General features: G+C 60.8%; 106 protein-coding genes and 6 pseudogenes (1 of these 112 only partly in view). 48 read left to right on the top strand and 64 right to left on the bottom strand.

Translation table 11 applies throughout. The features are described from left to right. The 5 genes from EN869_RS01215 to EN869_RS01195 form a co-directional block, all read right to left on the bottom strand. Window positions 1–1483 carry the 5' portion of an aldehyde dehydrogenase family protein gene (locus EN869_RS01215; protein ID WP_127228015.1) on the bottom strand. The gene continues 17 nt to the left of window position 1, outside the view, so the window shows 1483 of its 1500 coding nt (coding positions 1–1483); its start codon is at window positions 1481–1483; the stop codon falls past the left edge of the window. A 17-nt stretch (window positions 1484–1500) separates the two neighbouring features. Then, a complete protein-coding gene (locus EN869_RS01210; RefSeq protein WP_127228016.1) occupies window positions 1501–2568 on the bottom strand; it encodes an ABC transporter ATP-binding protein in 1068 nt (355 codons plus the stop codon). 9 nt (window positions 2569–2577) lie between these two features. Next, entirely contained in the window at window positions 2578–3354 is a 777-nt protein-coding gene (locus tag EN869_RS01205; RefSeq protein WP_167506970.1) for a carbohydrate ABC transporter permease, read from the bottom strand. 65 nt (window positions 3355–3419) lie between these two features. Continuing rightward, the gene (locus EN869_RS01200) at window positions 3420–4358 is read right to left on the bottom strand and encodes a sugar ABC transporter permease (RefSeq protein ID WP_127228018.1); all 939 of its coding nucleotides are present in this window, start codon (window positions 4356–4358) and stop codon (window positions 3420–3422) included. Window positions 4359–4454: 96 nt separating this feature from the next. Next, entirely contained in the window at window positions 4455–5732 is a 1278-nt protein-coding gene (locus EN869_RS01195; protein WP_127864737.1) for an extracellular solute-binding protein, read from the bottom strand. Window positions 5733–5991: 259 nt separating this feature from the next. Between EN869_RS01195 and EN869_RS01190 the strand changes: the two genes are divergently transcribed. Together EN869_RS01190 and EN869_RS01185 are read left to right on the top strand one after the other, a co-directional pair. Next, a complete protein-coding gene (locus tag EN869_RS01190) occupies window positions 5992–7062 on the top strand; it encodes a substrate-binding domain-containing protein (protein WP_167506969.1) in 1071 nt (356 codons plus the stop codon). A 57-nt stretch (window positions 7063–7119) separates the two neighbouring features. Then, window positions 7120–7800 carry an HAD hydrolase-like protein gene (locus EN869_RS01185; protein WP_127228021.1) on the top strand — a complete coding sequence of 227 codons (681 nt, stop codon included), beginning with the start codon at window positions 7120–7122 and terminating at the stop codon, window positions 7798–7800. 277 nt (window positions 7801–8077) lie between these two features. Here EN869_RS01185 and EN869_RS01180 read toward each other — a convergent pair whose 3' ends face one another. From EN869_RS01180 to EN869_RS01150, 7 genes are all read right to left on the bottom strand, one after another. After that, entirely contained in the window at window positions 8078–8866 is a 789-nt protein-coding gene (locus tag EN869_RS01180; RefSeq protein WP_167506968.1) for an ABC transporter ATP-binding protein, read from the bottom strand. A gap of 19 nt (window positions 8867–8885) precedes the next feature. Next, window positions 8886–9704 carry an ABC transporter permease gene (locus EN869_RS01175; protein ID WP_210213849.1) on the bottom strand — a complete coding sequence of 273 codons (819 nt, stop codon included), beginning with the start codon at window positions 9702–9704 and terminating at the stop codon, window positions 8886–8888. A 10-nt stretch (window positions 9705–9714) separates the two neighbouring features. Beyond that, on the bottom strand, window positions 9715–9933 hold the full coding sequence (locus EN869_RS01170) for a hypothetical protein (RefSeq protein ID WP_127228023.1): 219 nt from the start codon (window positions 9931–9933) through the stop codon (window positions 9715–9717). Further along, window positions 9930–10709: an ABC transporter substrate-binding protein gene (locus EN869_RS01165; RefSeq protein ID WP_127228024.1), complete on the bottom strand. Its 780-nt coding sequence runs from the start codon at window positions 10707–10709 to the stop codon at window positions 9930–9932. The genes EN869_RS01170 and EN869_RS01165 overlap by 4 nt, the downstream gene beginning before the upstream one ends. A gap of 69 nt (window positions 10710–10778) precedes the next feature. Continuing rightward, a complete protein-coding gene (locus EN869_RS01160; RefSeq protein WP_127228025.1) occupies window positions 10779–11546 on the bottom strand; it encodes an alpha/beta hydrolase in 768 nt (255 codons plus the stop codon). Between the two features lie 84 nt (window positions 11547–11630). Then, window positions 11631–12158 carry an RbsD/FucU domain-containing protein gene (locus EN869_RS01155; protein WP_127228026.1) on the bottom strand — a complete coding sequence of 176 codons (528 nt, stop codon included), beginning with the start codon at window positions 12156–12158 and terminating at the stop codon, window positions 11631–11633. Between the two features lie 127 nt (window positions 12159–12285). Then, complete coding sequence (locus tag EN869_RS01150) at window positions 12286–12963, bottom strand: GntR family transcriptional regulator (protein ID WP_127228027.1); 678 nt, start codon at window positions 12961–12963, stop codon at window positions 12286–12288. 276 nt (window positions 12964–13239) lie between these two features. On the opposite strand from EN869_RS01150, the gene EN869_RS01145 reads away from it, so the two are divergent. The 6 genes from EN869_RS01145 to EN869_RS01120 all read left to right on the top strand — a co-directional run bounded on the left by EN869_RS01145 (window position 13240) and on the right by EN869_RS01120 (window position 20172). Further along, complete coding sequence (locus EN869_RS01145) at window positions 13240–13716, top strand: RbsD/FucU domain-containing protein (protein WP_210213848.1); 477 nt, start codon at window positions 13240–13242, stop codon at window positions 13714–13716. Between the two features lie 25 nt (window positions 13717–13741). Further along, the gene (locus tag EN869_RS01140) at window positions 13742–14521 is read left to right on the top strand and encodes an alpha/beta fold hydrolase (RefSeq protein ID WP_127395053.1); all 780 of its coding nucleotides are present in this window, start codon (window positions 13742–13744) and stop codon (window positions 14519–14521) included. Window positions 14522–14928: 407 nt separating this feature from the next. After that, the gene (locus EN869_RS01135; protein WP_167506967.1) at window positions 14929–16005 is read left to right on the top strand and encodes a sugar ABC transporter substrate-binding protein; all 1077 of its coding nucleotides are present in this window, start codon (window positions 14929–14931) and stop codon (window positions 16003–16005) included. A 23-nt stretch (window positions 16006–16028) separates the two neighbouring features. After that, window positions 16029–16787: an ATP-binding cassette domain-containing protein gene (locus tag EN869_RS01130; RefSeq protein ID WP_127228030.1), complete on the top strand. Its 759-nt coding sequence runs from the start codon at window positions 16029–16031 to the stop codon at window positions 16785–16787. Between the two features lie 13 nt (window positions 16788–16800). Next, the gene (locus EN869_RS01125; RefSeq protein ID WP_210213847.1) at window positions 16801–18012 is read left to right on the top strand and encodes an ABC transporter permease; all 1212 of its coding nucleotides are present in this window, start codon (window positions 16801–16803) and stop codon (window positions 18010–18012) included. Between the two features lie 45 nt (window positions 18013–18057). After that, complete coding sequence (locus tag EN869_RS01120; protein ID WP_127228032.1) at window positions 18058–20172, top strand: N,N-dimethylformamidase beta subunit family domain-containing protein; 2115 nt, start codon at window positions 18058–18060, stop codon at window positions 20170–20172. A gap of 138 nt (window positions 20173–20310) precedes the next feature. Here EN869_RS01120 and EN869_RS01115 read toward each other — a convergent pair whose 3' ends face one another. Genes EN869_RS01115 through traA form a run of 4 tightly spaced genes read right to left on the bottom strand, consistent with a single transcriptional unit; the run spans window position 20311 to window position 26195 of the window. Beyond that, window positions 20311–20901 carry a TraH family protein gene (locus tag EN869_RS01115; protein ID WP_127228033.1) on the bottom strand — a complete coding sequence of 197 codons (591 nt, stop codon included), beginning with the start codon at window positions 20899–20901 and terminating at the stop codon, window positions 20311–20313. Between the two features lie 17 nt (window positions 20902–20918). Beyond that, window positions 20919–22166: a conjugal transfer protein TraB gene (locus EN869_RS01110; RefSeq protein ID WP_127228034.1), complete on the bottom strand. Its 1248-nt coding sequence runs from the start codon at window positions 22164–22166 to the stop codon at window positions 20919–20921. Then, window positions 22084–22617, bottom strand: a complete 534-nt coding sequence (gene traF, locus EN869_RS01105) for a conjugative transfer signal peptidase TraF (RefSeq protein WP_127228035.1) — start codon at window positions 22615–22617, stop codon at window positions 22084–22086. The genes EN869_RS01110 and traF overlap by 83 nt, the downstream gene beginning before the upstream one ends. Continuing rightward, window positions 22614–26195: a Ti-type conjugative transfer relaxase TraA gene (gene traA / locus EN869_RS01100; protein WP_127228036.1), complete on the bottom strand. Its 3582-nt coding sequence runs from the start codon at window positions 26193–26195 to the stop codon at window positions 22614–22616. Before traA ends, traF begins: the two co-directional genes overlap by 4 nt. A 246-nt stretch (window positions 26196–26441) precedes the next feature. On the opposite strand from traA, the gene traC reads away from it, so the two are divergent. The 4 genes from traC to EN869_RS01080 all read left to right on the top strand — a co-directional run bounded on the left by traC (window position 26442) and on the right by EN869_RS01080 (window position 29379). Next, window positions 26442–26738, top strand: coding sequence for a conjugal transfer protein TraC (traC, locus tag EN869_RS01095; protein WP_127228037.1), 297 nt, complete (start codon window positions 26442–26444; stop codon window positions 26736–26738). Between the two features lie 4 nt (window positions 26739–26742). After that, window positions 26743–26958 (top strand): type IV conjugative transfer system coupling protein TraD, encoded by a 216-nt coding sequence (locus tag EN869_RS01090; RefSeq protein ID WP_167506966.1) that lies wholly within the window; start codon window positions 26743–26745, stop codon window positions 26956–26958. Further along, window positions 26945–28867, top strand: a complete 1923-nt coding sequence (gene traG / locus EN869_RS01085; RefSeq protein WP_127228038.1) for a Ti-type conjugative transfer system protein TraG — start codon at window positions 26945–26947, stop codon at window positions 28865–28867. Before EN869_RS01090 ends, traG begins: the two co-directional genes overlap by 14 nt. A gap of 233 nt (window positions 28868–29100) precedes the next feature. Continuing rightward, entirely contained in the window at window positions 29101–29379 is a 279-nt protein-coding gene (locus EN869_RS01080) for a WGR domain-containing protein (protein WP_127228129.1), read from the top strand. Window positions 29380–29401: 22 nt separating this feature from the next. Here the strand turns inward: EN869_RS01080 and EN869_RS01075 are convergent, their stop codons facing one another. The 4 genes from EN869_RS01075 to EN869_RS01060 all read right to left on the bottom strand — a co-directional run bounded on the left by EN869_RS01075 (window position 29402) and on the right by EN869_RS01060 (window position 32903). Further along, the gene (locus EN869_RS01075; protein ID WP_127228039.1) at window positions 29402–29713 is read right to left on the bottom strand and encodes a DUF736 domain-containing protein; all 312 of its coding nucleotides are present in this window, start codon (window positions 29711–29713) and stop codon (window positions 29402–29404) included. Between the two features lie 833 nt (window positions 29714–30546). Further along, window positions 30547–31476: a zincin-like metallopeptidase domain-containing protein gene (locus EN869_RS01070; RefSeq protein ID WP_127228040.1), complete on the bottom strand. Its 930-nt coding sequence runs from the start codon at window positions 31474–31476 to the stop codon at window positions 30547–30549. Between the two features lie 276 nt (window positions 31477–31752). Further along, entirely contained in the window at window positions 31753–31938 is a 186-nt protein-coding gene (locus EN869_RS34740) for a hypothetical protein (protein WP_127228041.1), read from the bottom strand. A 263-nt stretch (window positions 31939–32201) separates the two neighbouring features. Continuing rightward, complete coding sequence (locus EN869_RS01060) at window positions 32202–32903, bottom strand: thermonuclease family protein (RefSeq protein ID WP_245489495.1); 702 nt, start codon at window positions 32901–32903, stop codon at window positions 32202–32204. 562 nt (window positions 32904–33465) lie between these two features. Here EN869_RS01060 and EN869_RS34245 point away from each other — a divergent pair. Both EN869_RS34245 and EN869_RS34240 read left to right on the top strand, forming a co-directional pair. Continuing rightward, window positions 33466–33690: a hypothetical protein gene (locus EN869_RS34245; RefSeq protein WP_167506965.1), complete on the top strand. Its 225-nt coding sequence runs from the start codon at window positions 33466–33468 to the stop codon at window positions 33688–33690. Between the two features lie 284 nt (window positions 33691–33974). Then, entirely contained in the window at window positions 33975–34292 is a 318-nt protein-coding gene (locus EN869_RS34240) for a hypothetical protein (protein WP_167531535.1), read from the top strand. A gap of 651 nt (window positions 34293–34943) precedes the next feature. Here the strand turns inward: EN869_RS34240 and EN869_RS01040 are convergent. The 15 genes and pseudogenes from EN869_RS01040 to EN869_RS00975 all read right to left on the bottom strand — a co-directional run bounded on the left by EN869_RS01040 (window position 34944) and on the right by EN869_RS00975 (window position 53211). Further along, window positions 34944–35396 carry a MucR family transcriptional regulator gene (locus tag EN869_RS01040; RefSeq protein ID WP_127228046.1) on the bottom strand — a complete coding sequence of 151 codons (453 nt, stop codon included), beginning with the start codon at window positions 35394–35396 and terminating at the stop codon, window positions 34944–34946. A gap of 396 nt (window positions 35397–35792) precedes the next feature. Beyond that, the gene (gene ssuD, locus EN869_RS01035; protein WP_127228047.1) at window positions 35793–36938 is read right to left on the bottom strand and encodes an FMNH2-dependent alkanesulfonate monooxygenase; all 1146 of its coding nucleotides are present in this window, start codon (window positions 36936–36938) and stop codon (window positions 35793–35795) included. Window positions 36939–36982: 44 nt separating this feature from the next. Further along, window positions 36983–37828, bottom strand: a complete 846-nt coding sequence (locus EN869_RS01030; RefSeq protein WP_127228048.1) for an ABC transporter permease subunit — start codon at window positions 37826–37828, stop codon at window positions 36983–36985. Further along, window positions 37825–38619, bottom strand: coding sequence for an ABC transporter ATP-binding protein (locus EN869_RS01025; protein ID WP_127228049.1), 795 nt, complete (start codon window positions 38617–38619; stop codon window positions 37825–37827). Before EN869_RS01025 ends, EN869_RS01030 begins: the two co-directional genes overlap by 4 nt. 59 nt (window positions 38620–38678) lie before the next feature. Further along, the gene (gene tauA / locus EN869_RS01020) at window positions 38679–39686 is read right to left on the bottom strand and encodes a taurine ABC transporter substrate-binding protein (protein WP_127228050.1); all 1008 of its coding nucleotides are present in this window, start codon (window positions 39684–39686) and stop codon (window positions 38679–38681) included. A 270-nt stretch (window positions 39687–39956) separates the two neighbouring features. Beyond that, entirely contained in the window at window positions 39957–40544 is a 588-nt protein-coding gene (locus EN869_RS01015; RefSeq protein WP_127228130.1) for a hypothetical protein, read from the bottom strand. A gap of 461 nt (window positions 40545–41005) precedes the next feature. Further along, a pseudogene (locus tag EN869_RS34950) lies at window positions 41006–41224 on the bottom strand (hypothetical protein); the annotation flags it as partial. A gap of 91 nt (window positions 41225–41315) precedes the next feature. Further along, window positions 41316–42272 carry a tetratricopeptide repeat protein gene (locus EN869_RS01010; protein WP_210213846.1) on the bottom strand — a complete coding sequence of 319 codons (957 nt, stop codon included), beginning with the start codon at window positions 42270–42272 and terminating at the stop codon, window positions 41316–41318. A 13-nt stretch (window positions 42273–42285) separates the two neighbouring features. Then, on the bottom strand, window positions 42286–42711 hold the full coding sequence (locus EN869_RS01005) for a hypothetical protein (protein ID WP_127228051.1): 426 nt from the start codon (window positions 42709–42711) through the stop codon (window positions 42286–42288). A 179-nt stretch (window positions 42712–42890) separates the two neighbouring features. Next, window positions 42891–44582, bottom strand: coding sequence for a ParB N-terminal domain-containing protein (locus tag EN869_RS01000; protein ID WP_127228052.1), 1692 nt, complete (start codon window positions 44580–44582; stop codon window positions 42891–42893). Window positions 44583–44860: 278 nt separating this feature from the next. Further along, window positions 44861–45745, bottom strand: a complete 885-nt coding sequence (locus EN869_RS00995; protein ID WP_245489494.1) for a competence protein CoiA family protein — start codon at window positions 45743–45745, stop codon at window positions 44861–44863. Window positions 45746–45914: 169 nt separating this feature from the next. After that, a pseudogene (locus EN869_RS00990) lies at window positions 45915–51025 on the bottom strand (N-6 DNA methylase). A gap of 80 nt (window positions 51026–51105) precedes the next feature. Continuing rightward, window positions 51106–51504, bottom strand: coding sequence for a DUF3085 domain-containing protein (locus tag EN869_RS00985; RefSeq protein ID WP_127228053.1), 399 nt, complete (start codon window positions 51502–51504; stop codon window positions 51106–51108). Window positions 51505–51515: 11 nt separating this feature from the next. Continuing rightward, the gene (locus EN869_RS00980) at window positions 51516–52118 is read right to left on the bottom strand and encodes a DUF1419 domain-containing protein (protein ID WP_127228054.1); all 603 of its coding nucleotides are present in this window, start codon (window positions 52116–52118) and stop codon (window positions 51516–51518) included. Window positions 52119–52257: 139 nt separating this feature from the next. After that, a complete protein-coding gene (locus EN869_RS00975; RefSeq protein ID WP_127228055.1) occupies window positions 52258–53211 on the bottom strand; it encodes a DUF3991 and toprim domain-containing protein in 954 nt (317 codons plus the stop codon). Between the two features lie 1229 nt (window positions 53212–54440). Between EN869_RS00975 and EN869_RS35445 the strand changes: the two genes are divergently transcribed. The 3 genes from EN869_RS35445 to EN869_RS00965 all read left to right on the top strand — a co-directional run bounded on the left by EN869_RS35445 (window position 54441) and on the right by EN869_RS00965 (window position 56407). After that, window positions 54441–54575, top strand: a complete 135-nt coding sequence (locus tag EN869_RS35445; RefSeq protein WP_281015806.1) for a hypothetical protein — start codon at window positions 54441–54443, stop codon at window positions 54573–54575. Window positions 54576–54686: 111 nt separating this feature from the next. Then, a complete protein-coding gene (locus EN869_RS00970; protein ID WP_127228056.1) occupies window positions 54687–54995 on the top strand; it encodes a hypothetical protein in 309 nt (102 codons plus the stop codon). An 89-nt stretch (window positions 54996–55084) separates the two neighbouring features. Next, on the top strand, window positions 55085–56407 hold the full coding sequence (locus EN869_RS00965) for a tetratricopeptide repeat protein (RefSeq protein WP_127228057.1): 1323 nt from the start codon (window positions 55085–55087) through the stop codon (window positions 56405–56407). 380 nt (window positions 56408–56787) lie between these two features. On the opposite strand, the pseudogene EN869_RS00960 reads toward EN869_RS00965, so the two are convergent. Further along, window positions 56788–56898 (bottom strand): annotated as a pseudogene (locus EN869_RS00960) (LysR family transcriptional regulator); the annotation flags it as partial. Window positions 56899–57018: 120 nt separating this feature from the next. On the opposite strand from EN869_RS00960, the pseudogene EN869_RS00955 reads away from it, so the two are divergent. Beyond that, window positions 57019–57108: pseudogene (locus EN869_RS00955) on the top strand (NAD-dependent epimerase/dehydratase family protein); the annotation flags it as partial. Here EN869_RS00955 and EN869_RS34945 read toward each other — a convergent pair. Beyond that, window positions 57108–57581 (bottom strand): annotated as a pseudogene (locus EN869_RS34945) (HipA domain-containing protein); the annotation flags it as partial. The pseudogenes EN869_RS00955 and EN869_RS34945 overlap by 1 nt on opposite strands. Window positions 57582–58612: 1031 nt before the next feature. On the opposite strand from EN869_RS34945, the gene EN869_RS00950 reads away from it, so the two are divergent. The 6 genes from EN869_RS00950 (at window position 58613) to EN869_RS34930 (ending at window position 63456) form a co-directional block, all read left to right on the top strand. Further along, window positions 58613–59077 carry a hypothetical protein gene (locus EN869_RS00950; protein ID WP_127228058.1) on the top strand — a complete coding sequence of 155 codons (465 nt, stop codon included), beginning with the start codon at window positions 58613–58615 and terminating at the stop codon, window positions 59075–59077. 674 nt (window positions 59078–59751) lie between these two features. Next, window positions 59752–60591 (top strand): class I SAM-dependent methyltransferase, encoded by an 840-nt coding sequence (locus tag EN869_RS00940; RefSeq protein ID WP_167506963.1) that lies wholly within the window; start codon window positions 59752–59754, stop codon window positions 60589–60591. 168 nt (window positions 60592–60759) lie between these two features. Continuing rightward, entirely contained in the window at window positions 60760–61188 is a 429-nt protein-coding gene (locus EN869_RS00935) for an SgcJ/EcaC family oxidoreductase (protein ID WP_127228060.1), read from the top strand. A gap of 166 nt (window positions 61189–61354) precedes the next feature. Then, on the top strand, window positions 61355–61897 hold the full coding sequence (locus EN869_RS34940; RefSeq protein WP_245489493.1) for a glycogen debranching N-terminal domain-containing protein: 543 nt from the start codon (window positions 61355–61357) through the stop codon (window positions 61895–61897). Window positions 61898–62086: 189 nt separating this feature from the next. Then, window positions 62087–62977 carry a hypothetical protein gene (locus EN869_RS34935; protein WP_245489492.1) on the top strand — a complete coding sequence of 297 codons (891 nt, stop codon included), beginning with the start codon at window positions 62087–62089 and terminating at the stop codon, window positions 62975–62977. A gap of 92 nt (window positions 62978–63069) precedes the next feature. Further along, window positions 63070–63456, top strand: a complete 387-nt coding sequence (locus tag EN869_RS34930) for a hypothetical protein (protein ID WP_245489491.1) — start codon at window positions 63070–63072, stop codon at window positions 63454–63456. 67 nt (window positions 63457–63523) lie between these two features. Here the strand turns inward: EN869_RS34930 and EN869_RS00925 are convergent, their stop codons facing one another. The 6 genes and pseudogenes from EN869_RS00925 to EN869_RS00890 all read right to left on the bottom strand — a co-directional run bounded on the left by EN869_RS00925 (window position 63524) and on the right by EN869_RS00890 (window position 70971). Next, entirely contained in the window at window positions 63524–64120 is a 597-nt protein-coding gene (locus tag EN869_RS00925) for a DUF488 domain-containing protein (protein WP_348630841.1), read from the bottom strand. 1489 nt (window positions 64121–65609) lie between these two features. Further along, window positions 65610–66005: an outer membrane beta-barrel protein gene (locus tag EN869_RS00915; RefSeq protein WP_167506962.1), complete on the bottom strand. Its 396-nt coding sequence runs from the start codon at window positions 66003–66005 to the stop codon at window positions 65610–65612. A gap of 1464 nt (window positions 66006–67469) precedes the next feature. Further along, the gene (locus EN869_RS35440; RefSeq protein WP_281015816.1) at window positions 67470–67601 is read right to left on the bottom strand and encodes a hypothetical protein; all 132 of its coding nucleotides are present in this window, start codon (window positions 67599–67601) and stop codon (window positions 67470–67472) included. Between the two features lie 480 nt (window positions 67602–68081). Further along, window positions 68082–68348, bottom strand: a pseudogene (locus tag EN869_RS00905) (heavy metal translocating P-type ATPase); the annotation flags it as partial. 256 nt (window positions 68349–68604) lie between these two features. Continuing rightward, on the bottom strand, window positions 68605–68883 hold the full coding sequence (locus EN869_RS00900) for a hypothetical protein (RefSeq protein ID WP_127228065.1): 279 nt from the start codon (window positions 68881–68883) through the stop codon (window positions 68605–68607). Between the two features lie 1806 nt (window positions 68884–70689). Next, window positions 70690–70971, bottom strand: a complete 282-nt coding sequence (locus tag EN869_RS00890) for a hypothetical protein (RefSeq protein ID WP_127228067.1) — start codon at window positions 70969–70971, stop codon at window positions 70690–70692. A 338-nt stretch (window positions 70972–71309) separates the two neighbouring features. Between EN869_RS00890 and EN869_RS00885 the strand changes: the two genes are divergently transcribed. Then, window positions 71310–71528 carry a hypothetical protein gene (locus tag EN869_RS00885; protein WP_127228068.1) on the top strand — a complete coding sequence of 73 codons (219 nt, stop codon included), beginning with the start codon at window positions 71310–71312 and terminating at the stop codon, window positions 71526–71528. A gap of 490 nt (window positions 71529–72018) precedes the next feature. After that, on the top strand, window positions 72019–72183 hold the full coding sequence (locus EN869_RS34235) for a hypothetical protein (protein ID WP_167506961.1): 165 nt from the start codon (window positions 72019–72021) through the stop codon (window positions 72181–72183). Between the two features lie 177 nt (window positions 72184–72360). Here EN869_RS34235 and EN869_RS00875 read toward each other — a convergent pair whose 3' ends face one another. From EN869_RS00875 to EN869_RS00855, 5 genes are all read right to left on the bottom strand, one after another. Next, complete coding sequence (locus EN869_RS00875; RefSeq protein ID WP_127228069.1) at window positions 72361–72723, bottom strand: AAA family ATPase; 363 nt, start codon at window positions 72721–72723, stop codon at window positions 72361–72363. A gap of 82 nt (window positions 72724–72805) precedes the next feature. Next, window positions 72806–73354, bottom strand: a complete 549-nt coding sequence (hxsA, locus tag EN869_RS00870) for a His-Xaa-Ser repeat protein HxsA (protein ID WP_127228070.1) — start codon at window positions 73352–73354, stop codon at window positions 72806–72808. Beyond that, entirely contained in the window at window positions 73351–74460 is a 1110-nt protein-coding gene (hxsC, locus tag EN869_RS00865; protein ID WP_127228071.1) for a His-Xaa-Ser system radical SAM maturase HxsC, read from the bottom strand. Before hxsC ends, hxsA begins: the two co-directional genes overlap by 4 nt. Beyond that, window positions 74457–75866, bottom strand: coding sequence for a His-Xaa-Ser system radical SAM maturase HxsB (hxsB, locus tag EN869_RS00860; protein WP_127228072.1), 1410 nt, complete (start codon window positions 75864–75866; stop codon window positions 74457–74459). Before hxsB ends, hxsC begins: the two co-directional genes overlap by 4 nt. After that, window positions 75863–76180, bottom strand: a complete 318-nt coding sequence (locus EN869_RS00855; protein WP_127228073.1) for a hypothetical protein — start codon at window positions 76178–76180, stop codon at window positions 75863–75865. Before EN869_RS00855 ends, hxsB begins: the two co-directional genes overlap by 4 nt. A gap of 483 nt (window positions 76181–76663) precedes the next feature. Between EN869_RS00855 and EN869_RS00850 the strand changes: the two genes are divergently transcribed. Continuing rightward, window positions 76664–79534, top strand: a complete 2871-nt coding sequence (locus tag EN869_RS00850; RefSeq protein ID WP_127228074.1) for a hypothetical protein — start codon at window positions 76664–76666, stop codon at window positions 79532–79534. 6 nt (window positions 79535–79540) lie between these two features. Here the strand turns inward: EN869_RS00850 and EN869_RS00845 are convergent, their stop codons facing one another. The 4 genes from EN869_RS00845 to EN869_RS00830 all read right to left on the bottom strand — a co-directional run bounded on the left by EN869_RS00845 (window position 79541) and on the right by EN869_RS00830 (window position 82220). Then, window positions 79541–80215 carry an SMC-Scp complex subunit ScpB gene (locus tag EN869_RS00845; RefSeq protein ID WP_127228075.1) on the bottom strand — a complete coding sequence of 225 codons (675 nt, stop codon included), beginning with the start codon at window positions 80213–80215 and terminating at the stop codon, window positions 79541–79543. 2 nt (window positions 80216–80217) lie between these two features. After that, on the bottom strand, window positions 80218–81171 hold the full coding sequence (locus EN869_RS00840) for a DUF1403 family protein (protein WP_127228076.1): 954 nt from the start codon (window positions 81169–81171) through the stop codon (window positions 80218–80220). Window positions 81172–81417: 246 nt separating this feature from the next. After that, entirely contained in the window at window positions 81418–81945 is a 528-nt protein-coding gene (locus EN869_RS00835) for a GNAT family N-acetyltransferase (RefSeq protein WP_127228077.1), read from the bottom strand. After that, window positions 81942–82220, bottom strand: coding sequence for a DUF1778 domain-containing protein (locus tag EN869_RS00830; protein ID WP_127228078.1), 279 nt, complete (start codon window positions 82218–82220; stop codon window positions 81942–81944). Before EN869_RS00830 ends, EN869_RS00835 begins: the two co-directional genes overlap by 4 nt. Window positions 82221–82318: 98 nt before the next feature. Here EN869_RS00830 and EN869_RS00825 point away from each other — a divergent pair, with 98 nt between their 5' ends. Beyond that, window positions 82319–83434, top strand: coding sequence for a site-specific integrase (locus EN869_RS00825; protein WP_245489490.1), 1116 nt, complete (start codon window positions 82319–82321; stop codon window positions 83432–83434). 17 nt (window positions 83435–83451) lie between these two features. Here EN869_RS00825 and EN869_RS00820 read toward each other — a convergent pair whose 3' ends face one another. From EN869_RS00820 to repA, 4 genes are all read right to left on the bottom strand, one after another. Continuing rightward, window positions 83452–83787 (bottom strand): helix-turn-helix domain-containing protein, encoded by a 336-nt coding sequence (locus EN869_RS00820; RefSeq protein ID WP_245489489.1) that lies wholly within the window; start codon window positions 83785–83787, stop codon window positions 83452–83454. Window positions 83788–84008: 221 nt separating this feature from the next. Next, complete coding sequence (gene repC, locus EN869_RS00815; RefSeq protein ID WP_127228081.1) at window positions 84009–85349, bottom strand: plasmid replication protein RepC; 1341 nt, start codon at window positions 85347–85349, stop codon at window positions 84009–84011. 160 nt (window positions 85350–85509) lie between these two features. Continuing rightward, on the bottom strand, window positions 85510–86505 hold the full coding sequence (gene repB / locus EN869_RS00810) for a plasmid partitioning protein RepB (RefSeq protein ID WP_127228082.1): 996 nt from the start codon (window positions 86503–86505) through the stop codon (window positions 85510–85512). A 71-nt stretch (window positions 86506–86576) separates the two neighbouring features. Then, window positions 86577–87764 (bottom strand): plasmid partitioning protein RepA, encoded by a 1188-nt coding sequence (gene repA / locus EN869_RS00805; RefSeq protein WP_127228083.1) that lies wholly within the window; start codon window positions 87762–87764, stop codon window positions 86577–86579. Window positions 87765–88150: 386 nt separating this feature from the next. Here repA and traI point away from each other — a divergent pair, with 386 nt between their 5' ends. The 14 genes from traI (at window position 88151) to EN869_RS00735 (ending at window position 100297) form a co-directional block, all read left to right on the top strand. Then, the gene (traI, locus tag EN869_RS00800; protein WP_127228084.1) at window positions 88151–88774 is read left to right on the top strand and encodes an acyl-homoserine-lactone synthase TraI; all 624 of its coding nucleotides are present in this window, start codon (window positions 88151–88153) and stop codon (window positions 88772–88774) included. Between the two features lie 8 nt (window positions 88775–88782). Continuing rightward, on the top strand, window positions 88783–89754 hold the full coding sequence (gene trbB / locus EN869_RS00795; protein ID WP_127228085.1) for a P-type conjugative transfer ATPase TrbB: 972 nt from the start codon (window positions 88783–88785) through the stop codon (window positions 89752–89754). Further along, window positions 89744–90145 carry a TrbC/VirB2 family protein gene (locus tag EN869_RS00790; protein WP_127228086.1) on the top strand — a complete coding sequence of 134 codons (402 nt, stop codon included), beginning with the start codon at window positions 89744–89746 and terminating at the stop codon, window positions 90143–90145. The genes trbB and EN869_RS00790 overlap by 11 nt, the downstream gene beginning before the upstream one ends. After that, the gene (locus EN869_RS00785; protein ID WP_127228087.1) at window positions 90142–90441 is read left to right on the top strand and encodes a conjugal transfer protein TrbD; all 300 of its coding nucleotides are present in this window, start codon (window positions 90142–90144) and stop codon (window positions 90439–90441) included. Before EN869_RS00790 ends, EN869_RS00785 begins: the two co-directional genes overlap by 4 nt. 15 nt (window positions 90442–90456) lie before the next feature. Next, window positions 90457–92925 (top strand): conjugal transfer protein TrbE, encoded by a 2469-nt coding sequence (locus EN869_RS00780; protein WP_127228088.1) that lies wholly within the window; start codon window positions 90457–90459, stop codon window positions 92923–92925. Between the two features lie 31 nt (window positions 92926–92956). Continuing rightward, window positions 92957–93706 (top strand): P-type conjugative transfer protein TrbJ, encoded by a 750-nt coding sequence (trbJ, locus tag EN869_RS00775; protein WP_245489488.1) that lies wholly within the window; start codon window positions 92957–92959, stop codon window positions 93704–93706. Continuing rightward, a complete protein-coding gene (locus EN869_RS00770) occupies window positions 93703–93870 on the top strand; it encodes an entry exclusion protein TrbK (RefSeq protein WP_348630838.1) in 168 nt (55 codons plus the stop codon). Before trbJ ends, EN869_RS00770 begins: the two co-directional genes overlap by 4 nt. Beyond that, entirely contained in the window at window positions 93864–95066 is a 1203-nt protein-coding gene (gene trbL / locus EN869_RS00765; protein ID WP_127228091.1) for a P-type conjugative transfer protein TrbL, read from the top strand. Before EN869_RS00770 ends, trbL begins: the two co-directional genes overlap by 7 nt. Window positions 95067–95083: 17 nt before the next feature. Next, the gene (locus EN869_RS00760; protein ID WP_127228092.1) at window positions 95084–95746 is read left to right on the top strand and encodes a conjugal transfer protein TrbF; all 663 of its coding nucleotides are present in this window, start codon (window positions 95084–95086) and stop codon (window positions 95744–95746) included. A gap of 64 nt (window positions 95747–95810) precedes the next feature. Next, entirely contained in the window at window positions 95811–96608 is a 798-nt protein-coding gene (trbG, locus tag EN869_RS00755) for a P-type conjugative transfer protein TrbG (protein WP_127228134.1), read from the top strand. Then, on the top strand, window positions 96608–97060 hold the full coding sequence (trbH, locus tag EN869_RS00750; RefSeq protein ID WP_127228135.1) for a conjugal transfer protein TrbH: 453 nt from the start codon (window positions 96608–96610) through the stop codon (window positions 97058–97060). The genes trbG and trbH overlap by 1 nt, the downstream gene beginning before the upstream one ends. Before the next feature lie 12 nt (window positions 97061–97072). Next, window positions 97073–98392: an IncP-type conjugal transfer protein TrbI gene (trbI, locus tag EN869_RS00745; RefSeq protein ID WP_127228093.1), complete on the top strand. Its 1320-nt coding sequence runs from the start codon at window positions 97073–97075 to the stop codon at window positions 98390–98392. 264 nt (window positions 98393–98656) lie between these two features. Further along, window positions 98657–99115: a cold-shock protein gene (locus tag EN869_RS35435; protein ID WP_281015800.1), complete on the top strand. Its 459-nt coding sequence runs from the start codon at window positions 98657–98659 to the stop codon at window positions 99113–99115. A gap of 273 nt (window positions 99116–99388) precedes the next feature. After that, window positions 99389–100297: a nucleotidyltransferase and HEPN domain-containing protein gene (locus EN869_RS00735; protein WP_127228136.1), complete on the top strand. Its 909-nt coding sequence runs from the start codon at window positions 99389–99391 to the stop codon at window positions 100295–100297. 18 nt (window positions 100298–100315) lie between these two features. Here the strand turns inward: EN869_RS00735 and EN869_RS00730 are convergent, their stop codons facing one another. From EN869_RS00730 to EN869_RS00710, 5 genes are all read right to left on the bottom strand, one after another. Beyond that, window positions 100316–101878: a M81 family metallopeptidase gene (locus EN869_RS00730; RefSeq protein ID WP_189464749.1), complete on the bottom strand. Its 1563-nt coding sequence runs from the start codon at window positions 101876–101878 to the stop codon at window positions 100316–100318. Between the two features lie 59 nt (window positions 101879–101937). Continuing rightward, window positions 101938–102735 (bottom strand): ABC transporter permease, encoded by a 798-nt coding sequence (locus tag EN869_RS00725; RefSeq protein WP_245489518.1) that lies wholly within the window; start codon window positions 102733–102735, stop codon window positions 101938–101940. A gap of 46 nt (window positions 102736–102781) precedes the next feature. After that, on the bottom strand, window positions 102782–103669 hold the full coding sequence (locus tag EN869_RS00720; protein ID WP_127228138.1) for an ABC transporter permease: 888 nt from the start codon (window positions 103667–103669) through the stop codon (window positions 102782–102784). Between the two features lie 2 nt (window positions 103670–103671). Then, the gene (locus EN869_RS00715) at window positions 103672–104775 is read right to left on the bottom strand and encodes an ABC transporter ATP-binding protein (protein ID WP_127228096.1); all 1104 of its coding nucleotides are present in this window, start codon (window positions 104773–104775) and stop codon (window positions 103672–103674) included. 96 nt (window positions 104776–104871) lie between these two features. After that, window positions 104872–106017: an extracellular solute-binding protein gene (locus tag EN869_RS00710; protein WP_245489487.1), complete on the bottom strand. Its 1146-nt coding sequence runs from the start codon at window positions 106015–106017 to the stop codon at window positions 104872–104874. Between the two features lie 221 nt (window positions 106018–106238). Between EN869_RS00710 and EN869_RS00705 the strand changes: the two genes are divergently transcribed. The 5 genes from EN869_RS00705 to EN869_RS00685 all read left to right on the top strand — a co-directional run bounded on the left by EN869_RS00705 (window position 106239) and on the right by EN869_RS00685 (window position 112404). Beyond that, the gene (locus tag EN869_RS00705; protein ID WP_127228097.1) at window positions 106239–106967 is read left to right on the top strand and encodes a GntR family transcriptional regulator; all 729 of its coding nucleotides are present in this window, start codon (window positions 106239–106241) and stop codon (window positions 106965–106967) included. Window positions 106968–107056: 89 nt separating this feature from the next. Continuing rightward, entirely contained in the window at window positions 107057–108424 is a 1368-nt protein-coding gene (locus tag EN869_RS00700; RefSeq protein WP_245489517.1) for an aspartate aminotransferase family protein, read from the top strand. Next, on the top strand, window positions 108424–110163 hold the full coding sequence (locus tag EN869_RS00695; RefSeq protein WP_127228099.1) for an acetolactate synthase catalytic subunit: 1740 nt from the start codon (window positions 108424–108426) through the stop codon (window positions 110161–110163). Before EN869_RS00700 ends, EN869_RS00695 begins: the two co-directional genes overlap by 1 nt. After that, the gene (gene fabG, locus EN869_RS00690) at window positions 110163–110942 is read left to right on the top strand and encodes a 3-oxoacyl-ACP reductase FabG (protein ID WP_127228100.1); all 780 of its coding nucleotides are present in this window, start codon (window positions 110163–110165) and stop codon (window positions 110940–110942) included. The genes EN869_RS00695 and fabG overlap by 1 nt, the downstream gene beginning before the upstream one ends. Window positions 110943–110979: 37 nt before the next feature. Continuing rightward, a complete protein-coding gene (locus tag EN869_RS00685; RefSeq protein ID WP_150852440.1) occupies window positions 110980–112404 on the top strand; it encodes an amidohydrolase family protein in 1425 nt (474 codons plus the stop codon). A gap of 108 nt (window positions 112405–112512) precedes the next feature. Here EN869_RS00685 and EN869_RS34230 read toward each other — a convergent pair whose 3' ends face one another. From EN869_RS34230 to EN869_RS00675, 3 genes are all read right to left on the bottom strand, one after another. Beyond that, window positions 112513–112677, bottom strand: a complete 165-nt coding sequence (locus tag EN869_RS34230; RefSeq protein WP_167506960.1) for a hypothetical protein — start codon at window positions 112675–112677, stop codon at window positions 112513–112515. Between the two features lie 219 nt (window positions 112678–112896). Next, complete coding sequence (locus tag EN869_RS00680; RefSeq protein WP_245489486.1) at window positions 112897–113331, bottom strand: site-specific integrase; 435 nt, start codon at window positions 113329–113331, stop codon at window positions 112897–112899. 263 nt (window positions 113332–113594) lie between these two features. Beyond that, window positions 113595–114056 carry a cupin domain-containing protein gene (locus EN869_RS00675; protein WP_127228102.1) on the bottom strand — a complete coding sequence of 154 codons (462 nt, stop codon included), beginning with the start codon at window positions 114054–114056 and terminating at the stop codon, window positions 113595–113597. Between the two features lie 109 nt (window positions 114057–114165). Here EN869_RS00675 and EN869_RS00670 point away from each other — a divergent pair. Then, on the top strand, window positions 114166–115343 hold a 1178-nt coding region (locus tag EN869_RS00670), incomplete at its 3' end, for a winged helix-turn-helix domain-containing protein (RefSeq protein ID WP_135884157.1).

Here is a 115343-nt window from a genome sequence, read left to right as displayed (position 1 = left end):
CTGTCAGGGTGTGCGGCAGGGCGTGGGTGCGATTCCCCAGCTTGATGAAGGTCGACTTCACCTCGGTGAACTCGAGCAAGCCGTCCAACCCATTTTCACGACCGAGCCCGCTTTGCTTGAAGCCGCCGAAGGGCATCTGGACCGCGGTCTCGAGAAATGTGTTGACGTAGACCGTTCCGCTGCGAAGTTCGCGCGAAACGCGTATCGCCTTGTCGATGTCCTTCGTCCATAGCCCGTTGCCCAGACCATAGTTCGTGTCATTGGCGAGCGCGATTGCTTCCTCGACGCTGCGGAAACGCGTCACCGCAAGCACGGGGCCGAAAATCTCTTCGCGAAAGATTGTCATGTCGGGGGTGACGTTGGAAAAGATGGTAGGGGCAACATAATAGCCCATGCCGAGGCCGTTTTCGGTGACACGGTTGCCACCGAGGAGAAGCGTCGCGCCCTCGTCTATCCCGCTCTTGATGTATGCCAGCACCTGATCCATGTGTTTTTCATGGATCAGCGCTCCGACGTCTGCCTGCTCATCGGTCGGCAGGCCGAGGCGGATCTTCTTCGAACGCTCTACAAGCTTCTCCAGGAAGCTGTCCGCAATGCTATCCTCAACGAGAAGCCTGGTACCCTGGACGCATTCTTCGCCCTGGTTGAGGATGTAGCCGAGCAGGATGCCATCCAGCGCCGCGTCGATATCGGCATCGGCAAAGACGATATTCGCCGCCTTTCCGCCTAGCTCGAGGCCAACGCGCTTGACCTGCTCGGCCGCGCGCTGCGCGATCCTGATCCCGACTGCTGTCGATCCGGTAAACGAGATCATGTCGACATCTCTGTGCCCGGTCAGGATCTCGCCGACGGTGCGGCCCGAGCCGGTTACCACATTGATGACGCCATTTGGAATGCCAGCCTCCGTCGCCAGCTTGGCGATTTCGAGCGTCGAACCAGAGGTCAGTTCCGACGGCTTGATCACCACCGTACAGCCGGCCGCGAGCGCGAAGGGCAGCTTCTGGAACAGGGTCACCATAGGGAAATTCCACGGTGTGATCATTGCGATCACACCGCGCGGCTCACGGGTCACAAGACCCAGATTTGCGTCACCGACATTTGAGACCAGGTCTCCTGGGATTTGCCAGGCAAGCGCTGCCGCGTAGCGCGCGAGCTCAATGGACCACTCGATCTCAGCCTTGGCGAAGCGGATCGGCTTGCCAACCTCTTCCGCCTCAATAAGGGCCAGCCGGTCGGTGTCACGGATCATCAAGTCGATCCAGCGTCCGAGTGCCTTGGCTCTTTCGGCGCCAGGCAGCGATGACCAGACAGATCTCGTGTCGAAGGCTTTGCGGGCGACCCCGACAGCAGCCTTCACCGCGTGCTCGTCGCTTTGCGCGAAACGGGCCAATAGCCTGCCATGAGCTGGCGATTTGCGTTCCACCTTTCGATCGGCGCCTGCCCAACCGCCGTCGATCCAATTGTCGTATTCACGCACGTCCATCGATCCATTTCCTTCGGTCAGTTTGGCGCGACAAGCCGGCTCTTGCCTGGCGCAACGAGCACGCCGACGACGTCGCCGACCCTCGCCTCTGTTCGATCGGTAACGACGATGAACTTATGGCCACCGCAGTCGACATACACATTGGTGGTCTGCCCAAGCGGCTCGACGAAATCGACGCTTGCCGACGCGGCGCCCTCGGCGCCGTCACCAACGATCAAGAGATGCTCAGGGCGGACTCCAACGAAGAATTGTCCCTGGGCGTCGGCAAAGCTGCTTGCCTTGTCGGCGACTTCTCCTGACAAACTGTCGGCAAAGGGCTGGACGGAGGCGGCAATTCCCTTCTTGCGGTCGAAATGGGCGGGGAACAGATTCATGGGCGGAGAACCGATGAAGTCGGCCACAAACTCGGTTCTTGGCCTGTCGTAGATCTCCAGCGGCGTTGCCACCTGGACCATGTCACCTTTACGCATGACGGCGATCCGGTCGGCCATCGACATCGCTTCGATCTGGTCATGGGTCACGTAGACAGTGGTGATGCCGAGGCTGGTGACCAGCTTCTTGATCTCGGTGCGCATTGTGGCACGCAGCTTCGCATCGAGGTTCGACAGCGGCTCGTCCATCAGGAAGACGCGGGGATTGCGCACCAAAGCCCGCGCCAGGGAGACGCGCTGCCGTTGCCCGCCGGAGATCTGCCCAGGTTTGCGATTCAGATACTCGGCAATTCCGAGTTTTTCCGCGGTTGCATGCACTTTCTTTCTGCGCTCGCCCTCGGCGATCTTGCGCACCTTGAGAGGGAACTCGATGTTCTGGAACACGGACAGGTGCGGATAAAGACCATAGTCCTGGAACGCCATCGCGATATCGCGGTGACGAGGCTCCTCATATGTCACGTCGCGGCCGTTGATCTTGATCTGGCCGTCGCTGGGAAGCTCCAGTCCGGCAATCATGCGCAATGTCGTTGTCTTGCCGCAACCGGAGGGACCCAGCATGACGAAGAATTCGCCGTCCTTGATGTCGACCGACACGCCGTTCACGGCAGTGAAGGCGCCAAAGCGCTTGTAGACTGATCTGACTTCAATACCCATCGTCGTTCCTCATCCCTTCACGGCGCCAAGCGTCAGGCCCCTGACAAGATATTTTTGCATCAACAGGACGAGCACGACGATCGGCAACGACATCAACACACCGGCGGCCGAGCCCAATCCCCACGAGATCGCCTTGGCCTTGATCGAGCTCGCCGCGATCACTGGCAGCGTCCGCGCCTCCGAAGAGGTCAGAATGCTGGCCAGCAGGAACTCATTCCAGGCGAACATGAATATGATCACCATCGTCGCCGCGAGCCCGGGCAAGAGCAGCGGCAAGGTCACGCGCCAGAAGCACTCGAACCGACTGCAGCCGTCTATCAGGGCAGCCTCTTCGATCGACTGCGGAATTTCCTGGATGAACACCCGCATTACCCACACCACGAACGGCAATCCGTTCAGCGTGTAGACGGCGATCAGCAGCCACGGCGTGTCAAAGATCCCCAGTTGCTTGGCGATGATGAACAGCGGGATGACGCTCACCATCGGCGGCAGCATGCGGATCGACAGAACCTCAAAGGCGATGAAGTTCTTGTTCTTGACGTCGAAACGCGCGAGTCCGTAGGCGGCGAGCGTGCCTGCGATCATTGCAAACAGCGTGGCCAGGCAGACGATGAATGCGCTGTTGATCAAGGCATCCATCGCATTCAGCTCTGTGAAAAGCTTGCGGTAGCTCTCCAATGTCGGAGCAAAAACCCACCTCGGCGGATATGCCGATATGTCTGCATCCGACTTCAACGAAGAAAGCGTCATCCAGACGATGGGGAAAGCAAAGAAGGCGGTCGCCATCAGGGCCAGCGCATAGTAGCCGATGCCGCTGAGGATGGATCCGCGTCGCGTGATCGAGCTTGACATCAGCGGGCCTCCTTTTCGTTCACCATGCGCATGAAGCCCGTGTATTTCACGAAGATGAGAACCACGGCGAGGATGATGAGGAGCGTCAGCCAGGATAGCGCAGCACCATAGCCGAGGCTGAAGAAGCGGAAATTTACCCTTGCCAGGTAGATGCTGAGCAGGTCGGTGGCGAAATCGGGACCGCCACGCGTAATGATGTAGACGGTGTCGTAGGTGCGGATGGCATCGACGATCCTGAGCAGGCTCGCGATCACGATCACGGGTTTCAGCATCGGCAGCGTGACCATGAAGAAGGTCTGGATCGGCGAGGCGCCGTCGATCGCCGCCGCCTCGAAGGGGCTCTTGGGCAGGGCCGAAAGGCCGGCGAAGATGATCAGGAACATGAACGGGGTCCACTGCCAGACATCGACAAGCAGCATCGAGGCCATGGCGCTGGCCTTCTCGCCGGCCCATGGCTGCGGCGGAATGCCGACGAGGCTCAAAACGTAATTGAGCACGCCAAGGTCGGGCATCATCATGATGCGCCAGGTGATGCCGACCGCGATCGGTGTGATCAGCATGGGGACGATGATGATGGTCCTTAGCAGCGTGAAACCAGGGAGCCTGACGTTGAAGAGGAGGGCCAGCAGCACGGCCAAGGTGAGAGACAGCCCCACGGACAAGACGGTGAATAGCAGCGTCAGCAGGATCGAATGCAGGAACTGGGCGTCCGACACCGCATCGGCATAGTTGGCGAGGCCGACAAATCCCTGGAACTTGTCCGGATCCGAGGGGCGATAGCCGGTGAGGCTCATATAGAGCGAGTGCAGGAGCGGAAAGAGACCGACAACCGTCATGATGATCATGGTCGGCGCGAGCAGGATCATGCCGGTGTAACGCTCTCCGGCACGCTTGGCCCGGTCGGTCGCGACGGGCAAACCCTCTAAGCTGACTGTCATGGTCCTTGATCCCGAAGGCGCCGAGCGGGCATCTGCCCGCACAGCGCGTTCCTGTTCTACGAGCGCTGGAATATCCAGCGCTTGCGGGCGGCGACTTCAGCCCTTGACGAGCTTTCCCACCCGATCGACGGCATCGACCATCGCGGTCTTGGGGGTCTTTCGCCCAGTCACGCCGGCGAGGACTTCCTCGTAGATTGCCCGCTGCACTTCCACCGCATTGGTCAGGCGATAAGGCGGGATCGCGATCGGCTGCGTCCCGCGGGTCTTGAAATCCTCAAAGACATGAAGGCCGGGAATCTTCTTGACCATGTCCGGATTTTCGAGATCCGGCTTGTAGCAGATCGAGGTTTCACCCGCTTCCGAGAAATACTTGTAGCCGCCGTCGGCGAGCCAGGCCAAAAACCTGTAGCCGTCGGCCTGCTTTTTGCTGGCGGCGTTGAGCACCACGGTCCAGCCGCCAATCATCGACTGCTGGAACTTCTCGGTCGGTGCAACCGCATAGCCGAACTTGCCGGCATGGGGCCCGCCCTCAATGCCGGAGAGCGCGTCCGACCAGGAAATGATCATGGCCGCGGTTCCCTGACCGATCGCGGACTGACCTTCCGGGTAGTCGAACCCGGAGACGCCTTGAGGGCAATACTGCAAGACCTCCTTCAACCTTTCGATGGCATGCTCGCCCTGTCCTTCCGAATTGAAGACGGGCTCATTGGCATCGTTGAAGCAGCCGTCGTCGGTAGGCGCGAGCTTCGTCATTCCCATGACGCGCGTCATCCAGTCGCCGGACATGTGGGCGTCCTGCCCTCCCAGGCAAAGCGTGTTTCCGGCGACGTCTGAGCTGTGCAGCTTCTTGGCGGCCGCGACATACTCGTCCCAGGTGACGGGCACCTTATCGATACCGGCTTTCTCGAATAGGTCCTTGCGATAGATGAAGACCGGAATCGTCATGGCGAGCGGCAGGCCGTAGTGCTTGCCCTGGTAGATGGAGTATTGCAGCGATCCCTCGGTGACGTTCCCATACTTGATCTCGGGAAGGTCAGGGTTGGCGGCTTTGATGTCCTCCATCGTGGGCGCCCATTTGTTGCGCTGCGGCTGCCGGACCCACAGGCTGTCGGTGGTGATGATGTCGAACGTTTCCGAACCCTGTGAGAGTTCGATCAGCATCTTTTCGTAGTGAGATTCGTAAGGGTTGGATTCCCCGGTGATCTTCGCGGCTGTATATGCCTTCGCCACCTGATCGGTGAGGGCCCCTGCCCAGACTGAATTGCTATTGAGGATATTGAGCGTCACTTCCTCCGCATATGCCGACGAGGCGCGATAGGCGGCCACGGCGGCAGCAAGGCCGGCAGAGGCCTTGAGGAAGTTGCGACGAGACACTGGCAGTCTGATCGACGCGGTCAAATTGTTGATCCTCCGTTTTTTATGCGAGGCGCGGCAAAAGCCGGCCTCGCGCTCCCAACTCATGTAAACGTTTTCATTCTTTGCGAGCTAAACGGTGATGTCAAGCCCAAACCCGCGTCAACATAGAAATTTCTGTAAACGATTACACGTGAGGACGTTTTATGGCTTGTCAAGCGCGGTGAAGTCGAGGACAAAAGCCACCGGTGAACAAAAGCCAACGAAGATGGTGCGGCTTATGCCGGGCAAAAGAGCCAAACAGCCCAAGTTGAAGAAAAAGGCAGGCGTCTTCGACGTTGCCCGCGAGGCGGGGGTGTCGGTAGCCACCGTATCGCGGGCGTTCAATCTGCCTGACATCGTCAGCGAGGACGTTCGCCGACGGGTCCTGGCGACTGCGCAGAATCTGGGCTACGCGGCCAACCCGGCGGCAAAAGCATTGCGATCCCGCAAGACCCATATCGTGGGAGCGGCTATCCCGACGCTCGACTATGCGATCTTTGCGAAGATGATCAACCATTTTCAGGATAGCTTCGCGCAGCACGGCTACATGACGATCGTTGCCACAACTGGCTTCGAACACGCCAATGTTTTTGAGAAGGTCAAGACATTGGTGGATCGCGGCGCCGAGGCGCTTCTTCTGGTTGGCGCGATCGAGGACCCTGCGCTCGTGAGCTATCTTAAGCGACCGCACATCCCAGTGGTGACGACCTACTCATACCTGCCCGACGAGATCGTACCCTGCATAGGGTTCGACAATTACGCGGCTACGGAAAGCGCGATGGAATACCTTGCCGATCTGGGGCATAGAAATTTCGCCATGATTGCCGGCAGCCCGAAGGGTAGCGATCGCCAGCGCGCTCGAATCGCCGCCTACAAGGATTTCGTCGGATCGAGAAATCTCCATGGGGCAGCGAATATAATCATTCGCAATTTCACCATCCGGGACGGAACCGAGGCAATACGCGCCATCCTGGACAAATATCCGGAAACCACGGCGGTGGTCTGCAACACCGACGTCATGGCGTTTGGAGCCTTGAGTGAAAGTCGGCGGCTCGGAATCCGGGTTCCCCAGGATATCTCGATCGTCGGGTTCGATGATGCAGAATATGCAGCCCAGTTGGAGCCTCCGTTGACGACCATAGCCGTGCCTGCCGAGGAAATGGGTAGGCTGGCGGCCGAAATGCTCCACAGCTCGCTGTCGAACGGCGAGCCCCCTCGCTTCGTCAGGCTCGATTCGCACCTGATCGTAAGAAAATCCGCGTGCCCGCCGCGCGCTCTAAAACAGTTGCGCTTGGCCGCGGCCGTCTAAATCCAGGTCCGCGGGCGCTTCACACCCGCGAAGTCGAGTGTGCACATAGGCACCGTCATGCCCCGTCAGCCGCTTCTGCGCTCTCGACCCGCCGCTATCATATTCGATTTCGATGGCGTCATCCTTGACTCTGCCGAGATCAAAGCAGAGGCGTTCGCTGAAATCTATTCCGGCTATGGGCAGCAGTGGAGGGAACCCATCCTGAGCTACCAGCGGCTGCATGGCGGTATTTCACGCCGGGAGAAGTTCGACCATTTCGACAAACAGATAGTGGGTAGCGCCCCGACCGTGGAGCGATTGGCGCTGCTGTCGAAGAGGTTCTCAGAAATCGTTTTTGAGAAGATCCTCGCTGCGCCTTTCATTCCCGGCGCGCGGGAACTGCTTGAAAAAGCGACTGGGCGTTCCAGGCTTTTCGTCGTTTCCGGAACCCCGCAGCAAGAACTGGTCGAGGTCATCCGTCAGCGAGCCCTTGATCACTATTTCGAGCTGGTCATCGGCGCGCCGACGAAAAAACGCGAGGCCTTCGCGCGGATCTTGCACATGGGGCTTTCGCGCGAAACCGTGGTGGCGGTCGGCGATTCAATCACGGAATGTTCCGCTGCCTGTGAGCTGGGAATCGCATTCCTCGGAATTCGAGGCGGGCCCTCGCCAACCGCCTTTCCGGAAGGTATCGTAACGCTCCCGGACCTGCGCGATGCAAGCAACCTGCTCGGCTTCGGCAGCCTGCCCCCAAGCTGACCACCGTCCGCGTGGCCGAGGTGCTGCCGCCGAGAAAGGGTGCACCGGTACTGGAAGGCACATACATTCCCGAATCGACAATCTTAATGCGCCTCGACTGAACTCGTATTACCGAGGGCGCGCTTGGTCCGAACGGTCGACGCGGCAATCCGGAAATGGGGTCTCGGCAGAGACTCCGCATTGACCCAATCCGCCAATGGCGTAAACGTTTACATGGCCACGCATCCACCGGGTGAGCTGCTGCACGCCGCCCACCCCGGGGACGGCTATCGGCCGGCTAATGCTGATAAAGCAGTTGCCTGATCTCATGATAGATGTCGCGTGCCGTCCGGTCCGCGGTGATATCGACGAGGTCCCGAGGTCGAGCGAAAGGGATCGAGAATTCCTTGGCGATCTTGCCGTCTTTGAAAACAAGGATCCGGTCGGACAAGGTGATCGCCTCGTTCAGATCGTGGGTGACGAAGACAACGCTCTTCTTGTCAGCGGCCCACATGCGCACGAGCTCCTCGTGAAGCGATTCACGCGTCTGTGCGTCGAGCGCCGAAAAAGGCTCGTCCATCAACAGTATCTTCGGCGAAGGCGCCCAGGTGCGAGCGAGCGCCACACGCTGCCGCTGGCCCTGGGAGAGCTGACTTGGATAATTATCGGCAAAGCGCTTCAAACCGACGAGGTCCAGATAGTCTCGGGCCAGGGCCCGTCTTTCGCTTTTTGCGAAACCGCGCACTTCCAGCCCGAACTCTACATTCTTGAGTGCAGTTCGCCATGGCAGCAAAGCATCGCGCGCGAACATGTAGCCGAGCTGTGGACGCGCGGCGACGGGCGGTTGGGCAAGTACGCTCACCTCGCCCATCGTTGCAGTGTGGAGCCCGGCCAGGACATTGAGCGCAGTGGTCTTGCCGGAACCGCTACGTCCGACGAGAACCAGAAACTCTCCCTCTCGCAGTTCCAACGACACATCATCCAGCCCGCGCACTGGTCCCGACGTGGTCTGGAACTCCATCACGACGTCGGAAATCCTGGCGGCGACACCGTCGGTTCCCGCGGCAGGCGATATGCTTGGTGCCATCGTCCCTGGTCCTCGCGGTTTAGAGCGCTCGCGCACCGAGCAGATAGCGTTCGAGCAGAGCCATCCCGGCATTGAGCAAGGAAGCGATCACGGCCAGCACGATGCAGACGGCGTAGACCCCTTCGAGCTGAAAAGTACCGGCATATCCCGCAATGAGTTGGCCGAGCCCTACCCGCGACGCCAATATCTCGGAGGTCACGACGCCGAGAAGGGAATAGATGATGCCAAGGCGCAGTCCGGCGAAAATGGAGGGCACGGCGCTGGGCAGCAGGATCTTCATGAACATATCCCGCTTGGAAATATTCATGACCGTCACCATCAGCCTGATATCGCGGTCGACCGTGCGAATGCCGGCGCGCGCGTTGACCATCAGGATGAAAACCACGACGCTGAAGGCAAGCGCGATCTTGGCTGCCTGGCTGACGCCGAAAAGCAGTATGAATACCGGCGCGAAGGCGATCCGCGGCATCGCGTTGAACGCACTGATATAGGGGTCCAGCAGTTCCTCAACTTTGGGAAACAGACCAAGGCCGATGCCGATGACTACTCCAACGAATGATGCCAGCACGAAAGCGACCACTGTCGCCTCGACCGTGGAATAGAGCGCTGGCAGAAGCGTGCCATCGGTGGCGATCTGGACGAAAAACCAGAACACCTGCCCGGGACTTCGCGAAATCAGCGGCTTCACGACGCCGGACATGTAGACGAGTTGCCACAACGCCAGAAAGGCTATTCCGACGCCGATTTGTCCAGCAAGTCGCTTGAGCCGCGCGCCATTCCGGTGGGAAGGCCGACCGGCCTTCCCTTTTAAGCCCGATGAACCTGCCGCGGCGACCAACTCGGCCACCTCAGCCCGAAGTCAGGTTCGCGCAGGGCTCATACGCGTTCATCGTCCAGTCTGGAACAAAAGCGGCATATTTCTTCATGCCTTCCCAGCGCTCCTTGGTGAGCTTGGCATTGAAGCCCGATTTGTAGACGTCGATCAACGCCTTGGCCTTGCCCGCATCGAGCTTGAGGGTCTTTGCGGTGAAATCGACCAGTTTCTGTTCGTTCGCAGGGTCTTTCATGTAGTTGATCGTCTCGATGACCGCCTTGCAGAAATTCTGGGCAACCTGCGGGCGGTTTTTGATGAAATCCGAATTGGCGGTGAAAACCGTGAAGAGATACTCGGGATCGAAACCTTGTTGCGCGTGGCATTGAGATCGACCAGCACATCGAGATTGTCCGGACCGATCAACGTCGAGCTCGGCGGAATGCTGGCCATCGCATCGACCTGGCGGTTGGTGAAGGCGCCCGCCGCGCCATAGCCCGTGCCGATCGCGATGAAGGTGATGTCCTTGTCGGGATTCATGCCTGCGTCCCTGAACATCTTGCGCACGTAGAGCTCGGTTGCGCCCCCGCGACCGGCGACGCCGATCAGCTTGCCCTTGAGATCGTTCAGGAAAGCCGGATATCCCTTCTTGACGTCGACTCCGGCGTCCTTGTGCGCGATGAAGGTGTAGTCGATGTCGTAGTTGCCCAACAGGACCGTCAGCGCCGCACCCTTTTGGATGGCCGGAAAGATCAGGGCCGCGCCGACATGCGTGATGTCGGCCGAGCCTCCAACCACCGCGGCTACCATGGCTGACCCGTTGGCGCCCTTGACGTAGTTGATGTCGAGGTCATGCCTGGCGAAGATGCCGACCTGCGAGCCGAACTGAGGCACGAAAGCGTCGAGTGTTTCGATCGATGTCGCGATGGTCACGGTATCTGTGGCCTGCGCGGTTCCGGCCGACATCGCCATCCCTATCAAGCCTGCGACCAAGACGGCGAGCGAATGCAGTTCGTTTCGAAATCCACCCATTTGCTGCTCCCTTTTTTGCTGGCGGCTTGCAAGCCGCGCCTTACCAAACCTTGAAAGAGGCCTTTCCTTCTACCGCCCTCGGCCGTTGATCGCCGCCCTCGCGAAGGCGACGAGGCGCCTCTCGACGGCGAAGTGGGGCACGTCGTTGATGATGTCGTGGAAGCCGTCTTTCACGATAAGCACCGTGGCGTTCTTGAGTTGCGAGCGGACCGCACGGGCATACCTGGCGGGGGCAATCACATCGTGGTCGCCATTGATCAGCAGCACGGGAAGGTCGACCTTGGGGAGAGTCGCGGCCAGCTCCCCGCGCGCCTTGTGCATGGCCGCCCGCCGCGCCGCCGTGCTTTCTGGCGTTACGCTGAAGGCGAATGGATCGGTCGCCAGCATGTCTAGATAGAATGGGTCGCGGGTGACTTCCGGCGGCGCGGGTATGGCAACGGTCTCCGGCTGGATCAGCGTGCCCGTGACGGCCAGCCCCAGGCACCGGCGCTCGCCACGAGCGATCAACAGCGCAGCGGCAATGCCGCCGAGAGAATGGCCGACGAGAACCAGCGGCAGGCCGGGAGCTTCGCTGGCGGCGATCGAGATCAGACGCTCGGCATTGTCGACGAGGGGATCCATCGACGCCACCGCGCCACGTTCGCCATAGGAAAGGCCGTGTCCTTGCTGATCAAGCGCCCACATGGCGAGGCCACTGGCGTTGAAGGCGCCCGCAAGGCGATGGTAGTGCCCGCTTTGCTCGCCAAAACCATGGAGAAACACGACACCGCCGACCGCCTTCCGCGCATCCCAGCACCGGTAGTAGCTTTTCCCATGCGCGGTTTCGAAGAACGGCATCTGAACGGCCCTTCGGCAAATTTTGACCAGAACGGTTCACTCGACTGGAGAGCCGACGCTCGAGAACATCGGCCGTGTGTCATGTCAGTCCGGCAGTATCCTGATGTCCCCGACTTCCGTGTTCCGAATGAACTTGACGTCGGCGCTGGCATAGCCTCCGACCAGGGCGATGTTGCCGTGGACGCTGTAATCTCCTGTGCGGATGATCAACTTGCTGGCGTTGCGGATCGCATACATCGAGGGCCGGTATGGAACGGTAGTGACCCGCTCCTTCCCGAAAGTGTCGACGACGAATTTGTATTTCTGGGGACTCTGCGCCTCCATCGGCTCGGCAACGACAGCCCGCTCGATGTCACCATTGTCGCGCAGCAGCGGCAGCAGCTGCTCGATCGAGACCAGACCTGGAGCAATTCCAAGGTCCACGATCGGCACCTGCACGGATGAAGCGATGACGCCGCCCGCGTCGGCAATGAAGATCACCTCACCATGGCGGAGCGTGGCCAGAGCCGCCGCGATCGTGCCGTTGATGATGCGGTTGTCCGCGCCGTATTGCATTTTGTGTTCCCCCTTTTCATCGATAATATTATCCGCCTGTTTTATCGATAATGTCAACCGACAAGCCAAGGCCGGCCAGCCGGCATGCTTCTATGGCGCGGCGCCTAGAATTGCGCGGCCGCTCTTGGCGAGCGACATGAGGACCTGAAGCGCGTCGCCCGGATTCGTTTCAGCGAGACGCGCTTTAAGAGGTCAGATGCTGAAGGTAATAGTCCCGGAAGGTCCGGATATGGTTTCGAAGGGTTCGAGCCAGGGTTTTCTGGTCGCCCTTCTCTATCGCTTGAATCATAGTCAAGTGATCCTTGGCGCCTTTGGAGCGCAAATCCTTGCTTTGCACCGAATTAGTATGAATCAGGTGCGAGAGAAGCGAATGATGCTTAATGGCGTCGAGTAGGAACTCGTTCTCGCACCGTTGATATATAGCCTCGTGCAAAAGATTGTTCTGCAGATACATTTCAGCAAGATCGTTGTTCGCGATCGCCCTCTCGTGATCCGAGACAATGGCCTTCAATTTTCGCACGAGCTCCTTTGCCGCCGGCTCGGTATAGTAGCTTATTGCCTTCAGCTCGAGGCACTCACGGACTTCGTAGATTTGCCATATCTCGGATGCCGTGAAGCTCCGCACCTGCACGCCACGGTGCGGGTAGCGAACCGCGAGGCCGAGGCGAACAAGTTCGTCGAATGCCTTGCGGACAGCATGGCGAGTTGCCCCGGTGGCTTCAATAATGTCGTCTTCAATGAGGCGCACGCCGGAACGATACCTTCCGGAAATAATGCCCTTTTGAAGTCCATCATATACAACCTGCCATTGACCGCCGCGGCCGCCTGTTTCCGTGAGATCTTCGTTCTTTGCAGTTCTCATGACAGTCCATCAGTTGCGAGCGATGCGACACACCGTGACCATGTCATAGCGTTGAGCCGGCAAGATCGCCAGAATCGACGGCATCTTGCACGTAAGATCGATTAGATCGCAATCGCGCCTTTGAAAGACGTCCTCCCGCTACTTGATTCAAGCGGGCCATGCCCCAGATTTCCGCCTGCCAGGTTTCAAGAATACCTGCCAGGGATATCGACAAAACCGAATTTTTGTGTAAACGATTTCAATCGCCGCCGACGATCGAACCCGCGAGAACGCACGATGACCACGAAGCTTCTGAGGCCGAGAATATTGAACCAAAGGTTGGCAGCGGCGCTGGCCGACTTGCGCCATGGCGAGTTGATATTCATTGCCGATGCCGGCAGTGGCACGTCAGCCAAGGCGCTGCGTTCGTTGGCGCCTGACGTGGAGATCCTGGACCTGGAAGTCGTTACCGGCGTGCCGTCGATCGACGATCTCGTTCCCGTGATCTGCGACGTCGGCGACATCGAGGCCTGCATCGTCACCAAGGACATGCGCGGTGCAAATCCTGATGGCTTCGCCATGCTGTCCAGGCTCTTCGATGAGAAACACGTCTACGAAGTGCCTTACATCCCGGATTATTATGACCTTCGCGATCGGTGCAAGCTGTTTGTCCAGACGGGCGACTATCGCGTGCATGCCAATGTGATCCTTGTCGGCGGCTATCCAAGCGCCGACATTCCCATGGACATGATCCTCAACGGGCTTGCCCCGTAACGAAGTAATCCGCCACAGGTGGTCGATGCCAAGGTTTGAGGGCGCTTCCGGACAGGTCTACTACCGCCACTGGGCTCCGCTGAAGCCCACTGCGCAGATCGTCTTTCTGCATGGATATGGCGAACACAGCGGCCTCTACCACCGCTTCGCGAACTCCTTGAATGCACGGGGAATCGGCGTCTGGGCGCTTGATGCGATCGGACACGGGCTCTCGGATGGCGAGCGGGGCAATCCCGGCTCCATGGCCGATCTGAGAACGAATGCCGAGCGCCTGACAGGGATAGCGCGGCGGGAAAATCCCGGGCTTCCGATGGTGCTGGTCGGACATTCGATGGGCGCGATGACGGCAGCTGCGGTGGTCATTGCCGGCGCTGGTCCCTTCCGTGGAGTGGTGCTCGGCGGCATGCCTGTCGAGGGGATCAGCCAAGAGCAAGAGCGCCAGGCTGAGCAAGGCGTGATGTCGCTTGACCCCTTCTATCTCGACGAACTGGAATTCGACCCGCTCAAGTTTGATGCAACGATGGCCTTCGTCCATCTAAGAAGCGTCCTCTCGGCGCCGGTCTGTGAGCAGATACAGGCCGGATTGCTTGAACTCAGCCTTCCCGCGCTCATGATCAGCGGGGACAATGACATGTTTTGCCCTCCTGATCTCGCGCGGCGCTGGACGTCACGAATTCCAGGCGCAAGGCATCACCTGTTCGCCAATACCCATCACGATCTCATCAACGATACGAGCCATGCCGACGTTGTGAACGTTATTTCGCAAGCCGTGATCGGATGGACGGGTGGTACGCGAGCCGGCTGATCCGCCGGACGCCGCACACTGATACGCCATTCGGCGCTGCAGCACGTGCGATGGTTGTTCGCCGACCGCTATGTCGCGTCGCGGACGAGGCCTACGTGGCCTGAAACACTCCAATCTCTTTGCGCTTGACACCGTCGCTCTAGCGCGCCATTTTGAAAACGTTTACACGCATTCACAGAAGACCGTCGCAGAAACGGCCGATATCGATGCGTAAGGCGATGGGAGCGCGTCCACGGGCGGAGGCCGGAACTTTCAAAATAGCAATCTCCCAAAATGACGGAGCATGGCCGAAGCCATGCTCCAAGCCCTGTGATGTTCCGAAACTCGGATGATGCGGCGGACCAGAGAGAGAACAGCAAAAATGGAAGGATCTCGTAATGCTTAGGAAATTCGTTGGGAAAATTCGCATGTCAGCGCTGATGTGCGGGTTCGCGGGATGCATGGCACTCACGCCTCCCGCCGCCGCAGAAGATCTTACCGGCAAGATCTATTTTATCCTGCCAGACTTCACGACAGTCCGCTTCGAGCAGTTCGACAAGCCGGCCTTCTTGAAGGCCGCCAAGGAACTGGTGCCGAACATGACAGTCGAGATTCTCAACTCCGAAAACAACGTGCAGCAACAGACCTCGCAGGTTCAGGCCGCTATCGCCAACGATGCCAAAGCAATCGTCATGGTTGCCGTCGATCCAATGCAGACCGCGGGCACCTTGGCCCTTGCCGAGCAAGCCGGGATCCCACTTGTATGCACCATTCACGCTTGCACAGGCGGGCCCGCCTACGCCTACCTGACCGCCCCGTTCGTTGAAATCGGCCAAAAGCAGGCACAGGCGGCGGCCAAGGTAATCGAGGAGATGAACGCCAAGACCGGCAAGCCGGTCCGGCTGGCGAAGATTTACGGCGACCCCAAGTTTCCCTTCTATGGCGACCAGGTGAAGGGCATCGGCGAATATCTCGATCCGCTGATCAAGGCCGGCAAATTGGAGGTCGTTTGTCAGGCGGATGCGCTGCTGTGGCTCCCCGCCAATGCTCAGACTGCAATGGATCAGTGCCTGACCAAGACCCACAACGGCGTCGATGCGATCTTCTCCATGAATGACGACACCGGCGGTGCGGCACTGGCTGCGGTGGAAGCCGCCGGACTCAAGGGGATCAAGCTGTTTGGCGGGTACGACGCCACTCTAGCCGGAGTGCAGCGCGTTGCTGCCGGCCTGCAGGAGATGGACATGACTGTGGACTATGTCGCGATGAACAAGCTGGCCGTTCAGTTGGCCGTGCACGCGATGAAAGGCGACAAGATACCCGCTGATCTCGTCGCGACCACGTTCGACAACGGCTACAAGGGAGGCATTCCCGAGGTGGACGCGCCAAATAGCGTCATCACCAAGGATAACATCCAGAAATCGGTGGTCGACACAGGTCTTTATACCAAGGAGCAGATCTGCGCCAAAGGCGTGGCCTCCGACTCCGCCTTCTGTCGCGGCTGATGCAAAGAAGCGGTAACAACAAGATGGTCGCCAAGAACGACGACGCTCCAATCCTGTCTCTGGCGGGAATTGGCAAGCACTATGGCGGCATCACCGCCCTTTCGGGCGTCGATTTCGACGTCCGGGAGGGAGAGGTCGTGGCGCTGGCCGGAGACAACGGCGCCGGAAAGTCGACCCTCGTCAAGATCATCAGCGGGATCGTTTCCGCCGACGAGGGCAGGATTCTGTTCAACGGGCAAGAGGTATCGCTGAGGAAGCCGCAGGATGCGGCGGAGCTGGGCATTCAGACGGTCTATCAGGACCTCGCGCTTTGCGACAATCTTGATACCGTTCAGAACCTTTTCCTAGGAAGGGAAATGCATTCAGGGCTGCTTCGGGGTGCAAAGCTCTCGCGACCGCTGATGGAATCTCGGGCCCATGCGGCCCTGTCCAGTCTCAACGTGAAGATCAGGGACTACAGTGTCTCCGTGGGACGGCTTTCTGGCGGCCAGCGCCAGTCTGTGGCCATCGCGCGCGCGGTTCTGTCGAAACCGCGAGTGATCCTGCTCGACGAGCCAACTGCCGCACTTGGCGTGGCGCAACGGGCGGAGGTCATGGCGCTCATCGCGCGCCTTCGCGAGCAGGGTCTGGGCGTGATCCTCGTCTCTCACGACCTGGGTGATGTGTTGGACATTGCAGACAGGATCGTGGTCCTGCGCCTGGGGCGCAAAGCCGCCGAGCGGCCAGTCGCGGAATGGACGAGGAGCAGCCTGGTCGCAGCCATAACCGGCACGGACCATTGAAGGGATGCAGGCTATGAACACCACGAGACAACAAGTTTCTGCCACACCGGCGCCTGCGAAAATCAGTTTCAGGCAGAACCTTCTTGAGGCGCTATCGACAAAATGGCGTGTCGTACCGGTCCTGCTGTCGCTGGCTCTCATCTGGGCGATCTTTGCCTCGCAATCTCCAGTGTTTCTGTCGGCGCGCAACCTGACCAACCTTGCCGATCAGATCGCGACCACAAGCATCGTGGCGCTCGGGCTTGTCCTCGTACTGGTCGTTGCCGAGATCGATCTTTCGGTTGCTGGTCTCGCGGCCGTGTGCGCCGGCATTGTCGGCGTGCTCGTCGTCAACATGGACGTCGGCTTGTCGATCGCGCTAATCATCGCGATTACCGTCGGCGGCCTCTACGGTTTGCTGCAGGGTTCGATGATCGTCTATAGCGGCGCACCGGCCTTCATCGTCACACTCGGCTTCTCGCTCATGCTGCAAGGTGTCCTGCTGATTTTGCTTCCGGCAGAAAGCGGCCTTGTTCCTCTCGCCGGGACCGATTTGCAGTTCCTGGCCGCGTACCGTCTGCCAACGACCGTCAGCTATGCCTTGCCCGCGGCCGTCGGGCTGATAGGCCTTGCCATGCGATGGAACGATCACCGCCAAAGAGTGGCCTACGGCTTGCCATCGAATTTGATGCGCTCCATGGCCATTGGCGTCGCCATCATTTTTGCCAGTCTGGCGGTTGTCGCCATTTTCAATGCTTACCGAGGCGTGCCTCTTACCGTTGCCGTGCTTGCGGGCCTGATCGCAATCTTGTCCTACGCCACAACCCAAACTCCGTTCGGCATTTGGCTGTACGCCATCGGCGGCAATCGCGAGGCGGCACGCCGCGCCGGCATCCCTGTGAACTGGATGAAGATGGCGGCCTTTTCAATTCTTGGCATGTTGACGGCGCTCGGCGGAGTCGTGGCTGCGGCCCGGGTGCTGGGCGTCTCCCCGGCATCGGCCGACCAAAGTCTCTTGCTGGAGGCAATCGCGGCGGCGGTCATCGGCGGGACGAGCCTTTTTGGCGGTCGCGGCAGCGTCTGGGCAGCTATTCTTGGCGCCCTCGTCATCGGCTCGATCGCCAACGGAATGTTCCTGATCAACGCCAGCACGCAATTGCGCTTGCTCGTTCAGGGCGGCGTACTCGTAGCCGCGGTGATAGCGGACGCGCTCATTGCCCGGAGCGGATCTTCGTCGTCGCGGTAAGACTTGGCCGTCCGACTGCCGTAACCAAGTTGGGAGAAGATCAAGATGTTGATCGGCTATGCCGATAAGCTTTCCGTCGATGCTGGTGACCATGTCGAAATCAAAATCAGCGCTGCGAGCATCTACAGATCGCAACTGGTGCGCCTGCGAGGCATGAAAGAAGGCGCCGCCGGTCTCTCGGTTGCCGAAGAACCAGTGTCATCCAAGAGCAATGGTCAGCACACCGGCCGGGTGCAGGCACTTCATCCGGGATCTTTCATCGATGTTGCCTTGCCGAGGGTCGATTTCGCCAAGGGGGTCGGGGTCAGTCTGTGCGTGAAACCGACCGCGCCGGGTCGTCTTTGCCAGACGCTGTTCAGCCTCTCGGACGATAGCTCTGTCACTCGCATGATGCTTGAACTCGATCGGACCGGCCGGCCGGCGCTATATCTGCGATCCTCGAACGGCGCGGTCACGATGGTGTCCTCACCCGATCCGCTGCCGAAGGGGCGTTGGGTGCTCTTGAAGGCTGTCTACGGCCTCGGCGAAGCGGAACTGCGCCTGACCGCGGAGGAACAGACCGGCACGCACTGCTGGTCGACGCCGGTCGTCGTAGCGGAAGGATCCGTCACACGTTTCCGTGTCGGCGCGGCGCACGCCGAAGACGGCCGGACGACGGATTGCTTCAACGGATGCGTATCCGAGGTCAATGTATTTGGAGTGTCTGCGACGCAGCCTATCCTTCAGTGGGACTTCTCCAGGCAAATGGACAGTGACATCGCGGTGGACGTCTCCGGCGCCGGGCGGCACGGACGGCTTGTCAACCGGCCGGCTCGAGCGGTTCTTGGTCCTGCATGGGACAAGAAAACCATCCGCTGGACCGACGACCCGGCGCAGTGGAATGCATTGCATCTGCATGATGACGATCTCGATGACGCGCAATGGAAAACGGACTTCGAGGTCGAAGCTCCCGCCGAAAGCGGGATATATGCCGTTCGCCTGAACCAGGGTGAAACCAGCTACTACATTCCCTTCTATGTTCTCCCGGGAGCGGTCAGGAAACGGGTCCTGTTCGTCGCTCCGACGAACACTTACCTCGCCTATGGCAACGAGCATCTTTGGGAGGGCGAGCGCGGAGTCGCCCACCAAAAGATGATGAGTTTTCCGATCGTGCTGGACAAGGCGGAAACCCTTCTTCAGCAGATGCCTTCACTCGGCAGATCGCTGTACGATCGGCATTCGGACGATAGCGGGGTGATCTATGCTTCGCGGTTGCGCCCCCTGACCAACGTGCAGCCGAACTACATCAACTGGCTGGCCGGGGGTCCAAGACATTTCTCCGGCGACTTCTTCATCACCGGTTGGCTGGACAGCATCGGCGTCGAATTCGATGTGGCGACCGATGAGGACGTCGACACCCTGGGCAAGGACCTGCTCGACAGCTATGACGTGATCCTCACCGGGAGTCATCCGGAATACCCCACTGCAGCCGAATTCGACGCTTTCGAAGATTACGTCAAGGGCGGCGGCAAGCTGATGTATCTCGGCGCCAACGGATTTTTCTGGGCCACGAGTTACGTCAACAAGCTGCGCACCACCATCGAGGTGCGGCGGGGCTATGCGGCCCAGCGCAACTGGACCTCCCATGCGGCTGAGCTCTATCACAGTTCGACCGGCGAGATGGGGGGCGCCTACAGGCACCGCGGCCGTGACCAAAATCCTTTCCTTGGGGTTGGCATGGCCGCCGCCGGATGGGGACCCGCCTCGGGCTTCACGCGCACGCCCGAAAGCTATGCCGAAGCGGTGGCGTGGGTTTTTGAGGGTATTGCTAGCGAAACGGTGGGCGAGCACGGCTATTTGTTGGGTGGCGCGGCCGGCGATGAGCTTGATCACGCGGATCCAGCGCGCGGGACGCCCGACAGCACGGTCGTGTTGATGTCGTCCAGGCATAACGATCTGTACTTCCCCAGCCTCGACAGCGTCACCGAAGTGGCACCGAACCAGCAGGGTTCCAAAAACCCGCATGTGCGCGCCGACGTGGTTCTTGTTGAACATATCGGAGGAGGCAAGGTATTCTCGACGGGCTCTATCTGCTGGGCAGGCAGCCTGGGGACAAATAGCTACGACAACGACATCGCGAGATTGACCACCAACGTGCTGCGCAAGTTCTTGGCAGAGTGAGCGCATCCCGAAATCATCCCTCCGAACGTGGCACGCGCGCCGGTGTCGTTTACCGAGAACTCTGCGGTCGGTCTCAACACCATTTAGGTTCGGCGTCGGGCGCTCAGATTGGTTGGTGGGGTTCGTCGAAGTACCGATTTAATCCGAGCGAAGTCCAATTTGGGAAAGATCGACCCTTATCCCGGCTCGATTTGGATCTTCGGCGGAGCCTTTGTCGCTGGTAGCTTCGCTGTTGGCTGGCTTTAACGCTCCGTTGCCAGCAGCCGGCGTGGCCACCCGGACATCGCCCGGATCCGCCGCTCGAAACACCGACTCTCCTTCGAAATACCCTGTCTGCCACGCAGTGATGGCGCCGTCGAAGGCTTCCTCTACCGGCTTCCCATACCATTTGGTGACGATCCGATAGACCTTGGCGAACAGTGTCGTGCCCATGCGCAGATTTGCGCAGGCGTCGACCAGATCGCGTTTCAGCTCTCCGGCTTCCACAACCCCCAGACCGGCCGGGTATTGTGTAATTCCCACGCGCACGACTTCGCGGCCGACATGCTGCCTGATGAGGTCCATCGCCTCGTCCGGCGTGGCGGGCTTTGGGACCAGCACGACTCGATTGCTGGAGCGCACCGTGACGGCGAGCGGATCCTGCGACCCTGCCCGTTCGATGAAGTTCTCAACGATCGCGGGCTTTAGCCCCGGATCGGCGCAGTTCTGGATGAGGGCGGCATCGACCATCCGGGCTTCTCCTGTAGTTATGTGTTGAATGCCATGACGATCGGAGTGCCGAAAAGCTTCGCCCAGGCGGTCGCGCTGGCTCGCTGGATGTCGACGATCGAGGTGCCGGCGGTCCACCATCCGTTGCCGGTCGCCACGACGATCTCGGGCGAATGCAGCATCGACTGGAAAGCTGGCCAGACGATGAGCTGCTCGTAGCAGATCAACGGCGCGATTCTCGTTTCGGAGAGGTCGACAACCGGGTTTGCAAAGAGATTTGCGCGCGCTCCGCCGTCTCGCCCGAACCACGCTCGCCAGGGCTGCCACATGGAAACCGGAACCGGCATGCGCTCGCGATAGAGGACACGGGCCTCGTCGGCGGAGATCGCGACCATGACATTGTCGTAGCCCCGCTCGTCGATGACGGCCGCGCCGGCGACAACGGTGAGGTCAAGCCCGTGCAAGCCTTGCTGCCAGAGGCGCGCGACAGTCGGCGTCCAGAAGCCGAGCGCGCTTTCCGGGAGCACCACGAAGCGGGCTCCATCATCAGCCTGCACCCGGACTGTGGCGATCAGATCACGGTGATGATCGAGCGAACCGTCACGACCGAGGCTCGATGCGTAATTGAGGTCGACGCTTTTCCATCCCTGCGGTAGATCGGGTTGCGTCCACGTTGCGGCGGACCAGAGCCAAAAGCCTGCCGAGGCGACACCTGCAGCCGGCCAAAATCGCGATGTCATCATTGCGAGGCCGGCGGCAGTCGTCGCGAGCCCCCACCATCTCCACCCCGGAAAAAGCACGCCGGCCGCCGTAAGCGGGTGCGCCCAGCCGGTGATGCCGAAGGGCGGCAGCCCCATCAGCACCATAGCCGCTAGATATCGCAGTGCCCTCCTTCCCGGACGCCACTCTTCCGGTCGCTTTGCCCAGAGCACCGTATGCACGGCGACGAAGGCAAGAGACGCGGCAATCCAGAGCAGAAGGCCGGGCCAGAAATCGGCTGCATAGAAGTTCGCCACGCCCTGCGGCAGTCCGCGCGAGGCGGCAAGGAAATAACCAGCGGACACTGCGCAGGCGACCACGCGCGAGGGCGACAGCGCCCACAGCGCCGGAAAGATGATGGCGATGGGAAGGGCGAGCACATGGCCGCTCCAACCGACCATGCCGGCGACGATCGCGATGGCGACCAGGAGCGTCGATCGGAGCCTAGCGGGGATCGAAGGTATGGACCGGCCGCGCAAGGCCGAGAAGCCCGGACGCCGGAATCGGGCCAAAATATCGGGAATCATAGGAACTCGCATAGGGAGAGTGGAGAAAGAGAAATCCGGCTGGCACCACGCCGCCGGAATAGGGCTCGACCGCCCTGCCCTCGCCGTCCATGGTGCGGACGCGGGACGAAGGGATCGGCTGGCCATCGACGGCAACATTCTCGCCGATCTCGACGTGCTGGGCGGGGAGCGCGATGACCGTCTTGATCAGAGGCGCGAAACCGCCTGCGCAAAGGCCGCGTCGCAGATACCCGCGCTCGCGTGCCTGAAGGAACGGCACGGCCGCCGGCGGGCAGACGAATACCAGATCTCCAACCGCGACATCGCGATCAAGCGTCTCGATCCGCCAGAGTCCGAGCGGTTCGCTCGGCGTCAGGTTGAGCCGGTAGCCGCCGGCCAGTGCGATCGCGGACCCGATGAGTACAAGGGTGGCCGGAATGCTGATTAGCGCGATGGCGCGAGACCTGGTCATTGCTTCATGATCGAAGTTTGGCGCTGCGAAAGCTTCGTGTCTTCAGCCTGTTTCAGCGTTGCGACCGTGCGCTCCTGGGCGGCGAGTTGCTGCGCCGCCCGCATCGCCGGCCAGGCCTCCTTCAGGTGTTGACTCTCCTGTAGTTGCAGACCCTTGGCGAGCGACTCGAAGAGCCTGCCGGATGGCTCGCACGCGGCGTTGCTCAGCAGCGTCCGTTCGCCGAACCGTTCGGCGACGGCCTTGTTGAAGCCGTCGATCTCCTGCTTCGCCTCGCGGTCCGCGAGCGCGTATCCGAGGGCGGCGGGCAGATCGTTCCTGTCGATCGCATCGCGGACTCGCTCGAGCACCGATCGGGCGGCCGGCGAGAGCGCCGGGATGTCGATCGAGACACGATGCCTGAGCGCCCTCTCCTCCGACTCAAGGCGCTGTGCGGCGGCCTCACGCATTTCGAGATAGCGGGCGAGGTCGCGAGCGAGCGCCTGCGCATTGACTGTCGCCGTTTCCCTGTCCTGCTTGTCGGCGCGGCTGGCGAAAATGCCGGTCTTGCCCTTGAGCGGACCAAAGCCCTCCGGCTTGTTTCCGATCGTCGCCAGCGTGGATTTCGCGGTGGCGCTGTCCTTCAGCATGGCGTCGACATCGACGGCACGGAAGGCGGTTTCCGGATCGGCGAAGACCCGCCGGAAGCGGGTGGAGACCTCGTCCCATTGCTTCTTCAACGCGGGATCGGCGGCGAGCTTGTCCTCGACAGCCTGTTCGAGGGATTTCGGATGGATCGTGACGCCGGCAACCATCGGCCTCGCCTCTTTCATGCTGGTGGATTGGGATTCGGCCCGCGGGCCGGAAATGAGACCGAGCCGTGCGCCGATCGCCAGCAGCTTTGAGCCGAGATCGGCAAGGCGCTGCCTCTGCCGAATTGTCCATTCGAGACGGTCGCGCAGGATGGTCCGAGCGACATTCATGAGATCGAGGCCGCGCGTTTCGGCAAAGCGAAGTGCGGCGCGATAGGAGGGTGCCCGCTGATAGTCGAGTGTCGTTTCCTTCGACCCGTCACGCGACAGACGCTCCGTCATCCTGGAGAGCGCAAGCTTCCTGACGTCGACGACCTTCCACTCGTGGCGCTTTACTTTGCTTCCGTCGGGTAGGCGGACTTCCTGGGAGCCCTGATGGTCCAGACCGATACGGTCGCCGATCCGCGGGGCCGCCTCGGCCATCGCGCGCTTGAGATCGACACCCCAGATCGTGTTCTGCTTCCCTTCTGCGATTTCGAGGGTAACGAAGTAGCTCTGCTTGTTCTCCGGGTTGTGTTCGAAGGGTGCTGCGCCATGCTCGACGAGCACGCCGCCGCGATTGGTGAACTCGTCGAGACCGACATAGAGCCGCGCGGCATCACGATGACGCGTGAGCGCGACATAGGTGAGGTGCCGGTCCATGGTGCCGGAGGCGAGCACCTTGACGTCGTCGACGGTGGCCCCCTGGGACTTGTGGACCGTCGTGGCATAGCCGTGATCGACATTGGCATAGAAGCGCTGTTCGATGACGACCTGACGGCGATCATCGCCCTCCCCGATTGCGGCGACGATCCGGCCAGGCGCTGCCTCGACGACGGTCGCCAGCATACCGTTCTTGACGCCAAGCGATCCCTCGTTCTTCAGGAACACGACCCTGTCGCCGACGGCGAACCGACGGGCGCCGTCTTCCGTCCGGAAGGCAAAGCCCTCGCCGACGATGCCGCGCTCGACCAGCTTCTCGCGCGCCAATTCGTTCAGCGTGCGCACATCACTCCGCCGGTGAGCGAGGATGAGCGAGGTCCTGGCCGGATCGTATTCGCTGTTCCAGTCGTCGATCAGCGAGCCGATAGCCTCGTCCCTGCTCCACGCGGCGCGCACCATGCCGGCGTTGTCGTATGCGGCGAGGGCCGCGCCGACATCACCGCGCGCGAGATCCATCGATGCTGTGCGCATCCAGTTATCCCGCTGGCGGAAGATCGTTTCAAGCTCGGCATAGCCGATCCGATCAGTAATCGCCCGGAACGCGGCGCCCGCTTCGATCGGCTGAAGCTGATCGGGATCGCCGACCAGCACCAGCTTAGCGCCGGCGCTGGTGACAGCTTCGACAAAGGTCGTCAGTTGCCGTGAAGACACCATGCCGGCCTCATCCAGAACGAAGACGGTCTTTTCATTGAGGCGGTCACGCTGCTCTTTCCAACGCAGTTCCCATGACGAGAGCGTGCGTGAGGCGATGCCCGCTTCTTTCTCCAGCCCCTCGGCAGCCTTGCCGGCGAGCGCTGCGCCGAGAACACGATAGCCGGCGGTTTCCCAGGCTTCGCGCGCCGCTTTCATCATGGTGGTCTTGCCCGCGCCGGCGCGGCCGACGACGGCCGCGATCCGTGCGCCACCGGCGACATGCTCGATCGCGCTACGCTGCTCCTGCGACAGTCCCTCGTGTCGCGAAAATGTCTGCTCGAGGATGCGCTTTGCGACGCCATGCGAGGAGCGCCGCGAGAGCCAGGTCGCACGACTTGACATTTGAGCTTCCAACCGGATCAGCTCGCGCGTCGTGTATTTCGCTGGCTCCCGGACGCCGGTAGCAAGCGAGATGCGTTCGCGCTCCAGACGCAGGATTTGTTGGTCTTGGAGAAGGCGCACCATCAGGTTCCGAAACAGGCCGGCATCGTCGATATAGCGGTGAAGCACACGGGCAATGTCGCGCTCGTCGAAAACGCTCTTCTCGCGCGTGATGAGATCCAGCACGAGCGTCGGATTCTGCTGAATACGTCGGGCGTTCTCCTCGCGCCGCTCCTGCTTGAGTTCGAGGCGCTCCAGCTCCGGCTTGCGGCCTTCCACCTGAGCTTTGCGCTCGATCGCCTTGGCGCCGACGCCGACGTGGACGGTCGGAACGAGATCGATGCCCTGCTTCTCGTAGGATCGCCCATCGACGCGAAGGTCGATGCCGTTGAGGGCAAGATGATGATTCAGCCGCTCGAACCACGCATCGCGAAAAGCGTTGAAGTCGTCGCCTCCTCCGGCCCATAGCTCGTAGACGATCTTCCCGCCTTTCGTCCGGAGGGGCTGTCCTTCCTCGCCCAGCACCGCGACCTTCTTCGCGCCGAAACCATCCTCCGTCAGCGGCCGCAATGTCGTCATCAGGTGGACGTGCGGATTGCCGGGATTGTCGTGATAGACCCAATCGGCGACCATGCCCTTTGACAGAATGTGCCGCTCCACGAAATCGCGCACGAGCGCGATATTCTGCTGGGCCGACAGCTCCTGCGGCAGGGCCATGGTGAGGTCCTTGGCGAGCTGCGCATCGGCGCGTTTTTCGAAGGCCTCGACCGTGTTCCAGAAGGCTTCGGATGAGCCGGCGATCGAGCGATCCGCGATCAGGCTACGCAGCCATTGCGGCGCGTCCCCCGGGAGCAGGAACTCTTCGTGCAGGACCCTTTCCTTCCGCGTGTAGTCGACGGTGCGGGCCTCGCGGTCGAACTCCATCCTGGCGCAGTGGCGATACGCCGCCGACAGCACGGCGCTGCGGCCGTCGCCGCGGCTAACGATGCTGACGGAGAAGTGAGCGATGGCCAAGGCGACGAATGCTCCCGTTTGAAAACCTGTTCGTCGGGATCGGCGGGCGGTTCGTGCTTGCAACACAGGACGTCGCGTCAGCGACGTATAATTGCGCCCTTGGAGCCGCTCCTTCGGAACGGCCGGGATGATCTCCAAAAGCGTCGGCTTTGCCGACTGTAGAATAAACGGGGCTGCGCTCCGCGCCTCCCTCGTTGATCCTTGGCCTTGCAGCTTCGCTTCAAGCACCAAGGAGGGCCGACCGGAATGAAAAAGCCTTCATCGAAAATCAGGGAAGAAATCGCGCGTTTGCAGGAACAGCTTCGGCTGGCCGAGACTCGCGAGGCCGAGCGCATCGGCCGGATCGCGCTGAAGGCCGGTCTCGGCGAGCTTGAGATCGAGGAGGCCGCGCTTCAGGCGGCATTCGAGGAGACCGCGAAGCGCTTTCGCGGCGGCAAGGGCGAAGCGACCGGAAGGAAGAACGCAGGCGATGGACGGAGCGCCGGCGCCGCAACCGCGGCGGTCGAAGCTGGCGCGGCTGCGCGCGGCGCTGGCAAGGCTTGAACGCATGCACCGCTCCGCAATCACCGATGCGCGCAAGAAGGACACGCGCGAGAAGATCGAGCTCGGCGGCCTGATCGTGAAGGCCGGGCTTCGCTACGAGAAGCGCGCCTTGTTGCTCGGACTGCTGATCGACGCCAGCCGACGCATACAAGGCGACGACGCGGAGCGTGCGCGTCTTGCCGCGCTTGGCGCGGAGGCTTTCGGCCATGACAGCGAATAAGGTTCTGCTCGCGACAGTACCCGGTGCAATCATGTTGGCGGCGACGGTTCTTCTCCCAGGCGTCGAGCACTGGCTGGCGGCGTTCGGAGCGACTGCACACGCGAAGATGATGCTCGGGCGCGTCGGTCTCGCCCTTCCCTACGCCGCGGCAGGTGCAATCGGCGTGACCGCTTTGTTCGCGGCCAACGGCTCGGCGAACATCAGGCCGGCGGGCTGGAGCGTCGTCGCCGGCAGCGCCGCGGTTGTTCTGGTCGCAGCAACGCGCGAGGCGACCCGGCTTGTCGGGATCGCAGGCAGCGTCCCGACTGGGCAATCCGCCCTCGCCTATGTCGACCCGGCGACGGCGATAGGTGCTGCCGGCGTATTCCTCGCCGGCGTCTTTGCCCTGCGTGTCGCAGTCAAGGGCAATGCCGCCTTCGCGAAACCCACGCCGCGCCGTGTGCACGGCGCGCGGGCGATCCATGGCGAGTCCGTCTGGATGAGCTTGCGTGACGCGGCGAAGCTCTTTCCGGACTACGGCGGCATTGTGATCGGCGAACGTTATCGCGTTGATCGAGATCATGTCGCTGCCCGGTCGTTCCGCGCCGACGACCGAGAGACATGGGGAGCTGGCGGCAAGAGGCCCCTGCTCTGCTTCGACGGCAGTTTCGGATCGTCGCATGGTATCGTCTTCGCCGGCTCCGGCGGCTTCAAGACGACATCGGTGACGATCCCGACCGCGCTCAAATGGGGCGGCAGCCTTGTCGTGCTCGATCCGTCGAGCGAGGTCGCGCCGATGGTGATCGAGCATCGGCGCAAGGCTGGCCACACCACCATGGTCCTGGATCCATCCGAGCCTGAGAACGGCTTCAACGCGCTCGACTGGATCGGCAGGTTCGGCAGCACGAAGGAGGAGGACATCGTCGCGGTCGCGACCTGGATCATGACCGACAGCGCGCGGACAGCTTCTGCGCGCGACGACTTCTTTCGGGCGTCGGCCTTGCAGCTTCTGACCGCCCTGATCGCAGACGTCTGCCTGTCCGGCCATACGCAGGAGAAAGAACAGACGCTGCGCCGGGTGCGGGCGAACCTCTCCGAGCCGGAGCCGAAGCTGCGCGAGCGGCTGACGAAGATCTATGAGCAGTCGGGTTCGGAGTTCGTGCGCGAGAACGTCGCCGTGTTTGTGAACATGACGCCCGAGACGTTTTCCGGCGTCTACGCCAATGCGGTGAAGGAGACCCACTGGCTCTCCTATCCGAACTATGCCCGCCTCATCTCTGGCGACGCCTTCTCGACCGACGATCTCGCCAACGGCGGAACCGACATCTTCATCGCGCTCAACCTCAAGGTGCTCGAGGCGCATCCCGGCCTCGCGCGCGTGATCGTCGGCTCCCTGCTCAACGCCATCTATAACCGCGACGGCAAGGTGACGGGACGCACGCTCTTCCTGCTCGATGAGGTGGCGCGGGTCGGCTATATGCGTATCCTCGAAACCGCACGCGATGCAGGCCGCAAATACGGCATCACACTGACGCTGATCTTCCAGTCGATCGGCCAGATGCGCGAGACCTATGGCGGCCGCGATGCCACCTCGAAATGGTTCGAATCGGCGTCCTGGATCTCATTCGCCGCGATCAACGATCCCGACACGGCCGAATATATTTCGAAGCGCTGCGGCGAGACTACGGTCGAGGTGGACCAGACCAACCGCTCAACCGGAATGCGGGGATCGTCCCTCTCGCGTTCGAAGCAGCTCGCCAGCCGCCGGCTGATCCAGCCGCATGAGGTCATGCGGATGCGCATGGACGAGCAGATCGTGTTCACGGCCGGCAATCCGCCGCTGAGATGCGGGCGCGCGATCTGGTTCCGGCGTAGCGACATGACTTCGATCGTAGGTGACAACAGATTCCGCCGGAAGGAGGCGACATGACCTTGCTCTGTTCCGCCCTGGCTGTCATCGGCGCCCGCCCCATGCGCCTAAACCGCACGCGGGGTTGGAGCAGCGCCATCGGGCTTCTGCTGGCTTGCCAGGACCCACGCAGCACGGTTGCGGAAAAGCCGGTTGATCGGCCACGCGATCCATCACACGAATGAATCGAACCGCGCCCAGTGATTCAAACCTATCATTGGACGCCGGATTTGGACTGCGCGATTCTGTTCGCCATGAACGCGCTGCACTATCGGCTCCACATCGAACGGCGTGACCCGGACCTTAACATGGCCCGGTTCTACGCGTTGTCGATCGAAGCGACGCTGTTCGGCCAAACCTGCGTTGTCCGCCGATGGGGACGGATCGGAACTCGCGGCCGCACCGTCCAGCATTCCTTCGACAACGAGGGTGAGGCCGTAGGTTTCTTCCTTGCATTGTTGCGCGCCAAGAAGCTGCGAGGTTATCGGCCAAGATCTGCCGCTCGACATGCCGAAGCGACCCCGTCTGCTTGACGGGGTCGCTTGCCAGGGCCGTTCAGTCGCGGTTCGGGCGGGACCAGATGAGCTGGAAGCCTTCCTGTCCGTCCACCTCGATCAGAGTGGCGTAGATCGGGGCCGGGAAGCTCGGATCGTCCAGCTTGACCGAGAGATAGTCGCGCTCGGTTTCCTTGGCGGTCTTCTGCCAGGCGGCGCCCAGTTCCACGGCTGCAGAGTAGATGCGGAAGTGCGGGCCCTTGTCGGAGGGGGTCTCGACCCGCTCGATGCGCGCCTTGACGTTGAGGTTGAGGGTTTTGATCGTGCCGGTGAAGCCGTTGGCGGTGCTGATGAAAGTGCCGATGGTGGCCATGGTGAAGTTCCTTTCCTTCTGGTTTCGGGCCGCGCCCTTCGCGGCCTCGATGGCAGTCGACAGACCGGAGACGATCGGACCGCACCCCAAAGGGCCGGAATGCAATGGAGGGCGGCCTGGAGCGGCTTTCTTGGGTAGCGCGAGGAATGGCGGCGCCTCGGGGCCCCGCTCGGCAAGCCGAGTGGGGTGGGGTCCGGCAGGGGAAGAAAGTTGCGTATGGCCGTTGCGGGAGAACGATCGAGGCGCAGCCGCTTTCCGGTCAGACATGCCTCATCGAGCCGCTGAGGGGCTGGCCTGTTGCGAGGGGCGGAAGGAACGAGCTGGCCCACGTATCGGTATTCGGCACCTATGGCCTCGCTGGTGGGAAGGCCGACGCTAACCGCTATCAGGATGCGCCGTTGGCTGTGATCGGCTTCCTCGATGAAGCCCGATAACTCCATCTCCGACGACCGTGGAAATGATCTGCCAGGTCCTTGAGTACCGCGAGATCCCGTGGCCGAACTTGCCGTCGATCTGGAGCCGCTCGGCTGTTCCACCAGGCTCGCGTGCCGTTCGCTCGAGATGGCAGCAAGGATCCTTTGCACCTCCTGGTCGCACGCATTCGCAATATCCGACCTAATCACGAAACCCTCGAGCAAACAGGGACGCTTTCGAAAGGAGATGCTGCTTGGCTTAGGCCTGTCAGACACCGTACATGCCTTGCACATTGGTCGATCGAGAAATCGAGCTGGCCATGATTTGCCGGTGCCGACAGATCCGCCTCATCAAGCGGCACGGCCAAGCGATGCCGAAGGGGAAGGCACGCAGCCTTCCCCTTCGATGATGCATGGACATCAGGCGGCTTCGCGTTCTTCGGCAGCCGCCGGCTGGAGACCGTGCAGGAAGGCGACGGCGCGCTGCGCATGGGCCGCGGCGGAGAAGATCGCCCGCTTGTCGTCGGCGAGCACCTTGAGCCATGAGTCGAGATAGCTCGCGTGGTCCGGGCGTGGCTCGAGCTCCGGCACGATACCAAGATCGGCGCAGAGGAAGCAGCTTCCGAGCTCTGCGATCAGCTCTTCGCGTGCGCGTTCGCTTCGGTCCCTGGCGTAGCGGCTGAGGTCGCGATTCGCGCGGTTCGGCGCCGAAGTCCAATGGGTGGCCTCGTGGCTGAGCGTTGCCACGTATGACGCAGCGTCCCGGAAGGTCTGGAACGGTGGCATCTGGATGTGGTCGGTCGCCGGCGCAAAATAGGCGCGATCACCGCCGTGTCGGATCACAGCGCCCGTATTGGCAAAGAACTGGTCGGCATGCGTAATGCGGGCGATCGGATCGCGCACCGGCTCTGCCTGCTGGCCATAAAAGTGGTCCGGCAGGCCATCGATTTGCGCCAAGTTGAAGACGGAATAGGCCTTGAGGAACGGGATCTCGCGGTCGATTTCCTCGCCCGCGGCGCCCGTTTCCGTCCTGGTAAATCGGCTGGCGAAGACCACCATGGAGCCGGTCTCCCCCTTGCGGACCGCGCCGCCGAGTTCGAGCGCCTGCTTGAACGTCATCCACATCGGGCTGGAAAAGCCGCGTGCGATAGCCTCCGACCAAAGCAACAGCACGTTCATGCCGTTATAGGGCAGTCCGTTGTGCCTGAGCGGCCGGGTCACGCGGCCGATGGCATTGCTCGAATGCCACGGCTGCATCCAGGGGCGGACACCCTTCTCCAGCTCAGCCACGATGCGGTCGGTGATGCGCGCATATATATCGATGCGCGGTGCTTTTTCTTTCCTGCTCATTTCATGAACCTCCAGTTCTGGAGGCCGCGCCGATCGCGGCCCCGTCACGGGGTCCGGTTGGGCGGAGCAGGAAGGCGGCCGCGCACCCGACCGGGGTCCCCATCGTGCTTTCACGATGGGGTGGTCATGGCCGCAGCGGCAGCGAAGGACGGCGCAGCCGTTGCGCTGACTGCCTGGCTCCGCCAGGACCACGGCGAAGGACGGGGCCGCGAACGGTCGCCAGAAAGAGAATGCGGCGGTGGGCGCCGCGTGGATGCATGGGGGAGCAATGTCGGTTCAATGAACCGACCGGCCGCCGCTGTAGGGATCATATTCGAAGAGGATGTCGACGTCGGCGCCATCGAGCTCGTCGGCTGGCAGGACGCCGAATTCGTCGTCGACCTGGAAGAGGACGACGGGGGCCATGAGGGTGCGGGCGAGTGACCAGGCGGCCTTCTGAGCGAGAGTGAGATCGTGGGACATCTGAGGCTCCATCTTGGAGCGGGCCAATTCCCGCTCGATGGCTCCGTCAGTGTGCGGCGGCGGGCGCGATCACCCGAAGGCGTCAGCCGAGCGGCCGCAGCTTGCTAGCGGACCCCTTGCGGGTTGATCGTGGAAGATCCGCAGCCGCACCAGGAAAGCCATCACGAGAGAGCGGGATTGGGTCGCGGGCAGCGTGGAGACAACTGCGTCCGATCGGCTTGCTTGAGGCTAAACGAAGAGCGGGTGCGACGCTCGTTCCGGGTTCAGCAAAGCGTTTCGCACGCCACGCCGTCGCCGTCCCGATCAAGCTTCCGGCCCCACGAGCAGTTGTGCAGATACCACTGTGCTTCGTCGCACGAGCTGATCTGGGAACAATAGCGACGCGGCTCGCACGAATAGCTGCCGCTTTGCGCGATCAGCTTGCGGCTGACGACGCCGAGCGGCTGGCTCGATGGTGCCGCACCGTCGGCATGCGACGCGCGCCAGTCCCAGGGCGCCTGGAACTTGCCGACCCACAGGCCGACCTTCGCGGCTTCTGCTTCCGCCTGTTGTGTCGCGTAGGCGCCATGGCTGTAGCGGGGCCAATCGAGCGCCTGGCCGTGCTCGACCATCCAGCCGGCCACACTGGCGCCATCTGCGCGCCGGCATTCGCCAACAAAGCGGTGATAGCGATCCCATGTCACGAAGGTGCACTGAACCGGCCTCGATGCGGCCAGGAAGGTGTCCAACGCTTCGGCCGATCGCCGGCCGCAGGGATATTCAAACCCCTTGGCGTCGTCGCAATATTGGCGGCTCTCCGGCGCGTCGATGCCGTTGAAGCGAATCCGCTGTCCGTGGACCTCGATCGTGTCGCCGTCGATGACGGATGCGACACCGGTGATCGGCTGCGGCTTGGGGCCGATCAAGTTCTGCAGATTGATTGCGGGCAAGCTGTCGCTATGCTGCATGGCGGCGTGTGCAGCCAAGGCAGCGGCCGCCGCGACAGTCACGAAAATGAGACGCCGTGGCACGCTCGCCCACCGCAGGGCGCGCGAGCGCCTCGCGCCTGCGCGCTTGCGCCATTGATCAGACCGATTGTCGTGACGAGACCTGTCCAAGCCTTTCCCCCGCTCGGAAGGATGCTCTCAAATAAGGCCGAAGTCCACTATGGCAGGAGCAGAGCGCCACCGTATTGCGCCCAAAGATGTTCGCAGTCCCACACCCGTAAGCTTGGCGTTCCTGGTTCCCCATAGAGAACCATCGCACCGCGAACGTCATATCCAAGCACCGACGCATTGGCCACGAACTGAATGGCGCGCCCTAAGCTTATTGCGCCGATCCGGGCTTCATTTTTACTGGTGAGGTCTATCACTCCAAAAATTTCCGCGTCTGCGCCTCTGGCGGCCAAAACGGCCGTCGAGATCGCATCGTTCAACGCAAGTAGCATCGCGTGAGTCCCCCCGAAGAGCGCTTGCTAACTTCGCCGCGCGAAATTGGTTCCGCGTCTTCCAAAACAATCCGCGATCAACCGTCCAGGTCAAGTGGCTGATGGTCCGGTTGTTCATGCCAGATGGCTTGCCGCAGATCACGCCGGTCGACCGGCTGGCCGCATTTCCTGCAACTGTAGAAGTGATCCTGTTTGCTGGGAGGGTCGCGCCCATGTCGTCCCCCGACGATCGGCGGCTCAAGGTCCGACAGCTTTGTCACCCGCGCAACTTCCTTGCCTCGCGCTCCAACGTCTTGCGGTCGTTGCCGTGCTCGCCGATCGTCTAGGCGGGCTGATCATAGGAACTTCTCTCCCTCGCCACGTTGCTCAAAACAGAACCAATGCGACAGCTGCCTTGGTCGCGAGAAACCCCAACCGGCGTCCTTCTTCGCGATGGCGCGATGAATGTCGGGCATTTCGCGCTTCACTGTGGCGTAAATTTCCGATGTCAGCTTCGGTGTTACGCATCGGTTTCATAGGCGCTGTCTCCATTTTTCCGAAGTGAACAAAATGAGAACAAAAGAGTCAAGCGCCTCTTGACCGCACAGGAATATGTTCCTCATTTCAGAATATGCCGGAACAACCAGAGAAGTGGCCGCGCGGCGCCGTCTGGACCCTGATGCATGCCCACGACGCAGGGCAGGTGGCGGGCATCCGTTGCGCCCGCTGCAACGTCACGCGCTACTACAAGCCGCTCGAGCTGCGGGAGGTGATCGGCAACGTCACGATCGATGAGGTTAGAGACAAGGTCCGCTGCCAGCAGTGCAAGAGCCGGGAGTGGATGAGCGCGCAGCTATTCCACCCGACCGGAGAGCAGGCCCACACGATCCGGTTCCGGCGTCTGGTGCAGATCCGTTGGGAGAAGCGCGTGATCTGGCGCGATGAATAGATGAGCCGCGGAAGTGGCCGGCAGGCTGGCGGGGTAGGCCAGCAAACGCCGGCCTAACCGCTGGGGCTCGGGGGCGAGCCACGGCACCGGCTGAACAAATATATGCTTGTGCCGAAATGATCGGCGCACATCCACAAGGCGGAGCCGCGAGTAGCCAAGAGCGCGCAGACGCGCATGATCCGATGCAGGCCTTGGTGGAAATCCGCTGGAAACGAGTGGGCAACCGTCCGCGACCCGGCCGAGTTTCCTGTTCGTCGCTGTCCTCGCTATTGTTTCCGTCGTCAGATTGGCTGTTCTGACCTGCTTTATCCGCTTGCTCTTCAACGTAGGCTTGGCAGCCTTCGTTGAAAGATCGGCTATCTCCGTCGCAATCACGCCGGCTGCGACAAGAATCCGGATCATCAAAAACACCGCTATCGAAGCCCCAGCGGTCGGGTATTCTGTGACCTTGGCTGAGATGAGGCTGGATAACCGACCCTCAGTCCCAATCCTGATCAGGTGTCGCGGGACGGCGATTCCAACTTCTAACGGCGTTCAGTTCGTCAATGCAGACCGGGCCGGATGCGGTCGTCGCATCTATCACACCGCGGGCCTCGCCTGTCACGTAGGGCCTCACATCGGTGCCTGTGCAGAACGGGCAAGGCTCCTCGTTCATCGCGGAGAACGCTTTTTGCCTGTGCTTTTCGCCGGCTTTGCCGTGGGCTTCCGGCCAAGCCCGCTGGATTTTGCCAATGCGGACCGTTGAGCCGCGTAGTTCGGCGCTACCATCGGATAGTCCGACTTCAAGCCCCACTTCTGCCGGTACTCGTCGGGTGTCATTCCGAAATGCACGTCGAGATGGCGCCTGAGAGATTTGAACTTTTTCCCGTCCTCAAGGCAAATGATGTAGTCCGGGAACACCGACCGCTTCGGATTGACCGCCGGCGCCTGAGCCGGCTTCTCGGGCTCTGCCGGTTGTCCGATTTTCGACAGCGACGAATTCACGCTTTCGATCAACTCTGGAAGAGACGCAACCGGCACTGGGTTTTTGCTGACGTAGGCAGACACAATATCTGCGGTGAGCTCGATCAAATGGCTTCGGCTGTTATCATTCTCTTCCGGCATGCAGTAACTCCATTTCGCAGCAACAATAGATGAAACCTCATAGCCGGTTTTCTGCGCAGCGCAACTGCAGCATCGTTGTTTACCAATGGCTTCGTAGAGGCAGCGTCCTCATACGCCCGATGAGCAGTGTGGAGGCGACCGGAGACACCGTGCACGCCTTGAGCGGCCACCTTGCATGCCAAGCTGGCGACAGCCTTGGGACCGGAAGCAGAAGTCGGTATTTCGGATGATCGGCGAGAAGCCGCACTTCCAGCTGGAGCACCGCAGCATAGAGACCTATTCGGCGGCTATTCTGAGGCCTGGCTTGGAAATCTGATAATAGAGGTGGCCAGCGGGATGTGGATGCTGCGCGGACCGTGTCCTCCTTCCGCTAAAATCGCCCTACCTAGGACGCCGCTACTCGGACCCCGCGCCCCTGCCACGTCCGAACTCAAGATCCCAGCCGCGTTCCTTGAGGGGCGGTTCACCTTGTAATCCGAGTCGCGGAAAAAGCAGTTCGGCAACATTGAACGCTTCCTCCAAATGCGGGTAAGCGGAGGCGATGATCGTCTCCACGCCGATTTCCTGATATTCGCGAATGCGAGCGGCTACGCTTTCCGCACTCCCGACAAGCGCGGTGCCGGCGCCCCCTCGGACGAGACCCAATCCAGCCCACAGGTTGGGTGCAATAACCAGCTTGTCACGACGTCCCTGATGCAGAGCGGATATGCGCTTCTGCCCGACCGACTCTGAGACCTTGGTAAATTGATGCTGAGCCTCAGCGATCACATCGTCTGTGACCCGGCTGATCAGTCGCTCCGCCGCCGACCAGGCCTCTTCCTCCGTTTCACGAACGATCAGGTTTATGCGCAATCCGAAGCGGATTTTGCGACCGTGAGCCGCCGCCCGTGCCCTGACGTTATCGAACTTCTCCTTCACCTGCTCGACGGGCTCACCCCAGCTTAGATAGACGTCCGTGTGTTTAGCGGCGACGTCGATTCCGGCCTCAGACGAGCCTCCGAACCACAGCGGCGGATAAGGTTGCTGGACCGGGGGAAAAGAAATGTCGGTGCCGTGAGCTGACAGGTACTTGCCGTCGAAATCCGCCGGCTCGCCTGACAGGATGCGCCGCCAGATGGTCAGGAATTCGTCGGTCTGCGCATAGCGCTCGTCATGGCTGAGCTTGTTGCCGTCGCCGGCGAGGTCGGCCGGATCCGCGCCGGTGACGACGTTGAGCAGCACCCGGCCGCCGGAAATGCGGTCCAGCGTGGCCGCATGGCGCGCGAACAGCGCCGGCGTCCCGCTGCCTGGCCGCAACGCCACGAGGAACTTCAGCCGCTCGGTGAGCGGGATCAGCCCGGCGGACACGATCCAGGCGTCCTCGCACCGCGTCCCCGTGGGCAGGAGCACGCCCTTGAAGCCAAGCCGGTCGGCGGCCTGCGCGATCTCCTTGAGATAGCCGAAGGTTGCCGGCCGGTGCCGCTCGTCCGTGCCGAGATAGGGGCCGTCGCCATGGGTCGGCAGATACCAGTAGAGATCGAGCGGATGGGTGTTGCCGGACATCGGATTGTTTCCTACAGCGATTGCGCAATCTGTGGGAGCAAGCCTCAGAGCTTGCCTTTCCAGGGGATGAGGCGGTGTTCCAGCCAGCGCATGCCGCTGGTGAAGGCGAAGGCGAGGACGGCGATGACGATGAGGCCGACGAATACGACGTCGGTCGCGAGGAAATTGGCCGCCGACATGATCATATAGCCGAGCCCGGACTGGGCAGCGATCAACTCGGCCGCGACCAGCGTCGACAATCCGGCGCCGATGGCGATCTTCAGGCCGGTCAGGATTTCCGGCAAAGCGGACGGCAGGACGATGCTGGTGAATAGTTGCACCCGGCTGGCGCCGAGGGACAGCGCCGCGTTGATGCGTTCGACCGGCACGGAACGAACCCCCGCCTGTGCCGCAAAGCAGATGGGCGCGAAGGTCGATAGCGACAGGAGAACGATCTTGGAGGTTTCGCCGATGCCGAGCCAGATGATCAGCAGAGGCAAATAGGCCAGCGGCGGCAGGCCCCAATAGAGATCGATCGGCACACTGAAGATGCCTTTGACCCAGCGGTTGAGCCCCATGAGCAGGCCGAGCGGAATGCCCACAAAAATGCCGACGCCGAGCGCCGCGGCAATGCGGCCGAGGCTTGCCAGCGTATGGTCGAGCAGCGTGCCGTTGGCATAACCATCGGCCGCGACGGCGCTGAACTGGGTCAGCACGTCGGCCGGCGACGGCAGGAAAAGCGGCGACGCCCAGCCGAAGCGCGCGGCGAGGAACCACAAAGCGATAAGCCCCGTCAGCGTGACGAGACTGATGCCGAACGTGCTTGTCGATGCGGATCGGCGCGGCCGGGGAGACGGCCTTCGCTGAGCCTTCGCGGGCGGGAAAGAGGTTGGGGAAACGGCAAGCGTCATTGCAAGGTTCCTGTGCGGGCGCCTTCCGGCTGGTGGATGAGCGAGCGGATTTCCTGCCGCAGTTCGATGAAACGCCGGTGGGACTGGATCGGCCCGATGTCGCCGCTTTCGGCGAAGTCGCGCACGAAGTCGGCGTCGAAGCAGGCAACGATGCGGCCCGGCCGGGGCGACATCACAACGATAGTCGTGCCGAGCGTAAGCGCCTCCTCGATCGAATGGGTGATGAACAGGATCTGCTTGCCGGTCTTGGCCCAGACCGAGGCCAGGAGCTGCTGCATCGTCTCGCGCGTCAGGCTGTCGAGGGCGCCGAACGGCTCGTCCATCAAGAGGATTTTCGGATCGGTGGCCAGCGCCCGGGCGATGCCGACGCGCTGGCGCATGCCGCCGGACAGTTCGTAGGGCGGCTTTTCGGCGAAATCGGCGAGGCCGACCAGTTCCAAAAGGTGCCTCGATCGCTCATGGCGTTCGCCGCGCGATACGCCCCGGTACTTCAGGCCGAGCGCGACGTTGTCCAGCACATTGGCCCACGGCAGCAGGGTGTCCTTCTGGAACACGACGCCGCGATCGCCGCCCGGCGCCACGATCTCCTGTCCGTCCAGCGTGATGGTGCCTTCGGTGAGCGGCAGGAAGCCGGCGATCGCGTTCAGCAATGTCGACTTGCCGCAGCCGGAAGCACCCACCGCGACAACAATGGAAGCGGGAGCAATATCGAGCGAGACGTGATCGAGCGCATGCACGTCCTGGCCGTCGGAAGCAGGAAAGGTGACGCTGACGTCGCGGATTCGAAGCATGGTGGCCTCCGGGCGATTTGGCCGGCGCGCCGGCCAAATCGCGTTTCCTTCAAGGATTGCTAGTTCGAGGCCTTGGCCACTTCCGCGTATTGCGGATCGGCGAAGGCGGCGTAGCTGTCCTTGATCGAGGTGATCTTGTGCTGGTCCTTCAGGAAGCTCGCAGTGTCCTTGAGGATTTTCGCGACCGCGCTCTTCTCGCCGCCGCCCAGCCATTTGTCGGAGACCTGTTCGTCGAGCGGCGGGACGACCGTCGTCTTCAACTGCTCCGAATTCTCGGCCGCCGTGCCGCCCTGCAATTTCGCGATCGCCTTGGCGCTTTCGGAATCCGGACCCCAGGCCGCCGGGTTGCTGAGATAGGCCTGGTTGTAGCCGTCGATCAGCCGGACATACTGGCCGAGGAACTCCGGATTGGCCTTGGCGAACGCGCCGGTAACGACCAGCGCGCTGAAGGTCGGGGCGCCACGATCGGCGACCTGGCCGGCCGTGAGCAGGACCTTGCCGTTCTTCTTGAGTTCGGACAGCGCCGGATCCCAGACAAAGCCGCCGTCGATATCGCCACGCTTCCAGGCCGCGACGATTTCGGGCTGCGGAATGGCGATGACCTGTGTTTCCTTTTCGGAAATGCCTTCCTGCTTGAGCACAGCCAGAAGCTGGTAGTGGTCGGTCGAGACGGGTGCGGCGGCGAGTTTCTTGCCGCGCAAGTCCGCCGGCGAGTTGATTTCGGGCCGCACCACCAGGGCCTCACCGTCGCGCGAGACCGACGAGATGTAGAACGCCTTCACGTCGATACCCTTGCTGACGGCGGCTGAGAACGGGCTCGACCCCACATCGCCGATCTGGACGTCGCCGGACGCGATAGCGGCGAAGATGTCGGCACCTGAATTGAACCGGCGGAATTCGATGTTCCAGCCGGTCTTCTTGGCAAGGTCGCCGTTAGCGATGCCGAGATTATAGGGATTAGCTCCGGTCTGGTAAGCAATGACGACCTTCTTGTCGTCAGCATGAGCCGTTCCAGAGGTGGCCGCTGCGGCGAGCGCGACCAGGGCGGCGGAAATCAGTTTTCGCATGAGATCGATCCTTTGAGTGGAGGGGCCACCCCTCGATTGACCGCTCCATCCAGAGCGTTGGCTCATAGTCGACTGAATTTATAGAATTAGACAGGAATGATTTTCTCAATGACAAGGGGAGGAGCGGAAATTGCCTCTCATGCGACGGAGCATCCGTTGTCCAGCAGCAGGTCGAGCAGAATTTGGCTAACGCAGTTATGCGGCGCAAAGCAGCCGTTGTTGTCAGACACGCCCCACGAGAGGCGGGGCCGGAGCCCCGCCCTCGGCGGCTCATCCGAGAGCCGCCATCTGCAGCTCGGCCGCCTTGCGATCGACCGTCTTGCCTGGATTCTCTGTCGCGCGCTCGAAGGGCTTCCAGGCCTCGCCGACGACCTGCTCGTATGCGCTGACGGCGCCCTCTGCGGCCATGCGCAAGGCGTGGGACTGGAGCGCCATGTCTGCGGCGAACTCCCGCTTGCGCTGGGCGGCGCTGTCGAAGCCGACGGGTCCATCGACATCTTCGTCCCGGTCGTCGCAGGCGGATTTTGCCGTGGCGTCGCGCGCGTCGCTCACCGCGCGGCTGTAGAACTGGCCCGCGCCGTAGGCGGAGCCGACAAATGCGCTGACAATGCGCTGCAGATGGATCTGCATGGCGCGTTCACCAAGCCCTTCATCGAGCGCGGCGGCCGTGTCGACGATGAGCCTTTTGTGCTGGTCGCGGATTCCGTCGCTGTCGAGCACGGGGAGGCCAAAGCTCTCGGAGATGAGCGAGCACTGTGCGGCATCGGGACAGGCGAGCCGGACCATTTGGAGGGTAGTGCCCTTGCGGAACGGAACAACCCGGGCGGTTGCGCGGGAATTTGCGGCTCTCTTGGTCATGGCATGTCCTTTCTTCAGCTTCCCGAGGCTCGGACCGGCTCCGTGCCGGCCCTCCCTCGGGCGCGGCCCAAAAAGAACCGGAGGAATGACGGGCGCTTCAGGGTCTGGGCGGACCGAGGCGAGCATGGAAGGTTTGCGGCCAAGCAGGGCCTTCTTCAGCCCTCGCGCGGGACGCGGACCTGCCATGCCGAGCCCGGATCGATCCGGCCGCCCGCGGCGCGGAACGCGGCCTTGAAGCGAACGGCGGCCGGTTCAGGACCGCAGCAAGACCGAGGGAGGCCGGCACGGGCCTCGATTTCGACATGAGAACAGAAGGACGAGTGGCCATCACCATCTGCCAATTCAACGATCGAATGCTGGCGTGTCATTACCAACAACAATCCTCGCAATGGTCGCCTCCAATGTTTCCGCTGACCATTCGGGCTATCCGACGTCCCACCGAATAGCGGCACCCGCTAGACTCACTCGCTCATGTGAGCCGTTTCACCGCCGTGCCGATCAAGGATCTGGCGATCGCCTGATCCTGCCGCGCCAGCTTCCGCGATAGGCGACGCATGACGGTCGGGCTCGATGACGAAACCGAACCGGCCGGTTGCATACTCGCCGGCGGGAACGAGGAAGCGGCATTCCTCGGTGCCGGCGCGACGCCTCCCGCCGGGTGTGGCGATGCACTCGACGAAACGCTCCTCCTGCCCCGACGTGGTTACAACTAACGATCAACTCAGCAGGCCAACCAGTTTTGAGCTCCGAAATTCTTAGAGACGGCGCATCTTAGGCCTTTTTGGGCGGGGGCTCCAACCTGATCAGGTTGGCCTTGGCCGTAGGATCCCCTTGATCAGCGGCCTTACGAATTAAAATCAGAGCTTGGGCAGTGTCCTGCTTCACTCCATGGCCATCGAGGTATGCCACCCCGAGGCTATTCTCAGCTTTAGCGTACCCCTGATCGGCAGACTTACGCAGCCACGCAACGGCCTCCGCATAGTCTAAAGGGACCCCTAACCCCTTGTAATACGAAAGACCAAGGTCATACTCGCCACCTGCATCTCCCTGGTCCGCAGCTTTCTGGAACCAGGAGACGGCCTGGACGTAGTCGATCGTAACGCCTAGCCCCTCCGCATAAACCAGACCAAGATCATGCTCGCCGAGGGCATTTCCCTGCTCCGCCGCTTTGCGATACCATGCGACAGCCTCGGTATAATCCTGGGCGACACCTAGTCCTTTGGCGTAAGCCAAGCCCAGAAAGTATTGAGCAACAGCCGTTCCTTGTTCGGCGGCCTTACGGAACCATGCGGCAGATTGTATGTAGTCCTGCGGGACGCCTCTTCCATCTCTGTATAGCAACCCGAGATTGGTTTGAGAGACCGCTAATCCTTGATCGGCAGCTTTGCGATACCAAATTGCAGCTTCGGCATAGTCCTGCTTGACCCCTAGCCCACGGTCGTAAACATAGCCGAGATTGTGCTCTGCCTGGGCATCACCCTGGTCCGCTGCCCTGCGGTACCAAGCGGCAGCTTGAACGTAATCCTGTGTGACACCGTGCCCTTTGGCATAAGCGGTGCCAAGATTATCCTCCGCCTCGGCATCACCAGTCTTTGCCCTGAGGTTCCACAACCCGAAAGCCGTTGCATAATCTCCTCTTTTATAGGCCTGTTCAGCTTGACCAGCATGGGCGACGCCGGCCGTCAGCATGCCGGCGACGAAACAAAGCAACTTTGACAACCTTCGCATGGTAGCCTCCGATCTAAGGATTCAACCATTCTTTGATTCCCCGCGCTCCGATCCGTATCCTTTCGGAAAATGGTCTCTCATTCAGCTTGGCTCTGATGAATTTCCCCTGTGCACGGGCCATTCTTTGGTTAAGCTTTGCCAAAAGGTATGAATCCCAAAATATCAAAGTTATACCGGGAGCCAAAACCACCTTGTCAGGCAATAGAAATATCTTCGACAATATACAGATTACTGCGATTGAGAAAAAGCAGTTATATCCTGTGAATATGGCATCTTTCCACATTCGGTTTCTTGGGAGATATCCATCCATCCAAGACATAATTAACGGGTTCTCATCCCAAAACTGACCGATAGTAATGGCACCCTGCGCCATACCGTCGGTCTCTGCAATCTCGGCCCCACTCTCGACAGGGCTACTCGGATTGCCCTCTTCAGCCATTCCTTCCTCCATCCGTCTTGGCCAGAAGGAATTTGCTGCGCCTCTTTGAAGTCAATCCAAGATCGAGATCAACTTTGCGTTAGCTGATCGCATCGCAGTGTGGCCAACTTGAGCTGAAAAGAAACCGCCGCCGGGATGACCGGCGGCGGCAAAGCGTGCGAAAGAGGGGAACCGACGCTCTACTCGGCCGCCTCGCGGTAGCCCTCGTCGAACTCGTCCGTCGCGTCGCCCTCGGCCGCCTGGTCCTCGCCTGCGACACCCTCGTCGTCAGGGGCATCTTCATCCTCGACCTCGGTGACGGCGCTCTTGGCCAGCCACTCGGAGAGAACAACTGCGTCTGGCGCGAACAGGGCCGACGGATGGACGAAGTGGCCCTCCTTGTAGTGATCGACGAGAGCGGCCCGGGTGTCTTTGACCCGCGCCCGCGGCAGTACCGGCGTGTCGGCGCACGAGGCCTCGAGCGCAGGACGAGACAGGCAGGAGAGGAAGTCCTCTGTGCCCATATTGGCGAGGAAGCCGTCGGCACCGATGGCCCTGCCGGCGACGATTCCCACGATGCCCGACTTGCTGATGTTCTCCCGGCACGAAAGCACATCGATCAGCACACCGCGCGCCGCAACGCGCAGCGTATCTATGTCGACGGCGAACTGGCCTTCGGCATCGAACAGACTTGCCGCGTGGCGGTCGAAGCGTCCGCGGAAGCGGAAATCGCCGCCGGGCCCGGAATCGACGCGCACGTTCTGGCCGGCGAAGGCGAGGACGAGCAGCGCGAACAGCGTGTCGTCCTCGATGGGCGCGCGCGACAGCGCCTCGTGCAGGGCGTCGGTGCGAAGGTCGCCGATCATCTCGATGCCCTTGCGCGTCACATCGGGACGCGGCTTGGAGACGACGATCGCCTCGTCGTCACCGGCGTCCTCAGCACCCTTGCCCTTGGCCTTCTTTGCTTCGGGCATGCGGAAGTGGACCGTCTTCACCTTGCCCTCGCGATCGAGATACATCGCGGTGTGGTCCGACTTCTTGGGCGTGCCGTAGACCCGTTCCGCCTTGGGAGGTAGCTTGACCTCGCCCCAGGTGTTGGCTTCGCTGATGACGCCCTTTTTCGGGAGGTTCTGCGTCATCCACTCCTGCTGGGCGCCGAGGAAGGCGTCGACGTTGGTGGTGTAGCGGCTGTCCTGGTCTGCCGGCGCGAACAGGTCCTCGACCCAGGCAATGCCATAGGCCTCTCGCAGATCGTCGCCGAAGCTGGCATCGCGTGCGTACATGCGGGTCTTGGCAAGACCATTGGCTACGGCCCACCACGACACTTGGCGGTCACCCTTGCTGGGCTTATGCGCCTTCCAGACCTCCTTCTGCTCATCCAGCGAGGCGGCCGCGATCGTGCGGAGCTGGCGCTCGTCAGGCATGTCGCCCTTGGCCATATGATCCAGCATCGCCGGCAGCACATTGGCGAGCAGCCTCAGCTTCTTGATCTGGCGTACCGACTGGGCGAGCGCAATGCCAATCGCCTCCTCGGTCCAGCCAAGCGCGACGAGACGCTCGACAGCGCGCCACTGGTCGACGGGGTTGAGCTGCTCATGCGCGATCGTCGTGACCAGCGAGCGCATGGCCCCGCCATCCTCGGCCCGGGGAACGACCAGAACGGCGATCTCGTCCAGACCGGCGGCGATCGCCTGCTTGACGCGACGGTGGCCCTCGTCGATGACGAAGCCGTTGCCGCCATCGGTCTCGGCGGCGACGACAGGTGGCTGCACGATGCCGACTGCCTTGATCGTCGCCAGCAGCAGGGCGTCGGCCTGCGGGCTGGACTTGGAACGGCGCGCCTTGTCGGGATTGTCCTTGAGCGAACGCGGATCGACAAATTTCAGTTCCATGGAGATGCTCCTTTGGGGATTGCGGACACGGCACATCGCCGGTCCCTTTCCGTCTTCTTCCCGAAGACATCCCCCGGCCCGCGGAGCGGGCGGGCCGGTGCAATTGCGAACGAGCATCCCTGACCGGCTAGCCAAGCGGGGCTTGTGAGCCCTGCGCAGGATGACGGGCCGGGATCGCGACGGGAGCGATTGAGCGCCAGCCTCAGCGGTCCGCCCGATCTGCGAGCGGGCTCATCTCCTCTTCCTCCTGCTTTGTTTCCCCTTTCCCAAGACCTCGGCTAAAGCCGAGCGGTATGACGCCGTAGTGTCCGCCGGCGCCAGGCAGGCCGTGCAGCATACCGATACGCCTCGACGCGCGCGGCTCGATATCGGGAGCCTATGGTAGCAACGATCTCGCGCGCCGGAACGATCTGCGGTCGAGTGCGCGCTGCCAGAATGATATGCTCGCGAGCAAAAGCGACGACAACGGCGTGCCCGTCGGCGCGTCCAGGCAGCAATCCCCACAACAGGCGTTGTTCGATACCGGCGCGCGGGTCGACCGGATCCATGCCTGCAAAGTCGAAGAAAACCGGGGCAGCGCTGTCGAGCCAATCAGATGGGAAGCACTCGTACGGAAACGGCGTTGTGTAGATGCCGGTCCAAGGCGAGAACCGTAGTGATCGGCGGCCGTCAATAAATCGTGGCAGGTCCCGCTTGCGCCGGGTTCCGTCGACGATCCATACCATGTTGCGATAGGAGTCCTCACGCGACTGCCGCTCAACTGGCGAGATGTGCGAGTGCTGGAACTCCAGCACAAGGCCATGCTCGGTCCGCACGTCCGCAATGTGCTTCTGCCCACCTTCGTCATGCAGGGCAACCTCCTGCCAGGACTCGTCGAAGTGCCCCTTCCATGTGCGGTGCCATGGTGTCTCCGGCTCCCACCATGGGTCGCAGCCTCGCGCGCCCTTGTGGGCCCAGTGGTGAATTCTCTGGCTGCCGCATTTCGCGATCATCGCTTTAGCGCATCCTGGACAGGTTCCGACAAGATGGGGCTCGGCTTCATGCCGCTCCCCATTGAAAAGTGCGTACCGCATGGAATCTCCATATGCGTTGAGGCTGCCCTGCCAATTCGACAGCAGCCAGATCTTGCTCTTGATGGAAATCTTGCGCAGCGCGGCCAGCATGAGCTGGTGCTGTTTCTTTTTATCTTCGGCGCTACGGATGATCCGCTCGCCGGTTATCGGGAATGGCTTGGTGGTTTGTCCGGCGCCATCCTTTGCTCGGACACAGCCAGCTTAGCGAACGGCGGTCGCCGGTCAACAGGTAACGCTGACCGGCGAGCTTCGAGGCCGGCTAGGCAGCGGCGCGTTCGCCACCCGCCACGACGTCGCGCGCCAGGGACTTCTCGATTTCGGCAAGCTGCCGGCGCTTCTCGACCAGCTCACCCGAGAAGGCGAACGTGCCCCCCTCGCGCGAGCGATAGGAACCCAGCCGTTGCTCAGCGTCGGAGACGCGATGCCGACAGCGTTCCTGTTCATCCTCCAAGGCGCCGAGAGCGTGCTCCACCCGGGCGATCGCACCGAGCGACGTGGTGGTGACCGGTAGCTCGATTTCCGTCTCGGCTCCGGTGCGCACGAGCATGGTGGAATAGCGATAGCCGTCCTGGCCGAAGCGTTCGCCGGAATATTCCAGCTCGAAGCCGCCGATCGTCGCGATGACGGTGTTGCCGGCGTGCTGGAGCTGAACGAGGGTCAGGATCTCCTTCATGAGCGCGCGCCCGGCGAGCTTGCGCTCAGCGAAAGTGTCGAATCGCACGGTCATGCGGAACGCCTCGCCCGCAGTCGGAACAAGGCGGTCGAGGTCCTTACCGATCTCTTCGATGCGTCGGGTCGAGTGCTCGATGTCGCGTTCGGCGTCGCGGATCTGACGGCGGATCGCGAACTGATCGTCCTGATGTGCGGCGCGAAGGCGTTCGAGCCTGGCGATTTCGGCCTCGAGGCCCGCCTTCTGCATCAGGCGCGGGTCGCCCGAGGCAATGGCCTTGGCCATGGCAAACTGTTGGCCTGCCCGTGACCGAGGTCCTCGAGCCGGCGGATGGACGTGTCGCCCGAAAGTGCGGCGGCGATGAAGCGGGCCTTGCGCTCATTGTTCTGCCACATCTGGGCGTCCATCGAGCCTTCCGTGGCATAGGCGAAGATGTCTACGATATCATGCTGGTTGCCCTGCCGCAGGATGCGACCTTCCCGCTGCTCGATCTGTGAAGGGAGCCAGGGCACGTCGAGATGGTGCAAGGCCTTGAGCCGCAGCTGCGCGTTGACGCCGGTGCCCATCGTGTCGGACGAGCCGATGAGGAAGCGGACCTTGCCGGCACGTACATCGCCGAACAGGCGCTGCTTGGCCTCCGACTTCTTGAAATCCTGCATGAAGGCGATTTCCGACGCAGGCACGCCGAGACGCACCAGCTCGTCGCGGATCCAGCGATAGGCGGAGAAGCCGCGCGTCTTCTCGACCCTGACCGTGCCAAGATCGGAGAAGATCATTTGGGCAGCACCCGTCAGCTCGAAGCGCTTGCCATCAGGACGGACATAGGCGTTGCCGGCAGTCTCCTGCCAGATACGGAAAGCGTTGCCGATGAGCTCGTTGAGCTTGTTGTCCGGCTCGTTGTCACTGTCGAGATCGACGAGGCGCAGGTCGATCGCCGCGTGGCGGCCGTCGGTGATGACAGAGAGCAGGATGTCGTCGCCGGGTTCGGGCGGCCGATCGCGTCGCTCGATCGCCTTGATCCGGGCATCGAGCAGGACCTGGTAGCGCTTGAAGGCAGCGGAAGGCTTCGAGGTCCTGATCTGCCGCGCGCCGGTCGATAGCGCCGGCACCCTGACGTAGTCGCGCAAATCCTCGGACATAACCACGTCCGCGAAGGAGCGGAACATGGCGATGAGCTCGGGGACGTTGACGAAGGTCGCGAAGCGCGTGACCGGCTTGTACTTGCCGTTGGGCTGCAGTTCGAGCTCGGTGGTGACATCGCCGAAGGTCGAGGCCCAGGCGTCGAACTCGTGCAGGCCCCGGTCGGCGAGCGCGGCATAGCCGAGATATCGCTGCACCGAGAACATTTCGCCGAGCGTGTTTGTGATCGGGGCGCCGGAAGCGAGTACGAGCGCACGGCCCGGATTCTTGGTCTCGGTGAAACGCGATTTTACATAGAGGTCCCAGGCGCGCTGCGAGCCGTTCGGATCGATGCCCTTGAGCGTCGACATGTTCGTGGCGAAGGGGAGCTTGCGGAACTCCTGCGCCTCGTCGACGATGATCTGATCGACGCCGATCTCCGAGATCGTCAGCAGGTCATCCTTGCGGGTCGCCAACGACACCAGCCGTTCCTGGAGGCCTTCCTTCAGCCGCTCGAGGCGCTTGCGCGATACACGGTCACCGCTCTCGACCTTGGTGAGCAACGATTCATAGAGCTCCAGCTCGTCGTGAATTATCTGGTGCTCGAAGGCGGACGGCACGCCGATGAAGCGGAAAGCAGAATGAGTGATGATGATGGCGTCCCAAGTCGCGGTCGCGGCCCGCGACAGGAATCGGTGCCGCTTGTCTTTGGTGAAGTTGGTCTCGTCAGCGACCAGGATTCGCGCCGTCGGATAAAGCGCCAAGAACTCGCGGGCCGCCTGCGCAAGGCAATGGCCGGGCACGACCAACATTGCCTTGGCAATCAGGCCGAGCCGTTTCTGCTCCATGACGGCGGCGGCAACAGTCATCGTCTTGCCTGCGCCGACCGCATGGGCGAGGTAGGTCGAGCCCGCCGAGACGATGCGCCAGATGCCGCGCTTCTGGTGCCGATAGAGAGAAAAGGCGCCAGAGGCGCCCGGGAGTTGCAGGTGGTCCCCGTTGAAGTGCCGGGGCGCGATATTGTTGAAGCGGTCGTTATAGACCCGCGCCAGCCGGTCGGTCCGATCGGGATCGGACCAGATCCAGGTCTGGAACGCCGTCTTGATCTTGGCGAGCTTCTCCTTGGCCGCCTCCGTGTCGACGACGTTGAGCACCCGCCGTTCGTTGTCCCCCTCTTTGATGGTATCGAAGATCTGCGGCACGCGGCTGTTCAGTGCATCGGCGATGAGCTCGCCGGCATGACGGCGCCCAGTGCCCCATTCCGACGTGCCGGCCGCCATATAGCCGAGCTGCCGGGCCTCAACCGTCCACGATGCCAGTTCGGGCATGTGATGGATGCGGATCTCGGCCCCCATGGTTTCTTTGACGAAGGCGACGACGTCGGCTGCCGGAATCCACGGCGCGCCGAGACGGGCGGTGATGTCAGAGGGGCCGAGATCGGCCGGCTGGACGACGACAAGCGCCCGGACATTGCGCTCGAAGAGCGGATCTAGAGCGGCTACGGCTTGCGCCATCTTGAGCTTGTCGCGGACCTGACCGGAAAGATAGGCGTCGGCCGTCTGCCATCCGCCGCTCTCGGGATCGCGGAAGATGGCGTCGCCTAGTTCGGTGATGACGGGATCGACATCGTCATGAAGCAGCTCGGCGATGTGTTCGATGTCGACATGGCCGCGCTCGTTGAGCACCACGGCCAATGCATCGGCGGCGCAAGTGATGATCGGCGCCGATGGTGGAGCAATCACGCGTTCGGTGAAGATCGGCCCGGGCCGCGCCGTATTGGTCTCGAGATCGTAGTCTTCGATCGAGGCGACCAGCCAGCAATCGGGATCGTCGAGGAAGGGCTGCAGGTTCGGCCGCCGATGCGTCTCGCGCATCTCCCCGGTCTCCGGGTCCTCGCTGGTCGACACCACCGTGGTGTTGATAGGACCGAAGGCGCGCACGAAGTTCGACCAGGCGATCCGCAGCTTGACCTGTGCCGGCTTCCACGGCCGATCGAGCTCTTGCGCTTTCAGCACCTCGCGCAAGGCGTCGCGGATCGGGATCAGCTTGCGGATGATGCGGGCGTGCTTGTCCGGCACTCCGTGGGCACTGCGTCCCTTGCGCACCGTGATGGGCACAGGCGCGCCGTCGACCATCTGCATCAGTGCTGTGTTCATGGCAATGAAGTAGCTGCCCGCACGGATAGCGATCGCGTCAGGACGAAGGTCGTCGACGCAGTCGATGCTGTCGTCGGCGTCGCGATCAATGACCTCGGGCTCGCCGTCATAGATCGCTTCCGGAAGAAGAGAGATCGCTTCGGAAAGAGCCTGCTCGAGGTCGACGCCTTGGCGCGGCAGACAGGTGTAAGTATCGCCGAAGGGACCGGACTTCGTGGCGTGGCTGCCGAGCACGAAATCGGAGTGCCTCGCGAACCAGCGGTTCAAGCGGATCGCGCTATCGTCGCGATCGGCTGGGCGGACCTCGTCGATTTCGAGCCAGCTGACATCGCCTTCGGCCTCGCCGGGCTTGCGCTTGCGGAAAAAGAGAATGTCGACCACGACGTCGGGGCCGGCGTCCTGCCGGAAGCTGCCCTCCGGCAGGCGGATGGCGGCGACGAGGTCGGCGGACTTCGCGATATGCTCGCGCGCCGAGCTGTCCGCCTTATCCATCGTGCCCACGCTGGTCACGAACGCCGCGAGACCGCCAGGCTTCAGAAGGTCAATAGATCGCGCGATGAAATAGTCGTGCAGGCGCAACCCCATCGACCGATACATGCGGTCCGAGCGCACAGTGCGATCTGAGAAGGGCGGATTGCCTATGGCAAGGTCGAATGAGGCCGGAAGGTCAGCGCGGGCGAAGTCCGCATTGACGATACGTGCGCGCGGCTGCAGCAGGCGGGCGATGCGCGCCGTCACCGGATCGAGCTCGACACCGGTGACGTGGGACGCATCGCGCAGGGTCGCGGGCATGAGTGCCGGAAACAGGCCGGTGCCGATGCCGGGTTCGAGCACCTTGCCTCCACGCCAGCCTAGGCGCTGCAGGCCTGACCACATCGCTCTTACGATGAACTCCGGCGTGAAGTGCGCATATTGCGTGCAGCGGGCGAGCGAGGCGTATTCGTGGAGCGGCACCGTCTCTTCAAGGCCGGAACCGATTTCATCCCAGCCGGATCGGAAACCGTTTTGGCCGGAGCGCCGAAACACGGCATTGGCGAGGTCGGAGGCACCGAAGCCAGTGAAGCGGATGAGCCGCGCCTGTTCCTCCGGCGTCGCCGCCCGATCGACGTCCTCGATCTCGGCTGCGAGGCGAATGGCGTCGAGGTTATCGATGGCACGCTGCTTCCAGCCTTTGGCGAGGCCTCGGTCGCCGGCGAGAACGAAGTCCTCTCCGCGGGCATCTGCAGCGCGGGGCGGGCCCAGGGCGGCGGCGGTGTCCGGGCTGCGCTTCGCTGGCGGAACCAGCGCCGCGGGGACCATGGATTGCCCGTTCTCCGGCTCGTCGGTGCCGAAATTGCTGCCGAAGGCGGTGACGCCGAGGCCGAGACCAGACGACAATGCAGTATTGCCGAAAAGATCGAGCGTGAAGGGATCGTCGCTGGGCATGGGAATTCTCCTTGGGTGAGGTCGCGCGTGAGCCCGGCCGAGCAGGATCGGCCGGTGGTCGCGGTGGGGGTTTGGGAAGGTCAGCGGGTGATCAGCGAGAGCGCGATGTCGGTCTCGGTGAGCTCAACGTTGAGGTGGGTGGCGCCGGAGTTGCGGTCGACGAGCGGGATCAGCCGCTCGGCTTCGATGAACTCGATGCCGTCATCCGCGCCGAAGTGGCGGCGTTTGTAGTCCCACCAGTCGAAGTCGCCCTTGGGATGGCACTGCTCGGCATAGACGACGAGCGCGCGGGAGCCTTCCGCGAGCTTGCCGTTGGACATGATGTAGACGCCCTGGTCGCCGACCAGCCACAGGCCCGGCTTCTCGCCCTCGCCGGGGCGCGTGCCGTAGTAGGGATTTCGGAAGCCGCCATTGACGGCGGCATCGGCAATGCCGCGCTCGATGACTTTCCGGACGGCGACAATGGGAAACGTGAACATCGCCGGTCCCCTCACGCCGCGGTCTTCGCGGGAAGGTGCCTGAGATGCACCGGCAGCTTGGCTGCAATCTCGTCGTCGCTGAGATCCTCAAGCAGCTTGAGCTCGGTCCGCCCCGGGCCATAGACGAGAAGGGTGCGTTTGCCGCGGTGCTCGGGCACAAAGCGCTCGCCGGCATAGCCCCGATACTCGTCGTGCGTGGCGCTCCAGATGTGCTCGAGGCGCTCCTCATGCGTCATCGCCTTTACCGGCCAGGACTCGCGCTCGACGATGACGTGGCGTGTCTCGACCGGGGAGCAGGCCTGAGATAGGTCGCAATAGGCATGGAAATAGCGCGCGCTGCCGTCGATGCGCATCGTGTAGAACACGCTGGTGACGCTCTCGGTGAGGAACTCACGCAGCGCGAACATGTCCCCGCGCATCCAGAGCGGCGGCAGGATATCGAGCATGTAATCGTGCTCGGCGCGAGCGATCTCGAACCACTCGCCAGCAAACAGCGCGCTGTCGTCATTCTCCCAGCAATTGGTCCGCTGGGCATGGCGATCGAACAGGCGATACATCTGCCGACGATCGGCGACGCCCTGGTAGATCTTGCGGATGGAGGACTGAAGGGTCATGGGAGGCTCCTTGGCCAGTTGCGGGCCGGAGCGCGGTTCATCCCTCGCGGATCACCATCATCTTCAGCCCTTCCGGACCCCTCCCTGCAGCCGCCTCTCCGACAGGGCGGGTCAAGGGCCGGCGCAGCCGGGCGGAGCGTCACCCTTGACGCGGCCGGCGGGCATGCGGCAGTCGGCCTCTCTCCTCCTTTCCCCTCGCTTCCTCCATTGCTTTCAGATCGGTGTTCCAATCGTCGGCAACAGGACGCAATCGCTCACCGGGGCATCCGGCCTCCTCGGCAAGGGTAAGAAGCCTGCCAGCGTAGACGTCGCCCTGCTTGTTGTTGTCAGTGGCGGCGACAAGCTGGCCTCCAGGCCTGACAGCGAGCGCCCGGATCGCCGCGTCCGTCGCCGGCGACCAGCCGCCTCCGGTGCTGAGATAGAGCGTGTCCAAACTAAGGCCTTCGAGTGCGGCGAGGCTCATGGCGTCTATCGCCGCCTCGGTCACGCAGAGGCGAGGCGCTTCGGGACGGCCGAGCCTAAACAGCACCTTGGCGCCGCCGGTGGCGAAGCCGCGCCAGTCCGGGCCCCGCTCCTCCCATCCGGTAATGACGCCAGCTGAATCGACATGCGCTGCCCACATGCTGCCATGCGGGCCCTCCCGCAGCATACCGGCAGCGATCGTAGCGCGGAGAACGGTTTCGTGAAGATGGCGGGCGTCATTGAGATAGCGCCAGGTCGCCGAGCCGCGCCACGGCTTGCGCCTCGCCCGCCAGCGTTCCGGGACCGAAAGATCGGGTTCCCGGTCGCGGGACCCCCGATCCCAGACCTTCTCGGCCGGCACGAATTCGACGAGACCGGCGACTTCATTCATGGCCTCGACGAATGGCACGCCTTCGACATGCTCGACGAGGCGGAAGACATCACCCTTGCCGTCGGAGCGCGGGTCGAACCAGCCCTTGCCGTCATGAATGACGATGATGATCGCTGCCTCCCGGCGATATTTCATCGCCTTGCGCGTGCTCTCCTTCACGTCCAAGGTGAAGCCCTTACGCTCCAGGACGACGGCGCAGGGCACCTTCTTTTTCAGCTCTTCCAGATCTGCCTTTTCCATCTTTTCCAGCGCGCGCTGTGGCGCTCCTTCTCCTTCGTTTCCGCCCTAGACTTCGAGGGCAGCAACCGTAGGCCGCGAAGAGCAAGGCGGGCAAGGGCGCGGCTGGCAACTGATGAATCATACAGCATCGTCGGACTCGAGCCGCGGCGTAGCTCCCCTTGCCGGCCGCAGCGCGCAAGCGGCAAGGTGTGAGGTCCGAATTCACTATTCGTTCACGATATTAGCGCAGGCTCATATTGGACATGCCTGATACAGCGTACATGCCAAAGCCCCGGACGGCTGGTGAGCCGCCGGGGCTCCTACAAGCCTCCTCGCCGATTTGCAAAACCTCGGCGGCCGTGGCTCTTAAGCTTCCTGACAGTCCTGTTCCGAATGTTTCGAGTAAGTTTTAGCAGACACTTGAGAAGGGCGGCAGCCACTAGAAGCTAACGCGATTTCCGCAGTCGCGTCAGATGGGCGATGTGCTCTCGTTGCGCCATCGCTATGTTTAGCATTAGTCCTATTGGCGGTCGCGATGGGTTCCGCGCTGCAGACAGCTTCGATTCGAACATTGGCCTTCACCCATGAGTTAGGAAGCCGGCGTAATCTGCAAGCGGTCATTCATGAATTTTATTATATTTGTTGAATGTATATTGAAAGACATCAAAATTGAAAGATGAAATACTGCAGAAAATATAAGGTAGACGACCATCTTAGAGGCGTCTTCCTTTATAATAACAAGATATGCAAGTGACAAACAGGAAAAAATCAGAAAAGGGTATGATATCCAAGTGCCGCTGTTTACAAACGATCCTTTTATAACACAGCCATTCTCATCACCGGAATACACTCCTTTGAACGTAGTTATATTTTTATATATGCCGGCTTCAACCCAAAACTTCCTGCTATAATTGTCTACGATTACCCTACTCACCAATTCGCCGTGTTTTTCTTTTGCGGCATTGAGTTGACTCAGTAGACTGGTTTCTGGATATTCGCATGTGAAATTCCCCGATATTCGCGGGAATATCAAAGTCCTTATGAAATAGGTGAAGCGTTGCGTTTCCATGGAATCAAAGGCTCATTTTGCGAAAAGCTACGATTCTGCACCCGACTTTGGCAATACCGGAAGTGATAGAGATTCCGACGGTCCTGCGGTCTCATCCGTGACGAACGCCACCGGTGCCCGGTGCTGCGAGTGACTTGCTCCTGCTTAACGTCAGCATCCAGGCAACGCCAGCCTAATCCACATGGCCGAAGTTGGCCGCGAAGGGGTCAGTCGTGTTGGGGCCGAAAACCGGAACGTCAGGCTCATGCGCCGCAAAGAAATGCAAGTCGGCGATTTTCAAAACACACTTCGAGGTATTGAAAAAACACAAAAGTGATTTCGCGCGGCAGCTTGTCAATAATATTAGAATTTTCAGCCGTGTGAGGACGAATGCAAGTAGCAGCCCGTTCGGGTTGAGATCGCGGCTAGTCACCTGGAGGGGTATGGAATGTCGAACGTCTGGTCTTTGCGCTGCCCCGATATCGAAAAGTTCGCAAATTTCGTTTGGCGGATGGCGTTGATCTTTTTCGTGCTGAGCGTGGTTGCATCAATTTTGTTCATATACGCGTTGGCTGAGCCGGGGATGCAAACCCACAAGTTTACGGGCTTTAGCGCGCCTGTAGGTGAACTGACGACCTCCATCAAATGGCTTCTTCAGTTGGTGGCTTTCCGCTTTGTCCTGGAAGTCAGCCTTCGTCTCGTTGGCGAGCGAACGTCAACGCTGCTGCCTTCACTAACTGACGTTCCCGCCGCATGACCAAACATCGGTTTTGCCATCGTGTTCCGTCGGCGTTCTCGGCCTGCGAAAGCCTGTGACGACTTTCTAATCAAACATGGGAGGGGGAAATGCGGGGCGCGTGGGCTTTGGGCGTGTTTCTGGCCGTTGCCGGAGTCAGTCACAGCTTCGCTGGCGGCGAGGTTCATGATCTTTGCAGGAGCGCCAGCGCGAGCTTGGATCAGCGGATCGATGCATGTACTCGCATCATTCTCGATAACAGCGAAACTGAAGCGAACAGACAGGCGGCCTACAACAATCGTGCCAACAGTTGGGCCGACAAGGGCAATTGGGACCGAGCTATCGCCGACTACGACAAGGCGATCGAGCTCGAGCCTAACGATGCCCACGCCTATTTCAATAGGGGCTTTGCCCGAGGCAAAAAGGGCGACACTGACCTAGCCATTGCCGACTACGACCAGGCGCTTAGGATCAATCCAAACTTTGTCGAGGCCTACGGCAATCGCGGAGCCAGATGGCAGAGCAAAGGCGACTACGACCGCGCCATCGCCGACTACGACAAGGCGATTGAGCTCAATCCGAAAGTTGCCAGCGTCTATCGCAATCGAGGCGACGTTTGGCGCGGCAAGCGCAAGTACGACAAAGCCATCGCCGACTACGACCAGGTGATCCTGCTGTCTCCGAAAGATTCCGAAGCGTATTTCGATCGTGGTCTCGCCTGGCAGGATAAGGGCGAAGACGATCGTGCCATCGATGACTACAACCAGGCGATCCAGCTGTCCCCGAAAAATCCCGAAGCCTATTTGGATCGTGGTCTCGCCTGGCTGAGGAAAGGCGACAACGATCGTGCCATCAATGACTTCGACCGGCTCATCGCGCTCGATCCAAAAGCCGAGCAAGCCTATAACTACCGCGGTCTGGCTTGGACCATAAAGGGCGACCAGGGCCGCGCCATCGCCGACTATGACAAGGCACTCGACCTCGACCCGAAATATTCAAGCGCTCACTTGCGCCGGGGTATCTCCTTCCTTTTCGACGGCCTTATCGAAAAGGCTGAGGAGGATTTCAGAGAGGTCGTCAACCACTCCCCGACGTCTGCTTACGGCTCGGTTTGGTTGGCGCTGGCGCAGCGGGCAAGAAACCTGAAGGTAGATTCCGAAGTCGCCGAAAGGAACCTGGACATGAAAAAATGGCCAGCTCCGGTCCTGAAACTACTGGAGGGCAAGCTCCAGCCCGCCGAGGTCTTAGCAACAGCGTCTAGCCCGGTCCAGAAGTGCGAGGCTGACTTTTACGTCGGCGTCTTTGACCAGGTGTCGAATCGAACAGCCGAGGCCACGAGTCAGTATCGGGCCGCCACTGAAAGCTGCCCCGTCACCTCTGCCGAATACGCCAAGGCTAAGCAGGCCTTGAAGCAATTGGGGGCTGTACCGTAGCGCTTAACGCCCTTGCGTTCGAGACGACACCGGTAGAAGGCCCAAGCAGGTAAAAGCGACTGCTCTCAGGCGAGTACAAGCTCGATCCAGAGTCCGACCAGGGGGGCGCTTAGCATCCACGGTTCCGCTCGGAAATGAAGCCGCATTTGCCTTCGGCAGGCCTCAGTGATGATCAAACCTGAGGGAAAAAGTCTGAGCAGGGCGTGGCCTCAAAATAGTCAAAGAAGGCCACGGAGACTGGCCGCGGGGAAAGCGTTGTTTGCCCGCTTTGAGGCCTCGCCGCTCGCGGGATAGACTATTCCCATGATTTTCAGACTTACCTTTCTTGGCACCTCGGCCAGCGTTCCCTCTGCCGAGCGCAATCACCCTTTGAAAGCTTAAGCCACGCGTCTGGAAAGGGTGGCCTTTGGCCGGCCGGCTGCACGCGAGGCCTTTCCGAACCCGTCGTGGCGGGCCACCAGGTTGAAGTCGGCAAGAGCGAGAAGATCCACGATTTTGTTCTTTCTGTTCCACTGATGAGACGACCTGTCCAAACATACCATCTACCGGGATGAATATGGATCACTCATTTTGAGTGTGCCTTTTAACTCAAAACAGAAAGTGAACCCCCAATGACCATCCTCGTTACAGGTGCCACCGGCCGCGTCGGCCGCCATGTCGTCGACCAACTCCTTCGGCGCGGCGCAACGGTGCGTGTGCTGACGGGACCGTCACCGGTTCGGTCGAAGCGGCTGACAGCAAGCGCCTGCCCTTTCAATTCACCCACTCCTTCGGGAATACCGGCGATTGCATCGAGATCGACCAGGTTGATGATGGGCACCTCCATGCCGATCATCCCGGCGATCGTCATCATCGAAAACTCGTTTTCCGGAACGCCGGCGAACTGCTGGGAGGGCAGCTTGACGATCCACGATCCGCCGACGCCCTCGGCGGGAATGGTCAGGCCGCCGCCCTTCCCTGCGTTCTGAAACGCGGAGAACTTGAGCTGGACGCCGGCGAGCGAGAAGCGCAGCGCATTGGGTTTGGCGTTCTTCGGAAGGTCCGCGTCATCACCAGGAGGAAGGCCGTCACCGACCCCAGGATGGATCGACAGTGCTCCGGGCAGGTCGAGCCCCAGCACCCACAGCAGGAAGAATTCGCGCTGCTGATTGACCCCGGCCCGCTCCGCGAGATATGCGACTTCGAGGCGCAAAGGGTGAACGTTGAGAGGGCATTCTGTGTTTTGACTTCGCTCGGCCTGCCCATTGCGCTGTTACGATGATCATCAGCAATGGCATCAACCAGGCCGAAAGCGGTCAGTCGAGTTCGAGCTCCTAACACTCTTCTAGCTTACGACGCTGACGGGACTGGAGAACCGATGCACGGCTCGTGATGATCCGCTAGGTATGTCCTGTTCCCTTTACCCTCTTTGGCAGATGAACGAAGTCCCTGTCGCAAGAACGCTATTCACCATTCGTTCACGATATTAGCGCAGGCTCATATTGGACATGCTGGTACAGCGTACATGCCTTGGGCCCCGGACGGCTGGTCGAGCCGTTGGGGCTTACAAGGTTCCTCGCGATTTAGAACACCTTAGCGGCTGTGGCGCTTGAGCTTCCCTGGGATGCGTGCCGCTGGTCCTCTTGCCTCGCACTTGGTCGTTTGGCGCGGACGTCGATCTTCCTGTGAATCGGTTGCAGCAAGGATGCATCGACCGTCTACACCGATCGTCGCCTGCCGCACCATCCGATGGAAGGGCAAAGGACGTGCGGCTGGAACCGTTTCTGGTGTGCCACGAAATTGTTGAGAAAGCTCTCTTGGACGAGCTCCGGCTGCACTTATCCGCATGCCCACCAAATCGCCTCACGGAACGGGACGCCGTCCGAAGGACTGGCCTCACTTGGAGGAATTATCAAAGCGTGATCAAGCGCCATGAAAAAGCGATAGATGAGGAACAGCTTCGCCGTGTGCCCGGGGATCTAGATCTCACGCCTACAAGGATCTGAAGGATTATCCGTTGCTCCAACGGCTGATCCACACATCGCGGTTGCTCGTCGCACGAGTCGTCTGAGCCACCTGAGACAGCCGGCAATCGAAGCAGACTCTTATCAAATTTCTTCCCCCATGGAACTTCCCGACCGACGGCAGGTTCCGGCTGCGAAGGGACGACGGAGGCTACTCCCCAGCATGCGCATTGCTGGCGGGGCGCCTCGAGAGGTGACGGCCATGAAACATCAGACACTTGAAGAACTGCATGAGGTAGCAGAAGTCGAAGCAGCCTTTCCGGCCATGACGCGGCGCCAGCGTTTGGAACACTGGGCAATGCTGCTCGAGCGAAATCCCGAGCGGTGCCTCGCCGCATTCCCCGGCACGGAATACATGACTTTGGACGTGCGCGACAAAGCCCAGTCGCTGGGCTCCGCGCTCAGCATCGCCTTCGCCGACCCGATGTTGTGCGCGCAAGGACTGAAAAACGACACGTATGGCGAAGCCAAGCGGTTCTTCGAGCTAAAGGACTGGCAGTTGCACGCTATTGTTTGCCACTGCCACGTCGGCGGGACGATGAAAGCGGGATGGGCGGCGGTTCAGGTCCGGTCTGCCATCGGTGGAGAAGCGAAGCTCTTCAGCAAGCTGCGCGAAGCGATTGCTCATTGGCCGGTAGTCCGCATTTTTGCTCATAGCAGGGAGTAGTGATGCCTCGGGCGTCGAAATTCTCAGCCAAGTATTTGGAGCTGGGATCGCGAACCGTGAGAATACGGGCGAGCGTCGCCCGTATTCCTTTTGTCTCGTCAGGCTCGTCGCAGACGACTCTGCTCGAAGGTAATCCACTGAGATCCGCAACCCAGCGGTCAAAATATGTACCTCGTCCCAATGCTCTTGTCCCGCTCAGACGACCAGGGTCAACCATTTCCGGGAAGGGATTTTGACCGTTTGAAGGAAGAACTAGCGGCTCGCTTCGATGGCGTGACCGCCTATCTCCAAGCGCCTGCGGAGGATCTTTGAGAGGTCATGACTCCAAAGGTGGACGTTTCCGACTGGCGGCGCCGAAGGAGCGAATTGGAGCGCCGCTTCCGGCAGGATAAAATTGTTGTCCGCTACTCGAAGATAACGCTCCTTTGAAGCTCATTGTGTTGGGCCGGTCGCGGCGCCTCTCAATTTTCGTCTTGTAGGACTTCGCGGCTTCTTCGATCTTCCGCCAGTCGTTGCCCTGGCGCCACGCCCATTGTGGCGACGGTCGACAAGCTGAGCCTACTCCCGCGCCAAATGCCGCCCGCTAATAGCATCACGTAAAGCCTGGTGCGATGACGCCGATGCTGAGACTATCATCGAAGCCAAAGCAGGCGATGAACATTGGGAGCTATGAAATGGTGACTGGCGTCGATGAAACTGCCGTTGCTGATCATTACACCGTCGACGGTCTTGGAATGCTCATTCTCGATGCGCTCAAGGCTTCCGGCAAACTAAACACCTTATCTCCGATCGATCTGGCTCCTGTTGACGAGTTCCACATGGGCGGACGCATTGCGACGCAACACATCATCGGACTGATGAACCTGCCAAGGAATGCAAACGTCCTCGACGTCGGCTGTGGCCTCGGCGGCGTCGCCCGGTATCTGGCAGCTGAATGCGGATGTCGCGCAACTGGAATCGACCTTACCGCTGAATATGTACGTGTTGGAACGATGCTGACCGAGCGAACCGGCCTTGCCGACAAAGTTGACCTCCGCGTCGGCAGCGCTCTCTACCTACCTTGGCCGGAAGCCACCTTCGATGCCGCAGTCACGTTCCACGTTGCGATGAATATCGCCGACCGGCCGCGCCTGTATGCTGAAATTGCGCGCGTACTGCGACCGGGAAGCCCATTTGCGATCTACGATGTGATGCAAGGGCCGAAGGAGGGTTTGCTATTTCCCTTGCCATGGGCCGAGACGGAGGAGACCAGTTTTCTCGTGACCGCGGGAGAAATGCGCAGTCTTCTGGACAATGCGGGATTTGAGATTGTCCACGAGGAAGATCGGCGTGAAATTGCGCTCAAACATCATCGGGACAGGTTGGCGGCGCAATCAGCGGCCGGCGGCCCGCCGCCGCTTGGTTTGCACCTGTTGCAGGGACCGACAGCAAGCCTTAAGTCGCGCAACATGGTGAACATGCTGGAGGCTAACCAGATCACTCTCGGGGCCATTATCGCGCGTCGTCGAGCGTGAGTGATAGTCGTAGCGCGCGCTGCAGCGCTACGCCGAATTGCGATACTCCCGATCTGTTGCGTCGCATGCAGACCTTAGAACGCCCTACCACGTGCCGCCGCCGTGACAACGGCCTATGATGCCGCTACCCTCCGATTAGTTTCTAGCGGAAGTGACGGAGATCATGTCATGGGGCTGGTGGTCAACAGACCCGCAGATGCCGGGCGCGCTTTTGCTGATGCCTGGAATAGGCACGATATGGATGACCTCGCGTCGTTGTTCTGCGAGGACGCCAATTTCGTTAACGTCGTGGGCATGTGGTTGAAAAATCGGAGCGAGATCGAAGCGGCCCACCGCGCAACTCATGAAACCATTTTCCGTGATAGCCGGTTAGAGGGCATCGTATCGTCAGTTGTCGAACTATCTCCCGGCGTTGCATCGGTGCACTATGCGTGGACACTCACGGGTGCATCCGCTCCCGACGGTTCACCCGCCGGGCCACGGAAAGGCATCCTGCTTCTGATTGTGAAGGAGGAACCTTCAGGTTGGCTGATTAAGGTGGCCCAGAACACCGACATTGTTCCGGGCGCAATTGCTCCCTCTTCCACTACGAGGTGAGGACAGCGGCTGGTGACCTACCGCCCGAGCGGCGGGTTTGCCTCGTTAGGCCAGCGGCCTCGATCGAGCACCATCGCGTAAGGATGTGACAAGGATCCCTGCTTGCCCACTCGTGCTTGAGCGCCAGATAGGTGAGTATCTCGTGGATATCTGAGCCTATATCTCCATGGCCCTGGAAATTGCGATCGGCCCGCCGCGCTTGGCGATCAATCAGGGCCTCAGCTTTTTGGTGACGCAGCAAGATGGCCAGATCTCCTGGCCGACGCGTCAAGGCCTTTACGCCTCGGACACCCGCCTTGTTTCCAGTTGGCAGATATACGCCAACGGAGAGGCCTGGGACCTTCTAAACTCGGGCAACATCGCTCATTTCGCTGCCAAGATCTATCTCGTAAACCGCGCTTTCGCCACCGAGGCGGGCCGGGTGAAGGCTGGCGACTTAGGGCTGCTGATCGGTCGCTCTTTGGATCAGGGAGGGATGCATGAGGACCTGGACCTGGTCAACCACGGTTGCGACACCATCCAGTTCAATCTCGAAGTTGGAATTCGCAGCGACTTTGCCGATCTGTTCGAGGTCAAAGCCGACGACATCGTCCGCCGGGGTCGCATCATCACCGATTGGGATCAGAGAAATTCTCGTCTAAGCACGACGTATGCCAATCAAGATTTTCGCCGGGCTATTTCCATCACGGTCCGTCGAACCCCGACCTGACCGGTTTACGCCAATGGACGGATCAGCTTCGATATCAAGCTTGAGCCTGGCGCCACTTGGCACACGTGCCTCCTCTATGATTTTGGCCAGGACCATACGACAAGGCGGGCGCCCCGCGCCTGTGTCGACAAATGCCTAAACTCTAAGGCGGCCAAACGGGTAACAGGGTGGCGTCGCACCGGGTGCAAGTTGAGCACCTCGAACGATCAATTCCGCCAGCTCTACAATCAGGCGATCGAAGACATGGCAGCGCTTCGCCTTCCTATCGAAGGCACCGGTGAGATGGAGTATGTTCCAGCTGCCGGGTTGCCCTGGTTTATAGGGCTGTTTGGCCGCGACAGCCTGATCGTCTCCCTTCAGAACGCCTTGATCTATCCCGAGTTCGCCCGCGGCGCTTTGGATGTCCTCGGCCGGTTCCAGGCTACCTCGCGGGACGACTTTCGAGATGCCGAGCCAGGAAAGATTATGCACGAGCTGCGCACCGGCGAACTCGCTCATTTTCATCTCGTTCCGCATACGCCGTACTATGGCACTGCCGATGCAACGCCGCTCTATCTGATCGTCCTTCACAACGCCTGGCGATGCACAGGCGACGACGGTTTAATCGATCGCCACATTGAAACCGCCGAGAAGTGCCTGGACTGGATCGACCACTATGGCGATCGAGACGGCGATGGTTTCCAGGAATATGAAACCCGCTCGAGACTCGGTTACGAGAACCAGAGTTGGAAGGATGCCTCTGACGCAGTCGTGTACCCTGACGGCTCAGGCGTAAGAGGCCCGAAGGCACTTTGCGAGTTGCAAGGCTATGTCTATGACGCCTGGCAGCGCATGGCTGAAATCTATACCGCCAGAGGCAACAAGCGTCGCGCCGAGCGCCTTAGAGGCAAGGCCAGGACGCTGTTCGAGCGGTTCAACGATGTATTTTGGGATGAGGCTTCGGGGTTCTATGCTTTCGCCCTGGACGGAAACAAGAAGCCTGTTTTGAGTGTGGCCTCCAATCCCGGTCATTGTCGCCGGACATGTGGAGCGGCTGGGGCATCAGGACCCTGTCGGCAGATCACCCCGCCTACAATCTGAATTCCTATCAGAACGGCTCTGTTTGGCCGCATGACAACGGCCTGATCGCGTTGGGCTTTAGACGCTACGGGTTCTTTGAGGAGGCTGCTCGCGTGGCCGGCGACGTCAGCGGCGCGGCAAGCTATTTCATGCAGCATAAAATGCCCGAACTCTATGCCGGATCACCGCGGACGCCCACCACCTTTCCCGTTCAATACAAGAGAGCCAATGTGCCTCAAGCCTGGGCTGCCGGGTCCTGCTTTGCTTTTCTGCAAGCCATCATTGGCTTCCAGCCCGACGCTCCGAATGAAAAACTCTACCTTGATCCCAGACTCCCGGATTGGATGCCGGAGCTGAGATTGAAGGGTATACTCGTCGGCAGGAAGCGGCTTGATATCCGGTTCTGGCGCGAGAAGGAGAAAACCTGCTGGAACGTTATCGGGGGCGACCCGGCGATGGTGGCGGCGCGAACTTGCGCGACCGGTCCTCGGTTGGCATGATGGCGAACGCACGCAATTAGGGCGAGCCCTCCGCGGCGTGAAAGACGCAATCGATTGAAGTGTTCGACTACCTCGGGATCTTTGCGCGCCGCCGAACCGTCCCTTCATCTGCAAGCACTGCGGGATAGATCACCGACCCGTTTTCTTGAATTACCGCGCCGGAAGTTGGCATGGCCCTCTCGATTCGGCCCTTATCCATCAGGTGAAACACTTCCTCGCCGCGAGCGAGAAGATAGTCCGCGATGATCCGGCGGTGGCAACGCCACCAGACGCCCTCCGAGCACATTATAGCGCAGCGATGGGACCTAAACTCCAGTAGGTGATCAAATCCCGCCTGGAATTCTTCCGATAGCGCATAGTCCGCATAGTTGTGGAAACTTCGGTTTCTCCAAGCGCCATTCGTTTCGGGTGAAACATCAGTCGCCTTTCCGCGGCGCCCGCCGAGGGACGCAACGAATTGATAGGCGATTTGAGCCTCAGCAAGTGACCTTGCCAGGTTGTCGCTGTTGAACTGGGGACAGGCGTTAGAACCGGGCAGACGCCGGACGTCCACGACCATGGCTATCTTTCCCGGCCGGAGAATGTCGATGAACTCCTCGATGGAGTGGTTCGAGTGCCCGACCGTGAAGAAGGGGGCGCTTGGCCGGTCGATCGTATTCTGCATTGGCATTCTGCACGACGTTCCAGACATTCCATTGTTCCAATCTGCACGGTCGGCAGCTTGCCGGTTTGTGACGGGCAGCCATGAACACCTCCTTAGAAAGTGTAGGAATTTGTTCTTGTTTTGTTCCAGAGAGTCAACTACCAGATGGTTGCAAGCGCGAGTGACGCCGATAAGTATCGGCTTGTCGGCAAGCGATCCAAGCCGAAGATTCTTTCGGCAGAGGTCGGACGCCGCGATGCTTGAGCATCCTGCGTTCGTATGGCGGTGCCGTCTACAAACGATGCTAGCCTTCATTCAGCCGGAGCAATGAGAGGTTGCTGCTGGTCAGGTTCGGCGTGTGCTGGCCTACCCCGCTGGCCATGCCGGACCGCTAGCGGTTGTCAGTCGCCTGGCGGTGTCGCTCGAAGATCGCAATTTTCTGCCCATAGGTAAGCCGCATCTCGTTGTGACCTCCGTCGCAGGTGAATGTTTTGACGCTCTTGATCCAATAGCCCTTCCTTACCATCGCCCTATGGCAGATTGGGCATTGAAGGATCATGTCTTGATCGAACAGTTCAGTTGAAAGGACCATCGCATCAGCCTCCCAATTGGAGAGCGGTGCAAGATGGATGCCAGCGCCTCGGTCTTGAATTGAGACAAGACACCGTCAGGTGGAAGGACTCCGCCGCCGTTGCTCTGGCGTCACGGCGTGGTTGGTGAAACTCCAGGTTCCGATCGTTACGGCGGCAAATGGCAATGATGGCAAGGCTGGTCCGGCCCGAACCTCCTGACAGGGCGTCAGGCCGTTTATCCTCAGATCAGATGGCGACACCGATCACGGGTAATGAAATTCTTGGATCATGAAGAGCACAGCGCCGAAGTGGGTTGGCATTTATCGATGCCCGGGCGTCCCGCCATTTATCTGTGTGATCGAGGGATCAAAGGGCGGATACATTTCGCGCGACGAATACATCGCTTCGGGTTTCAAGCCTGACGTCGACGTTCTCCCTTGGGAATCCGAATATAGGACCTCCAAGAGGCCCTAGTCTGCAGCTTGTTCAGCTACGAATCCATCAAGGAAGCGATCCTTCGTTTGTAGGACGGAGGTTTCAGAAAGCATTGGTATGGGTTCAACGGCAGCCCAAGGAGGACAACTTTTGATCACCCGGCAACAAATCCGCACCGCCCGTACAATGCTTGGATGGACGCAAAACGAACTGGCGCGGGGGGCAGGGATTTCCGGAATGGCGGTGAGAAATATTGAAAGCGGCGCTACAGCCGATCCGCGCCCGAGCACGGTTGCTGCACTTCGACAAGCTCTGGAAGCCGGTGGGGCGGAATTCCTTGGTGAGACGATAAGAGCTGATAGGGGCGTTAGACTGCGCACACCTCAAAAAAATGATATATCAAGGGGAATTCCCGAATGAAAGCCTCCGCACGCCGGTTGGCGACCGGCAAAGGATGACAGGAACGCAATCAGATTAGGCGGAGGGCTGGGATAGGCGCCCGCTCAGAACTTGTAGCTCATGCCCACCTTGATTGCGCTCTCGTTCAGCTTGACCTTCGTGGTGCCTGCGGCAGCGGCTGGCGTGGCGAATTGGGTGCTGCCAAAATCGGAATAGCGATAGTCAATGTTTGCGACCAGTTTGTCGGTCGGCGCGTAGGCGAGGCCAGCGCCCACCGTCCAGCCAACCTTGGTTTTACTGAAGTCAGCCCCGGGGAACACCGGACCGCCGAGGCTGGCTTCCCGTACGTCTTCTTCATGGGTATCCCCCGGTTGATCCTCAAACGCGGCGACGCTCGTAATCGGCAGGGGCAATGGCAGGAATTGGATCTCTGCGCGGCCGAATTCCCGCCCAAGCCAGAAAGCTCCGAAAACCGCGTCAATCGTAGCAAGTAATCTCAATATAGCTACCTCCTCGGACGTGGCGGATTACGAGGACGCCACATGGTTCCACCAAGCGTGCGCACAACGTTCACCTGCGGTTACCTACGTGACGCAGTTCATTCATCGCCAATGCGGACTCGTGGTAAGTTATCGGCCCTTATCTCGTTTGTGGGAGATGATCATGACTGATGGTGGTGTGCCCGAAATCGATAAGATGGTAGACCCGTTTGATGAGCACAGCATGGCTCACTCTTGGGAGAAGGGGACTGGCTTCGGTCCTGCCGGCGGGAACGATGGCGGCACAACAGAGCAGTTTACAGGTGTCTACTTCGCATCGTGTCAAGATTGCGCGATTCCCGGAGGCTGGATCGGACCCAATCGACCCTCTCGAGAGCAGGCGCAGGCTGATGCCGACGCTCACAACGAAAGCCACCCTGGCCACAGAGCGGGCGTTGCATAAAGAAAGACGTCGGGAATTTCTTCCAGCGCCTAAGTCACGGCCGATCGGCACTCTGCCGCCAGGAAATAGCATGCCGACCTAAACTGACAGCCATCCGGTGGGTAGGCATCTCTCCGGGCGAGCTATTGAGCGGGGTTCAGGTCAACGGTCACTATGGTCCGGGTCTCCTCGGCGAGCGCCGTGGCCTTGGCGCGCGCCCACGTGCTTTCGAACTGCAGCCTGAGGCAACCAACCGCCGAGCATCAAGACATAGGCGTTTCAGCCGCCGTCTGCCGGTATCAATTCAAGCTCCGCGGGGATATACCTGCCCTTAGCTCGCTCAGTTCATCGACCCGTCGACCAACGGGGTGCTCTGCCACTGAGCTACCGCGGAACGGGCGTCTGAATAACCGCAGACGCCTTGAATTGAAAGACGTTGCGGTCGCCTTGAAAACCCTGCGCGTTTGGCCCGATGTTGCCAATGTGATTCCAAACGGGCTCGGCACGTGCTCCAGACTCCACCAATCGGCCGAGAGCTACACCGCTTTTTGTTGCCGGATCGTCGCCAGCTTGGATGCGAATTGGAATAGAGCCCCTGTACAGAGGTTTCTTGCACCCGCTCTTCACTCACTACCTGCGAAGGCCTGCGCGCGCGTCCTTGCCCCGTCCCCGTGGCGAATGCAGCTAGGGGATGATAGCTCCGACAGAAAGAAAAGCCGCACTCATCCTGTCACGACGCCATAAGTAGCTGAATCGCCACCAGCTCGATGATCAGCAAAACGGCGCACACCGCGCCCCCAAGGGCATAGCCTCTCCAATACTGACTGACATCCTGATCCGTTTGAAACATTTCTGCCCAAGGCCCGTCAGGGGTTACGCCAAGGCAAATGGGGATAGGCATCGTGGGGGGCACGATTGTGTCAGGAGCTAAAGCAGTTCGACCCGACATGCAGGCGGCCCTCTCGACCGCGCCGGCATATTAGTCCTTGCTAACTAATAGCGATAGCCCCGAACAGCCGAGTGCCCTACCCCATGTCACGCGTTCAGCCGCCCTTCGCCTTCGCGTAGTCATTCCGCTCGCGCGGCCTTTCAAGCTCAAGGTCGGCGATGCCTATACTTGTGCCAAGGGCAAGACCGACCAGGCCACGAATACGAGCAAGGAAGTCGGCATCCATAGGCTCGCCGTTCTGATCCCGGCGTAGAGACGTTCGTCACAGACCGCCTGGCTGTGGCGAATTCTTCGAAATGGCTTGTTAGCTCTAGATAAAGGACGACCGTCGAACGGGCGGGGGGCTTGGGGGGTCGACGGTCGTCGGAGTGCAAGGGGCCATAGAGTCAGCAAACTGCGTTGCTATAGGCCCTAACCTGATGTGTCCTTGATTCGGGCTCAGATGAAAACACCAAATGTTGTTAAGGTCAGTGGGACGTGAGGATCAGGCTTCACGTGCAGGGAAGATGCGGTGACGACCGCAGGGAGCCCTTGCTAACCGACCCCATGACCGGAACGAAGTCGTCAGGACAGCCGGCGTCAAGCGACATGTCCATGCCGGGTGACATGCTCATCTTGATCGCAGAACTTGTCCGTCCGGTTCGCCGTCGTCCAGCGAGGTTCCACTCCGGGTGGCGGTGACGATCTCACCGTCCAGCTTTGGGAACTAGCTCGGTTTCCACGCGAGCAGCCGCATCGCGTTGGCCGTTACCAGCACGGTCGCTCCGGCATCGGCGAGGATTGCCGGCCACAGACCCGTGATGCCTACCACAGTAGTCACCAGGAAAACTGCCTTCAGGCCGATCGCAACCGTGATGTTCCGGTGGATGTTCGACATCGCGCGCCGGGAGAGATCGACCATTGCCGCGAGATCGAGGACGCGCCCGTCCAGGATAGCGGCGTCGGCCGTCTCCAACGCCACGTCTGTGCAGCCGCATTTTGCGGAATCCTCTGCTGTGCCAGGCGCAACTGATGCCAGCACTTCAGTCACAAAATGGAGCAAGCCAAAGCTCCCGCAGAATCTGGCGGGCCTACCCGGACGATCTGATCGCCGCGTCCTTTCTCACCGAGATGAGGGATGCCGAACCGACGCTGAATTGAAGCTTCTGCTACCGCCGCTTGGCGCGGTAGGTGGCAACAGAAAGGCGGACCATGGTCCGCCTTTCCTCAAGGAAAACCGTCAGAACAAGCTAGCCGCCCATCTTCTTGGCCATAGCGCAGAAATCGGCATGGGCCTTGTTGAGGGTCGCATCGCCGCAGTCTTTCAGCACCGCAGTTCGTTCGTCAGGTTTCATCGCCATCCAGGCAGTTTTGAAATCGGCTTCCGATCTCAGGGTCTTCATCCCGGCATCGGTGAAGAACGGCGACATCTTGGCCGGATCATCGAGTGCAGATGTCGACCCGGCCATTGCTGCACCACTCGTCATCGCGAGCGCAAGGGCGCCAATTGTGAACATCTTGATATTCATGGAACTACCTCCTTGAGATAATAATCCTAGAAGGAAAACGTGCGCTTACCGAAAGAGGTTCCAATCGCTGCTTCAGGGCAATGACGGTGTGTTGCGCTCGCGAAGTCCGCCGCTCGACGTCTGCTGCATCGGGGAACCTAATTTGGAAAGCGTCATCAAAGGTCAGGGTCGCGGTGCACACCACTTGGCCGCGCTCATCGCGGACGGAAATGCTATAATGCGGTTGCCGCCTTCCGCGTCGCGGTCTTGAAGGGCTAAGGTCTGCAAGGTCGCAACAGCAGCTTTCGAAATTGAACCTGTGAGGAAAACGTCAGCCCGACCTCATCGTGAGTGTATCGCCTTTCGTCTATGTCGAAGAAGTAGTGCGGCATGTGTGCATCCTGCTTTAGCGCCCGCCGGTGCATTAACCTGGGTTACGTCTACCTCCGTTTAGCCTCCCAGTCATGGGCAACGGGCGAAGGCTGTCGCGTTGACGGGAGTGAGGATGCTTGACGCGCGCGCCGAATGATGTCTGCGAACAAAGAAGACTTTCGAACGAACAGAGCCGACTATCTGCTGGCCGCGAAGAAAGGTCGAGCGACCGCTGATGATCGCAATGAGTTACTGGCAAGGGAGATGTGCCAAAGAGACTGGCGCTTAGCAGCATTGGCTGCAAATCCGTGTAGCAGCTTGCCGGAGCCGAGGAAGCCAAACCGCCCGTTTCTGTAGCCAACCGTCCGCCGGCGAGTTCAGCAGGCTTAGAGCACCAGGCGGCGATTGCGCTCGCCGGGGGATCTAAGCCGCCCTAGCCTTGATCGCCCGCTGGCCGAGGAACCACATTCACCCTGGTTGCGTTGTTGGCGATGCTTCTCCACGAACATATCAGCATGGCGCGACGCCACGTTATGGATGGCGAGCGGCATGTTGTTCGTCAGCACGAACGAATAGTTCGACTGCGTTCCAAAAATCTCCCGACTGCGGACGCTTTGAAGTTTCTGGACCTATTGGAAGACGTTCACGCGTTCCAGCGACAACACCTATCGCAATTGCTGTCGAAATCGGCCCCCCGGGAATCTGCACGTTCGGCGACGCCGAAGCGGCTGCCACAGGGTCCAACCGACCACGTGGTCTCGATTTCCGATCCAATCGTCCGGCTTGCGCTAGAGCTGCAGAACGAAATCAGATTGAGGGGGCCGAAAGCTAAGCCTCCGAAGAGCACGCTTCACTAGCTGCCGCCCACCATACCTTGTCGATGATGTTGTCCTGCGGTCAGATTTTTTAGTCGCGCATGCCTCGGATGTTGCATAAGCGGCGACTTATTCGCAACTGGCGACTTTGAAAGCAGGGTCCGGGAGTCACTGACCAAGCGAGCGCTCTTAGCGATCACATCCTGAGTTTGGCGCAACAGTTCCTGTGCCGCTCTTCCTGTTCCCGCAGGTTGTCGAGCAAGGCGGTCATTCGCACACGTTGCGGCGAGCGTTCCATGGTCACCGAACTTGGAGCCCCCGGTGATGTTCCCGGCTAGTGGGGATGCTGCGACACCGGGAACGACTGAGAGACGCTGATGGTGGCAGAATATACCAGTTTCCGGGCCTCGTTGTGGACGGAGACCGTCATGGTTTCATCCAGATCGCTAGAGGCCATTTCGTCGATAGCGATGTCATGGAGGGCCTTGAGCGCTTCTCGTCGCACATCAATCCTACTGTCGAGATCGACCCAGGCATCTCCGAGAGATTGCCCGTTTCTCACGACCTCAAAGAGGTACTTTGACATACCGCAATTTTGAGACAAAGCGACAGTAGCGGCATTCAAATTTGAGAGCCGGCTTTAGGGGCATGGCGTCCAGCTCTTCCGCTGCTGGGGCGTCAGCGCGTGGTTGGTGAACTGCAAATTCCGATCGTCGCGGCCGGCGGCACGGCATTCGTGGCAGTACAGCACCTTCACCAAGTTCCAATGCATGCACTCGTAGTCCGGCCCGAGCCGGCGCACCAACTCGGCCACGTCAAGCAGCGCTGTCCGCTTGCAGGTCAAGCAATAGACCGACAAGCCTGTGCCTGCCTCCAGCTTTTTCCCGAGTGTGTCTTCAGAGAAGGGGTACTTCGACGTCAAGGGCGACTCCAAAATGCGAGGTCGCCGCACCGAGGACAATATTCCTGCCCGCGCTGAGGAACAAGGCCGCTGACGGAATGTTCCATTAGCGTTCTCTTGATGAAGCCCTGCGCATGCGCAGCTCGCTCGGCGCACGCAAGCTGCACTGGCGGCCCGCACCGCTCGGTTTCAGCCTGTATACGAGACAATCCACGGCAGGCGTGTGCTCCGGCCCGGTCAATCACATATGTTGCAGTAGCGTTCACGTATCAGCCATCAATCGTGCACTTTTTGAATAATACTGATCAGGGCTCACGCGTAAGAGAGCGGCGGTGGGTCTCCAGGGCCTTAGGTAAAGCATGGCCAGATTTTTCTTCGACATATCCTACGGCGGAGACGTCTATCATGATGCGCACGGCTCCTCTCTAAAGGGCCAACGCGAGGCGATGGAAGGCGCGTTCGATATAGTCCGCAAGCTGATGGCTGAGGTGAAGCCGACGGATCTTGTCTGCACCGTCCGCGATGCCGGCGGCCATCAGATCATGCAGATCAAAGCCAGTGACGCCGATCGAGGATAGCGTGTCAAAACAAAGACAATCCAATGGCAGTTGCAGGTCTCGCTCGTAGGTTCTGGATGAGCTGACCGTTCTCGATATACTGGGCCTTCAGGTCATTGGTGCTTTCGCCGGATGGCCAGTAGACCAGCCCGCCCAGGGCATGACGCCGAGGTGTTGGTTAAAGGTGTGGACGCTAAATGGCGCACCTAATGGCCGAGCGAATGGGGGAAACCGGAGGCTCCGCTGCTGACAAACTCCCCATCAAATGAGATTTTGAGCCGATTGCTTTCATGAATCCTAGGCAGGGCCTAAGCATTTCACTGATTCTATGGCCCCTATCCTTGGTGACCGACGGCACATCCCCGCCCGTTGCCGTCGGTTGCCGGTTTGCCCACCGGCGCTCTTCAAGCACAGCAAGCGCCATCGAGGGCCGCCCCCGGAATAATTTCCATCCTGCAGGAACAACGGGCTCAGCGGTAAGTTAGCGCAGCCTAACAAAGGACGCGCGGAGATGAGATTCGTCGTCATTCTGGATCCGACCGACCAATGGATGGTGTTCGACCAATTGACTGACCTGCCTGCCGAAATTGGTGACAGAGTGCTCATTGGGCTATCCCAAGAGGAAGCTGAGCAGCTTGCTCGCGAGGCCAGTGCTCAACAGCCTTTGGTCGCGTAATTTGCCTCGCATCAGCGCTGCCGTCTTTGAGGCCAGGAACACCCCCGCTGAGGTTTTAGGGGTCGTGGATCTCTCCAGTCACGCTGATTCAAAGATCAGCATGCGCCTCGGCGAAGCCATCCAGTTTGTGGCGAATGCATCCGTCCTTGGATACGATGTCCGTGGAGCGATGGTCTTTCACGGCGAGCCGGGGAAGCGCGACAGATGCTCGACTTCAACCTGAAGCGGCTGGCGCATAGAGCACGATCCGGAAAGCTCGAAGGTGCCTACTACTTCGGGGAACTCAAAATCGGCCTCTATCCAGAGTTCTCGTTCGACCAGCTCCTCATCGGGATTCTCGTCATAGGGAACGTGGAAGTCGGATTTCTTGACCTTGCGCCGCGCTGGATCAAAGCTGAATAGCCTCGCTAGAGCTTGCAGTACCGCGGTCTTGCCGGCACCGTTTGGACCGAGCAGAAATGTCAGGTCGTCTAATTCCAGTTCTGTGTAGTTCGCACCAAACGATCTAAAGTTGCTAAGCCGCAAGCGCACAAGCTTCATCTTTCCCCCTTATCGTTCGCATGTGGCCACGCGACGCTCCCGTTCGGACCATGCAGACTGGCCGCTGCAGCGAGTGGAGAAGCTAGCGCGCTTCAATCCTCAGCGCAGTCAGCGTCTCCGGCGTGATCGTCCCGGTAACCTTCAGCGAGTAGTCTGCCTGCATGCGCAGCAGCCCCGCCCTCAATTCAGGGTTCATCTCGCCGTCTATCTCGCCGCTGTAGTAGCCGAACGCTAACAGGGCGAACTGGACCTCCTGGACGATTTCCTTGAACTTGTAAGCGTTGCCCGGAAGCGTCTTCAGTGGCGCTGGCGCGATCGCGGGCGCCTGGTAGGCCGGCGCGGGCGTTGACGGCGCATTGTACAGCGGGGCGGGTTGGCTCGGCGCTGGCGGGATGTAGGAATAGCCGCCCGTCGACGACCTGTGGCTCGAGTGCGAGCTATGGCTGCTGTGGCTGCTATGACTGCGATGTCCCGCCAAGGTGTACAGATGGTCGAGCTTGAAGATATCGAAGAGAGATTTCGTCTTTCCGAGATCGCCGTCCAACGTTGGCTTGGTCGGCAGCGCCTGCGCATTGGCTGGCAAGAATCCCGCCGCGAGCAGCGACGGTATCGCGAAGAGCCGCTTCTTCATTGGATAGCCCCCAAATTGCTGTATCCGTGGTTAGCTGGATGCCACTCGAAAAATCCCCCACACCGAGCCTTCAATGAGCATCCGCCGCACTCCTCTCGGTAAGCGCGCTTCCAGTCGGAGATCGTCGCAGGCGCCAGATGGCGGTATGGCTCCGGCACCGTGCAGAGCGGGAAATTGTACATCCAGGTAGCTATCCCCCGGCTCCGCACGTAATCGATGGAACGGCCGACGACATCGAAGCCTTGTGAACTGTCGTGGAAGAGCGCCTTCCAGTTCATGCGGCCGAAGCCGATGTTCTCCATCTGCATGATTGCCCATGTCCGGATGAAAGGCAGAGTGGAGGCGATGAACCTTGCCAGCTGAGGTAGCCCATCGCTATTCGGACGCATCAGCACGGTGCGGAGCTCCACCTGGGCGCCCAGACGACACATGAGCGCCAAGTTCTCCAATAGCTGTTCGTGCGCGCCAGCCTTCCCGACGATCTCATCATGGACGGCGGGATCGCGGGAATAGAGCGGGATTCCCCAGACCACCCGGGCCAAGTCGATACGGCTCATCGCGTCCCGATCATCCAGATCGAAATGTTGGCCATTGGTCAGGACGTGGAAGGACAGGTCAGGGCGAGCGTCCAGGACCCTCCTCAGGAAATCGAAGAGTTGGACCTTGAAAAGCGTCGGCTCCCCGCCGGAAATACCGATAGTCGCGCCTTCCGGCGCAAGCAACGCCGCGGTCTCGAAGTACGAGAACAGGTCGAGATGATGTTTCTTGGGCGGCTGGGAGCACATCAGACAAACCTGATCGCACCGTTCGGTCACCAGTAAGGTATTGTCCTGCGACGAACTGCGAACGAGGCGGTCCGCGGTTCCGCGCCGCGGGTTTACGAGCAGCACGTCTCCATCGACCTCGGAAGGGTCGATGCCAAGGATACGTATCGGACCGGCCTCGCCGACGTAGTCGGCGCCTTCAGGGCCGACGTGCTCCAGCGCCGCGTCGAAAGGATTTAGTTGTTCGGTCCTTTGCTCCCATGCATCGGCCTCAAACGAGCGAAGCCGGACCACGAAAGGCTGGTCGGTGTTTGCCTCTACCTTGATACGCAGGGGTATCATTGGTGCGTCGAAGCCATGCTGTCGTCCCAGCCGCCCACGCCGAGCCAAGCGGCAACCGACGCTCGGGCAGGCTCATCCTTGCGGTAAAGGACCTCGAATACCTTGTCGAACAGCGACAAATGCCGGCCGCAAAACCACGTATCCGGCCGCGGGACATCGATTCGGCCATACCGGGAGATGTCGTCGATCACGTCAGTGCCGCAGAACGGCTGGTAGGCGCAGTGGATGCAATCTGGATCGAAGTGGTTGAATGCACCGGAATTGAGAACGTCGACCTTTGCCCGGTCGATTCCTGTCCCGACATCGCCAATACTGAGATCGATCCGGCCGATCCTAGATAGCATCCGAGCTTCATCGGTCGGATAGAAGCGTCCGTCGTGATCTATGACAACATAGTCGGAGGCGAAGAAGTTCGGGTTCCGAATGTCGACGTGGCAGTCGGCACCGAAGCGGAGCGCACGCTTCAAGCACTGGCTGAAATAGTACTCTTCCATGAAGCGCCCGGTCCGATGATTGCGGGCGATAAGACGGTCGATGAATTCGGCGTGGAGACAGTTCCAGCGCGCGAGAACATTGTCGCCTTGCTGGATCTTTCTGGCGAATCCTTGGTGGTTTATCGGGCGCAGGTAGACGGACCTGATCCCATAGCGCTCATAGTTGTCCAGCAGCGTGTCGAAATCCGGCGGGTTGGCGACATCCACCGTGGGCAGAGCCGAGATCTTGCCCTCCGGATAGCGGGAAACGGCTGCCTCGAGATTTCGAAAGAAGGCGTCAGTGACTCCGGTGCCGTGGGTTCGCTGACGCTCATGCGTGGCCCGGTCTCCGTCAAGCGACGTGCTGATGAATGTATCATCGGCATCCAGAAAGTCCCATGCACGCTCGTCCAGTGCTTGCAGATTCGTGCAGATGACGAATTGAGACCGGGCAAACCTTCCGCGACAGAAGTCCCGAACGGCTCTCAGGAGATCGACCCGAAGCAAGGGCTCGCCCCCCTGAAACTCGATCTTGATATCCTGGCCGTCCAAGCGGTCGAGGAACGAAAGTACACCGACGACGGTCTCGTCCGACCAGTCGAATCCGCGAGCCTTCTCGGCAGCCCGCGAGACTTGGCAATAACCGCAAGCGAGATTGCACCTAAGCGTCGGCACGAGGATAACGTAGTTCATTCTCGTCCGCCTCGCCTGGCGCCGAGCCCACCTGTAGGCGAACGATGTCCACCGAAGATCGAATTCCCGATCAAATCCGTGGTTCGCTTCCCTGAGGAACGTTCCGTCGACGGTAGTAAGGCTATCGGTGGCGTACCGATCCAGGAAGTCGTGGCTCGACTTGAAGAACCCGCCTATATCATCGCAGAACAACACCGAACCGTCCGACATCTCGCGGAACTTCAGCGGCCAGACGTTCATCGGCTTGTGACCGCGGCGACGAGCGCTTGGCGCATGGTCAGAGTTTCGGCGTAGATTTTCTCGCGATAGACAGCGTGCAAAACATCTTTGCGAAACCGCTCTTCCGTGAGGTCGATCGAACCGCGTATTGATATCCCACCGTCGCGCCATGTGAACTGGCACGTTGGGTACAGCGCCTGAAGGCGAAGCATCGCCGAATTGGCGTGCTTTTCAAATTGTGGCGAAACATCCACCACGAAGTCTAGTTCAACAGCTTTCGGCAATTTTTTATCGTATCCCGCCCGGTGCGATAATGCGCGGGTTGGAATAAACAATCAACGGCATTCTTGACAAAGCGCTCTCAGACTCGGCCTCACTTGAGAGGTATTTTTTCACTCTAGGGTTCCAGCCCATACTTGCAAGGTCCGCTAGAATACCTATTTCAGGCGTTAGCGTTCCGAAGGAGGACGCCACAATGAGCTGCCTTATGCTCCGCATCTCGATCGCGCTCACTCTGTTTCTTATGGCTGATGGCGTTGCCTTCGCCAGCAAGATTATCGGTAATGGTTAATTGCATGAGGCGCAGGCGAGGCATGCCAACCGGTTTCCTGCGCCTCAAGTCTATCCACCGTCCACGATAGTGTTCTGGCGGGTGAGCGTCTCGCGCAAACCGGACCTTCGCGTTAAGCCCCGATCGCTTGGCATCACCCGGTAAGCATAAAACCTCAAAGCCCTGCCACCTTCTTGCTTAGCCGCTAGGATTCGTGAATATGGTCCTCGGGGTTGTGTAGGGGAGTACTATGCGTCGCGTGTGCAGTATGGGCGTCGCTGCGTTGTTGGCAGCTGTTGTTTTGCCAGCTATGAGCTCGGCATCATCGCTTTCCGAGTTTATCCAGATCATCCAGAACGGCCAGCAAATGTCGCGGCCGATGGCTTTCAGGCCTCCGCAGTCGAATGCATTTTGGCTTGTTGTATCGAGCCGGCCCAGCGAAGGAGAGGCCATATCACTTGCGCAATCCTATGCGCCGACACTGGGGCCGACTCTGGTCGTCCACAGCAGAAACGGAGTTTTTGCTGTCTTGGCCGGGACGCTGTACCAGGATAAGGCGAAGTCGAACCTCGCGGCTCTCAAGGAGTTGCACATCATCCCACAGGATTCGTTTCTCTCGCGCGGCGACGGGCTGGATGGACTGGTTTGGATGTCTTACCAAAGGGGAGCCTCGTTCGACTTCATAACGCAGCCGAGCTATCTGAGAGTCGTCCAAAGAATCCAGGCGGCCATGTCCAGGCTTGGTCTATATTCCGGCCCTGTCGAAGGATTGATAGGGCCCACGACGGTGAAGGCCTTCAGGGCCTACCTTGCCCGCTTCGACTTGCAGCCGGGCGAATTGCTGACAGAGTACAGCCTCGCGGAGATCGAGCGTAACGCAGGGGATGGCTTTAATAGTGACCAGGAGCGAAACGCCGCCCGGGATCTCGGCTTTACGGATGCGCAGAGCTACAACGACGCAAGGGCCGGCGGCTTCACATCTGCAAGCGCATTCGCCCAGGCGAAGAGCATGGGTTTCATTACCCAGCGCGACTACGATGCGGCAATGTCGGGCGGCTTCCGCAGCAGCGACGAATATCAGCGGGCGCAGACGGGCGGCTTCACGGCTGCCAATGAATATCGTGCGGCCGTCCAACTTGGCATGCAGACTAGGGTGGAGTTGGCCGCCTACCGCGCGTCTGGGTTTTCCGACCCCGCAGCGTACCGCGATGCCAAGCAGAAGGGCTTTGCCGACAAAGCCTCCTATGACAAGGCAGAGGCCCGCAAGCTAAAGGCTGCGAGAGGCGCCGCAACGACGCTTCTTTCCGATGCCGAAACCTTTCTGAAGTTGAACCCTCAGACCTCGAACCTGGTCGAGATCGCCGGACAGGCCGCTGCGTTGAATGCCCAGGTCCAGACCGCATCCACCGATGCGCTGAACAATTCGGCGCTCAAGCTGAGCAACCTGCTGATGACGGTGTCCGGTTACTCCGAGTTTTCGGCATCGCGGGACAAGGAGCGTGCCCAGGCGATCGAAAAGCAGAGGGCTGAAATCTTCGCTGAGCTCCAGGCCGACCGCCAGGCGCTCAAACGCTGGATGAGCAGCCATCTGACATCGACCAAGCTTCCAGAGGTCGTGCAGGAAGTGAAGGCTCTCGATGATGTTTCCGATACGAACGACCTGGACTCGCTGACCGACGCGAGAGAAAGCGTGCGGACGATGATCGCACGGCAGGCGCTAGTGGAGGAACTGGATACAAGCCCGGCCGCTTCCAGCCAGTCAGGAAACGGTGCCGCCCAGGAGAGCAACACCGCGACTTATTCGGTCACTGACCTGAACAAGGCGCTCCTCCGCGGTGCGCTGCAGGACGTAGTCGTTCTCTACAACGCAGGCCCGAAAGCGCCTTCCCTGCTCCGCACTATTTCCGGCCAGTTCTCGCTGACGAAGAACCAGGCGTGGATCTGCCTGCTCGGCCCGGCGAGAACGCCAGCCTTGGACAAAGCTCTGCTCGGTGCCATCGATCCGCTGGGCGGCAAGTCAGTAAACGTCAGTTCGGATTGCGGGGCGAACGACCTCGAGAGCGCCGATCTCTTCCTTGTCCAGCGGAAGACCTTCCTGGAGTCCCCGCCAACGCTTCAGGCGGCCTACCTCGAGGCGATGGAAGCCAAGACGATCCGCGTCTTCGATCCTATCCGCTTCGAAGACATCAAGGCCCGCATGGATTCAGATCAGACGCTGGCCTTGAAGATCGCCCAAGATGTAACGTCCGGAACGCGTGAGGGATATGGCGGGATCCTGCTGACGAACTCGTTGGACCGCATCTGCACCGTCGTCGACGGCAATGCGGCCGTGCACGAAGCGACCATCGGCAAGATAGCCGATTTCGCCGGGGTGTCTGGAAGCACCGTATCATATCCGTCGATCGACAAAGCCTACGAGGACGTGCGGCACGAACAGTGCCGGGCGCTCTACGCGTCGGCCACGAACCTGAAAGCCACCTCTGAAGCGCTGGCGCGCGACGGCGTACGGTTTGCCTTCGCCCCGGTGTGGCTCGACCAAAGCGAAGCCGCCAGTACCGCGGCCAAACTGGATGCCACCAGGCAGGAAACAATCAAAGCCGCGGAGGCCAAGCGGGTGGCCGCCGACGAGGAGAAGAAAATCGCTGCCCAACGCGAGGCAGACGAGAAGAGCGCCAAATCGGCCCGCCAGTTGGATCTGCGCCAGAAAAACGGACCTGCCGCGACCGCACTGCTGAACCTGTTCTCGGATGGCCTGAAGAAGACCGTCCTGGGTACGACAGACAAGGCCAACACCTCCTCCGGGATCAATGTGGAGACCCTGTTCCCTGATTTCGCAAAGTGGAACGCGGGCCTGTCGCAAGACAACTGGAAGGCCACAGACGTGATCTCCGCGGTGGAGGATTACGGCACCGTCAATTGGAAGGGTCGCAATCTAGACGGCATCGTCGTCAAGGCGACGGTCAAGATGGCGAGCGCGGAGCGGGGCCAGTACAAGGACGAGTGCTTCCTGTTCGGCGCCGTCGTCGACAACGAATTCCAAATGGTTCGCGACCCGTATGAGACCAAATGCAATGAAACTCAGATCTCAGCCCAGTGGGCTGTCGGCCACGAGCTCAAGAGCCTTTGGATTGCCAATTGACCTGACCTATCCCTCATCGCGATCGGAAAACTCGGGCATGATTTCGCCGGCCAGCAGCTTCTCCTTCGACAGCAGCCCGGCATCCTCGAGCGCCTCGAAATCCGGCAACTGGCGCAGCGTGTCGAGCCCGAACTGCGACAGGAAATTCTTCGTCGTCACATAGGTGTAGGGCGCGCCCGGCTGGGGGCTGCGCGGCCCCGAGGCGATGAGGTCCTGCGCGCGCAGTACGCCGATCAGATCGCGCGATACCTCCTTGCCGAAGAAGGAAGACAGCTCGCCACGCGTGATCGGCTGGAAATAGGCGATGCACATCAAGACAAGCGTCTCCAACTGCGACAATTCTTTCGCCCCCTGCCCCGCCGGCGTACCGAAGGCAGCGTGGATGACGTCGCCAAAGACCTTTTTGGTCCGGTGCTGCCAGCCGCCGGCGACCGCGACCAGTTCGTAGGGGCGGCCGGCGAGCTCGGCGCGGATGTCGTCGATGACTAGGTCGAGATTGCAGTTTTTCCCCACCACCCGCGCCAGCATCTCGCGCGCCACAGGCTCGCTGGCCGCGAAGATCACCGCTTCGACGCGGCCCATCCACTCGCGCCAGCGCAGTTCCGGCGGCAGGTGCTCGAGCTCGGTGTCCAGCAGCGCTGGCTGCTCGTCTGGCTTGCGGCGAACGGAGGCTTGGCTCATCGCTACAGCCCAAACAACCGGAAGGTCGGGCGGCCCGAAAGCTCGCGCACGGCCTCAAGTTGCTGCAGCCGCTCGAACAGGCGCCGCGCCGCGAAGCGCGACAAGTTTTTCGTCGTCAGCGATCCGGCGACGGCATCTTCATTCAGCAGCAAAAAAATCACGTCGCCGGCGCCTTTGGCGCGCAGTTTTGGCGCCACCGCCAGGAGTTTTTCGGCGCGGCGCGACAGTTCGCTGGCCAGCCGGCAGGCCTCCGCCGCCGCTTGAACCAGCGCGACGCAGACCGCGCGCTCAAAATTTTTGTCCCCGGGTCGGATGCGCTTGCCGCTGGCTTCGCCGCGGAAGGCCGGGCCAAAGGCCTGTGTCATCAACAGCGGCAGCGGCAGCGGCCAGCGCAGGCTTTGCGCCAGCACCAGGTCGGCGAGCCACCATGCCAACAGCTCGGCATCGGGGCGTATGGCGACGACGTGCGCAGCGATTGCCGCCGCGGCGAACGGCGCCGGCCGCTGCGACCCAGCCACGTCTTCGATCTCAGTGCACAGGTCAGCGAGCGCCTCATCGTCCCGGGCCAGCCCTAGCATCTCGGTCACTTTTGCCAGCCGATCGGCGCTGACCGCCGGCGGCTGCAGCGCCAGCTGGCGCCAGGCCCCAAAAATGGCGCCGGCGGGGCCGGGATCGGCGCCGGCTGGGCAAAGCTGCCAGGCATCGCGCAGGGCGGCCTCATCCTCGGCGCGGCCGGCCATGCGCATGCTGGCGGCGGCGCATTTGAGCGCCAGCCGCTGGCGCCAGGCGCCGGCCCAGGCAGGCTGCGCCCGGGCGAGGCTGTCGAGCGAAGCTAGTGCGGCGCCGGCCCGGAAAGCGGCGTCTGCGTCATGCATGGCGCCATCGGCCGCGAGCACCCAGGCCGGGACGGTCGGCGGCGGAGCGGGATTGGCGGTCGCGGGATCGAGGCGAATCATGTGTTTGGAGGGTAAAGCGGCCGTGCGCTTTTGGCGATGATTTTCGCCACAAAACGCACAGCTTGTCGGAGAGCCGAAACGAATGATAATCTTGCATTATCGCTCGTTCTTGTCTTTATAGAGGAAATGGCCGTTTTCAGCGAGCTGAAGCCCGAAAATAGCGCCGCGCGCGGCTCCGGACCGTCCCACAGCACGGGGGCGGATGACGACGTTTCGGCCGCGCGGCTGTCGGCCAACGGCGCGCCCTCAGAGGTGCCCGCTGGCCTTCAAGGTTTCGGCAAAAGTCTTGAGCGGAACGACAAGCGTCATTGGACGGTCATTCAGCGGCTCGGCGCCATAGCTCGCGTACCAGCTCGCGGCTCGACTGCTTTTGGCGTCGATGATCATCAGCACACCGCCGACTTCCTCAGTAACGCGGATGCAGCGCAGCGCGGCGGCGAGCAGAAGCTGACCACCAAGCCCCCTGCCCGCCACCGATTTGTCGACAGCAAGCCGCGCCAGCAGAAAGCCCGGCACATCGTGTCGCGCCAGACCCTTCGTCATCGGGGGAGGAACCGCGTGGTGTTCGACCGAGGCCGGAGCCAGACTGTAGAAGCCAAGGATTTTTTCCGGTGCATCGTCGGGAACCGCACAGAACGACTTCACAGCGTTCTGCTCATGCCCTTGCCGTGCGAACCGCTGCAGGAAGGCATTCATCTCGACATCGCCACAGTCAAAGGCTTTCCGGTCGTGCGACCGGGCGATCGCCTCCTCATGCCAGGGCGGAAGGCTCACAGGGTCTTCGGAAGCGCGGCCGCCGCCGCACGCAACTTCGCGTTCGGCTTCGGAGGATTGTCCAGAAGCTCAAGGATGCGGCCAAAATCCCGCTCGGATACCTTTATGGTGTCAGCTTCGGCGATTACGGTTTCGGCTTCGCGCAGCGCGGATTGGGTGACGAAGCTGGTGAGATCGGTATGGCGAAGCGCTGCGGCGCGCAAGAGGCGCGCCTTCACCTCCGGCCTTACCCGGATGTTCATCCGATCAGTATCATCAAGGGCTGCCCGGGCCATCGCTTGGATTCCCACGTTACTTGAACAGCATAGATACATCTGCCGGATCGCGATTGCAACTACGTACGCATTGAATGTGTACAGAATGGAGGCGTCTCATGAGTCCTGACGAGGACGACCTTCCCGACATCATCGATATGGTTGTGGAGATGGGGCGCGCAGAAGAAGAGCCACCGGCAGTCCCCTCCCCTCCCCTTCCAGCAGCGACGCGTGTCATCGAGCGCCTTCCCAGCCATCTGGAGGACCTCGCCGGCCGCGCACGCGACTATGTCGAGGCGGCGAGCTCGGCCAACACACAGCGGGCCTATGCATCGGACTGGAAGCATTTTTCCAGCTGGTGCCGGCGGCAAGGCGTCGAGATGTTTCCGCCCGATCCACAGGTGGTCGGCCTCTACATCACGGCTCAAGCCTCGGGCACGGCGACCGGCGACAAGAAGCCGAGCTCGGTGTCGACGATCGAACGCCGGCTCTCCTCGCTGGCCTGGAATTACGCCCAGCGCGGCCGGCCGCTGGACCGCAAGGACCGCCACATAGCAACCGTGATGGCCGGCATTCGCAACAAACACGCAGCCCCGCCTCGGCAGAAGGAGGCGATCCTGCCGGAGGATCTGATTGCCATGCTGGAAACACTCGACCGCGGAAGCTTACGCGGCTTGCGCGACCGCGCCATGCTGCTCATCGGCTTTGCCGGCGCTCTTCGTCGCTCCGAGATCGTGGCGCTGGATGTCGGCCGCGACCAGACCGAAGATGGCCGCGGCTGGATCGAGATCCTAGAGAAGGGCCTCCTGATAACCCTACGCGGCAAGACGGGCTGGCGGGAGGTCGAGGTCGGGCGTGGCTCGTCTGACGCGACCTGCCCGGTCGTGACGCTGGAGACCTGGCTCAAACTCGGGCGTATCGCCCACGGTCCTCTATTTCGCCGCGTCACGGGTCACGGCAAGGCGGTCGGCGCCGAGCGGCTCAACGACCAGGAGGTCGCCCGCCTGGTCAAACGCACCGCGCTGGCAGCCGGTGTGCGCGGTGATCTGCCCGAGGGCGAACGCGGAATGATGTTTGCCGGCCATTCGCTGCGAGCAGGCCTGGCGTCCTCGGCCGAGGTCGACGAACGCTATGTCCAGAAGCAACTCGGCCACACGAGCGCGGAAATGACCCGCAAATACCAGCGGAGGCGCGATCGTTTCCGGGTCAATCTCACCAAGGCGTCGGGATTGTAGAAAGCCCCCTCCCCTGCTCAGTGCGATGCACCGGCAGGTTCTTTGGCCGTCTCCCTCTCAGACGACAGGGCTCGCAACACGGCCTCAGGCTCTTTCGCCATGATGCGAAGCAAGGTACGCGCGGCCCCGCTCGGCTGCCTTTTCCCCTGCTCCCATTTCTTGTAGCCGGACGGGCTGGTTCCCAGCACGGCTGCCATCTCATCCTGGGTCAGGCCTAGCCTCTTGCGGATAGCTTTTGCATCCACAGCGCTAACTTCCACACTGTGCACCTTGATGCCCGGAACGTCCTTGCCTTGCGCGTGAGCCAAAGCTTCCGACATCGCCTGGATCAGATCGGCTGCGAACTTCGTCATTTCGCTCATCCTCATTAAACAGCTCAGCTGCCGGCTTGATGAACAATGGTGTCCCGACAACTGTCAGCATCAGTCCATATAACCCAATGGGTTACCAAATTGAGCAGGGAGGGCGAAAGTCAATGACAGACTGCCCCCTGACGTATCAATCGTGCGCCGATCCGCTCTCGTTGCCGGCACAGCCACGCTTGGCGATACAGGGCGAAATGATCGGGACATGGCTACCAGCCCTTTTTCTTCATGCTGTCGCGCAGTGCTTCGCTGATATCCAGCGAGTTGCCCACGGCATTCGCCCCGTTCCCTTGTCCTATCGGAGGTTCCTCCGCCCCTTTCCCGGCAGCAGCCTTCTCAAGCGCCCCGACCCTGGCATTGAGCAACGCGGTGATCATGGGCCACACCGAGAATTTCTGCGCCCGCGCCTTCTCTGTGAGATCCCGCAGATAGCCGCCGCAACTACGAATATGTTCGGCCCGTTGCAGAATCGCAGCCAGGGTAATCGACGCATTTTGGGAGCCCATGACCTCTACCGCCTCCTGCCAGGCGCCTGGGCTGACCCCGATCGTTGGCCGCGCCCTGTCGGCGGCCGCTGCAAAGTCTCGCCAGGTCCGGATTTGCGTCCCCTTCGTGTAGTTGGCGATGTCAGGGCAGGCGCTCAGCACCATTCCCAAGGGCACATCCCGTTGTGGCAGGCTGCACACGTTGTCGTTATGCTCGGCGTCGCGGCCGGCTTCAATCTTATTTCCTGAGCTATTTTCAGATTCACCGGTAGGATTATGATTTGGGTTTGAAGTCTGTATGTGGCGTCCAGAACGGGACTCATTGGCGTCCGGATTCTGCGATTCTACGAACGATTCCAGTGTCTGATGCACGTCGGCCCAGAGGTCTTCGAGTTCCCCTGCTATGGTCTCCAGAACCTGCCGCGGCGCCGTGCGCGGGAGCCCCCCTATGATCGCTTCGTAGCGACGGTGAAAGCTGCTCCAGTTGCCGGGAACGCTCTCGTTGATGCCAACGTCAATCAGCTTGACCACGTCGCGCCGACAGATGGTCAGCCTCTCCTTGACCAGGCGGAACGCCTTGCGCTCGATCGCAACTGCCTCCGCGAGTTCCCTAAACTCTTCGGCGCGCGTCAAGATCGGCGACAGATCGAAGCCGTAAGCCTGCTCGATTGCACCGCTCTGCCCCTTCCTGGCGAAACGCTTGCCGTTCGGGCTGTCGCGGCGGATGATCAGGCCGCAATCCACCAGGACGGCGATATGACGCCGCAGCGTGGTCGCCGGCATGCCGTTGGCGCGACGGATGAGCTGCTCATTCGACGGAAAGACGACCAGGTTCTCGTCTCCAGCCAGTTCCTCGCCGCGATGGAACGTCAGCAAGGCGTTGAGGACGGCCAGAGCGCGATCCGTTGCCCCAAGCGCTTCCTTAGCCTCGCGTATGTCGCGGAAAACCTGCCACTTCGAGACCTTAGCGTCTTGATCTACAATCTTCGCCGAAACCTGGCTTGAAATCAGGCCAAGCGTCATCGGCCGCCGCCCAAAGGGCGTCGTTGCAATATGCGTCCCCATCTTCCTTCACCTATCGCTAGGCAAAAGAATTAGGCCCGCCGAAAACGGCGTTTGCCCCTCACGGGACTCTTGACTGTGATTCCGGGAAATGCGATTCTCTAGGTGTTCAATCTTGAGAAGGGCTTCCGGAACTCGTTTCGGGGGCCTTTTTCCTTTGCGGTTACGGTTCCTCTCTCGGTTGCGTCGAATCCCGCCGAAACGCCTCGTAGAGACGATCAAGGTTCTCCGACAAATAGTCGCCAAACGCACGCGCTTCGGAGCTCTTGGCCTTGATCGCCAAAGTGAAGCGTTTCGCGTCTGTGGTTATGTCAGCCGAAAGGGATCCCCCCTTCGGCGCCCAGCTTCGCTTTTGCGGGCCGGACTGGGTGCGCTTTCGAGAAGAGGCTGTTTTCAGCCGCCGCACGAGAAGATCGAAGCGAGCATCGCTCGGAAGGGCCGAAAAGCCATCCTCATTGACCACCTCTGAAGCAATATCGTGGTTCGATGGCTTGTCCATGAGCAGCTTGAGCTCATACCAGCGATCGCGACCAATACCCTTGGCCTCGCCAATCGCCGCGAGAATGTCTGCGGGGAGGGCTGCCACCGACAGCATCTTCGACAGGGTCGTGCGGTCGATCGAAAGCGCCTTGAGGATGGTTGCATTGTCCTCGTCGTAGCGGAGCCGAGCCAGATCCGCGGCAAAGAGCGCGCGTTCGACGAAAGGCACGTTAGCGCGAGCCGAGTTCTCTTGCCCGAGCGTGAGGACGTGTTCACGATCCTCCATCTGCTTGATGACGGCTCGTACCTTTCGGCCAAGCGCCTTGGCGACCTGAACGCGCCGGTGTCCAAAAACAACCATGTAACGGCCGGTTGCTTTTGGATGCGGTCTGACCAGGATAGGGGAGTTCTGGCCGTTCTCGCGTATTGCCTCGAGAAGTTCGCTGAACTCCTGCTCGTTGTCGGCACGCCTGTCACGTACGAAGGAGACATCGACGACATCAGGCTCGAGCTCGACGATGGTCTCTCCCGATGCGAGCTTATCCGCGCGCGACGCCATTTCGTCCAGCGTGCTTAGAATCGATCGAGATGCGCCCCTCGCCGCATATTCGACGACCGAGCGCTCCACAGGTCTCTCGTCGCTGTCCAGAATGTTAGCGAAAGGATTTTTACGAGCCATCGCGCGGTCTCAAATATCTCTTATACTATTGAAAACACCGTAATTTTTGACCGTTTTGACGGCAGTCAACATCACAGCCGGCCCCAAGCCTTATGAACCAGACCCTGGATTTCGAAATTTACCGCGTCCAGCGCTTCAATTGCCCGGTCATAGGTGTCGCGATTGAAGTTCGCACGCTCGACCTCGTACAGCGTTTGCTTCGTCAAGCCGGCATCGGATATTGCCGTCGACTTGACCATTGGACTCTTCAGAATTTCCTCGGCCAGGATAGATTGCATGAATCCCAGCATCTGCGTCTGGGGGACGTCGGTCGGCTCAAAGCGAGTGATCAGGTAGCGGAGCCAGTCGATCTTTACTGGCGCACCTTTCTCGCGGATCGAGGCGACGAAGTTGCCCAACATAAGGAGGAACTGGCTCATCGACATCAGGTCCAGCATCTGCGGATGGACCGTGACGAGGACCGATGTGGAGGCGGTGAGCGCCGTCAAAGTGAGGAAGCCCAGTTGAGGCGGGCAATCGATGACGACAACGTCGAACCGGTCATCCACTTCTTCTAGTGACCGCCCAAGCCGGCTGTAGAACCGCTTGCCTTCGTTCGAACTCTGCATGGAGAGGGGCGTGTCGAACTCGTATTCCTGCAATTCGAGATTGGCCGGAATGATGTCGAGCAGGGGAAAGTTTGTCGGCAGAATCACGTCCGCTATGGATCGACGCTTCTCGTCATACCGGATTGCGTCATAGAGCGACGGATTGCCATCAAGTTCTGGCTGGAACCCGTGCAGTGCCGATAGGGACGCTTGCGGATCGAGGTCGATCGCCAAAACCCGGTGCCCGGTAAGTGCGAGATGCTGCGCCAGATGAGCAGCGGTTGTGGTCTTTCCAGATCCGCCTTTGAAATTCACGACGGCGATGACTTGAAGCTTCTCTCCGAGCTTCCGGGAAGGAACATATTTCTTGGCGTCAGAGCGGCCGTTCTTGTCTAGATAGTGCCGCAGCTCGATCATCTGCTCGGCGGTATAGAAACGCCGCCCGCCAGCCGCTATGAGTGGCTCAGGGCCTTTCCCTTCGAGGTGGAGGCGCTTGAGATTGTTGGGACTGATCCCGAGGTAATGTGCGACCTCCGACATAGGGAAGCGGCGAAGCGTCTTCTTGGCGTTCGGCGGAAACTTCTCCAGTCGCAGCTGGTCGAGTTTACGGGAGATCTCGGCGCCTTGCGCCAGGATCTTTTCGTCAAATTCGAAAGGTGGAAGCGCACTCATTCGGACCGGCTCCGGGAAGAAAATAGCGCCAGAATGCGGTGATCCGGCCAATTTGGCGCCAGTATGTCCGATTCCCCCTTTGTGGCAAGGAGAATAGAGTTAACAAGTGGTTAACGCCACACCCATAAGTTGCCGATCAGGCGGACTAAGAATCCAAATTTAACATATAGATTCAATCTCTTACGCTGTTCCTTGCGTTCTCCAACCCTCAGCCGGCACCCCCGTTAAATCTCGGGGGTAAACCGCCGGAAATTCCGCGTCCACTACCAGGTTCAGGCGCGTCAGCCCCCAACAGACCCGACTCAGGGACTGTAGAATTCTACAGCTCCAGCAGCGTGGCCATCTGTGATTGATGAGGCCCCATCGCAATCAGTGAGGGCTTCGGCATGCTGGCACGCGCAATACGCAATGGCTGGGGGAAGAGAGACCGGGAACTCATCGATGCCTATTGTCGACTGCGAGCGGCCATATTTGCTGACCGACTGGATTGGAACGTGCATGTCCGCAACAACCGCGAAACAGACGAGTTTGACCTGCTCGATCCGACTTACATCGTGGTGACGTCGGACGACGGCGCCATCATAGGGGGTGCGCGCCTGCTTCCCGCACTTGGGGCCACAATGCTGGAGCGGACGTTTCCGCAATTGCTCGCGGTCGGCCGCGTCAATGCGCATGCCAGGATGATCGAAAGCTCGCGTTTTTGTGTCGACACCACATTCAGCGAGGGCAGGGGAGGGCCGCTGCATCAGGCAACGCTCACCATGTTCGCGGCCATCATCGAATGGTCGATGCTGAACGGATATACGGAGATCGCCACCGCGACAGATCTCAGGTTCGAACGGATCCTCAATCGGGCCGGCTGGCCGATGAAGCGGCTGGGAAAGCCCTGCCGCATCGGCAGCACGATCGCCATCGCCGGGATACTGCCGGCTGACCGGGCGAGTTTTATCCAGGTTTGTCCGCCAGGCTACAGGTCGGCGTTTCAGGCCACGCGGCGGCAGGCAGCTTGAGGCCATCGGTGACCCATCTTCGATCGCACTCGCGGCTTGTCCGCAAGCTTCAGGATGCATTGGGCGACCATCTGTGCCTGGCACTCGATGACGCCACGGTTGTCGAGATCATGCTTAATCCGGACGGCAAGCTGTTCATCGAACGGCTCGGGCAGGGCGTTGCACCAGCCGGGGAGATGACGCCGGCGGCCGCGGAGATCGTCATCGGAAGTGTAGCGCACGCTCTCCAGTCCGAAGCAGATGACGAGCAACCAATCATCTCCGGCGAGCTGCCGATCGGCGGCCACCGCTTCGAGGGACTGTTGCCGCCGGTCGTGTCGGCGCCGGCCTTCACAATTCGCCGGCGCGCATCCCGGCTTATCCCGCTCGACGATTATGTGACGAAGCGGGTCATGACCGAAAAGCAGGCGTCCGTTCTTCGCAACGCGATCGCGTCTCGCCTGAACATCGTCATCTCCGGCGGCACGGGATCGGGAAAGACGACGCTCGCCAATGCCGTCATCGCCGAGATCGTTCAGCATTCGCCCGACGACCGGGTTGTCATCCTCGAGGATACGACGGAGATCCAGTGCGCGGCCGAAAACGCCATCTCCCTCCATACGAGCGACACGGTAGGTATGGCGCGCCTGCTCAAAAGCACGATGCGTCTGCGCCCCGACCGGATCATTGTCGGTGAGGTTCGCGATGGCGCAGCGCTCACACTCCTGAAAGCGTGGAACACCGGCCATCCCGGCGGCGTCACGACCGTTCATTCCAACACGGCCATGTCCGCGCTCAGGCGCCTTGAGCAACTGACCTCGGAGGCGAGCCAGCAGTCGATGAGAGAGGTCATCGGTGAAGCAGTCGATCTCATCGTCTCGATCGAAAGGACCGGAAGAGGGCGGCGCGTTCGCGAGATCATCCACGTCGAAGGGTTCGACGGCTCCCGTTACCAGACCGAACATTACGCCCAGCTTGACGAGGACAGCCATGCAGCGTGACAGCCGATCTCACCTGGCCAGAGCGTTGCTGGTCCTGACCTTGCTTGCGCTCGCGAGTCCGGCGCTGGCCTCATCGGGTGGCGGCGGGTTGCCATGGGAAGCGCCGCTTCAGCAGATCCAGCAATCGATCACCGGGCCGGTGGCCGGCTTCATCGCGCTCGCCGCCGTCGCGATCGCCGGCGGCATGCTCATCTTCGGCGGCGAACTCAACGATTTCGCCAGACGCCTATGCTACATCGCCCTTGTTGGCGGCGTGCTGCTTGGCGCCACCCAGATCGTGGGGCTCTTCGGTGCAACAGGCGCGACGATCGGCGAGGAACGGCCTGGAACCAAAACCGTCGACCACAGCGTGACCGTAGGTCTTCGCCCGCAAGGGGAGGGCGCCCAATGAGCGACACCGGCTCCAGCCTGGTGCGCTCCCGCGTTCACCGCGCGCTGTCTCGCCCGAACCTGCTGATGGGCGCCGATCGCGAAATGGTGTTGCTCACGGGTCTCGCGGCCGTGATCCTGATCTTCGTCGTGCTCACCTGGTATGCAGCGCTCTTCGGCGTCGCCATCTGGCTCGTGGCCGTGGCGGCACTCCGCATGATGGCGAAGTCCGATCCGCTGATGCGCCGCGTCTATCTTCGCCATATCTCCTTCAGGTCCTACTACCGCGCAACCTCGACGCCCTGGCGGCGGTACTAAGGTGAGGCTCGCTCCATGGTCGCACTGAAGCAATTCAGGGTTTCGGGTCCTTCCTTTGCGGATCTCGTTCCCTACGCCGGCCTGGTCGACAATGGGGTGATGCTGCTCAAGGACGGCTCGCTCATGGCCGGCTGGTATTTTGCCGGTCCTGACAGCGAGAGCTCGACGGATGCCGAGCGCAACGAAATCAGCCGGCAGATCAACGCGATCCTTTCACGGCTGGGCTCTGGCTGGATGATTCAGGTCGACGCCGTTCGCGTGCCGACGACGGACTATCCTTCCGAGGAAGCCTGTCATTTCCCCGATCCTGTGACGCGCGCGATCGATGCCGAGCGACGGGCGCACTTCGAACGGGAGAAGGGGCATTTCGAGAGCCGGCATGCCTTGATCCTCACATGGCGCCCGCCCGAACCCCGTCGATCAGGTCTGACACGCTATGTATATTCGGACGCTGGCAGCCGCTCCGCCACCTATGCCGACACGATCCTCGACAGGTTCCGGACGTCGATCCGCGAGGTAGAGCAATATCTCGCGAATGTCGTCTCGATCCGTCGGATGGTGACGCGGGAAACCGAGGAGCGCGGCGGCCATCGCATCGCGCGGTATGACGAGTTGTTCCATTTCATTCGCTTCTGCATTACCGGCGAGAACCATCCCGTCCGGTTGCCGGACATTCCGATGTATCTTGACTGGCTGGTCACGGCCGAGCTCCACCACGGCCTGACGCCAAAGGTGGAGAACCGCTTTCTTGGTGTCGTCGCGATCGACGGCCTGCCAGCCGAAAGCTGGCCCGGTATCCTGAATGCGCTAGATCTGATGCCGATCACCTATCGCTGGTCGAGCCGTTTCGTCTTTCTCGACGAGCAGGAAGCGCGTGCCAAGCTGGAGCGCACACGAAAGAAGTGGCAACAGAAGGTTCGCCCATTCTTTGACCAGCTTTTCCAGATGCAGAGCCGATCGCTCGACCAGGACGCAATGTCAATGGTGGCCGAGACCGAGGACGCTATTGCCGAGGCCGCTTCGCAGCTCGTCGCCTATGGATACTACACTCCGGTCATCGTGCTCTTCGACAACGGAAATGAGCAGCTTCAGGAGAAATGCGAGGCGATCCGGCGCCTCATCCAGGCCGAAGGTTTTGGGGCGCGGATCGAGACCCTGAATGCGACCGATGCCTTCCTAGGCAGCCTGCCGGGGGTCTCCTACGCCAACATACGCGAGCCCCTGATCAACACCCGCAACCTTGCCGACCTGGTGCCGCTGAACTCTGTTTGGTCGGGAAGCCCGGTGGCGCCATGCCCGTTCTATCCGCCGGGTTCGCCGCCGCTCTGCCAAGTCGCCACCGGCTCGACGCCATTCCGGTTGAACCTGCATGTCGACGACGTCGGCCACACACTTATCTTCGGTCCGACCGGCTCGGGCAAGTCGACGCTGCTTTCACTGATCGCGGCCCAATTCCGGCGCTACCCAGACGCGCAGGTCTTCGCCTTCGACAAAGGCCGCTCGATGCTGCCGCTGACCTTGGCCATCGGTGGGGATCACTACGAGATCGGTGGCGACGCGTCCGGAGAGGGGGAGGGGAGATCGCCTGGTCTCGCCTTCTGTCCGCTCGCGGAGCTGTCGACGGATGGCGATCGCGCCTGGGCGTGCGAGTGGATCGAGACGCTGGTGGCGCTGCAAGGCGTGACCGTGACCCCGGATCATCGCAACGCGATCTCACGGCAGATCAGCCTCATGGCAGAATCGCGCGGGCGCTCGCTGTCGGACTTCTTGAGCGGCGTGCAGATGCGCGGGATCAAGGACGCGTTGCATCACTACACCGTCGATGGGCCGATGGGGCAGCTTCTCGACGCGGAGAAGGACGGTCTCGTACTTGGCGCGTTCCAGTGCTTCGAGATCGAGGAGCTGATGAACATGGGCGAGCGCAATCTCGTCCCCGTACTGACATATCTTTTCCGCAGGGTCGAGAAGCGCCTGACCGGCAATCCAAGCCTCATCATCCTCGACGAAGCGTGGCTTATGCTGGGCCATCCGACCTTCCGCGACAAGATCCGCGAATGGCTGAAGGTTCTACGCAAGGCTAACTGCGCCGTCGTGCTCGCCACGCAATCGATATCCGACGCCGAACGCTCTGGCATCATCGATGTCCTGAAGGAGAGCTGCCCCACGAAAATCTGCCTGCCGAATGGCGCAGCGCGCGAGCCCGGCACGCGGGAGTTCTACGAGCGTATTGGCTTCAATGAGCGCCAGATCGAGATCGTCGCGACTGCGCTGCCCAAGCGCGAATACTACGTCGCGTCGCCGGACGGCCGTCGGCTGTTCGACATGGCCCTCGGTCCGGTCACACTCTCCTTCGTCGGGGCATCGGGCAAGGAAGACCTCAAGCGCATTCGCGCCCTGCATCTCGAACATGGGGCCGACTGGCCCCGTCACTGGCTCCAGCAGAGGGGGATAACCCATGCCGACTCGCTTTTCCCGGCGGCTTGAGGCGGCGCGCGGCGCCGTCATCGCCGTGTCAATGCTGTCCTTCGCCGCTCCTCATTTGGCTCTCGCCGGCGGCGTAACCGGACAGGCAACCGAATGGACGCAGCTCGCCAACAACGCCGAACTGGTCAAGCTCCTCGAGAGCTCGGGTGTGCAGGTCGAAAACCAGGTCAAGCAGATCGCTCAGCTCGCCGAGCAGATCCAAAATCAGCTGAACATCTATCAGAACATGCTCCAGAACACGGCGCAGTTGCCCAATCACATTTGGGGTCAGGTCGAAAACGACCTCAACCGCCTGCAGGGCATCGTTGCGCAGGGGAACGGCGTCGCCTTCTCAATGGGCAATATCGACGACGTACTGAAGCAGCGCTTCCAGAGCTTCGCCGATATGAAAACCAACCTGCCAAACGGAGAGGCCTTCTCATCCACCTATCAAAGCTGGTCCGACACCAATCGCGACACGATCGGCGGCACGCTGAAGGCAGCGAACCTGACGGCCGAGCAGTTTTCCAGCGAGGAGTCGACCATGGCTTCCCTTCGCTCAATGTCCGAGAGCGCCGACGGCCAGATGAAGGCGTTGCAGGTCGGGCATCAGATCGCGGCGCAGGAAGTCGCGCAACTCCAGAAACTGCGCGGTCTCGTCTCGCAACAGATGACCATGATGGGCGCCTGGTACCAATCCGAGCAGGCGCAGAAGGATCTCGCCCAGGCCCGTCGCGAAAAATTCTTCAACTCGACCGCTCCTTCCACCTCCGGCGGCGAAAGGATGAAGGTGGAGTGGTGAAAACCAAACTGACCCTGATCGCAATCGCGGTCACGCTCTGCAGTGCCAGCATATGGTTCCTCATCTCCAAGGAAGAGACCGCTCAGGGCAACAGAGCGAAGTTCTTCGGCTCCGCGAAGGAATATCCCACTTCGCGCGGCGAGAAGATGAAGGTGGAATGGTGAACCCCCTCGACCCGAAACAACGCCGCGCCTTGCGGACAACAATGCTGTTTGTCGCCATCGCTGTGATGGCAGCAGAACCGGCACTCGCACAGGAGGGGTCGGTGCTGAGCTCTTTGCAGAACCAAATCACCACGGCCGCGAAAGGGTGGGAGACCACCGTCATGGATGCGGCCAAATCGCTGTTCTGGATTCTTGCCTCCATCGAGATCGGCATTGCGGCTGTCTGGCTTGCCCTTCAGGCCGCCTCTCTCGACGGCTGGTTTGCCGAGCTTATCCGGAGGATCATGTTCGTTGGTTTCTTCGCCTTCGTATTGGCGAAAGGCCCCACCTTCGCCAAAGCGGTCGTGGACAGCCTGTTCCAGATTGGTGCCGGCGGCGGCACCGCCTCGCCCGCGGACGTCTTCAATGCCGGTCTCGCCGTCGCTACGAAGATGTCAGAGAAAATTCAGTTCGGGCTCTTCGACGACAATGCGCTCGCGATCTCGGCGGCATTCGCCATGGTCGTCGTCGTCATCTGCTTTTCCCTTGTCGCGGCAATCTTCGTCTCAGTCATGGTGGAAATGTATCTCGGCCTGCTTGCCGGCATGATCATGCTCGGCCTCGGAGGGTCCTCCTACACCAAGGATTTTGCCGTCCGTTACCTCGTCTATGCGTTCTCTGTCGGCATGAAACTCATGGCACTCGTCATGATTTCTCGCATCGGATCGGAAGTCCTGATCGGATTAGCAAACGAGCCCGAAGTCGGAAACCAATTTCAAACGGCGCTTGCGATCGCCGGCATAGCCGTTGTGATCTTCATCATCGCTATCTACGTACCAAACATCATCCAGGGCGTTGTCCAGGGCGCATCAGTCTCGGGTGGCATGGAAGCGATCCGCCACGGCGGGCAGACAGCGACCTTCGCCGCCGGCGGTGCCTTTCTTGGCGCAAGCGCTGCGAGGACCGGCGCTCAAGCGGCAAGTGCGGCGAGGGCGGGGGGCTCGTCTATGGCGGGTGCCGCGCTCCGTGGCATGGCCTCAGGGATCAGAAACGCCGGATGGGCGGCAGGATCCGCAGCCAAGGAAAAGGCTATCGCTTCGCCGGGCGCCTATGCCGGCTCGCTTCTCGGCCTCGCCAACGCCAAGCTCGATCACGCGCATAGCCCCGGCATGTCGGCGAAGCTTCCGACGCCTCCGCCCCTCAACGAGAACAAGTAACCGAGAACTGGTGAAGCATGGCCGGACGCACCCCGCCCGACAATCCCTATCTTGCTGCGCGCAACGAGTGGAACGAACGCTATGGCTCATATGTGAAGGCCGCTTCGGCCTGGCGCATCGTCGGCATCACCGGCATGGCGATGGCCGTCTTGGGCTTTGGCTACTCGATCTACCAGAGCACGCAGGTCAAGCTGGTCCCTTACATCGTCGAGGTCGACAAGCTCGGCACCGCCGTCAACGCGGGCTTTCCGCAACAGATCGAATATGCGGACCCGCGGGTTGTGCGAGCCACGCTCGGCGGCTTCGTCTCAAACTTCCGATCGGTGACGCCGGATGCGGTCGTGCAAAAGCAGTACATCGACCGCACCTATGCGCTGCTCCGCACCTCCGACCCGGCTACGGAGAAAGTCAACGCCTGGTTCCGCTCGAACTCCCCGTTCGAAAAGGCCAAGAACGCCACGATCGCGGTGGAGGTAAACAATGTCGTCGCACTCTCGAACCAGAGTTATCAGATCGATTGGACCGAGTTCGAGCGCGACCGCCGCGGCCGAGAGACGGCCGTGCGCCGGTTTCGCGGCATCGCCACCGTGGCGCTGACGCCGCCTCAGGATGAGGGCGTGATCCGCCTCAATCCGATCGGACTTTATCTCAGCGATTTCGACTGGACCGCGCAGCTTTGAAAGGTCCCTCCTGGCTATGATCTCCCCGACCGTCAAATACAGAGCCGTGCCCATCTCGGTGTTCATGTCCCTGTTCACCGCCGCATCTTCGATCCCGACCGCGTCTTTTGCCGATGGCGTCTCGGCCAATGAGGCGAAAGGCATCGGGATCTCGGGCCAGTGGCGCGGCAGCCGCGGGCTCGTGACCAAGGGCGCCGACGGAAAGGTCATCTTCCTCTACGGCGAGGTCCAGCCATCCGTGGTCTGCTCACCGCTCCAGGTTTGCGACATCGAGCTTGAGCAGGGCGAGGTCGTGCGTGACGTCCTCGTCGGCGACACCGTTCGCTGGAAGGTTGAGCCGGCGACGTCGGGCGCTGCCGGCGGCCAGTCCATCCATCTGGTCGTCAAGCCTTCCGAGCCGGGCCTGGTGACATCGATGGTGGTGACGACCTCGCGGCGGACCTATCACTTCCAGCTCAAATCGCACCAGACCGAGTACATGGCTCGAGTCGGCTTCGAGTATCCGGACGACGTGTCGGAAAAACTCGCCGACATCAATGCGCGCATCGAGGCAAGCACGATCCCCGGTGCCGGCGTGCCGGCCGAACAGCTCAACTTCTCCTATTCTATGTCGGGCAACGCCGGCTGGCGGCCCACCCGGGTCTATTCGGACGGGCAAAAGACCTACATCCAGTTCCCGCGCTCAATCTCCGGACAGGACGCGCCGGTTCTCTTCGTGATCTCGGGCGGGCAGAACAGGATCGTCAACTACAGAATGAAGGGCGACATGATGGTGGTCGACTATCATGTCGACCGCGCGGTTCTCGTCTCCGGCGTCGGCTGGCGTCAGGAAAAGGTGACGATCCGAAGGGGAGGGCGGTGATGGCAGCTTCCCCACTCCGCAACCTCGCATCCTTTGCGATCTTCGCCCTCCTGCTTTCCGGATGTCAGACGGCCGCGACAGATGGCCTTGGTGTAAGCGATGCTCCGGCCGAGATCTCTGGACCGGCCGCGAACGCAATCGCCGGCGAGATGGTGAGCAGGCTTGCCGAACAGGTCGGGCCGGGAAAAGCAACCGTCTTGCTCAAACAGGACAACTCACCCTTCGGACAGGCGCTTGAAGCTGCCCTGCGCGGCTGGGGCCACGCAGTCGTCACCGATCAGAAAACCGACAAGGGGGCGCGAACCGTCCCGCTCGCCTATCAGATCGTGCCCTATGACGGCCAGGTTCTCGCGCGCCTGTCGACGGACAAGGTTGAGCTCGGCCGAGCCTACAAAGTGACGCCCGGTGGCGCGGAGCCCGCCAGCGCACTCTCGGTCATGAAGCGCAGTTAGGGAGGCTCAGCCATGGCTCAATCTCTCAAACTCGGCGGCACGCCAGAGGCCGAACGGGACTCCGGCATGAGACGGCTCAACCGGCTGCCGGTCATTGTCGTCGTCGTGCTGGTGGTCGTCTTCCTTGCCGTGATTATTTACGGGCTAGCGTCACGCGGGTCGTTTTTCCGTAAAGACCCCGGCATTGGCGAAACGTCCGGCAATTCGGCCTCCACTTTCGCCGACCAGATCAAGCGCGGGATTTCGGATGGCATCATCGGGGAACCGCAGCAAACCACGTTCCAACCCACGCCTGTCGAAAACAAGCCGATCGAGCCGGGAACCGACCTCGTCTCGGCTCAACCATTGCGCCAGGAGGAACCCACGAAGATGCAGGAACTGGAACCCGAAGGAATCTGGCGTGCCCGTCTGGAGCGCGAACAGCGGGAGCAGTATCTGCGCGAACGCCATCGCCAGCGGATGGCGCGGCTGCAGGCCAATGACGCAGCCTATGATGCACCGATCTCCATCAATAAAACCAAGCTGGGACGGGACGGCTATCCCGGCTCGCCAGTCGCTGAAGGTGCCGGACCGCAGGCTTTCAATACATCGACGCCCGGGTCGGCGTCCGACCTCTATGCGGCGGCCTTGCGCGTCGGACTTGGGGGCGGAGAAAACGTCGATGCGAACGGCCAGCGGGGCAAGGAGGACTTCTTCAACACTGACCTGAAGGAACTCGGATATCTTCCAAACCAGGTGGTGCCGCAGCAATCGCCTTACGAACTGAAGCGTGGTTCCGTCATCCCGGCAACCCTCATCACCGGCATCAACTCGGATCTGCCTGGCCGCATCACCGCACAGGTTTCCCGGAACGTCTATGACAGCGCCACGGGGCACTATTTACTCATACCGCAAGGCACAAAGCTGTTTGGCCGCTATGACAGCAAGATATCGTTTGGGCAGAGCCGCGTTCTCGTGGTCTGGAGCGACATCATCTTTCCAAATGGGTCGACGCTCCAGATCGGGGGTATGGCCGGCACTGATGCGCAGGGCTATGGCGGGTTCCGTGACAAGGTCGATCGTAAATGGCTGCAGACCTTCGGATCGGCAATCTTGATCGCGGTGATCGGGACCGGAATAGACATGGCCGTTCCGGAAAGTTCGACGCTCGCGACCCAGGACACAGCGTCAGACGCGGCGCGGCGGAATTTTGCGGAAACTTTCGGGCGTGTCGCCGATCGGACCATTCAGCGCAACATGGACGTGCAGCCGACGCTCGAAATCCGGCCGGGTTACAAATTCAACATTCTCGTCGACCAGGACATCGTGTTTCCGGGGTTGCACTCCAGATAGTTTCGACTTGGGACGGTCGGTATGTTGCCGATTTTGTAGAAATGCGGGAATTGCAGTTTGACTCAAGCAGTGTGTCCTAGGCAGTGATATTGACGGCCGGCTCGGCGTACGCAGCGGATCAATCGAAAGACCATGAGCAAATATAGAGACCATCAAGGGCGGCGTCGAGATTATAGGGAAGACGGTCGATCTTCCGATCGAACGTCGGAACCTAGCTATTTTCAACGTCGGCCGGTGGTAGCTGCTGATCCTACGAGCGCCGAGGTGGTGTGGTTCAACGCCAACAAGGGCTTCGGCTTCGTCAAGCTCCCTGACGGTGCTGAGGCCTATCTGCACATACGAGTTCTGGAGGCCGCTGGAAGCGGAAATGTCTCCGATGGGACTCGCCTGAAAATTATGATCGAAGAAACTCCAAGAGGACGGCAGGTCGCGCAGGTGCTGGAGGTTGGCGACGTCTTCTCCAAGCCTTCTGTCCATAGCGGGCGCGCCGGGGCGCCCTCCGGAAGTGGCTCGGGGCCGACAAGCGAGGGAGTGGTGAAGTGGTACAATCCCGATAAAGGGTTTGGCTTCATCGCACCCTCTGATGGCGGCAGGGACATTTTTGTTCATGCGACCGCGCTGGCCCGCTCGGGGCTAGGCGGACTTGAGGAAGGGCAAAAGGTTCTTGTTGAATGCGGGCAAGGCAAGAAGGGCCTTGAGGTCCAGACCATTCGCCTCGCCTAGATCCTACGGTGATTCTTGGTCGCCGAAACTTTGCTTCGCTCACCTGCCGAGTGAACGAGGCAGCGTAGTTTCCGAGTAGCCTAGATGTCCGATCTTGGGAAATTCTTGCTATTGCAATGGGAAAAATTGCGCGACAAAACCAAGCAGACATTGTCGAGGCGCGAAACTCGGCACCGCATCCGTTGGCAGCCTTCCCTTGACTGCCTAGCGATGGCAGGACCCATGCAGCCGACCTTTTGTTACGTTTGATCCGGATTGCAACGCCTACCGATGATGAAGACCAGCATTGATCATCTACCGGAGAAAAAGCAGCGCGAGCTTGCCCGGATCATGGAACTCATCCATGAAGAATTCGACGACGCCATTGCAGATGGCACGACCGAATTCAAGAAGAAGGGCCGGATCCTCAAGATGATCTTGTTCGGCTCCTACGCACGTGGAGACTGGGTCGACGAGCCGCATACTATGAAAGGCTACCGATCGGACTACGACCTGCTGATAGTCGTCAACAATCGCAAGCTCGCCGATTTCGCTTACTGGTACAAGGCAAAGGACCGCCTTATTCGCGACCAGACTGTGGAAACGCCGACAAACTTCATCGTGCATTCGCGCCGTGAGGTGAATACGGCGCTGCGCGAAGGGCAGTACTTCTTCACTGACATCCGTCGCGATGGTATCGTGCTTTATGAGCTTGACGAGGAGCCGTTGGCCGAACCCCGGCCGCTCACTCCCAAGGAAGCATACGAAACTGCCAGAGAGCACTTCGAGAACAGATTTCCGGGGGCTCGCAATTTCCACAAACTGTTTGCCACTGCCCTTGAGGGTAGAATGTGGAAGGAGGCCGCATTCCTTTTGCATCAAGCCCTTGAGCATGGTTATGCGACGCTGCTGCTCGTCCTGACCAATTACAGTCCGCCCTCGCACAAGCTGTCATTCCTGAGTGCTTTGGCGGAAGATCAGGACCGGCGACTCGCCGAAGTGTGGCCCCGCGACCAGCAGCGGTACCGCGCATGGTTCAATACGTTGAACGAGGCCTATGTCAAAGCACGATACTCAAAGCATTACGACATCAGCGAAGAGGCGCTTGGTTGGCTCGGTGAGCGCACTGCGGAATTGCAGAGGTTGGTCGAAGAAATCTGCCGTGGCCACCTGCGGCGGTTGAAGGAAGCCGTGGTCGGCTGACGCCCTTGCCTCGATCGTTCAATCAGCCGGCGTCTTGGCGGATTTGGCATTCACATAAGCCCTGATTTCAGGCTGATGGACATCGTGCTCTGGCCAGAATCGTCCTCTCCTCCACTGCAGTAGTCCCGGCGTGTAGTAGCCAATCCCTGGCGTTGCAACGCTAACGGGTGTTCCGATCCCCGCGAAATTTAGCTTGTAGTGATACCCGGATTTCACGACTACGAAATCCTGGCTCCCGACATCGATGCCTTGGCTAGCAAAAGCTGCCGGATCGTGCGTGAAGCCTGGCTTGCTCGTCAGCAGGATGCTCAGCCGGTCATCGACCACAAGCACCGCGGTGCCGCCGAGCGACGTTTCTTCGCCTGCACCGAACGGTCCATCGATCACAAAGCGACCATCGCTTATCGCGGCAACCACGCCGGAAACCGTGAGAGGATGGAATCCCGGCGTCAGGCCTCCACCGATGGCAAGTGTAACCTGAGCTCCTATGCCGGCCATTGCCGCCGCTTGGACGCTATCGGGATCGGTGACCGGGATCGCGCCACGCAAGCAGTCGGCGCGGGCCAGCGCGTGTTCGATGATGGCTGTGCTGTCGCCGGGCGCTCCCGCCAGAACCCTGTCTCCCATGTCGGCGAGGATGTACGGGCGCCGATTGGGCTCGCGAGCGATGAGCTCGAACGCTTGATCGATAGTCAGAAGGTCGTCCTGGAAGCGCTCACGCCATGCCCAGAAAAGCTGGGCGAGCTCCGTTGCCGCTGTTTGCGCAAGACGGCTGAGGCCATGCGTCAGCACGACCACTGCTTGTCCCATGCCCCGGTCATCAGCGTAGGGATAGACATTGAACAGGGAGACGTCCCAGATTTCCGGATGCGCCGAGGCGAGCACCCGCGAACGGGCATGAAGTTCGGCAAGAGGGCCGCTACCGGTCTCGGCGGCTCCGGGCAAAATCATGGGCACCTTGGCCATGGTGAGGACCGGGTCGAGCGTTCCGTCCAGCACTGCCGCCAGGCATTCAACTACCCGCTCACCGCATAAAATCACGTCGGAATGCGGGTTCTCCTTACATGCGATGCAGATATCGACCGAACGAAGCATGGCCGGCGTAACATGGGCATGCAGGTCAAGGCCGATGCCAATGGGGACATCCGGCCCAACAGCCTGGCGCAGGCGTACAAGAAGATCGCCGTCCGCATCCGGGAGCTCAGTCGTGGCCATTGCGCCGTGCAATTCGAGCGCGATGGCGTCGTACCGCTCTTGGCGAGTCAGAGCGACCAGAGCGTCCCGCAGCTGAACATAAAAGTCATGGTCCACCAAGCCACCAGGTGTAGCTACGGCCGAGACGGTCGGCACCACCTCATAGCCAAAAGCTGTCGCCCGATTGACCATGCCGCCTAGGGTCGTCCCGGACTGTCGCGCGTTAGCGAGCAACTCCTCACCCCGCTTGATTTCGAACGCCTCACCCGAAGTGATCTGTGGGCTGAAACTGTGAGACTCATGAAAGAGGCGCCCAACGAGGATGCGTCTGCGGGACGACGGCTTTTCGTCGGGCCGGCGCCGAGGTTCGGCTCCGCCTGATGGCATTGCTCCATGCACAAGATTTCTCCCTTTGTTGGCGCGTGGCGCTAGCCAGGACCCAAGCTTCATTCCCGCCGGCCATGGTCGCTCCGCCGCCGCGCAATCTCGATTGTGCTCATGAGCACCAGCGATACCAGCGTCAGGACAGTCGAAACGGCGGCGATCACCGGCGTCAGATTGAAGTCGATGTCCTCGAACATTTTACGCGTGATCGTCTTGCCCTCGATGCCGGAGATGAAGAAGGCGACGGTCGCCTCATCGAACGAGGCGAGGAAAGCGAACACCGCGCCGGCGGCAACGCCGGGCAGGATGTTCGGCAGCACGATATGGAAGAAAGCCTGCACTCGCGTGGCGCCGCAATTGAGTGCCGCAAGCTCGAGGTTCGGATCAAAGCGCTGCAGAGCGGCACTTACCGTGATCACCACGTAGGGCACCGCCAGCATCGAGTGGGCAATGACGAACCCGTAGAAGTTGCCCACCAGGCCAAGGGGGGCAAAGAAAAGATAGAGCGAGACGGCGATGACGATATGGGGGACGATCAGCGGAGCCAGCGTCAGCGCCTGCAGGTACTCTTTGGCAGGCAGCCGACCCCGGACCAAGGCAACAGCGGCAAGCGTGCCGATGACCGTGGCCGTGAACGTCGTCGCAACAGCGATACGAAGGCTGAACCAGGTTGCGGCCATCCAATCCGGGTCGCTGAAATACGCCTCGTACCACTTGAATGTGAGCCCCCGGGGCGGGAACTCAATGTAGGGTGAGGTGCCGACAGACATCGGGATGACGATGAGCGTCGGCAGCAGAAGGAAAAACAGGATCAACCCGATCGGCACCGCGGCAAGAAGTGCCGCCGTATTGCTGGCGATATGGCCTTTTTCTCGAACGGCTCGTTCAGCAAGAACCAGGTCAGCGTTAGCCAAGTTTGAACCCCTTGTTAAGCGCGAGCGCGCGCCGGAAAAAAATGACCAGCAAAAGCGTGGCGGCGAGCAGAACCGCGGCAAGCGCTCCTGCGAATGGCCAGTCAAGGAGTTCCGTCGTCTGCTGACCGATCAAGGTCGACATCATGAGAGTGCCTGGTCCGCCGACGAGCGCCGGCGTGATGTAGAACCCAAGCGACAGAATGAAGGTGATGAGCACCCCTGCCGTCACGCCGGGAAGGCTGAGCGGCACCGTGACGCGAAAGAAGGCCTGGAGGCTCCCGGCGCCGAGATTGCGCGCCGCTCTTACAAGGTCATCGGGGATGTTGCGGACCACCGAATATATCGGCAAAATCATGAAGGGCAGCAGAACCTGCGTCATCGCCGCGATCACCGCGCCTTGTGTATAGAGAAGACGCAACGGCGTCTCTGTCAGCCCTGTCTCGATCAGCGCGTTGTTGACGACACCGTTGCGCTGAAGGAGCACAATCCAGGCATAGGAGCGGACAAGGACGCTCGTCCACAAGGGGACGAGCACGCAGGCGGCAATCAGTATTGCCGTGCGCCCAGAGACGCGTGCCATCGCCAAAGCGACCGGGTAGCCGAGCAGCAAGGCGAGAGCGGTAACGACGAAGGCGATCTCGAATGTGCGCCACAAAACGAGCAGGAATAGCGGCTCCTGCAGGATGCGCCCGTAATTCGCGAACGTCGCTTCCGGTACGAAGATACTGCCCCAGAAGAGCTTTCCGACCGGATAGAGAAAGCCCCCGACGAGAAGCAGGACGAGCGGTGCGACGAGAAGCAGCGACAGACCCGGCCCATATTCCCGCGCCGAAGTTGGGCGGCCCCCAAAAGGACTCCCTGCCAAGGGTTTGGCGCGCATCGTCACGGCCTCCGCTCCGGAAAGAACTGCACTGCCTGACTTGGTATGGTCAGGCCGACGCGATCGCCTTCTTGCGGGTGCGCAATGCCATGATCCGTGCTGGCCTGAACATGGACGAGCTCGCCTCCGGCAAGGCGCACCAGGAAGGTCCGGAACGAGCCGACAAAGATCACGGCTTCAATGACGCCGTTGAGAGGCGGGCTATCGCTGTCTTCTGGACGGAAGATTCGTATCTGCTCCGGTCGCACGGCCACACGCATTTTGTCGCCAGGCCGGGGCGGGGAGGGCAGATTGGGTGGGCATTCTTTCAGGTGAATGAAGCCGCTTTGGCCAAGGCCGAATTCGAGACCGGTTCCGTTGCAGCTTTGACAGACAGCTTCCAGGAAGTTTGTCTTGCCTACGAAATCGGCGACAAATGGCGTGGCAGGATTGTCATAGAGCTCGGTCGGTGAACCGATCTGCTCCAGCGAGCCGTTGCGCATCACGGCGATACGGTCCGACATGGTGAGCGCCTCCTCCTGGTCGTGAGTCACATAAATGACGGTCACGCCCAACCGCTGTTGCAGGCGCTTTATCTCGATTTGCATCTGCTCACGCAGCTTCTTGTCGAGCGCGCCCAATGGCTCGTCCATGAGAAGGACGGGCGGCTCGAACACCAAAGCGCGCGCCACCGCAACGCGCTGTTGTTGCCCGCCCGACAGCTCGCTTGGCAAACGTTTGCCAAAGTCTTGGAGTTGCACCAGCGCGAGGGCATCGGCGACCCGACGCCTAATTTCAGCTTTCGCAACTTTGCGCATACGCAGCGGAAAGGCGATGTTGTCCGCGACCGTCATGTGGGGAAAAAGCGCGTATCGCTGAAACACCATCCCTATGTTGCGTCGGTTCGGAGCAACATAAGTCACGTCGCGATCGCCAATCCGGATAGCGCCCTCACTTGGCAACTCGAAGCCGGCAATCATCATAAGGAGTGTCGTCTTGCCGGACCCTGAGGGTCCCAGCAGCGAGAGGAACTCGCCGGAACGAACTTCGATGCCCACCTCCTTCACGGCGCGAACCGCGCCGTAACGCTTGCCGAGCCCCCGAACCGAAACACTTGCTCCATCCACTGCTCGGCTACCTCCAAAAAAATCGAAAGTTGAGGGACAACATTTCAGGATCGCCAAGCCTGATGGCTTTGGCAGCCCTGGCGTTCGGAAATCAGTTCAGCTCGCGATCCACATGCTCCAGCGCTGCAAAACCTTCTCCCGGTTTGCGGCAAGCCATTCGCGGTCGACACGAACGATGTTTGACCAGTTGGCGGGCTGCAGCACACTTGAGGCCTTGGCATCGGCCGGCAAGAAATCGAGGGCTCCGCGCTGAGCCGTCGAGCCGAAAGACTCCGCCGCGAATTCGGCATGCGCCTTCGGGCGCGTGTAGATGAAATCGAGCAGCGCAAGTGCGGCGTTTGGATGCTGAGCCGCTCTGGTCACGGCCCAAAATGCTGCATCCAGCGGCGCACCGTTCCAGCTGATGCCGAGTGGGATTCCCTCACCGCGCAGCCGGAAGGCGCGGCCCGAAAACAGCATGGCCATCACCACTTCACGCGTGCGAAAGATCTGCTGGCTCTGGTCGCCGCTCTTCCACCATACCGTCACATGCGGCTTGATCTCGTCCAGCTTGCGAAACGCGCGATCGATGTCGAGCGGGAACAATGCGTCTCGGCTCACGCCATCCGCCTCGAGCGCCGCAATTAATGCCCACCACGGATTGCCGATGTTGGGTAGCGCCCTCGGCCCAGGGAAGGCCTTCACGTTCCAAAAATCCGCCCAGCCGGCCGGCTGTGCCTGGCCTTCGGGAAAGCTGCGTTTGTCGAAGGCAAGAACGCCGCCTCCTATATCAAACATCACGCCCTCGCGCAGACATGAACCGTCGACACCCTGGCTGGCCACGTCCGGCAAGCCGGCGCAATCACCAAGATCACGAAGCAGGCTCGTGACGTCGGGGGTCAGCGAGTCGATCGAAAGGGTGATGACGTCCCATTCAACCTTTCCAACAGATGTCATGGCCTTCAGCTTGGCGAGCTTCTCGCCATAGCCACCGCCGGTCGGGACGACCTCTATGCCCGTGGCTTCGGTAAACGGGAGATAGAAGTGCCTCTTGACAAGATCCCCGTAGGCGCCGGTGCCGCCCGCCACCACAACATGTCTCTCCCCCGCCTGGCGTGCGCGCTCGACGAGTTCATCCAAGGGGGCCGCCATGACGAACTGGGGCAAGGTCAAGCCAACGCCTGCGGCGGCCGCCGCTTGAGCGGCCATGCCAAGCGCTCTGCGCCTGCTTATTGCCGCCGCCTCGATCCGCGATTTTCCCACTTGTCTATCCTCCCGGTTGCAGCCACCGAACACGCTTTTTAAAATATGAAATTTGGTGTAACAAACCGTTCATAATTCTGTCAAGCCGTCGAGACGCTTTGGGACCCTCTGGCGCTAGTTATGTCCCAAGACTAGGGTTTGGCTGCATTTTCTTAGCGAATCGGGCCGGAGAAGCTTCTCAACTCCCGGCATCGCATTCATGAGGATACGGGTGGGAACCGATGTTTGCTGCGCCAAAAAAAGGCAAAGAAGCGCTTCCGGGCGATATTGCGCCGATTGGGCGGCACAGCAGCCTAGGCGAGAGCGCCTACGCGACCTTGAAAGACTCGCTCATTCGAGGAGCGCTGCAGCCAGGCACGAAGCTTACCCTTCGGTCGGTCGCCCAAGTCCTCGAGGTCAGCACCACGCCGGCCCGCGATGCAATCACACGGCTGATCGGGGAGGGGGGGCTGATCAATGCCGGGCCCAAAACCGTCATCGTGCCTTATCTGAGCCTTCCGGACCTCGATGAGCTCACCGCAATTCGCCTTTCCCTGGAGGGCTTGGCGGCCGAGCAGGCCACAAACCACATGACCGAGTCCGACATCCATGAATTGGAAACTCTACAGGAACGGATCAATCGCGGTCTGGACGAGGCGCGATATACGGATGTGCTTGATGCCAATAAGGATTTTCACTTCCTGATCTATCGCCGCTCCGGCATGCGTCGGCTCGTAACCATCATTGAATCATTGTGGCTCCGCATGGGGCCGGCGTTCAACGGCCTCTATCCGGAGTTCGCGCAGTCGCGCACCGGCGTTTCCAACCATTTGTGGGCCCTGCGTGGATTGCAAGACCGCGATCCCGCGGCAGTGCGAGCGGCGATCGAAAACGACATACGCGGCGGCTATCGTCGCCTGTCCTCGCAACTTGCTGCTGTAGGAGAGCAGCATGGAGAGTCGAATGCCTAATTTTTTTGTTGCATCAAATTTCAAAATCTGATTTTCCTCCCGCCATGTCAGACGCGTCCTTTGACGTTCGACCATGGAGGTGGAGTGTGATCCCTGTTCCGGCCAGTTTGCAGACGTCCCAAGCGGCGGCTTTTCCGCCGGGGCAGCATTCGCAGGCATTGTTTGAGCGCGCTCATGCCGTCTTCCCTGACGGAACGACACGCATCACCGTCGAACGCGACCCCGTTCCTCGCTACATCGCGCGCGCAGAGGGAGCCTATCTGACCGACGTCGACGGAAGGCGCTTCCTCGATCTCAACTTGAATTTCACCACGCTCATTCATGGGCACGCTTTCGAACCGGTGCGCGCGGCCGTCGAAAGCCAGATGAGGAGCGGCACCTGCTTTGCCAACCCAACGGAGGCGGAAGTCGAGCTCGCTTCCGTCCTATGCGCCCGCGTGCCTCGGCTGGAGCGGATCCGCTTCGTCAATACAGGCACTGAAGCCGTCATGTTCGCGATCAAGGCGGCCCGCGCGTTCACCGGACGATCTCGCATCGCCAAGATCGAAGGCGCCTATCATGGAGCTTATGATTGGGTGGAAGTGGCTCAGGCAAGCGTCCCCGAAGACTGGGGCCTCCCGGACAGCCCGGCGGCGACACCCTATTACCGCGGCATGCCGGCTGCGGTGCTGAATGATGTGGTGGTGCTGCGGTTCAACGATGCGGCTGGAACGCGCGAATTACTGAACCGGCGCGGTAGCGAAATCGCGGCCGTGGTTATCGATCCGATGCCGAGCCGGGCCGGGCTCATCGCCCCCGAACCGGAATTCGTTGCCGCTCTCCAGGAAACGGCCCGCGAGCATGGGATTCTCGTCATCAGCGACGAGGTCCTCAATTTTCGTCAGGATTATCACGGCGCCTCGGCACGCTACGGTCTCCAGCCGCACCTGTTTGCGTTGGGCAAGATTATTGGAGGCGGTTTTCCGATTGGAGCGGTCGGAGGTCTGGGCGAAATCATGAGCGTGTTCGACGGCAGCCGCGGCCGGCCATTGCTTCCGCAAGGCGGGACGTTTTCGGCGAATCCGATCTCCATGGTGGCAGGCCAGGCCGCAATGAAGGCCCTCGATGAAATCGCCTTTGCCCGGCTTGAACGGCTGGGTAACCAACTGCGGAACCGCTTGGAGGACATTATCGCACGTGCAAATGCGCCGCTTAGCATTACCGGGGCGGCTTCGCTCTTCCGCATCCACCCGAAGCCAACGCGTCCACGCGAGTTCCGGGAAGCGCATTGGAACCCGGCCGAAACCAAAGTCATGAAAGAGATGTCCCGCTTTTTGGCGGGAAACGGCATCGTTCTTCCACTTGGCGCAGCGGCCTGTCTTTCGACGACCATGGGGGAGGCGGAAATCGAGACGATCTCCGGCGTCTTTGAAGCATTCCTTTCTGAAAATTCCGCCCTCCTCGAGGAGATTGCGTGATGTCGGCATCCCGCGAAACCGTCGCCGAGCGTATCGCCCTTGCATTAAAGCGCCACGGCGTCGAGCTCATTTTTGCACAAAGCCTTCCCTCAGCCGTCGTTCTCGCATGCGAGGCGATCGGCATTCGACAGATCGCCTATCGCCAGGAAAATATGGGCGGCGCCATGGCTGACGGATATGCGCGGCGGTCGGGCCGTATCTCGGTCGTTGCCGCCCAGAATGGCCCGGCTGCAACATTGCTGGTCGCCCCGCTCGCCGAAGCGCTGAAGGCCAGTGTGCCGATCGTGGCGCTTGTCCAGGAAGTGGAGCGGCCCAATTTCGATCGCAATGCCTTCCAGGAGCTTGACCATATCGCCCTGTTCCAGCCTTGCGCCAAGTGGGTCAGGCGTCTCATCACCGCGGATCGCGTGGATGATTACGTCGACGCGGCCTTTACCGCGGCTGGAAGCGGCAGACCTGGCCCCGCGGTGCTGTTGCTGCCGGCGGATCTGTTGCGGGAGGTGGCCGTCGAATCCGGACATCCGCGCACCGCGACGCTCGGCGCTTGGCCGATTGACAGATCGCGACCGAGCGACGAGGCGATTTCTGCTGCCGCCCGATTGCTGGCACAGGCACGCCAGCCGGTCGTCATGGCCGGGGGCGGGGCCCTGACAACCGGCGCGCCGCAGGCGCTTGCTCGCTTGCAGGAAGTCGCGCACTTGCCGGTGATGACGACTCCCATGGGCAAAGGCGCGGTGAACGAAACGCACCCGCTTTCCCTTGGCGTCCTCGGTCCACTTACTGGTCCGGGATCGATCGGGCGGCACTCGAGGGGCCTTCTCCTACAGGCTGATGTTATCCTCCTTATCGGGACGCGGACAAATCAAAACGGGACTGACAGCTGGCGCTCCATTCCGAAGTCAGCGCGCCTCATTCATGTCGATGTCGATCCTGCGGAAATTGGTCGCAACTATGAGGCGCTCCGCCTTGTCGGTGATGCAGCCGAAACGCTCACCGCTCTCACCGACACGCTCAGCCTTTGTGACCTGTCGCGGCGCTTGGCGGGACGCAATCAATTGGAGCGAAAGATTGCCGGGATGCAGGCAGCGTTCGAGTCGGAGCGCGGACGGATTTTGGCGCGCCATCCGAGCTCGCTTCGACCCGAGCGAGTGATGATCGATCTGCAGCACTGCCTCACGCCGACCATGACGGTGGTTGCCGATGCCAGCTACTCCTCCATGTGGGTGGCCGGTCAACTAAGGGCCCTTGCCGTCGGCCAGCGTTTCCTCACGCCGCGCGGTCTCGCTGGTCTTGGCTGGGGGCTACCTATGGCCATTGGCGCCAAATTGGCCAATCCTGATGCTCCTGTTGTCGCCCTCGTCGGCGATGGCGGTTTTGCCCACTCCTGGGCCGAACTCGAAACAATGATGCGCGTGGGCATCGCCGTTAAGGTGATCGTCCTGAACAACGGCGTGCTCGGCTACCAAAAAGATGCTGAGACGGTGAAGTTTGGCCGCTACACCAGTGCTTGCCATTTTGCGCCCGTCGACCATTCGGCGCTTGCCAGGGCTTGCGGCTGCAGCGCCGTCCGGGTCGAGAACCAGGAAGAGGTCCTGCCAGCGCTGCAGACGGCCCTTGCTGCCGACGAACCGTGCTTGATCGAGATCATTACCGATCCCGATGCCCATCCGCCTCTATCTTTGTATGACGGGACGCTTGATGCGGCTGAGCCGTCTCCTGCTTTTGCGGAGGCTGTCTGATGGCGGAACTTGGCGAAGAGATACCGGTTGCGGTGATCACTGGCGCCTCGAGCGGTATCGGCCTTGCAACTGCCGACGCGCTCTTGCGGGCAGGTTATCGTGTCGCCTTCTTCAGTCATCAGCCGGAACGGGTTCAGGCTGCCGCTCGCGCGCTGTCCGCCTCCTACGGGATAGAGCGAATAAGGTCGGCGGTGGTCGACCTGCGAGACCCAGAGGCAGTGCGACGGTTCTTCGGCGACCTCGCCGCCCATTGGCCGACTCCATCCGTCCTTGTCTGCAATGCCGGCTACTCGCCCAAACGCAATGGCGGCCGAATCCCGATTGCTGAAATCGACCTTGCCGACTGGAATGAAGTCTTGGGGATCAATCTGACCGGTGCGCTGGTTTGCTGCCAATGCGTTCTGCCGGCGATGGCCAAGCGCCGATACGGACGCATCGTCTTCATCGGTTCGCTCGCCGGTCGTACGATGCCAAGGATAGCCGGTGCTGCCTATACCGCATCCAAGAGCGGGCTCGCCGGTCTCGCTCGATCAATCGTCAGCGAATATTCCCCGTTCGGCATCACCGCCAACACGATCACGCCCGGTCGCATCGTGACGGACATGACGGGTCCTACGGATTCGCTCGTCAACAAGGAGGCCCTTACACGCATTCCCATCGGCAGGCTCGGTCGAGCAGAGGACATCGCCCGTGCAGTTGCTTTCCTGGTCGCGCCGGACGCCGACTTCCTGAACGGCGCGGTGCTCGACATCAATGGAGGCGAATTCACGCCCCCATGAATCCTTCAGCGCTTGTCGAGCAAGCCACAAAATTCAGATGATTACCATGCCCTTTGCAACGAACGCCTCAGGGGTGCCAGCCGGCTCGAATGAGCCGCAACGCTGTGATCTCATCGTCCACAATGCCACAATCCTCACGGTGGACGCCGATGATCGCGTTGTTCGGAACGGGGCGCTTGCCGTCCGAAACGGACGCATCGTCGCGCTTGACCGGCAAGAGAAGATTTTCGCCAGCTATGCCTCAGACCAGTTGTTCGATGCGGCAGGAGGCGCGGTCCATCCAGGGTTCATCGACGCCCATGTCCATGTCTCCCAGTACACGGCGCGCAGCGTTCTGCCCTTGATGGACGGGAAACCCATTACCATGGGGCATTGGAAAGGCGAGTTGACCCCAGAAGATGAGTATGCAAGCGCCCGTTTGGCTGCTCTCGACTATCTGCAATGCGGCTATACCGGCTTTGTCGATCCTGGAACTGTCTTTGAGCCTGACGCAGTCGCCGTCGTTGCTGATGAAGCCGGTATCCGCATCTGGCTCACTGATCCTTACGTCGCCGATGGCGGTGAGGCGCTGGCCGCTGATTTGCCCGAACTGGTCAGCGAGAACTTTCTCGCCCGCTGGCCCCGAAATACCGACGAAGCGCTGAAGAGACTTGGGGGCCAGCTGTTTCGCAACCGCAACCCGGACAGCCTGGTGAAAGCTTTCGTCGGACTCTACGGGGAGGCGACCGATTCACCCGACCTCTACAAAGCCGCCCTGGGCCTTGCCCGCGATCGCGCAGTACGATTTCAAGAGCATCTTGGATATCTTCCGGCCTTTCAGCTGAAACGCGAGAAGGCGCTTGGGCAGCCACTGCTGAGGTGGTTCGAGAAACGCGGGTTGCTGGATTCTCATGTCACCTTCATTCATATGAACCTGGTGCGGGAAGACGAGATTCCGCTTCTCGGCAAAGTTGGCGTGCGCGTCGTCTGGTGTCCGTGGGGCCAGCTGCAAATGCTTGGCAAGGAGGGGGCCCAGGCACGTATGGCGGAGCTGCATCGGGCCGGCGTAAAGGTCGGGATCGCAAGCGACATTCCTCGTGTCGCCGACTTCGATGTCCTTGGAACTCTAGCCGCCTCGGCTGCCGCTGCCTCTGGACGGCCGGCAATGCCGCGTGAGATTCTGCGGATGCGCACGCTTGGCGCCGCGGCGACGATCGGCGCCGACGGAGAGCTGGGCAGTCTCGAGGTCGGCAAGCGGGCCGACTTCGTGGTGCGGTATCCGAGCGCTTCTGTGAATTTCGGCTTCGATCCGGGCCTTGAGCTGGGAGTGATCGGCGGCCGCCACACCGTGAAAGCGGTGTACGTGGGCGGTCGTCAGGTCGTCGATCACGGTAAGGTCGTCGCTCTGGATGAAGATGCGGTCATTGCCGCAGCGCATCGCTCGGCGCGTGCGCTTGCATCCAGGACAGGCCTTCGCGCCTGAAGCCGATCAGGCAAGGTGAAGGCGGGCCGCAAGGCCTCGGACTGACTGACGGGCGCGAGCGATCACGGCGGGCCTGTCGGCCTTCAGCACCTCGCCACGCCTTAGAACTCACTTGCCGTCAACGAACACGGAGTCGATGGTGCCAGCGTCGGCGATGACCGCGAACTCCAGCGCCGGATCAAGCCCAAGGTTTTCAGATACATCTGACCTACGCACTAAGAAGACGGCGCGCTTGCCGACCTCGAGATTGCCAAGCTCGGAAGCCGCGCGCACCGTCGCAGTTGATCCAAAGTGCTGACAGGATCCGCTCCAGAAGCTGCCAAACCCGTTGCCGCCGCGCCCGTGGCCAACGTACCGAGAGCGCTGAAAATCATCGTAAATCGCCGGTACAGGCACAAAGCCGACAGCTTTGTCGAACGACTCCAGTTTGGGTAGGGTTCTTGGAAGCTTTTCGAACTTTCCGGGTCTCGGCTCAACCCGAGTTGCGGATGCTCATGCACAAAGTGGGACAGGAGATCGGATCTTGAGTAGGCTAGGAAGCATGGACCTTCTGGCGCCTGCGCTTGGATACAACGTGAATCGGCGCAGCCCCCATCGTTCTGAACGGCAGCTTTGCGCCTGCGCCAGACGAACGAGCTTGCGCGCCAGATCGGGACGATCGACCGTATGTGTGAAGAAGAAGCGCAGCGCCGACACGATGCTGTTCACCGTCGGAACCGGCACGCCGTCGTCCTGCTGCTCGATCTGGAACCGGCGCAGGTCGTCGGTTGTCGCTGTGTCCGGCGACCGGCCGAGGAACGTCGCCAGGCGTCCGATGTCGCGCAGATAGTTGCGCTGCGTCTCCTGTGAGAAACGTCGCATGTTCATGTCGTCGATCAGCCGCTGACGAAGTGGACTGATAGGTGCATCAAGAACAGGATAGGGCATGGTCGGGCTCCTTGTTGAAGAAGCCCGTGATGCTCTGCCGCTGCCGAACTACCCTCAATGCGGGCGCGACGTCCGGCTCGTGATCTCTACCTCAACCCTAGGCGCCCATCCCGCGTAGCGGGTTCGTTCTTCGGCCCCAAATACGACATGGCAGCTTGCACCCAATCGCGGCCGTAGCGACCAAGCCGCGGACGTCCTGAAACCTGACATCGTCGGTGAGCAGCGCGACGATCGCGGTCCCAAGGTGATTTCGCTTACCCCTTTCACGCACGCGTCGTCAGCGTCGACAGCTGGTCCGTGTCATAGCGGTTACGCAGATCGGCGAGCGCTTTTGGGTCCGGCGCTCCCCGCGCGGCTAGTTCGGCCAGCTCTTCGAAATAATGCTCGTGTCCGGGCGGCGAGACTGTCATGAGCACGCGCGCAGGCCTCTCGCTGACATTCGTGATGTTGTGCGGCACTCCCGGCGGGATGAACAGGAAGGTTCCAGGCGTTGCCCGGATCGTCCTGTCGCCGACGTGCCATTCACACTCTCCCTCGAGCACGTAGAAGGTCTCCTCCTGCACGCGGTGAACATGCCGCCCGGTGGCGAACTCCGGCGGGATCGTCCAGTCGAACATGCTCGTATGCCTGGTATTTTCATCGGTAACGAGGAAAGCCATGGGGTGGCCACGGAGCATGACGCCCGTCTTCTCGTCGGGCATGCGGATGACAACATGAGCGCTCATATGATCCTCCTGTGACGGGGTTGTTCTTTTTGGAACGTGTTTGTGCAGCATCGGCCCCCTACGCCGGAAAGTCGTGAATCCGTTCCCAAAAATTTGCTAAAAGGTTCCAATGACAGCCAGGGGCGACGTCTACCGCTTTGGCCCGTTTCGCCTCGATCCGGAGGTTGGCATTCTTTTTTGCGAAGATGAGCCGACTATGCTCGGGCAGCGCGCCGTCGCGCTGCTGCAACTGCTGATCCAGAACGCTGGCCAACCCGTGTCCAAAGACGCGCTGATCGACGCCGGCTGGGGCGGATCTGCGATTGCCGATAATAATCTGACGGTTCAGATCGCAGCCTTGCGCCGGACACTGGCCGACGCCGCCAATGTCGCCGACTGGATCGAAACATTGCCGCGCCGCGGCTATCGCTACGTCGGACCGGCTGTAGCCACGAACGTTCCCGACGCCTCGGCCGCCGTCCGCGCCGGGTCGGCCCCAAGCTTGCCCGAGAAGCCGTCCGTCGCGGTCCTGCCGTTCTCGAACTTGAGCGGCGATCCGCAGCAGGAGTACTTCGCCGATGGGATGGTGGACGACATCATCACAGGCCTGGCACGCATCAAATGGCTGTTCGTCATCGCGCGAAACTCGACCTTCTCCTACAAGGGTCGCGCCGTCGACGTGAAGCAGGTCGGCCGCGAGCTTGGCGTTCGCTATGTGCTCGAAGGCAGTGTGCGCAAGGCCGGCCACAGCGTGCGGGTTACCGCGCAGTTGATCGATGCTTCGACCGGCACCCATATCTGGGCCGAGCGCTATGACCGCAGCTCCGACGACATCTTCGCGCTTCAGGACGAGATAGCTCTGGCAGCAGTGGGCGCGATTGCGCCAAGCGTCCGGAAGGCCGAAATCGAACGTGTCAGGCGCAAACGCCCCGATAGCCTCGATGCCTACGATCTCGTGCTGCAAGCCCAGCCTGATGTCGATTCAGGCATGCCGGAGCAAGTGACCAGAGCGCTGGTCCTTCTCGAGCGTGCGATCGCACTCGAACCTACCTATGCGCTGGCGCATGGCAACGCCGCGATGTGCCATCACTGCCTGTTCCTTCGCGCCGGCCTGCAGGAGATCAACCGCGCGTCTTCGATCCGCTACGCGCGGTCGGCCATCGTCTACGGACAGGATGATGCGCTGGCACTCACATGGGCCGGCTTTTCCATCGGAATGGATGCGCATGATCGCGCCTCTGCGTTCGCGGCGTTGGAAGCCGCGCTCGCCATCAGCCCGTCATCTGCCCTGACCTACATCCTTGGCAG

This window comes from Mesorhizobium sp. M2D.F.Ca.ET.226.01.1.1, from assembly GCF_004022705.2.
Lineage (GTDB): Bacteria > Pseudomonadota > Alphaproteobacteria > Rhizobiales > Rhizobiaceae > Mesorhizobium.
Note: the sequence above shows the minus strand (reverse complement) of the source record. Positions and strands in the feature narration are given on the sequence as shown.

Bases quoted from the DNA above. Each gene is read 5' to 3' on its own strand.
- EN869_RS01210 (WP_127228016.1), bottom strand. From the start codon at position 2,568: ATGGGTATTGAAGTCAGATCAGTCTACAAGCGCTTTGGCGCCTTCACT.
- EN869_RS01205 (WP_167506970.1), bottom strand. From the start codon at position 3,354: ATGGCGACCGCCTTCTTTGCTTTCCCCATCGTCTGGATGACGCTTTCT.
- EN869_RS01200 (WP_127228018.1), bottom strand. From the start codon at position 4,358: ATGACAGTCAGCTTAGAGGGTTTGCCCGTCGCGACCGACCGGGCCAAG.
- EN869_RS01190 (WP_167506969.1), top strand. From the start codon at position 5,992: ATGCCGGGCAAAAGAGCCAAACAGCCCAAGTTGAAGAAAAAGGCAGGC.
- EN869_RS01185 (WP_127228021.1), top strand. From the start codon at position 7,120: ATGCCCCGTCAGCCGCTTCTGCGCTCTCGACCCGCCGCTATCATATTC.
- EN869_RS01180 (WP_167506968.1), bottom strand. From the start codon at position 8,866: ATGGCACCAAGCATATCGCCTGCCGCGGGAACCGACGGTGTCGCCGCC.
- EN869_RS01170 (WP_127228023.1), bottom strand. From the start codon at position 9,933: ATGAAAGACCCTGCGAACGAACAGAAACTGGTCGATTTCACCGCAAAG.
- EN869_RS01165 (WP_127228024.1), bottom strand. From the start codon at position 10,709: ATGGGTGGATTTCGAAACGAACTGCATTCGCTCGCCGTCTTGGTCGCA.
- EN869_RS01160 (WP_127228025.1), bottom strand. From the start codon at position 11,546: ATGCCGTTCTTCGAAACCGCGCATGGGAAAAGCTACTACCGGTGCTGG.
- EN869_RS01150 (WP_127228027.1), bottom strand. From the start codon at position 12,963: ATGAGAACTGCAAAGAACGAAGATCTCACGGAAACAGGCGGCCGCGGC.
- EN869_RS01145 (WP_210213848.1), top strand. From the start codon at position 13,240: ATGACCACGAAGCTTCTGAGGCCGAGAATATTGAACCAAAGGTTGGCA.
- EN869_RS01140 (WP_127395053.1), top strand. From the start codon at position 13,742: ATGCCAAGGTTTGAGGGCGCTTCCGGACAGGTCTACTACCGCCACTGG.
- EN869_RS01135 (WP_167506967.1), top strand. From the start codon at position 14,929: ATGTCAGCGCTGATGTGCGGGTTCGCGGGATGCATGGCACTCACGCCT.
- EN869_RS01130 (WP_127228030.1), top strand. From the start codon at position 16,029: ATGGTCGCCAAGAACGACGACGCTCCAATCCTGTCTCTGGCGGGAATT.
- EN869_RS01125 (WP_210213847.1), top strand. From the start codon at position 16,801: ATGAACACCACGAGACAACAAGTTTCTGCCACACCGGCGCCTGCGAAA.
- EN869_RS01120 (WP_127228032.1), top strand. From the start codon at position 18,058: ATGTTGATCGGCTATGCCGATAAGCTTTCCGTCGATGCTGGTGACCAT.
- EN869_RS01115 (WP_127228033.1), bottom strand. From the start codon at position 20,901: ATGGTCGATGCCGCCCTCATCCAGAACTGCGCCGATCCGGGGCTAAAG.
- EN869_RS01110 (WP_127228034.1), bottom strand. From the start codon at position 22,166: ATGATTCCCGATATTTTGGCCCGATTCCGGCGTCCGGGCTTCTCGGCC.
- traF (WP_127228035.1), bottom strand. From the start codon at position 22,617: ATGACCAGGTCTCGCGCCATCGCGCTAATCAGCATTCCGGCCACCCTT.
- traC (WP_127228037.1), top strand. From the start codon at position 26,442: ATGAAAAAGCCTTCATCGAAAATCAGGGAAGAAATCGCGCGTTTGCAG.
- EN869_RS01090 (WP_167506966.1), top strand. From the start codon at position 26,743: ATGCACCGCTCCGCAATCACCGATGCGCGCAAGAAGGACACGCGCGAG.
- traG (WP_127228038.1), top strand. From the start codon at position 26,945: ATGACAGCGAATAAGGTTCTGCTCGCGACAGTACCCGGTGCAATCATG.
- EN869_RS01080 (WP_127228129.1), top strand. From the start codon at position 29,101: ATGAACGCGCTGCACTATCGGCTCCACATCGAACGGCGTGACCCGGAC.
- EN869_RS01075 (WP_127228039.1), bottom strand. From the start codon at position 29,713: ATGGCCACCATCGGCACTTTCATCAGCACCGCCAACGGCTTCACCGGC.
- EN869_RS01070 (WP_127228040.1), bottom strand. From the start codon at position 31,476: ATGAGCAGGAAAGAAAAAGCACCGCGCATCGATATATATGCGCGCATC.
- EN869_RS34740 (WP_127228041.1), bottom strand. From the start codon at position 31,938: ATGTCCCACGATCTCACTCTCGCTCAGAAGGCCGCCTGGTCACTCGCC.
- EN869_RS34245 (WP_167506965.1), top strand. From the start codon at position 33,466: ATGGTCCGGTTGTTCATGCCAGATGGCTTGCCGCAGATCACGCCGGTC.
- EN869_RS34240 (WP_167531535.1), top strand. From the start codon at position 33,975: ATGCCGGAACAACCAGAGAAGTGGCCGCGCGGCGCCGTCTGGACCCTG.
- EN869_RS01040 (WP_127228046.1), bottom strand. From the start codon at position 35,396: ATGCCGGAAGAGAATGATAACAGCCGAAGCCATTTGATCGAGCTCACC.
- ssuD (WP_127228047.1), bottom strand. From the start codon at position 36,938: ATGTCCGGCAACACCCATCCGCTCGATCTCTACTGGTATCTGCCGACC.
- EN869_RS01030 (WP_127228048.1), bottom strand. From the start codon at position 37,828: ATGACGCTTGCCGTTTCCCCAACCTCTTTCCCGCCCGCGAAGGCTCAG.
- EN869_RS01025 (WP_127228049.1), bottom strand. From the start codon at position 38,619: ATGCTTCGAATCCGCGACGTCAGCGTCACCTTTCCTGCTTCCGACGGC.
- tauA (WP_127228050.1), bottom strand. From the start codon at position 39,686: ATGCGAAAACTGATTTCCGCCGCCCTGGTCGCGCTCGCCGCAGCGGCC.
- EN869_RS01015 (WP_127228130.1), bottom strand. From the start codon at position 40,544: ATGACCAAGAGAGCCGCAAATTCCCGCGCAACCGCCCGGGTTGTTCCG.
- EN869_RS01010 (WP_210213846.1), bottom strand. From the start codon at position 42,272: ATGCGAAGGTTGTCAAAGTTGCTTTGTTTCGTCGCCGGCATGCTGACG.
- EN869_RS01005 (WP_127228051.1), bottom strand. From the start codon at position 42,711: ATGGCTGAAGAGGGCAATCCGAGTAGCCCTGTCGAGAGTGGGGCCGAG.
- EN869_RS01000 (WP_127228052.1), bottom strand. From the start codon at position 44,582: ATGGAACTGAAATTTGTCGATCCGCGTTCGCTCAAGGACAATCCCGAC.
- EN869_RS00995 (WP_245489494.1), bottom strand. From the start codon at position 45,745: ATGCTGGCCGCGCTGCGCAAGATTTCCATCAAGAGCAAGATCTGGCTG.
- EN869_RS00985 (WP_127228053.1), bottom strand. From the start codon at position 51,504: ATGTTCACGTTTCCCATTGTCGCCGTCCGGAAAGTCATCGAGCGCGGC.
- EN869_RS00980 (WP_127228054.1), bottom strand. From the start codon at position 52,118: ATGACCCTTCAGTCCTCCATCCGCAAGATCTACCAGGGCGTCGCCGAT.
- EN869_RS00975 (WP_127228055.1), bottom strand. From the start codon at position 53,211: ATGGAAAAGGCAGATCTGGAAGAGCTGAAAAAGAAGGTGCCCTGCGCC.
- EN869_RS35445 (WP_281015806.1), top strand. From the start codon at position 54,441: ATGGCCGAAGTTGGCCGCGAAGGGGTCAGTCGTGTTGGGGCCGAAAAC.
- EN869_RS00970 (WP_127228056.1), top strand. From the start codon at position 54,687: ATGTCGAACGTCTGGTCTTTGCGCTGCCCCGATATCGAAAAGTTCGCA.
- EN869_RS00965 (WP_127228057.1), top strand. From the start codon at position 55,085: ATGCGGGGCGCGTGGGCTTTGGGCGTGTTTCTGGCCGTTGCCGGAGTC.
- EN869_RS00950 (WP_127228058.1), top strand. From the start codon at position 58,613: ATGAAACATCAGACACTTGAAGAACTGCATGAGGTAGCAGAAGTCGAA.
- EN869_RS00940 (WP_167506963.1), top strand. From the start codon at position 59,752: ATGGTGACTGGCGTCGATGAAACTGCCGTTGCTGATCATTACACCGTC.
- EN869_RS00935 (WP_127228060.1), top strand. From the start codon at position 60,760: ATGGGGCTGGTGGTCAACAGACCCGCAGATGCCGGGCGCGCTTTTGCT.
- EN869_RS34940 (WP_245489493.1), top strand. From the start codon at position 61,355: ATGGCCCTGGAAATTGCGATCGGCCCGCCGCGCTTGGCGATCAATCAG.
- EN869_RS00925 (WP_348630841.1), bottom strand. From the start codon at position 64,120: ATGCAGAATACGATCGACCGGCCAAGCGCCCCCTTCTTCACGGTCGGG.
- EN869_RS35440 (WP_281015816.1), bottom strand. From the start codon at position 67,601: ATGGATGCCGACTTCCTTGCTCGTATTCGTGGCCTGGTCGGTCTTGCC.
- EN869_RS00900 (WP_127228065.1), bottom strand. From the start codon at position 68,883: ATGAATATCAAGATGTTCACAATTGGCGCCCTTGCGCTCGCGATGACG.
- EN869_RS00885 (WP_127228068.1), top strand. From the start codon at position 71,310: ATGGCCAGATTTTTCTTCGACATATCCTACGGCGGAGACGTCTATCAT.
- EN869_RS34235 (WP_167506961.1), top strand. From the start codon at position 72,019: ATGAGATTCGTCGTCATTCTGGATCCGACCGACCAATGGATGGTGTTC.
- EN869_RS00875 (WP_127228069.1), bottom strand. From the start codon at position 72,723: ATGAAGCTTGTGCGCTTGCGGCTTAGCAACTTTAGATCGTTTGGTGCG.
- hxsA (WP_127228070.1), bottom strand. From the start codon at position 73,354: ATGAAGAAGCGGCTCTTCGCGATACCGTCGCTGCTCGCGGCGGGATTC.
- hxsC (WP_127228071.1), bottom strand. From the start codon at position 74,460: ATGATACCCCTGCGTATCAAGGTAGAGGCAAACACCGACCAGCCTTTC.
- hxsB (WP_127228072.1), bottom strand. From the start codon at position 75,866: ATGAACGTCTGGCCGCTGAAGTTCCGCGAGATGTCGGACGGTTCGGTG.
- EN869_RS00850 (WP_127228074.1), top strand. From the start codon at position 76,664: ATGGGCGTCGCTGCGTTGTTGGCAGCTGTTGTTTTGCCAGCTATGAGC.
- EN869_RS00845 (WP_127228075.1), bottom strand. From the start codon at position 80,215: ATGAGCCAAGCCTCCGTTCGCCGCAAGCCAGACGAGCAGCCAGCGCTG.
- EN869_RS00840 (WP_127228076.1), bottom strand. From the start codon at position 81,171: ATGATTCGCCTCGATCCCGCGACCGCCAATCCCGCTCCGCCGCCGACC.
- EN869_RS00830 (WP_127228078.1), bottom strand. From the start codon at position 82,220: ATGGCCCGGGCAGCCCTTGATGATACTGATCGGATGAACATCCGGGTA.
- EN869_RS00825 (WP_245489490.1), top strand. From the start codon at position 82,319: ATGAGTCCTGACGAGGACGACCTTCCCGACATCATCGATATGGTTGTG.
- EN869_RS00820 (WP_245489489.1), bottom strand. From the start codon at position 83,787: ATGACGAAGTTCGCAGCCGATCTGATCCAGGCGATGTCGGAAGCTTTG.
- repC (WP_127228081.1), bottom strand. From the start codon at position 85,349: ATGGGGACGCATATTGCAACGACGCCCTTTGGGCGGCGGCCGATGACG.
- repB (WP_127228082.1), bottom strand. From the start codon at position 86,505: ATGGCTCGTAAAAATCCTTTCGCTAACATTCTGGACAGCGACGAGAGA.
- repA (WP_127228083.1), bottom strand. From the start codon at position 87,764: ATGAGTGCGCTTCCACCTTTCGAATTTGACGAAAAGATCCTGGCGCAA.
- traI (WP_127228084.1), top strand. From the start codon at position 88,151: ATGCTGGCACGCGCAATACGCAATGGCTGGGGGAAGAGAGACCGGGAA.
- EN869_RS00790 (WP_127228086.1), top strand. From the start codon at position 89,744: ATGCAGCGTGACAGCCGATCTCACCTGGCCAGAGCGTTGCTGGTCCTG.
- EN869_RS00785 (WP_127228087.1), top strand. From the start codon at position 90,142: ATGAGCGACACCGGCTCCAGCCTGGTGCGCTCCCGCGTTCACCGCGCG.
- EN869_RS00780 (WP_127228088.1), top strand. From the start codon at position 90,457: ATGGTCGCACTGAAGCAATTCAGGGTTTCGGGTCCTTCCTTTGCGGAT.
- trbJ (WP_245489488.1), top strand. From the start codon at position 92,957: ATGCTGTCCTTCGCCGCTCCTCATTTGGCTCTCGCCGGCGGCGTAACC.
- trbL (WP_127228091.1), top strand. From the start codon at position 93,864: ATGGTGAACCCCCTCGACCCGAAACAACGCCGCGCCTTGCGGACAACA.
- EN869_RS00760 (WP_127228092.1), top strand. From the start codon at position 95,084: ATGGCCGGACGCACCCCGCCCGACAATCCCTATCTTGCTGCGCGCAAC.
- trbG (WP_127228134.1), top strand. From the start codon at position 95,811: ATGTCCCTGTTCACCGCCGCATCTTCGATCCCGACCGCGTCTTTTGCC.
- trbH (WP_127228135.1), top strand. From the start codon at position 96,608: ATGGCAGCTTCCCCACTCCGCAACCTCGCATCCTTTGCGATCTTCGCC.
- trbI (WP_127228093.1), top strand. From the start codon at position 97,073: ATGGCTCAATCTCTCAAACTCGGCGGCACGCCAGAGGCCGAACGGGAC.
- EN869_RS00735 (WP_127228136.1), top strand. From the start codon at position 99,389: ATGAAGACCAGCATTGATCATCTACCGGAGAAAAAGCAGCGCGAGCTT.
- EN869_RS00730 (WP_189464749.1), bottom strand. From the start codon at position 101,878: ATGCCATCAGGCGGAGCCGAACCTCGGCGCCGGCCCGACGAAAAGCCG.
- EN869_RS00720 (WP_127228138.1), bottom strand. From the start codon at position 103,669: ATGCGCGCCAAACCCTTGGCAGGGAGTCCTTTTGGGGGCCGCCCAACT.
- EN869_RS00705 (WP_127228097.1), top strand. From the start codon at position 106,239: ATGTTTGCTGCGCCAAAAAAAGGCAAAGAAGCGCTTCCGGGCGATATT.
- EN869_RS00695 (WP_127228099.1), top strand. From the start codon at position 108,424: ATGTCGGCATCCCGCGAAACCGTCGCCGAGCGTATCGCCCTTGCATTA.
- fabG (WP_127228100.1), top strand. From the start codon at position 110,163: ATGGCGGAACTTGGCGAAGAGATACCGGTTGCGGTGATCACTGGCGCC.
- EN869_RS00685 (WP_150852440.1), top strand. From the start codon at position 110,980: ATGATTACCATGCCCTTTGCAACGAACGCCTCAGGGGTGCCAGCCGGC.
- EN869_RS00680 (WP_245489486.1), bottom strand. From the start codon at position 113,331: ATGCCCTATCCTGTTCTTGATGCACCTATCAGTCCACTTCGTCAGCGG.
- EN869_RS00675 (WP_127228102.1), bottom strand. From the start codon at position 114,056: ATGAGCGCTCATGTTGTCATCCGCATGCCCGACGAGAAGACGGGCGTC.